This window comes from Nocardia sp. GTS18 (assembly GCF_013839555.1).
GTDB classification, from domain to species: Bacteria; Actinomycetota; Actinomycetes; order Mycobacteriales; family Mycobacteriaceae; genus Nocardia; species Nocardia rosealba.
In genome coordinates, this window is sequence record NZ_JACBIU010000001.1 from 509,180 (window position 1) to 621,952 (window position 112,773).

The window sequence follows — 112,773 nt, forward strand, 5'->3', positions numbered from 1 at the left end:
CTGGGGTGGACGGTGACCCATGAGCAGACCCGGCCGTATGCGTACGGGGTGGTCGAGGGTCACGGGACTGCGTTGCATTTCTCGCCGGCTCCGGGCGGGGTCGAGCTGCCGCTCGAACACGTTGCGGCGCTGCTGCTGGTCGACGACGTCGCCGACCGGCACGCGAAGTTCACCGCCGCACTGCGCACCGCGTACGGCAAGATCCCGGTGAAGGGTTGCCCGCGGATCACCCGTTTCCGGCCGGGGCAGTCGCGATTCACGCTGGTCGATCCGGTCGGCAACACGCTGCTGGTGATCCAGCGCGACGAACCGGAGTCCCTCGAATACGGCGGTTCCCGCGAACTCGAGGGTCTACCGAGAGTTCTCGACAATGCCCGCATCTTCCGCGATTTCAAGAACGACGACCGCGCCGCCACCCGAGCCCTGGAAACCGGTCTACGCCGTTTCGGCGCCACCGCTTCCGCGACAGACCTGGCCCGCGCCTACGCCGCCCTGGCCGAACTGGCCGTCGCCGCAGGCGATTCCGACCGCCTCAATCACTGGAAATCCGAACTGAACACCCTGAACCTCACCTCCGAGGAACGCGCCTCGCTGGCGACCGACGCCGCCGCACCGGACCAGCTCAACGCCTGGCTCTCAATGACCGAGTGACCGCCCCAGGTCGCGATGGCTGCGACCTGAAAAATCGCTACGCTCTGCGAATCGCAGGGTCGACCCGTCCGTAGCCGCGTCAAACACCACTGCAAGACCTTTCCCTCGCGGTGAACAGAAGACTGTCCGACATGGGTTCCGACTGGTTTCGTGTCACCGTACAGACGAAAAGACTGACCGGACTATCCGTTTCGATGCGGAGATCGGAGCGGAACGATGAGCCCGAGGTGGGCCCGGCAGGATGAGTTCGGGATTCGACTCGACTGGGGGCCGACGGGGGCGGCAGTGATCGGTGCGGGTGCGGCCTGCGTGGTGGTGGTCGATGTGTTGTCCTTCAGTACGGCGGTGTCTGTCGCCGTCTCGGCGGGTACTGCGGTCTACCCCTATCGCTGGCGTGACGATTCCGCGCAGGTGTTCGCGGCGCGGCACGGTGCCGAACTCGCCGTCGGACGACGTGCTGTCGACGCCACCCATCCGTGGTCGCTGTCTCCGGCGGCGATCCGCCGCGCACCGTTCGCCGAGCGCCTGGTCCTGCCCTCCCCCAACGGTTCGACCATCGCCTCGGCTGTGGTGGGTCCGCCCGTCGTCGCGGCCTGTCTGCGCAATGCCGATGCGGTCGCCACGTGGATCACCGAGCGGCGGTGGGGCACGCCCCAGCAGCCGATCGCGATCGTTCCCGCCGGTGAACGGTGGCCGGACGACGCCACACTTCGGCCCGCTGTCGAGGACCTGCTCGGCGCCGGAGCCCTCGTGGCCGCGCTGATCGACCGAGGTTGTGGTCGACCCTCGCCCGAAGCCCGCTCCGCCGCACATGCTTTCCTGTCGGTGACGAACATCGGCACGGAACTCGACGAGTGTGCGTCGGGCCGGGAACTTCGATCGGGCGGCTTCGCAGACGATGTCGACATCGCGGCGCAGATCAATGCGGACACCGTCGTTCCGGTCCTCGCCGACGGCGCGTTCACCGATCACAGCCGTGAGCCGCCCTCCCCGGCGACCGGTGGGCGATGAGTCGCTGCCGCCGACCCACCGCCCCGAATCTAGTGATTCGAGCCGATCACCACACGACGAGGCAACCCCGGAATGGCACTGACGTCGCCTCCGACCCGTCCGAGGCCAGAGCCACGGTGTAGGTGACGGCGCCGTAGAGCGACGGACCCGTCACGGGAGCGCCGTGGGCGGCGGCGGTGATACCGCTCGAGAAGAGATTAGTTTCGCGAGGTCAGCACGCTCGGCCCGTCGGCGGTCACGGCGATCGTGTGCTCGCTGTGGGCACAGCGTGATCCATCGGCCGAGCGGATGGTCCACCCGTCGGCGTCGGTGTAGACCTTGTCGGTGCCCGCCGCGAACCAGGGTTCGATGGCGATGGTGAGCCCCGGCCGCAGCAGGAATCCGCGCCCGGCCCGTCCGTTGTTGGCCACGTGCGGATCTTCGTGCATGGTCCGCCCGATGCCATGCCCGCCGTATTCGGTATTGATCGGATACCCGTATCCGCGTGCGACATTCGCGATCGCGGCCGAGATATCGCCCAGCCGGTTACCGGGTTGCGCGGCGGCGATCCCGGCGGCCAGCGCCTCCTCGGTGGCCCGCACCAGCCGCTGATCGTCGGCCGAGCCGGTGCCGACGGTGAACGAGATCGCCGAGTCCGCGCTCCAGCCGTCGATGGTGACGGCCAGGTCGGCGGTGAGCAGATCACCGTCGCGCAGCACGTAATCATGCGGAAGCCCGTGCAGGACAGCATCGTTGACAGCCAAACACACCGTATTGCGGAACGGTCCACGCCCGAACGACGGCGAGTAGTCCCAGTAGCACGACACCGCGCCGCGCTCGCGAATCCGTTCGCGCACATAGGCTTCCAGCTCGAGCAGGTTCACCCCCACCAGCGCTCGTTCGCGCACGCCGGCCAGTACGTCCGCGACGAACCGGCCGGTCACCCGCATTCGTTCGATCTCCTCGGGAGTCTTCAACTCCACCATCACGCCTCCACTCGGTATTTTTATACCGACACTAGCCGTGCCGGTATAAAAATACCAAGCTCAGCGGTTGAGGTTGCCCATGTCGACCGGGATCTGCGCGCCGGTCACCTGACCCGCCTCGTCCGAACACAGCCACACCACCGCTGCGGCTATCTCCTCCGGCTGACAGATGTAGCTGGGCAGCGCGTTCATGAAGATGGGCCCGAGGGTGCTCGCGTACTCCTCGAGCAGCGGGCCCATCTCGCCCATCTGCATCCCGGTCGCCACCCCCGCCGGGTGCACGGTGTTCACCCGGATGCCGTACCCACCGAGCTCGTTGGCCATGGTCTTGGCCAGGCCGGTGATGGCGTGCTTGCTGGCGACGTAGTGGCCGACGAACGGCATGCCCTTGAGTCCGGCCACCGAACTGGTGAACACCATCGCACCACCGCTGCCCTGCGCGATCAGGTGTGGCACAGCCGCTTTCGCGGTATGCCACACACCGGTCAGGTTCACATCGATGGTCTCGCGCCACTGTTCGGGCGTGATCTCCCACGACAACGCCGCCGAGCAGATGCCCGCGTTGGCGACCACCACGTCGAGCCTGCCGAGCTGCTCGATACCCGCGGCCAGCGCGGCCGAGAGCGCGTCGAAATCGCGCACATCGACCTTGCTCGCGACGATCCGGCCACCCGCGGCCTCGACGAGCTTCACCGTCTCGGCCAGGTCGTCTTCCGTCGCCCCCGCGTATCCGGTGCTGCCGAATTCCGCGCAGGCGTCGACGGCGATCACATCGGCGCCTTCCTCGGCGAAGCGCACCGCCTCGGCCCTGCCCTGTCCGCGCGCCGCGCCCGTCACGAAGACCACCTTGTCCTCGAACCGTCGTGCCACGTTCCTACCTCCGAACCTCGTCGTCCTTCATGAACACTTCACCACCACGGAACGGGCCGTGCGGTACGAAACCGGATTTCCGGCGGCGTCGGGCCCTACACGGCGGCAGGATCGTGGGCGAAGCTCGCCCACGCCCGGACGACGATCTCCCCCGCGGCATCGACACCGGCGAGGGTGACATCGACGCGCGGCTCACCGTCCTGGATGTAGTGCTGGGTGATGTGACCCGAGCAGGTCACGGTGTCGCCCGGCGGCAGGGCGCGTAGCACGCGGGTGCGGAAGCGGCGGATGTTCTCGGCGCCGAGCCAGTCGGTGGCGTAGGTGGCGAGCAGTTCGGCCGAGTGCGGTGTGTTGTCCTCGGCGGCAACGGATCCGGTGACCGACGCCCACGACTCGGCGACGAGCCCGCCGGTGCGGTCGAAGTACTGGACGAGCGATTCGGAGCCGTCCGGGTCGTGCCGGTCGATCGCGCGGACGGCGGTCAGCCGATCACCGGCGCGCGGTGGCGGCCCGAAGAACCGGTGGTCGGTCTCGGTCCGGCCACCGGTGACGCGCCCACCCGCGGGCAGGAACGTCGGCGGGACCACGGGCCGTTCGGCGAGCCGGTAGGCCGGATCGCGCGAGAGCGCCCGGGCCGCGAACAACCGGATGTCCTCGGTGTCCAGATCGACGGCCACCGCCCTACCTGCGTGCACGCTCACGATCACTCCTCTCGTCCTGCTCGGCCGCCACGCTAGGTGGCCACCGGTGTTGTGACCGGTTCCTCTCCCGCTGATCGGGACATCGCGACGCGGGCGGGAAAACATGTCCACTGACCGGGACGACCCCATCACCGCCGACCCCCGACGGGCACACCATCGGCGCAGCTCATCCCCACTCCGCCCGAACATGGAGGTTTCGATGCCGGAGAACCCGCCGAACGGCCGAACCCAGTCCGCCACACCCGAATTCCGGGAGATCGAGGCCGCTGCCGCACCCACCCGCTTCGCCCGCGGCTGGCACTGCCTCGGCCTGCTCTCGTCGTTCCGCGACGGTGTGCCCCACGAGGTCAAGGCTTTCGGCACCACCCTGGTGGTGTTCCAGTCCGAGACCGACGGCGCCCTGCACGTGCTCGACGGTTTCTGCAGGCACATGGGCGGCAACCTCGCCCACGGCACCATCAAGGGCGACTCGATCGCCTGCCCGTTCCACGATTGGCGCTGGGGCGGCAACGGCAAGTGCACGGCGATCCCGTACGCGCGCCGGGTTCCCCCGCTGGCCAAGACCCGATCCTGGCCGACGCTGGAACGCAACGGCCAGCTCTACATCTGGCACGACCCGCAGGGCAGCAAGCCCACCGACGCGGTGACCATTCCCGAGATCGAGGGCTACGGCAGCCCGGAATGGACCGACTGGACGTGGAACTCGATGCTCATCGAAGGCTCACACTGTCGTGAGATCGTCGACAACGTCGTCGACATGGCGCATTTCTTCTACGTGCACTACGCGTTCCCGCGCTATTTCAAGAACGTCTTCGAGGGTCACGTCGCCACCCAGTACATGCGCTCGACGCCGCGCCACGACATCGAGGTCGGCACCAGTTACGACGATCCGAACTCGACGTTGCGTTCGGACGCTTCGTATTTCGGCCCCTCCTACATGATCGATTGGCTGTGGAGCGAGGCCAACGGCATGACGATCGAGACGGTCCTCATCAACTGCCACTACCCGGTCAGCGAGAACTCCTTCGTGCTGCAGTACGGCGCGATGGTGAAGAAGCCGCAGGGCATGTCCGATGCCGACGCCGAGGCGATGGCCGCGCAGTTCGCGCGCGGTGTGGAGGTCGGCTTCGAGCAGGACGTCGAGATCTGGAAGAACAAGGCCCCCATCGACAACCCGCTCCTCTCGGAGGAGGACGGGCCGGTCTACCAGCTGCGCCGTTGGTACAAGCAGTTCTACGTCGATGTCGACGAGGTCACCGAGGACATGACCAAGCGCTTCGAATTCGAGATCGACACCGAGCGGGCCGTCACCAGCTGGGAGGCCGAGGTGGCCGACAACATCGCCCGCGGCCGGGTCGTCGACACCACCGCCTGATCCGCATCCACCTTCAGAGAAAGCACCACCCATGACCAACGTGCTCGACAACATCATGGCGATCGCCGACCGCCTGCGTGAGCAGAGCCCCGAGGCCGAACGCCTCGGTCAGCTGCCCGACGCGACCGCGAAGATGCTGAAGGCGGCCGGCCCGATCCGGTTGCTGCAGCCCAAGAAGTACGGCGGGTTCGAGGCCCACCCCCGCGAGTTCGCCGAGACGGTGATGGCCGCCGCCTCGCTCGACCCGGCCACCGGCTGGATCTGCGGCATCGTCGGCGTGCACCCGTGGCAGCTGGCCTTCGCCGATCCGAAGGTGCAGGAGGAGGTGTGGGGCTCCGACAGTGACACCTGGATGGCCTCGCCGTACGCGCCGACCGGCATCGCGCGCCCGGTGGAGGGCGGCTACATCTTCAACGGCCGCTGGCAGTTCAGCTCCGGCACCGATCACTGCGACTGGATCTTCCTGGGCGCCATGCTCGGTGACGCCGAGGGCAAGATGGCGATGCCGCCGACGATGCTGCACATGATCCTGCCGCGCGCCGACTACACCATCGTCGAGGACTCCTGGAATGTCGTGGGGCTCAAGGGCACCGGATCCAAGGACATCATCGTCAAGGACGCCTTCGTGCCGTCCTACCGGGTGATGAACGGCGATCACGTGATCGACGGGACCGCGCAGCGCGAGTACGGCGTCACCGACACGCTCTACAAGATGCCGTGGTCGACGATGTTCCCGCTCGGCATCAGCGCCGCGGTGGTCGGCATCGCCGAGGGCGCGCTCGCCGCGCACCTGGACTACCAGCGCGAACGGGTCGGCGCCCAGGGCACCGCCGTCAAGGACGACCCGTATGTGTTGTTCGCGATCGGCGAGGCGGCGGCCGATATCAATGCCGCGCGCCAGGAGCTGCTGGCCAACGTGGATCGCGTGTGGGACCTGGTCGACGCCGGGAAGGAGGTCGGCTTCGCCGATCGCGCGGCGGGCAGACGCACCCAGGTGCGTGCGGCGTGGCGGGCGGTGATGGCCGTGGACCAGATCTTCGCCCGATCCGGCGGCAACGCGCTGCGCATGGACAAGCCCCTGCAGCGCTTCTGGCGCGACGCGCACGCCGGCCTCAACCACGCCATCCACGTGCCGAGCACGGTCTACCACGCCTCGGCGCTGAGTTCGCTCGGCATCGACCCCGCCCCGAACCTGCGCTCGATGATCTGAGCGAATACCGAAGAAGGACAACGTCGATGACAGACATCAAGAGCCTCGGCTATGTGAAGATCCAGACCGCCGACATGGACCGCTGGCGCAAGTTCGCCTTCGAGGTCCTCGGTTTCGCCCAGGGCAGCGGCCCCGACGAGGACGCGCTGTATCTGCGGATGGACGAGCGCGCCGCCCGGATGGTGGTGGTGCCCGGTGAGTCCGACGCGGTGGTGACCATCGGCTGGGAGGTGCGCGACCACGCCGCACTGGTTCGGGTGCAGGAGGCGGTCACGGCGGCCGGCATCGCGGTGAAGCCGCTGTCGGTCGAGGAGGCCGACGCACGGCGGGTCGAGGAGGCCATCACTTTCGAGGACCCCACCGGCGCCACACTCGAGGTGTTCCACGGCGCGCTGCTCGACCACAGCCCCGTGGTCACGCCCTTCGGCGCGAAATTCGTCACGGGCGCACAGGGTTTGGGCCACGTGGTGCTGCCGACGATGGACCTGGGCGGCGCGTTCGAGTTCTACACCGAGGTGCTCGGCTTCCTGCCGCGCGGCGCCTTCCGCATCCCCGCGCCGCCGGAGTACGGGCCGGTGCGGATCCGGTTCCTCGGCGTCAACGAACGCCATCACAGCCTGGCACTGTGCCCCGCGCCGCACGGCGGGGCGCCGGGCCTGATCCACATCATGGTCGAGGTAGACAGCCTCGACGCGGTCGGCCAGGCCCTGGACCGGGTGAGCAAGGACGGCTTCTCGGTGTCCTCGACGCTCGGCAGGCACACCAACGACAAGATGGTGTCGTTCTACGTCCGCGCGCCCGGCGGCTGGGACATCGAGTTCGGCACCGAGGGCATGCGGGTGGACGAGCGGTACTACACCGCCGAGGAGATCACCGCCGACAGCTACTGGGGCCACGACTGGTCCGGCAGCGAGCCGCTCGCGGCGATGTAACCCGGCACACACCGACCGGCCCCCGGTCCGAGCCTCGCTCGGGCCGGGGGTTTTCGTGTTTTCGCTATGCGATGCCCCGTATTCCTGTGACAGCTACCACAGGAAGTGGTATAAATAGGCATATGCCTAATCGAAATATGCGCTAGGCATCAGCTCGTTGATCCGAATGGAGAGCTCATGGTCATCCAGGCCGAGGCCACCACCCCGAGCGCGATTCTCGATCGCGCGTCCCTGCTGCTCGACGCCTTCGACGGGCCGGGCAGGCTCACCCTCGCCCAGATCGTGCGCCGTACCGGTCTACCCCGGTCCTCGGCACACCGCATGCTGGAGCGATTGGTGCAGTTGCGTTGGCTACGCCGCGAAGGCCGTGACTACGAGCTCGGCATCCGGCTGATGGAGCTGGGTTCGCTCGCGGTGCACCAGGATCGGCTGCATCGCGCCGCCATGCCCTTCCTGCACGAACTGCACCGCGCCACCGGATTCGTCGTGCACTTGGCGGTCCTCGACGGCGCCGACGTGGTGTATCTGGACAAGATCGGCGGCGACTTGGCCGCGGCCGTGCCCACCCGCGTCGGCGGCCGGCGGCCCGCGCACTGTACGGCGGTCGGCAAGGCGATCCTCGCCTCGGCCGACGAGCGCCGCCTCGCGGAAATCCTCACCGCCCAGGGCTCGCGGACCCGCTACTCGATCAACTCCAGGGCCCAACTCGACGCGGAACTGGCTAAAGTGCGGGCGCACGGCGTCGCCGTGGAACGCGAGGAATCACTGCCCGGTTTCGGCTGTATCGCCGCACCGATCGGCGACCTCGGCCAGGCCGCCGTGGCGGCGGTCTCGGTGTGCGGCCCCGTGGATCGGATGCTGTTCGACCACCGGCTGAGCGCCCCGGTACGCACCACAGCGCTCAACATCTGGCGCCATGTCGACGACGGTCGGGTACGAGTGCGCCCGACCCTGCAACAGCACCCCCGCCCGTTGAATATCGGCCCACGCCCCCTTGCGCCGGCCGGCCAGCGAGCACGCGACTACGCCTGATCGAGGTACTGCGGCCGTCGCTCCCCCACGGTGCGTCCGGTTCGCGAGCGCGCATATGCCGTCACTCCGCTTCCGGTGCGGGTGGCGGTCGCGTCGGCTGGGGTAGGTAGCGATCAGCACCCGCCCCGGCCGACGTCGACGGTGTGTTACCCGCGCACCGGCTCGTTGACGCAGAAGCTGTGGCAGATACGTTCGCGCACAATGACTTCCGGATGTTCGGGATCGAACCAGCGGTCCACATGGGCCCAGTGGACGGGGTGCATGAGATACGCGCCGTCCAGCCCGTCGAGGTCGGTGAACTGCTGTTCCCAGACATGAGTCCACGACGCGGATCCGATCGCGCGCGTGGTCCGGCTCAGCCGCCAGGACCGGATGGTCGAGATGTAGTGCGGCATGCGGAGCAGATCGGCTTCGAACCGGTCGACGGTCGCGGGCGGGGTTTCCGGCGAGACACGAAGCAGGAGAACGCGATACACCGACCCTGCAGGTGGTTCGGCGGCGCCGGCGGTGCCTGCCACGTACTCGGCGCCGTCCATGTGGACGACACCGTCGACCATCGGGTCCCACTGTGGTGCAACGGTTTCCCATGCCGAGGCGTCGTCGAAGCGCAGGTGCACCAGGATGTCCCCGCCGTTGCGCACACCGTGCAGAGTCGGCTGGACGAGGACTCGGCGGGCCGGTGATGCGAGCGCGCCGGCCCGCAGGTCCGCGAGCACTCGATCGGCGTCGGCCGTAGGGGCCAGATGAATGAGCCGGATGACGTCAAACATTGCCGAGCCTCTCGATGTCGGCGGGTGCGGCGCCGGTGGTCCTGGTGCGTTCGAGGACGAGATGATCGACGTCGTCCCACCAGTGCCGCACGGATTCGTCGAGGCGCCCTTGCCAGGTCATCGCCCACCAGCCCGCCGCACCGTCGAGGACCCAGGTGGCGGTCACCGTGTTGGACTCGTCCGGGAACCAGACGGGCGGGCTCACAACCAGCCGCTCCAGTGTCATGCCGCGGGCCCGGGCACCCGGCGCATACCCGCTCAGATAGGTGTCGACGAACTCCTTCGCCCGGCCGGGTCTCGTGACGACGGTGTCGATGACATAGACGTTCGTGGTGTCCATCCGCCGACGATAGGCAGCCGTCGCGGCAGGTCGGCGGGTTGTTTCCGCCCAGCGGGAGAACCCGGTCCGGTGCACCGGGATCCCGCCCTACGGTGAGGCGCACGACGCGCTGACCGACCGTGTCGGCACATTCACAGGAGGTTCAGTGACAATCCGTGACTACCCGACCACGGGGCCGGGTGCCGTGCCGGATCCCGAGGTGGCGGCGATGCTGGCGGCCCTGGACGCGGGATTTCCCGATGTGGCCGCGATGTCGGCCGCCGACGCGCGGGCCGCAATCTTCGCGAGACGTGGTGCGCCACAGCGGCTTCCCGATCTTCCCTCGGTCCGCGACGTGGTCGTCGACGGACCGGGCGGTGCGTTGACGGTGCGGGTGTACCGGCCCCACGACGACGGGCCGCCCCGGCCGGTGATCGTGTTCGCACACGGCGGCGGTTTCGTCTTCTGCGATCTCGACAGTCACGACGAGTTCTGCCGCTCCATGGCAGTGGGTGTCGGAGCGGTGGTCGTCGCGGTCGACTACCGCCTCGCCCCGGAACATCCCGGGCCCGCCGCCCACGACGACATGCTCGCCACAGTCCGGTGGGCAGCCGAACACATCGCTACATACGGCGGCGACCCCGCCCGCATCGCGCTGGCGGGTGACAGCGCGGGCGGCAACCTCTCCGCCACGGTCGCGCTCGCGGTGCGTGACGGGAACGGCCCGCCGGTGGCCGCGCAGATCCTGCTCTACCCCGTGATCGACGACGACTTCGACACCGAGTCCTACCGCCGCTTCGGCACCGGCCACTACAACACCACCCGGGCGATGCGCTGGTACTGGCAGCAGTACGCACCGCACGGCACCGACGACGTGCGCCTGGTCCCCACCCGCGCCGAAACCCTCGCGGGCGTAGCCCCCGCCGTCGTGGTGACCGCCGAACTCGACCCACCGTGCTCGGCAGGCGACGCCTACGCCGCACGCCTGAAAGCCGACGGCGTGCCGGTGCATCACCGCCGCTACGACGGCCTGTTCCACGGCTTCCTGACCATCCCGTCCCTGGCCGCGACCCAGTCGGCGCGCACCGAGATCTGGGCGATGATCCGCGAAACCCTCGGTCTCGGCTGAACCCCAGACTCCTCGGCGACGCCTACTCGGGCGCGTCCGGGTGCCCGCCCGCCGCCTGCACACGCTGCTCGATCTCACGCCAGCGTCCGGGCGTGGGATGCGGGTACTCGGCGCGGTCGTCGTGTTCGGCGCCTGCCAGGATCGTCGCGGCCTGGTCGATCTCGTCGATCAACTGCTGGGCGAGTTCGCGTTCGGCGGCGTAGTGGCGCTGGGCCCACTGCAGCACGATCTGCGAATAGGCCCAGCCCGGTTCGGATTTGGCGGCTTCGGCGTCGACGGCGGCGCGCTGCTCGAGCTGGTCGACGTCGGCGATGTGGTCGCGCAGAATCTGCTTGAGCCGCTCGGGTGAGCCGAGGTGGCCGAACATCACGCGCAGCAGCACATGGTGTTTGAGGACCGAGGGATCGACGGGCGCCTCGTTCCACCAGGTGGTGACGGCGGCACGGCCCGCGTCGGTGATCTGGTACAGCCTGCGCCCGCGCATGGCGTTGTCGCTGTCGAGCCGGGAGGAGGCGAAACCGTGCTGTTCGAGCTTCTTCAGTTCCGCGTAGATCTGGCTGTAGGACGGGGTCCAGTAGAAGTAGCGCAGGCTCCAGTCGGCCCACTTCTTCAGGTCGTAGCCGGAGATCTCCTCTTCGAAGGAGAGCATCGCCAGGACCGCCCAACTGGTCGGCGGCAGGTTGGGCACGCCGGGGTCGGGGTCGGTGTTCGGCACCGGTGCATGGTAGCAACCGGCCCGGTCACCTCGGCTGTGTCGGCAACCGCTCACCGGGAGGACATCTTGAGAGCCGCACCGCCCGCCACCGATTCTGGGGGTATGAATGCAGACAATGTCGTCGTCGACGCAGGTGTTCCCAGCCCGGCCGAGCTGCGCGCGGTGCTCGGGCATTTCGCCACCGGGGTGGCGGTGATCGCCGCGCACGACGGCACCCGGCCGATCGGTTTCACCTGCCAGTCGGTGGTGTCGGTGTCGCTGAATCCGCCGTATGTGTCGTTCTGTCCGGCCAAGAGTTCGACGAGCTGGCCACTGCTGCGCCGCACGGGAACGCTGTGCATCAACATCCTGGCCGAGGATCAGCGGGCGGTGTGCGGCCGGTTCGCGGTGAGCGGCGGCGACAAGTTCGCCGGTGTGGAGTGGAGTCCGGCGGGCAACGGCGCGCCCGCCCTGCACGGGGCGCTCGCCCATATCGAGGCGTCGGTGGAGCTCGAGCACGACGCGGGCGACCACACCGTTGTGCTGGCCCGGATCAGTTGTCTGCGGGCCACCGAGGGCGCGCGACCGCTGCTGTACTACCGGGGTGGTTTCGGCGGTTTCGCCGGCTGACACGGCGACGGGGTGGTCGTCCGAAGACGACCACCCCGTTGCCCGTGGATCACGCCTCGAGCACGTCGAAACCCTTGTAGCCCGCGGCCGCCACCTCGGCGATGATCTGCCCGTAGACGCCGAACCCACCGACGAACGGCATGAACACCCTCGGCTTGCCCTCGATATTGGCGCCCAGGTACCACGAATTCGCCTCGAGCATCAGCGTTCCCGCTGCCCGGTCGGCGCATTCCCGCACCCACGCCTCGACCGCGTCGGGCCGGGCTTCCAGCGCCACCGCGCCCTGGTCGTCGAGGAACCGGATCGCCTCGGCCACCCAGTCGACGTGCAGTTCCGAGTGCAGCACCATGTTCGCCAGCACCGACGGACTGCCCGGACCGGTGAGATTGAACAGATTCGGGAACCCTGAGATACCCAGGCCCAGATAGGTTTTCGGGCCTTCCGCCCAGGTCTCGTTGAGGGTGACACCGCCGCGGCCGACGATGTTCATCCGCGAGACCGACCCGGTCATCGCATCGAATCCGGTGGCGAGCACGAGGGTGTCGAGACGGTAGTGCGTCTCGGTCGTGTGCACACCGTCGGCATCGATGCCGGTGATCGGGGTGGCGCGCAGGTCGACGAGGTCGACATTGTCGCGGTTGAAGGTCTGGTAGTAGTTCGTGTCGGTGCAGATCCGCTTGGTGCCGATCGGGTGATCGCGCGGGATCAGGATGTCGGCCACGCGCGGGTCGTCGATCACCGCGCGCACCTTCTCCTCCCAGAACAGCCGCGCGGTGTCGTTGGCCTCGCGGGTCAGGAGCTGATCGGCGAAGGTCTTGGAGAACAGCACCCCACCCAGCTCCCACCGGCGCTGATACGCCTCGCGGCGTTCCTCGTCGGTCGCCTCGACCGCGAGCTTCGGGTGCGGCTGGTGCGGTGAGCCGCCGCCACTGGCCATCGACAGCCGCCTGCGCTCGGCGTAGTTCGCCTTCTGCGCCTGCCGCTGTTCCTCGGTGATCGGCGTATTGCCCGCCGGGACACTGTAATTGGGCGTGCGCTGGAAGACGTGCAGGCGAGCGACCTCCTCGGCCAGGCACGGAATCGTCTGGATCCCGGACGAACCCGTGCCGATCACACCCACCCGCTGCCCGGCCAGATCGACACCGTCGTGCGGCCAGTGCGAAGTGTGCAGTACCCGACCCGCGAAGGTGTCCAGGCCCGGGATGGCCGGGGTGTTGGCGTTCGACAGCGGGCCGGTGGCCAGCACCACGAACCGGGCCGACACCGCGCGCCCGGTGTCGTTGCCGACCTGCCAGCGCAGGGCAGGCTCGTCGAGCACGATATCGGTGACGCGCGTGCCGAATTCGATGTCGCGGCGCAGGTCGAAGCGGTCGGCGACGTGTTCGAGGTAGGCCAGGATCTCGGGCTGGGTGGCGTATTTCTCGCTCCAGTTCCATTCCTGCTGCAGGTCCTCGTCGAAGGAGTACGAGTAGTCGACGCTCTCGACATCGCAGCGGGCACCCGGATAGCGGTTCCAGTACCAGACGCCGCCCACGCCGTCGGCGGCCTCGAACACCCGCACGGTGAGTCCTTGTTCGCGGAACTTGTGCAGGGCGTAGAGCCCGGCGATGCCCGCGCCGACGACGACCACGTCGACCTCGGCCGGACCCTTCCCTGGTGACGATGGGGTCTTCACTGTGCCTGCCTTTCGATGGAGACCGGTTCTCCGCCGCGACGCTAGGGATCCGATCGGCATCCGAGCAGGTGGCCTTCCCGCTGACCGGCACGTTCGCCGGATCGTTGTCGCCTCCCGGTGATCGGGATGACCCGCGTCACACCGGCGGGTGCGGGCATACGGTCGGGGCAAGTCGAGGCGGTATCAGGAGGAACAGTGGTGGACTGGAACGACGAGGTGGACGTGCTGGTCGCGGGCTCCGGCGGTGGCCTCGCGGGTGCGTACACCGCGGCCCGCGAGGGGCTCACCGTCGCGGTGGTCGAGGCGACCGACAAGTTCGGCGGCACGACAGCGTATTCCGGTGGTGGCGGCGTCTGGTACCCCTGCAACCCCGTCCTCGAGCGGGCGGGCACCGACGACACCCTCGACGACGCGCTCACCTACTACCGTGCCGTCGTCGGTGACCGCACGCCCGAGGACCTGCAGCAGACCTATGTGCGGCGCGGTCGCGACCTCATCGAATACCTGGAATCCGACGAGCATTTCGCGTTCCAGATGCTGCCCTGGCCCGACTATTTCGGCAAGGCGCCCAAGGCGCGGCTCGACGGTCAGCGCCACATCATGCCGACACCGTTGCCCGCCGCCGAGCTGGGCGATCTGCGGGAATCCCTGCGCGGTCCGCTCGACACCGACCGGCTCGGGGCACCGCTGCCCGACCTGCTGATCGGCGGGCAGGCGCTGATCGGGCGGTTCCTGCGGGCGCTGTCGGGTTATCCCAACGTCACGTTGCACCTGTCCGCGCCGTTGGTCGAGCTGGTGGTCGAGGACGGGGTGGTGACCGGTGCGATCATCGAACGCGACGGGCAGCGCCACGCCATCCGCGCTCGCCGGGGCGTGGTGCTCGCGGCAGGCGGTTTCGAACAGAACCAGCAGTTGCGCGAGCAGTACGGTGTGCCCGGCCAGGCCCGGGACACCATGGGGCCCTGGGGAAATCAGGGACTGGCCCACCAGGCGGGGATCGCCGCAGGCGCCGACACCGACCTGATGGACCAGGCCTGGTGGTCACCCGGCCTGACCCATCCCGACGGGCGTTCGGCGTTCGCGCTGTGGTTCACCGGCGGCATCTTCGTCGACCGGAACGGCGAACGGTTCGTCAACGAGTCCGCCCCCTACGACCGGCTCGGCCGCGAGGTGATCCGACGGCTCGAGGCAGGCGAGATGACGTTGCCGTTCTGGATGATCTACGACGACTCCGAAGGCGAGGTGCCGCCGATCAAGGCCACCAATGTGTCCATGGTCGAGACCGAGAAATACGTCGCCGCCGGCCTGTGGCACACCGCCGAAACGCTGGCCGAACTGGCCGCGAAGATCGGAGTGCCTGCCGACAAGCTCGAGGCCACCGTCGAACGGTTCAACAGCATGGTCGCCACCGGCGTCGACCCGGACTTCGGGCGCGGCGACGAGGCGTACGACCGCGCCTTCTCCAACGGCGAACCACCGCTGGTTCGCATCGACAAGGGCCCGTTCCACGCGGCCGCCTTCGGCATCTCCGATCTCGGCACCAAGGGCGGCCTGCGCACCGACAGCGCCGCGCGCGTCCTCGACCGCGACGGGCAACCGATCCCCGGCCTGTACGCCGCGGGCAACACCATGGCCGCGGTGAGCGGCGAGGTGTACCCCGGCGGCGGCAACCCGATCGGTGCGTCGATGCTGTTCAGCCACCTCGCCGTCCTGGACATGCTGGGCAGTTAGGCCCCGGTCTCCTCGAAGGTGGCGCCACTGTGCGCTATCCGTTCGAGGGCGTAGGCGGGGTCGATCAGCGCCTCGGGCATGTGGATGCCCGGTGGCACGGCAGCACCGCGGAGCCCGAGCAACCGTTCGACCCCGAGCGCGATCCCGAGCGCGGTCAGCGGACGCTGTCCGCCCGGATGCACGAGTGTGCGACGCACTCGCCGAGCCGCGCCCGAGAAGTCGCTTCCCTCGACGTCGACGACGACCTCGAGGGAAGCGCCCGCGCCGCGCCGCCGGCCCGCGGACTCGCCGACCGCCAGGTCGAACCGGACGTTCGGCGCGCCCGTGGCCAGCGCGAGACTCGGCACGTCCAGGATCGGAACGCTCTGCCCGGCGAGCACCACCCCGTCACCGACCCGTACGTCGGCTCGGGCGTCGTCGCCGCTCACCCAGGTGAACACGCCGTCGCGGCGGATCAGTCCCGCGGTGGTGACTGCCGACCAGCGCTCCATGTCCGCGATGCCCGCCGGTCCCCCGGTATCGGAATCGTCCAGCGCCGCGGCGATTCCGATCCGTTCGACCCGCTCGAACTCCGCCGCGACCGCCAGGGTGGCGAGCACGACGATCCCGCCGAGATAGTGACTCGCCAGCAGGACCGGCGCCGCGGCCCGCCCACCACCCGCGACGACCTCGGGAGCGATGTCGAGCAGACCGCTGGACAGGCTCAGATAGGGCACGCCGTGGCGCGCGGCGAAGCCGAGCCCGTGCAGATGGGCGTCCCACAGTGCCGCCACCACCGCGGAATACGCGGCGTCGGCGGGCAGACCGAGGTCGGCGCGAGTGATGTCGATGGTGACCGCGTTCGCGCCACCGAGGCTCTCGGCGACTCGTCGCGCGCGTTCGATGTCCCGGCCCGCGATCGTGAGCTCGAGTTCCGGATACCACCGGCGCAGCAGCGCCGCCGTCCCCGCGCCCGCCTGCCCCGAGCCGCCCATGATCAGTACCGATGTCGCCTGTCGCGTCACGTCTTCTCCTTCGTCCAGTCAAGCTACATTTTGTAACTTACACTTTGTAGCTAAACTGGGGCGACTACGCAAGGGAGGAAGATTGCCGACCACGCCGACGCGCCTGTCCAGACCCGCAAGGCACGAACAGTTGATCGAGACCGCGCTGGCGATCGTGCGCGCCGAGGGCGCCGACGCACTGACTCTGCTCAGCCTCGCCGAGGCCGCCGGGGTGAGCAGACCGATCGTGTACGACCACTTCGGCACCCGTCCCGGACTGCTGCTCGAGCTGTATCGACGGCTCGACGAACGCCATCGGACCGCGACCGCCACGGCACTGGCGAGCGCCGCCCCCACCCCGGTCGAGATCGCGCGCGTGCTGAGCGGCGCGTATTTCACGTGCGCCACCGATATGCCCGAATTCAGCGCGGTCTCCGCCGCGCTCAAAGGGAATCGGGACATGGAGGCGATCCAGCGGGACCTGCTCGATGCCTACCTCACGTTGATGACGGACGCATTGATCCCGCACAGCGACCTCGCGGCCGACGCTCTTCGACTGCGGTGCGTCGGCATTCTCGGCGCGGCCGAAACGATCGCCGAGGAGCTGAACGCGCGGCGCTGCTCCCTCGACGCCGCGATCGGAGCCCTCGCCGATCTGATCGTCGGCAGCATCACGACGAGCGTCGCGACCTAGATCTCCCGCTGGCCGGGAAGCAGCCGCCCACCCACCCACCGGCCGTGATTGCGTTCATCGACCACTCCATCACCCATCTCCAGGAGCGACACGATGACATCAGCGGACCACATTCGAGACACGGTGCGGCGGTATGTGGAGACCGTCGGCGCCGGGACGGCCGCCGACGTCGTCGCGCTCTACCGCGAGGACGCCACCGTGGAGGACCCGGTCGGCAGCGAGGTGCGAGTCGGTCACGCCGCGATCACCGAGTTCTACGCCGCCATCGAGTCCCTTGACACGTCGACGGAACTGCTGAGCATCCGGGTCGCGGGCAACAGCGCCGCGTTCAACTTCCGGGTGGTCACCCGCTTCGGCGAGCAGACGTTCACGCTCGAGCCGATCGATGTGATGACCTTCGACGAGGACGGGCGCATCACCAGCATGCGGGCGTTCTGGTCGCAGGACGACATGGTAGTGAGCTGAGGAGCCCGAGAATGACTGCGAACCAGCAACAGTGGGACCACGAGGTCGGCTTCCTCGTCGTCGGCAGCGGTGCGGGTGGGCTCACGGGCGCACTCGCCGCGGCCGACCGCGGCCTCGACACGCTCGTCATCGAGAAGGCCGCCCACTACGGCGGCAGCACGGCTCTTTCGGGTGGCGGCATCTGGGTACCGAACAATCCGACCCTGCTGCGGGAGGGTCTGCGTGACGATCGCGCCGACGTGCGCGCCTATCTCGACGCGGTGGTCGGCGACCGGGTGCCGACCGCCAATCTCGACCGTTTCATCGACGAGGGCCCGCGCATGCTGGAGTTCCTCGAGACCAGCCCGCACCTGCGATTCCAATGGTGCACAGGCTATTCCGACTACCACCCCGAGGCGCCGGGTGGCCGCCCGGCCGGTCGGTCGATCGAACCGCTGCCCGTCGATCTCAAACAGCTCGGCCCCGACGAGGATCTGCTGCGCCCGGCCGCCCTCGCCACCCCACCGGGTCTGTTCATCACCTCCAAGGACTTCGTCCAGCTCAATATGGTGACCCGCACCTGGAAGGCGCGCTGGACCGCGCTGCTCACCGGGTTGCGCGCGATCAAGGCCATCGTGTTGCGCAGGCACATGGACACACTCGGCCGCGCTCTCATCGCCAGGCTGCGTCTTGCCCTGCGGGACGCGGGGGTGCCGTTGTGGCTGAACACCCCGCTGCGGTCGCTGATCACCGACGACACCGGCGCGGTGATCGGCGTGATCGCCGAGCGCGGCGGCCGCGAGATCCGCATCCGCGCCCGCGCCGGTGTCCTGCTGGCCACCGGCGGGTTCGAGCACAACCAGGCCATGCGCAAGCAGTACCTGCCCGACGGCGGCCGCGACAATTTCAGCGCGGCCTCGGCGGACAACACCGGCGACGGCATCGTGGCCGGTGAAAAGGTCGGCGCCGCAGTGGATCTGATGGACGACGCCTGGTGGATGCCGTCGTTCCAGCGCCCGGAGGGTGTGAACCAGGTGCTGGTGTCGGAGCGGTCGATCCCGTGCTCGATCATCGTCGACAGCTCGGGCGCCCGCTTCACCAACGAGGCCGCGCCCTATGTCACCTTCGTGCATGCCCAGCTGGCCGGATCGCACGACCCGGCCTGGCTGATCTTCGATGCGAAAGCCAAGAGCCGCTACCCGATCGGCGGCGTCGTGCCGGGCCAGAAGTTCCCGGCGTCCTGGCTCGAGAGCGGTCTTCTGCGCACCGGCGCGACGGTCGACGAGCTGGCGGCGGCCATCGGTGTGCCCGCACTCGGCTTGCGCGAGTCCGTCGAGCGGTTCAACGGGTTCGCCCGCAACGGCCACGACGACGACTTCGGGCGCGGTGACAGCGCGTACGACAACTACTACGGCGACCCGACCCTGCCCCAGCCGACCCTCGACCCGCTCGACCGAGGCCCGTACTACGCGCTGCGGATTCGCATCGGTGATCTCGGCACCAAAGGCGGGCTGGTCTACAACGAGAACGCCCAGGTGCTGCGCGCCGACGGTTCCGTCATCGACGGGCTCTACGCGGCGGGCAACACCTCCGCTGCGGTGATGGGCAACGACTACGCGGGCGCGGGCGCGACCATCGGTCCGGCCATGGTGTTCGGGTACGTCGCCGCCGACCACGCCGCGACCGCGCGCTGACCCCGGGGTCCGATCATGCAACCCATCCAGTGCACCACCTGCGGAAACCGGGTGCTCGCCGAGAAGTTCAGCCCGAGTCACACCAGCGTGCAGTGGCTCGACGACGCCGAGTCCGCCTGCCCGGAGTTCGCCCGCCGGGCGGCCCTCGGCGAGCCGAGCAGCTGGATCCCGACCTGCCCGGCGCTGCGCGATTCCATCGAACGAGCTGTCGCCAGGCGAATTGGCGACCGATCAGCTCCGCAACGAACCGGTCCCCGGCCGCCTCGGCTGAGGCGACACAACCAGGAGAACATCATGCACAGACTCGACGGTCATCGGACGCTGGTCACCGGCGCCGGATCCGGTATCGGCCGCGCGACGGCGCTGCGCCTGCTCGACGAGGGCGCGACGGTGGTCGGCGCCGACGTATCGGCCGACGGCCTCGCGGCCACCGCCACGCAGGCGAAGGAACGCGGCACGGGTGAGCGTTTCAGCGTCCTCACCCTCGATATCGGCAGCGAGGAATCGGTGGTCGAGGGTGTCCGATCGGCCACCGCCACCCTGGGCGGTCTGGATTCGGTGGTGAACGCGGCGGGTATCCTGCGTGCCTCGCACACCGAGCAGACCTCCCTCGAGTTGTGGAACCAGATCATCGGGGTGAATCTCACCGGCACGTTCCTCGTGGTCCGTGAGGCGCTGCCCGCGCTGCTGGCCAATCCACGCTCGACCATCGTGAACTTCAGCTCCACCTCGGCGGCCTTCGCGCACCCCTACATGGCGGCGTACGCGGCGAGCAAGGGCGGCATCCAGTCCTTCACCCACGCCATCGCCCTCGAGTACGGCGGCAAGGGTGTGCGTGCGGTGTCGGTGGCGCCGGGCAGCATCAAGTCCGGGATCACCGATGCCACCGGTGGTTACGTGCCCGCCGATGCCGACTGGTCGCTGTTCGCCAAGCTGTCTCCCGTGTTGCCGACCGAGCTGGAGTCCGGTGGCGCGGGTATGGGCGACCCGGACGCGGTGGCGGGCGTGATCGCCATGCTGGTGTCCGAGGACGGCGCGTTCATCACCGGCACCGAGATCCGGATCGACGGGGGAACCCACGCCTGATGAGCATCACCTATGACGGCACGCTGCGCGAATTGCCCACCGACGCAGGCGTTCTGCGCTACCACGAGGCCGGTGACGGGCCGCCCCTGCTGTTGCTGCACGGCTCCGGCCCCGGGGTGACCGGGTGGCGCAACTTCCGTGGCAATCTGGCCACCTTCGCCGAGCGGTTCCGCTGCCTGGTTCTCGAGTTCCCCGGTTTCGGGGTGAGCGACGACTTCGGCGGACACCCGATGGTGACCGCCTTGGACGCGGTGGCACGCTTCGTCGACGGACTCGGCCTGGAGCGGGTCGATATCATCGGCAACTCGATGGGCGGCGGCGTGGCGCTGAATTACGCCATCGCGCGACCGGATCGGGTGGGCAAGCTGGTGACCATCGGCGGGATCGGGCGCAACCTGTTCAGCCCTGGTCCCGGCGAGGGCATCAAGCTGCTGCAGGAGTTCACCGAGGAACCGACGCGGGAACGTCTGGTGCAGTGGTTGCATTCGATGGTGTTCGATCCGGCGATGGTGACCGAGGAACTCGTCGAGGAGCGCTGGACTCAGGCCACCGATCCCGCGACCCTGGACAGCGCCCGGCGCATGTACAGCAAGGCGGCGTTCACGGCGATGGTGCGGGCGATGGAAGCTTCCGACGCTCCCCCGCCCTGGGCCATGCTGCACAAAGTGCAGGCGCCGACGCTGGTCACCTGGGGCCGCGACGACCGGGTGAGCCCGCTCGACATGGCCCTGATCCCGATGCGCACGATCCCGCGCGCCGAACTGCACGTGTTCCCGAACTGCGGGCACTGGGCGATGATCGAGCGGAAGGAAGAATTCGAATCGACGGTGCTGGCGTTCCTCACGCGCTGACAGCGTCTCTTTCCACCTTCACTGTATACCGTAAAGGGGGCCTTGCCACAAGGCCCCCTTTGTGGCGCATAATCGTCGGCCGCAGCATTTCACCTGCGGAAACACCGAAAGTGAGGGCTTGTGCCGGAACACGGTCACGACGAGGAATTGCAGTCGGAGCGCGAGTACGTGGCGCACCTGTACGCGCGGCTCGACGCCGAGCGCGCACAGGTGAAGGGCCGCTACACCGCCGCGCTGCGCGGCACCGGTAACTCCCCGATGGAACGCGACAACGAGGTGCGCGCGCTCGGGAAGGAGATCCAGCGCCTGAACGTCGCCGACAACGGTCTGTGTTTCGGCAGGCTGGATGCGGTGTCGGGGGAACCGTCCTACATCGGTCGCATCGGCCTGTTCGATGCCGGCGACGACTTCGAACCACTGCTGCTCGACTGGCGCGCGCCCGCCGCCCGCGCGTTCTATGTGGCCACCGCCGCCAACCCGGAGGGCATGCGCAGGCGGCGGCAGTTTCACACCCGTGATCGCCGGGTGCTCGACTTCACCGACGAGATCCTCGGCAGGCCCGACGCGGGCGAAGGCGGCGACGCGGCGCTGCTGGCGGCGGTGAACGCACCGCGCGGGGACGGGATGCGCGACATCGTGGCGACGATCCAGGCCGAGCAGGACGAGATCATCCGCCTCGAACACCCGGGCGTCACCGTGATCGAAGGCGGCCCCGGCACCGGCAAGACCGTCGTCGCGCTGCACCGGGTGGCCTATCTGCTCTACACCCAGCGCAAGCGGATGGAACGCCAAGGTGTGCTGGTGGTCGGCCCGAATCCGGCGTTCCTGAACCACATCGCGCACGTGCTGCCCGCGCTGGGTGAGACGAATGTCGTCTTCGCCACCACCGCCGATCTGATGCCCGGGCTGCACGCCACCGCCGAGGACGCACCGGAAGCGGCGCGCGTCAAAGGCTCGCTGCGCATTCTCGATGTGCTCGGTGCCGCGATCGCGGACCGGCAACGGCTGCCCGCGGTGCCGCGGGACATCGAGCTGGCCGACACGACGGTGCGCGTCGACGCGGCCGTCGCGGAGTGGGCGCGCGAGGAGGCGCGGGCGAGCGGACGCCCGCACAACGAGGCTCGGGCGGTGTTCGCCGAGATCGTCACCTATGTGCTCACCGAACGGGCGATCGCCCGCATCGGGAAGGGCTGGTTGACGCGCGAGGACAGCGAGGCGTGGGAGCAGCTGCGCGCGGACCTGACCGCCGAACTCGCCGAGAACACCGATTTCGTCGCTGTGCTCGACGAATGCTGGCCTGTTCTCACCCCGGAAGGGCTTCTCGCCGAACTGTATTCGTCCCCGGACTGTCTTCGCGCCGCGTCCGCGGACGAGTCGCTGTGGCGGGCCGGCGGTGCCGCGTGGACGGTGTCGGACGTGCCGTTGCTCGACGAACTGGTCGATCTGCTCGGAAGCGGCGCCCCCGCCGACGACAGCGCCGAACGCGCCCGCAAGGCCGAAGCCGCCTATGCCGAGGGCGTACTCGACACCCTGATCAGCCGCGAAGACCTGATGGACGACGAGGACCATCTGCTCGCCCAGGACATGCTCTACGGCGAGGACCTCGCCGACCGGTTCCTCGAGCGCGACACCCGCGAGCTCGCCGAACGCGCTGCGGCCGACCGTGATTGGACCTACGGGCACGTGGTCGTCGACGAGGCGCAGGAGCTCTCGGAGATGGACTGGCGGGTGCTGATGCGCCGCTGTCCGAGCCGCTCGTTCACCATCGTCGGCGACCTGGCCCAGCGCCGGTCACCGGCAGGTGCCACCGCGTGGGCGACGGTGCTCGACCCGTATGTTCCGGGCCGCTGGGTGTACCGCTCACTCACGGTGAACTACCGCACGCCCGCCGAGATCATGGCGGTCGCCGCCGCCGTGCTCGCCGAGTTCGCGCCGGAGGTTCGGCCACCGGATTCGGTGCGCGCGTGTGGTGTGCAGCCGTGGTCGCAGCAGGTCGATGCATCCGAATTTCCTTCGGCCATCGAGGCATTCGTGCGTACCGAGGCCGACCGGGAGGGCACGAGTGTGGTGATCGGCCCGGTCGGCATGCCGGGCACTGTGCCCGCGTCGGAAACCAAGGGCCTGGAGTTCGACGCCGTGCTCGTCGTCGAGCCGGGAAGGATTCTCGCGGAGGGACCGCGTGGCGCGGCGGAGCTGTATGTCGCACTCACCCGCGCCACCCAGCGCCTCGGCGTCGTCCACCACGCCCCTCTCCCGGACGCACTCACCGGCCTGGCCGAGGCGCCGGAACCCCTCCCGGTCCGGTGATGTTCCGCAGGCCACCGACTTAGCGTTGGGTGCTGCCCGCGTCCACCGGCAGGGTGACGGCGGTGATGTAGCGGGCTTCGTCGGAGGCCAGGAACAGGGTGGCGTTGGCGATGTCGACGGGGTCGACCCACGGGATGGGCAGCATGTTCATCGACGTGGCGGCCTCGGCGAATTCCTCGCGGGTCGGATTCTCCCGGTCGGGACGGAAGACCTTGCGCACCATGTCGTTCTGGATCATCGGGGTGTCCACATTGGTCGGGTGCACGGTGTTCACCCGGACATGGTGGGGCGCGAGTTCCTTCGCCAGCGAACGCATCAAGCCGACGACACCGTGTTTGGCCGCGACGTAGTGGGCGACGCCGACCAGCCCGCGTAATCCGGCGATGGAGCTGGTCAGGATCATCGCTCCCCCGTCACGAGCGATGAGGTGTGGTGTGGCCGCCTTGCAGGTCTGCCACACACCGGTGAGGTTGATGTCGATCATGGTCTGCCACTGCCGCTCGGTCAGCTCGAGGGCGAACGCGCTCGAGCTGATTCCGGCTGTGGCACAGACGATGTCGAGCCCACCGAGCTCGCCCACCCCGGCGTCGACGGCGGCCCGCAACGCCGACCCGTCGCGCACGTCGACGACCGTGGCGACGATCCGCGCACCCGTCGCCTCGACGGCACGGACGGTCTCGTCGAGATCGTCACGGCTCGCCGGGGGCGTCACCACGGTCTCGACCGGTCCGCAGAGGTCGAGCGCGATGATGTCGGCGCCCTCCTCGGCCAGCCGGATCGCCTGCGCGCGGCCGATACCACGAGCGGCGCCGGTCACCACCGCTACTTTGCCCGAAACCCGTCCCATGTCACACCTTCTGAGTCAGTCCGGCATCCACCACGAGCTGGGTTCCCGTCACATAACGGGACTCGTCGGATGCGAGGAAGAGCACGGCATTGCTGACGTCGACCGGTTCCACCCACGGGACCGGCAGCAGGGTGCGCCGGGCGAGTGCCTCGGCCGCGTCCTGCCGCGTCGGATTCGCCAGGTCCGGGCGCAGTTTCGCGTAGACCTCGTCGTTGAGAATCATCGGCGTCGCCACCGACCCCGGGTGCACGGTGTTCACCCGTATACCGCGCGGCCCGAGCTCGTTGGCCAGCGTGCGCGCCAACCCGACCACGGCGTGCTTGCTCGCCGAATAGTGCGCCGCCATGGCACCGCCGACGATTCCGTTGACGGAGCTGACGATCACGATCGACCCACCGTCTACCAGCGCAGGCGCACCGGCACGCACCGTGTGCCAAGCACCGGTCAGATTGATATCGATGGTCCGCTGCCAGGCCTGGTCGGTGAGCTCCCACGACGGTGCGAGGTCGGTGTAGATGCCCGCGTTGGCCACGATCACGTCGAGCCTGCCGAGCTCACGCACCCCACCGGCGACGGCCGCATCGAGCACGTCCGCCTCACGCACATCGGCAGCAGCGGTGACGCACCGCCGTCCCAGCGCCTCGACGCCCTGCTTGGTCGTCGCCAATTCCGTTGCGGCGGTCTCTATATCGAGGGCAATGATATCGGCGCCCTCCTCGGCAAGCCGCACGCAGTGCGCACGACCCATACCCCTGGCCGCACCGGTGACCAGCGCGACCCTGTCCTGCATGCGATTCATCGGGCGCCCCTACCAGATCGAGTGTCCACCCGGCCGACGCTAGGTTCGCCGGACCCCCGAATCGCCAGGCTCTCCCGGTGAGCGGGCGATGCGCCGAGACTTCCCACCTATTGGGAGCGGCCGTGTCGATCTGCCCCGATCCAGCGGGTGTCGGCCATGTGATCCGGCTCGCCGGGCTTTACCTGAAGCGCAGTTCAGGTAATAGCTTGGGGGCAACGTGTAAAACCGACTGGGAGAAGTGATGACGATCGATGCGGCAGTGCGGGTACTGGAGCGGTACGAGGGAGCGTTCAACTCCAACGATGCGGAGGCGATGAACGCATTGTTTTGGGACGACAGCACTTTCGTAAACTTCAGCGGCAGTGTGGCCACCGGCCGCGACGAACTGCTGGCCAAACAACGTTTCGTGTTCGGCGTGGGCGGTCCACTCCACAACGTCGATGTCCAGTACCACCTCGAAAAGACGATCGAGCTGGCACCGACATTCGTGCAGGTCGTCGCGCGTCAACGCACACGAGGCAGTGCCGATCCGGCGCAGGACCCGATGCACGGCGTGGTCATCTTCACCCTCGAACAGCGCGCGAGTGAATGGCGCATTCGCACCGGTCAGAACACCCCGGTGCGATAGCAACGCGACCGGCCGTTCCCGACCTGATGCGACGGGACTGGGAGGGGCGCACTTCCGCCCGAGTGCGGCTCGCTCCTCTCAGCCTTGCCGTTGTCGATCCTCGCGAAGCCGCTGGATTGCCCTCCTGATCGACACCGCCCGATCAGCGCCGGGATCTTTACGCTGTTCGAAGTCGATGAGCCGACCGGCGGCGGAGTGATTGCCCATCACCATGGCGAGAAGGACCTTCATGTCGTCGGCCGAGGTGGTGTTCGCGGGACGGCTGGTTTCCGGCGCGGCGGGCTGGTCGGTCTTGATCGCTCGAGCGCCGTCGACGTCTCCCTGGCCGAGCGCAGATGTTGCATGAGCCTCGGCGAACGAAGGTCTGTGATCCTGCGGCTGTTCAGCAGGCTGAGGTCCTACGCCGGTACCGGTCTCGGACCGGGCATAGCGGTAGGAAAACGTGGCAGCCACGGCGCCGACAACAAGAACCGTGAGTCCGGTCGGCAGGATCATCTTCGCGGATTCGGCACCCTTACGTTTTTCCTCAGCCGCCCGCTCATAGGTGGTAACCCCAGACGAATCATCGCCGAAAATCCAACACTCCGTGCCCGGCGTCATAACCTTCCCATCGCAGGTCGGCCCGGCATTCGGATCCTTACGGGAGGCGATGAACCACCGACGACAAGGATCAGCCCGATCGGCACAGCCACCACCGCGATCAGCATGCACACAGCAGCGACCAGCTGCCGACGATCACCAGACATCGGCTGCTCGCACTCCGATGATCGGACGGCGCCGAAAAATAGGTGATCGTGCGGTACTCATGATCGTCCCCTCGAGTAGACCTACTGTGCCAGTTGACCACTCTCGGCGGGGTCTGCGAAAAGACCTACGGGGCCGAACGCGGTGCACACGCTGATTCGACACCCGGAGCTTTCCCCATGCGTCGAGCGGCTTTCCGCGTGCACCCGAGGAGACCGTGGCGTGCGCCAGAAGGGGCCCGTTGTCGGCGACTGCGTGGCGCAGCGGTCCGGGTCGACTGCCAATGCGCTGCATCCCGACTACCGGCTCGGGTGGCGCAGCCGGCGAACATCCCGTACGAAGACTGGATGCAGGATTGTCCTATCGCGGTATCCGATCCGGCGCAGCTCGACGAATTCGTTCGTCTGCTGCTCACTAACAAGACCGACTGGCAGCTCAGTTTCTGGTTTCTGGATCCGGCCCTCGAGTCGGGGGCCGCCGATCCCGATGAGATGTCCCGCGTGAGCCGGCTGGTACCGCAACCTCATCGCCAAATGGTCGCTCGATGACCGAACTCGACCCGATCGAACTGGACCTCGACGCGGCCCGCAGGATATATCCAGTCGGCGACCATGTTTCCGGGGTAGTCACGATGATCCCGCGCCCCGGCACCATCGGATTGTTCGTCGATTTAGGTCGGCCGCCAATCGGTTTCGTCGACGTCCTCAACCTGCCGGAATCCCTCGATCGCTGGCCGACCGTCGGCACTGTCACCGACTTCGAGGTGCTTCAGCACAGACACCAGCAAGTGCGGCTCTGGCCACTCGATGCCGCATTCCGGTCGAGCAGTAGGCGCTGGTCGGCCATGAGTGAGCGTGACTGGCATGCCGTGAAGAGCCGCCATCCTGTGGGTTCGGTAGTGACTGCCGAAATCACTCGGGTCTTTCCGTCGAACCGGGAGTACTTGGTCGAATTCGACGGTCTGTGGTCCGCGCTGCCGTGGTCTGGCGCGTCGCCCGCTGTCGGATCGAGCGCTCGATTCGTTGTCCGCCGACATCTCGAGCAGACCAACAGGATCCTGCTGCAACACCTCACCAGTTGACCGACGTGCCGCGATGTTCAGAGAGTCAAATCCTCCCTGCAGCAGTCGATCATCGCGGCCATCGTCGATGCGAACGGTTGCGAATCCCACGGCAGGAGGCCCCGCGCGGGCGCGGAGATAGAGTTCAGCGGGTGACTTCGAGAATCGCGGCATACGGCGTCTGCCTTGATCATGATCGGGTGCTGCTTGTTCGCCACATCGCCGAAAGCGGCGAAACCAACTGGACGCTTCCAGGAGGTGGGGTCGAGCAGGGAGAGGACCCCTTCGATACCGTGACCCGCGAGCTTGCGGAGGAGACCGGCCTCGACGGCGTCGTCGAACGACTACTCGGAGTGGATTCGAGGGTGATCCCGGCACATGAGGCCCACTCGGGGGTAGAGCACCAGAACATCGGCATCTTCTATCTCGTCCGCGTCACCGGCGGCCGCCTCAGAGCCGAATCGAGCGGGGCCACTGTCGAACCGACCTGGACCCCGATCTCCGAAGTCGCCCACCTCCGCCGATCATCCCTTGTCGACTCCGGCCTGGCTCTGGCACAAACCCTCCCGGCGACCGGCCACGTCACCTCCACCCCGGTCGGCGGTCTGATCCAGCATTGAGCCAGTGAGTTGCCGCCGGGCGGTACAACCACGGAAAGAACTGATTTCGCCTATCTCGTGGTTCAGCGGCCACCACGCGGACGACTCAGCAACGCGCGACCGCGTTCCGGGGTCAGGCTGTACGCCAACGCAGGGTCGGCGAGCAGGGCGACCGGGGCGATGTGATCCGGAGTGCGGGGCTGCCAGTGCGTCATCGCGGTCCCGAGCGCATCCCACAGTGCCGCTGGGTCGGAGTCGTGTTGTGCGAGCGCCTTTCGTACTGCGGCGTCGAAGGCTTGATTGCCGTAGGTAAGCCGGTAGCCGTGCTGCTGCACCCGTGCCCTGTACTCGTCGATAGCAGGTCCGATCTCGAGCCCGGGGTCGTTTTGCGCGTTTTCCAGGAGCTGGGCGATATCAAGGGCGGAGACATGTGAGTGTTCGTCAGCGGCGTGTTTCTGGGCGAGTTCGAGGGCGTGGCGGTGTCCGGTGAGTGCGCGTTCTGCCAGATATTCGGCAATGTCGAGGGCGGAGCCGTACCAGGGTTCTTTATGCGCGTGCTGGAGGAACATGCACGGCAGAAACTCGTCGGTGAACAGCGGACTGCGGAAGAATCCGTCCGGGACCGGCGTCGAAGGTAGCAGATGCGAAAGGATCCGCGAGTAGTCGTATGGAGAGGAAGTGGTGAGGAACATCTGGAGCTGGGTCCTCAGGACTGTGGCGCGCGGCTGGCCGAAATTCTGGGCCTTTTCCAGGGACACCATGGCTTTGTCGAGGTCCCCGGAAAGGGCTTGATCTCGACCCTCTTCGGCCACCGAAGCCCAGCTGTCACGAGTTCTGCCCGCAGGCTGACGCAGTCGATGGAAGCCTTGGTACAGCGATTTCATGAGTGCGGTGAACGATGGATACCGCTGCGGAAATTCACTCCAGGCAAAGACGCTATAGGCGGCCCACTCCCCGTCTTCGTCGCGGTCGGCCGGATCGAGGAACAGAACCCCGACGTCGGCGTGCAACGAGATCAACAACCCGCGACTGAATGGGTTACCCGGCGCATCACCTGGGGCTTCGGTGATCAGGTCGGCCCAGGACTCCCAGTTGGGTTCGAGATCACGCAGCCACCCCAGGTTTGTCGTGTCACGCATCTTCCACACGAACTCCCCGGCATGGCGCCATCCATCGGTGGTCAGCAGGAAACTGCGATAAGAGGGTGGCAACCTCAAGCCGAGACGCTGCTCGACGGCTGCGACGTCGGCCTGGGTGGCCGCGGGATAGCCGAGCCAGCGCTGCTGCACCACCTCGGGATCCAGGTCACCGGGATCGCAACTTGCAATCCATTCCTCACTCCAAAGCTCCAGCCACGGCCTCCAATTCATTCCATGCACGCTACGGACAGGCTCCGACACACTTCGTGCTGACGGCGTGGATTTCGACGAGCCGCCGGCGGCTGAGTAGGGCGCGCCCGTTCATAGTCGACCGACCTGGGGCATGCGGGCCACGAGGACAACGCGAACGCACTGTCATCTTCCCGACTCACTGTGGGAACTGGCTGATCCGGGTGTTCTGGAAGGTTGTGAACAGCCAAGTTCCAGTGTGGCGCAACGCGACTCGGGTCTGGACAGACCGGGCATCGGGCGGCGCGGTCGCGCCCGGCGGCATGGGCCGATCTCCCACGGTGACCAACACCGCGATATTCGGTGCGGGGAAGCGCAGCGTGGTGGTTTCGGGTTCGGCCATGCGGGTGCCTTTCATGAACCCGTCGAAGCCCTCCTGCATGACGGTGGCGAGTTCGGTTCGGCCCTGGATGCGTTCCCCGATTACCGAGACGAAATCGGCGTCGGGGGTGAATGTGGCGGCGAAGGCGGCGCCGTCACCTGCGGCCCAGGCGTCCATCTGCGCGCGCAGCAGGGCGAGGACGGCGGTTTCGTCGGTCATGGCGTCACCGGTCCCCGTCGATGCAGGCCCGCGAACTCGAGGGCGGCGAAACTCGCGACAAACGCTGCGCCCGCGAGCAGGAAGACCCGGCCCCAAGTCGTCAGCGGAATCAGATCGATCACAGCGAGCTCGACCATGAGTACCGCCGACAGGGCGTTGACCGCGACAACGACGGCAGCCAGGCGAGACGGTAGCCGAGGGTGGCGCGCGATGAGCAGCAGTGCCGCGGCGCCGCCCAGCATGCCGACGCCGAAGGGGACCGACCAGGAAGTCGGCAGGCCTAGCGGTTCGCGCAACAACGGGGCGGTGGCCAGCAGAAAGGTGCCGAATAGCCCGGTGCTCCAGCCGTCTACCCGCAAGGCGGTGCGCAGGCCGGGGCCGGCTTCAAAGGTGGTCATTGTGGTCATGGCGTCGACGTTGCCAGCGGCCGGTCATCGGCTCAATGACCTCCGAGGTCATGGCACCGGGTCGCGCCGGACCGATAGCGTGGCCGAGTGACGCGTTCGATGCAGGAATCCCCCGTCGGCACACTGTTGAGGGATTGGCGGCAGCGACGGCGGCTTAGTCAGTTGGAGCTCGCGCTGGCCGCCGACAGTTCGGCACGGCATCTGTCCTGCGTCGAGACCGGGAAGGCCAAGCCGAGCCGTGCCATGGTGCTCAAACTCTGTGATGTTCTGGAAGTTCCGCTGCGCGAACGCAATACGGTGTTGCTCGCGGGCGGATTCGCTCCGGAGTATCGAGAGAGCAGCCTGGACGACGCCCATCTCGCCGCTGCCCGGGCCGCGCTGGACACCATGCTGACCGCGCACGAACCCTATCCGGCGGTCGCGGTGGACCGGTACTGGAATGTCGTTGCCACCAACCGCGCGATGGGCCTCTTCTCGAACGAGGTCGACGACCAGCTGATGGAGCGCCCCAACGTCTACCGCCTGGCCCTGCACCCCGGCCCGCCCGATGCCGCCACACACATGATCAACCACGGTCAGGTCAGGGAACTCCTGCTCGAACGACTGCTCCGCCAGGTACGGGCGACAGGCGACCCGATCCTGCGCGCACTGTACGACGAGGTCTCCCAATACCCGATCCCGTCGCACACCGAACCCGATCCCAGTGCGCCCACCCCGTTCGCGGTGCCGCTACGCATCGCCACCCCGCTGGGCGAGCTACGCATGTTCAGCACCATGGTCACCTTCGGCGCACCCTCGGATGTGACGCTCGCGGAATTGGCCATCGAATTGTTTTATCCGATGGACGAATTCACTGCGGACACGCTGCGCACCCTCTTCACCGCAGATCCCGCAGCCCACCCCTGAACGCTCGCACCGTGGTTGAGTCCGCCACGCGCGAGAGGCTGGAACCAGAGCCCGCGCTGGACGCCTCGGCGATGCAGGGGCACGGATCCCGAACGTGATCACCACATTCCGGTTCAGCGATAGGTGACCTGTCTGCGCCCCGGGGCACGATGTCGGCATGTCAGGAAATCTCCCAAGCTTGAAAGACACCCTCGTCGCCGGTCTCACGCTCCCGATTACCGACGTCGAGCGAGAAGCTGCGCGCACCCCTCCCTACCCGATACCGGCTGCCGTGGTCCCCGTCCGCGACCGTGTCCTCGAGGAACTCGTCAGCCGCCTCCCGCGTGCAGGAGACGGGCCGCCGACGGTGACTCGCGTGCTGAGCTGGCCTCGGGACTACCGAACCGAGGTACAGATGCTCGCTTGCAGCCACGGTCTCTTCGAATTCGCGGACGCGACTTGCGCATTGATCGCAGTCGACGCACTCACCTCGGATGAGGTCGACAGCATGGCCCCCCTCCTGCCCGAGTCATGCGGGTTTCGTCGGCAGCAGGTGTTGAACCGGATCGCCGCCGGCGATCTGGCCGGCGCTCGTGCGCTCGCCACACGCATAGACGACGGATACGCCTGGCGCGCGTACCGCGACATCGGCTTCGCTCTTGCCGACCGAGGCGATGTCAAAGGCTTCTTCGCCGACTGGAAGCGATACGCGGCCGGGCAGGACCGTGCGGGCATGGCCCTGCTCAAAGAACATCTGATCGCGGGTGTCGCTCGACACCAGGACTGGAACGCGGCGGTGACCGTCGCAGCGAACAAGCGGATCGGACCTAGTTTTGTCTGCCACGCGTTTACCGGATTCGTCGACGCCGCCGACGTCGACGGACTATGGGAGGTGCTGACCGGTGCTGCCCAAGGCCTCCTGCCAGAGCTCGACGAGTTGGCTCTGCTGGCCGCCACGATCCGTCAAGCCACTCCGAACAATCCCGAACGCAACCATCCCCTGCTGGACACCGTCGTGGACCGCCTCATCGCGATCGACCCCACTGCCGACAAGGCCGTCATGCGTGGCCGCGACAGCGAGCTTTTCGCCCTGTGGCCGGCAATCGGCGAACAAACCACCCTCGACCGGGTCCGAAAAGCAGTCCGAACACCTGGCTACAAACGGGAACTCACCACCCTGCCGCGAGAGATGTCGCCCAGCAGGTGACGACTACATCGAACCTGTCCGAGCTGATCGATCATCGACAGTCACGACTTCGCGAGGATGAAGCATTCGGTTCGTCCGGGTCAGGCGTGCAGCGAGGCCCAGAAGTCGATGCGGTGCTCATCGTCGAAGTCGATGTTCTCAGCCCCCTCGGAGGAGAGTCTGCGGACTTCGGTGCCGGCCTTAGACGGCTCCCATCCGCCGTCCGCGTCGGGGTCGCCGGTGCGGGCGAAGGTCGACCAACTCCCGATCATGAGGTCGGCCAGCCGTTCATGGTCTTCGCGCACCGATTCGAAGAACGGGGTGTCGAACAGGAAGGCGCAGTCGACCATATGGTAGGCGTCGAGACCGAAGCCCGGGTGTTCGACGTGGGTGAAGTACGGGGCGTCGGTCACCGACAGCTCGTAGGTGAAGGCCGGTACCCGGTCGCCCAGTGCCGTGCGGGTCCGTACGAGCCCGCTCGCCCACTCGGCGTCGGTGAGTACCCGGCCCAGCGCTTTGACGGGCAGCTCGAACTCGCTGGCCGGGTACTCGGCGGCGATCGCAGCAGCCCGGTCGCCGAAGTTCTCCTGGAGCGCGGCGAAGTAGTCGGCTTCGGTCTCGATACCCAGGGTGGCCGCGTACGGTTGGAGCTCGTCGCTATTGATGCCGTGCAGAATCGGGACGCGGTTGAAATCGCCAGACGCCAGCGCTTGGCCAGTCGGGACGGGCATGACGGAGCCGCCGACAACGGGTTGGACCTCCATCAGCTGGTCGGCCTGGGAAACCACGTCAGCGACATCGGCTTTTCGCAGGCAGGCCGCCATGTCCGTTTCGGAGATATCAGGGCACAGGGTGTCGGCGACAGCGGTCGCGGTCGTCCGGCCGTCTTCGCGGCTCGTCGCCCAGTCGGTGGCGCAGTTCGCGCTCTGCATGATGACCTTGTCGAACAGTCCTGCCGAGTCGGCGGAGGTGAGGTGGGCGCAGGAGTCGTAGCCGCCGCCGCTTTCGCCGAAAAGGGTCACGTTGCCTGCGTCGCCACCGAACGCCGCCGCATTGGAGCGGACCCACCGCAGGGCGGCCCGCTGGTCCTGGAGACCGTAGTCCCCCGAACGGATCTCGCCGTCCGCTCCGTCGAGGGCGGGGTGGGCGAGACTGCCGAACAGGCCCTGGCGGTAGCCGACGGTCACGACCATCACCTCACCCCCGTCGACGAGGCGAGAGGGGTCGTACTGCGCGGCGGCGCCATAAGTGTTGCCGCCGCCGTGGAGCCACACCATGACCGGCAGGTCCACGGCACCCGAGTCGGGGACGTACACATTGAGGTACAGGCAGTCCTCGCTGGTGGAGGGGACACCCGGCATGCCCATCACGGATTCGCCCTGGGCACAGGCGGCCCCGAATTCGACGGCCTCCCTGACACCATCCCACGGCCGGGCATCTTCCGGTGCCGCCCAGCGCAAGTCACCTACTGGTGGGGTGGCGTAGGGGACACCGCGCCAAGAGCGGACACCGACTGAGACCGTGCCTTGGAGCTGTCCGTGGTCGGTGGCGACGAGGGTCGAGGCGGCGGCGGGTACCGGGCTGGTCATGCAGGCAGACAGGAGCACCGCGGCGGTGAAGGTCGGGAGAGCGAAGGCTCGAATTCGCATGATCCGACGGTAGAAACCCACGGCCAGCAAACACATTCGACCCTAGTACTGCAATACCGCAGTCCATCAGGCCGGAGTACGAAGCTCGGATCAGCCGCAAGTACTGACGCCTCGCCATGTTGATGGGCGGGATCTACCTGGCTGCGACGGGTTTTCGCCTTCGCTGGCATCGACTGATCTCCGTAGCCCTGCAACTGCCACCCGACCTCCCCCTCTGACAAAACAAGTGGGCAGCGGCGCGCCCATCAGATCTTCGACCCCTCCCTTGCGTGTCGCCGCTCGCCGTGAACTCGTCATGCCAGCGATGGTCCGCAACTCCTGCCACATGGAGTGTGGAGATCGTGCGACTCACTGGGGTGAGGTCTTGGTTACACCCTCCGTCGGAGCCGCTGCTGAGACGCACGCCCCGGGTGCAGAGTGAGCCCTATCGGGGTGAGCAAGCAGGGGAAATGAGCGATAACGAATTGGGCTTGTTCCTTCGCAGCCGCCGTGCAGCGGTTTCACCAGCCCAAGTCGGACTACCCCTGGCGCCGCGCACTTCCGACCCGTAGGTGCGGCACAACGTATGGATCGTTGTGACTCCGGCACCAGTGCGGCCATCTCGCGCGTGCCCCTGCCTTCTTCGAGGGGTAGGAGTCAACCAGGCCCACCTATCGAGCACGTCAGCGAAACCGGGACGCTGCTACGCGATGGTCTGCATGCTTTGGTTCTGGCATTGTCGAACTTCGAAAGCGATCTGTCGGCAAGTACCTGATCAAGACGGGATCCAGCAGACGATGGAGAATGAGACACACGGATATCGACAGCAGGTAGTCTGATACTAAGGGCGTCCAGGAAGGCTGTCGTATGATGTTCGCGGCGCTGTCAGATCACGACTTTGAACTTGTCCTCGGTGACCTGCTCGGCGCCGAACACGATCGCCAGTACGAAACTTTTGCCCGCGGCGCTGATGGCGGCATCGACTTGCGGCACTCGGGAGCAGCCGGGGTTACCATTGTGCAATGCAAGCACATGGAAGGAAGTACGGTTGCACAGGTACGCAGCGCCGCTAAGAAGGAAGCGGCCCGGTGGGCAAATGCGGGAGAGCAGCGTCCTCACACCTACTACTTTGTAACGTCCAGAGCTCTGACCCCGAGAGCTAAAGACGAATTCGCGAAGACTATTGAAAACGTTGGCAGGGTCGATAACTTCGTTCTCGCGGCCGACGATTTAGCATCACTAATTCGCAAATACCCCCACGTCGAACGTGCGCACATAAAACTATGGTTAAGCAGCGCGGAGCATATCCGAGCCGTCGTTGATGCGGGAATAATTACGCGTTCCGAGTCTGCGGAATCTTCGATAATTGACTCACTACGCCTGTTTGTTCCAACCAGATCTTTCATCGAAGCGCAGGGGCAGTTCTTGAGTGATCGCGTCCTTGTTATCAGCGGCCCGCCCGGAATTGGAAAGTCAACAATTGCAAAAATGTTGGTCGCTGCAGCGATCGCCGATGGTTACAGCCTGAGCGTAATCTCAGAAGATGCCGCTGAGGCAGACCAGGTTTTCGATCACAACGCTCGTCAGATATTCTTTTACGACAACTTTCTGGGAACAAACATACTCAAGGATAGGATATCTAGAAACTCGGACAAGAGGCTTACGTTCTACGAACGTCGCGCTGAAACTCTTATAGTTGCTCTTCGCTGATCGTGGAGCCGCTGTTTGAGGCACACACAGCCCTACCTCGAGTGTCTCCGCCGCGACACCTGCCTCTCCGCGTCGGAGGCGTTCGGGTGGGAGCCAATTTCGATGATCTCCACAAGCACGGTGTGTGGGAGACCACTCCCCTGCGAGGCCTCCGGCAGCTTATCCCTGCGGGGTCATTGCCGGGCTTAACAGATCTCAGCGTGCGACCTGCGAATCGAGGAGGCGGATAGGGTCACTCCAACGAATCGATCCAATCGTTCATGTCGGTCCGTACGACGTCTCCAGCGTAGATGCTGCCGAGGCCTTGTACGTACTGAGAGGTCAGAAGCTTCTGGTTGTGGTCGTTGAGGTTTCCAAAGAAGTCGGAGCCGACAAAGATCGGATTCCGCCATTGACGACCGGCCTCGTGTGCGAGATGCGCAGCGCGGTTCACAACGTCACCCATGTAGATGACCTCATTGATACCGCTTCCGCTGTAACCCGCCTTGATCATGAGCGCACGTCCCCAGTCGGCACCGATGCCGATGCTGATGGGATCAATACCCTTGTTCTTGAAGTGATGATTTAGAAGCTTCTTCAAGGTGTTTGTCTGGGAGGCGATAGCAAAGACGTCGTCGATATGGGACGTGAAAGGCGTGTTGTATACGGCCCACACGCAGTCCCCGACGATGTTCACCTCTCTAACGTGGGAATCCGAGTTGAGCAACGCCACCATCTCAGAGATGAACGCACGGTAGATCTTCGCGAGTGTCGGGCGCTTGTGCTTCTCTGTGAGGGCGGAAGAACCCCGGATGTCGACAAAGAGCGCGGAGCATGTCCCGTAAAAGCCGTTGGTGAAGGTCAGCTTGTCCCGATCGGGCAGCCCGTCGACCTCTTGGAACGTCCCCGACGGCTGGTTCAGAATCTCCTTGATCCGCTCGGAGCTCTTCGAGTAATCGTAGGGCTTGTAGTTGCCGTCCATAGAGTGCCCTTCTATGAGTTGCTAACGCCGACGGTGATAGCAAGTGCCGCAACGACTACACCCGTTGCCAGTGCTGAGCGGATCGCCCACTTGGCGGAGCGGGCCTTGGTCGTAGCGATCTTTGCGTTCGCGTGGACTTGCGCGGAGAGATGCCTAATCAGCTCGGAGTCGTCGCTAGTGAGAGTGCTGAGGACGTCGCTGAACTGCTGCCTTCTGCCCTTGAAGTGGTGGGAGATGCTGCCGAAGTACAGCAGGTTGATTGCCTGCGGATCAGCGTCGCTGTCGTTCACGCGAGGTGTGAGTGTCCATCCGCATAGCGCGCCCGTCAGAAGCAAGAGTGCACAGGCGAGCACGACGAGCAGGTCGAATATCGTCGAGCGGCGGTCGAAGTCCTTGACGAGGTTGAAGACCATCGTGGCTAGCACGCCAGTGAAAGCCAGCGTCACGCCAGCCTTCGCGTCCGCATGCCGAATCCACTCGTTCACCAGCCCGAGCGTTTTCCAAGCATGGTCCGGGTTGAGTGCGGGAGCAACATCGTCATCCTGATCGGTGACCGCTCGGTTGCCGCGCAAGCGACAAGATTTGAACATGGGATGAGGATACTGAGGGGGTCCGACATTCAAGTGCCCCCAAGGCCCTGCACCTCTGCTCAACCACTCACTTTTCTGCGGCCATGATGCGGTCGAAGGTCGAGCACAAACGACAGATTGGCTACGGCCCGGGCGATAGGGAGTGTAGAAGTGACACCACTTACAGGGGTCGGTGTCACCCACTACGTTCGGCTTGAGCAGGCCAGTCGCAATCATTCCGCCGATGTGGTGGATGCGGTCGTCCCCGTCGGACTGTCCTACCGACGAGCGTGAGTATCTCGCCGATCGCGCTTTCACGTTCGTGGCCATATCCGGCTGGCCCACCTAGTAGCCCGTCATCTCCTCACGGTCGGCTCCACCGGCCAACGCCCAAGCTCCCGGTGAGCGGACACCGTGACGCGATCTCCCGACCACCGGGAGCCGGGGCCGCCACGACGGCATGGGACTGGGACGGTCGTGGCGACGTGTTCGCGAGCGTAGGAGGTCATCGGTGACGAGGGCGAGTGTCGGCGTGGCGCTTGGTGCGCGGGTGGTGACGCTGCGGGTTGCGGCGGTGGTCGAGGAGACTGCTGAGGCGCGTTCGTTCGTGTTCGAGGTTCCTGAGGATGTGAAGGAGCGGTTCGGGTATCGGCCCGGTCAGTTCCTCACGCTGCGGATACCCGGGGAGCGGCCGGTGGCGCGGTGTTATTCGTTGGCGAGTTCGCCGTTCACGGGGGAACCGCTCAAGGTGACGGTCAAGCGCACCGATGGTGGGTATGGCTCGAACTGGTTGTGCGACAACGTATCCGCGGGCGACAGCATCGACGTGTTGCCGCCGACCGGCACCTTCACGCCGGCGTCCCTCGACGAGGATCTGCTGCTGTGGGCCGGGGGCAGCGGGATCACGCCGGTGTTGTCGATCTTGGTCTCGGCGCTGGTCGGCGGCCGGGGCAAGGTGGTGTTGTTCTACGCCAACCGTGATCGGGAGTCGGTGATCTTCGATCGGGCGCTTGCCGAACTCGTGCGGCGATACCCGGAGCGGCTCACGGTGACCCATTGGCTGCAGTCCGAACGCGGTCTGCCGGATGCCGGTTCGCTGGCCGACTTCGCCGCGCCGTATGCCACCTACCACTCGTACCTGTGCGGTCCCGCCCCGTTCATGGCCGCGGTGACCGAGGCGCTGGCCGATCGTCCACGAGAGCGGGTGACCAGCGAGGTGTTCGTCTCCCTGTCGGGTGACCCGTTTGCCGAGCCGGTACCCGTCGCCTCCGACGACACAGCCGCTGACGTGGACGTGGAGCTCGACGGCACCGTCCACGCGCTGCGCTGGCCCCGCGACCGGACGCTCGTCGACGTGATGCTCGCTCGCGGACTCGATGTGCCGTACTCGTGCCGGGAAGGTGAATGCGGTTCGTGTGCCTGCACGGTGCTCGACGGCGAGGTCGAGATGGGCAGGACCGGTGTGCTGGACGACGACGACATCGCCGCCGGCTACATCCTCGCTTGTCAGGCGCGCCCGCGCACCGGCACTGTCCACATCCGCTTCTGATCCGGGAGGTGCGCTGTGGCTGTTGATACCGCGCGGGAGTCGGTCGGGTTCGGGTCCGAGCGTGGGCCGGTGCTCGTCTCGCTGATGCTCGCGACCGGGCTCGTCGCCCTCGATTCGACGATCCTGGCCACGGCGGTGCTCGCCATCACCGACAGTCTCGGCGATTTTGCGTTGTTCCCCTGGTTGTTCTCCAGTTATCTACTTGCCCAGGCTGTCACGGTTCCGGTCTACGGCGCGCTGGCCGATACGTTCGGCCGGAAACCGGTGATGCTGTTCGGGATCGCGGTCTTCGCGCTCGGTTCGCTGCTGTGCGGGTTGGCGAGCAGCATGCTCGCGCTGATCGTGTTCCGCGCGGTGCAGGGGCTCGGTGCGGGCGCGATCCAGCCGACGACCATGGTGATCGCGAGCGATCTCTACACCCTGGCCGAACGCGCCACGATCCAGGGTTATCTCGCCGGGGTGTGGGCGGTGGCGTCGGTGACCGGTCCGCTGCTCGGCGGCGTCTTCGCCGACTATCTCGGCTGGCGCTGGATCTTCCTGATCAACCTGCCGCTGGCCGTGCTCGCCGCGTGGATGCTGGTGCGCGGCTTCCACGAAACGGTGCCTCGGCGGCAGTCCCGCATCGACTACGCCGGGGCGGTCCTACTCACCGCCGGTGCGAGTGCGCTGGTGCTCGGCCTGCTCGAAGGTGGTCGCGCCTGGGCGTGGGATTCGCCGACGGGAATCGGCGTGTTCGCCGGAGCCGCACTGCTGCTGACGGTCTTCGCTGTGGTCGAAACCCGTGCGGCACAGCCGATTCTGCCGTTGTGGATCTTCACCCGGCCGGTGGTGCTGGCGAGCACGGTGGCGGCGATGCTCGGTGGTGCGCTGCTGTTCGGGTTCACCACCTATGTGCCGATGTTCAACCAGGGGGTGTTGGGGACCGGCGCGCTGGTCGCCGGGCTGGTCACTGGTGCGCTCACGCTGGGGTGGCCGCTGTCGGCCGCTCAGGCGGGAAAGGTCTACCTGCGCTTCGGTTTCCGGGCCTGCGCGGTATCGGGAGCTTGTGTTGCGATGATCGGGGCGGCCTCGACCTTGCTCATCGATGAGCACTCGACGCTGTGGCAGGTGGCGGCATCGTGTTTCGTTGTCGGTGCGGGGATGGGGCTGGTCGCCACCCCCACGCTCATCGCGGCACAGACCGGCGCAGCCTGGTCGGAGCGGGGTGTGGTCACCTCAGCCGCGCTGTTCGCCCGCTCGCTCGGTAGCGCTGTGGGTGTGGCCGTCTTCGGTGCGATCGTCAACGCTCGGATCGCAGGGTCCACGGCTCCGGAAAAGCTCGCCGGGGCAATACATCTCGTGTTCGTGGCCATCGCCGCGATGACGGTGGTGATGGTCGTGGCCTGCGTGTTCATGCCTCGCCGAGCCGACACCGCGCAGTTGTAGACGTGACTTTCCCAGGATCCGGGAAGACCAGCGAATTTCTTTCCGGCCAGCGGGAAGTGGACCGTTCAGGCGCTCTCCCGCCGAGGAGCATGGGGCGCATGATCACGACGACAAGGACGGAGGCAGCATGCTGAGCCCCACCGTGCGCAGCGAGGTCGCGGACGAATTGGCGCGCGCCGAACAGAATCGGGTGGCCGTGCCGCCGCTGGTCGACCGGTACCCCGGCATCGACGTGGTCGACGCCTACGAGATCCAGTTGCTCAACATCCAGCGCAGGCTGCGTGACGGCGCCCAGGTCGTCGGGCACAAAGTCGGGCTCTCGTCCAAGGCGATGCAACAGATGATGGGCGTCGACGAACCCGACTACGGACACCTGCTGGCCGAAATGGAAGTCTTCGAAGACGTCCCCGTCGACACCTCCCAATACCTACTGCCCCGCGTCGAGGTCGAAGTCGGCTTCGTACTCGGCAAGGACCTGCCCGGCGAAGACTGCACCGAAGCCGACGTGCTGGCCGCGACCGTCGCCTACGCACCCGCGATCGAACTGATCGACTCACGCATCACCGACTGGAAGATCGGGTTGGCCGACACCATCTCCGACAACGCCTCCTCGGCCGGGTTCGTCCTCGGCAAACAACGCGTCGCCCCGGCCGATATCGACATCACCGCCATCGACGCGATCCTGACCCGCAACGGTGAAGTCGTCGCCGAGGGTCGCAGCGACGCGGTCCTCGGTGATCCGGTGATCGCGGTCGCCTGGTTGGCACGCAAGGTCGCCACCTTCGGAGTGCGACTCAAAGCCGGTGACATCGTGCTGCCCGGCTCCTGCACCCGTGCCATCGACGCCCGCCCCGGCGACGACTTCCACGCCGAATTCACCGGACTCGGTTCAGTCCGTTTGCGTTTCGCCTAGTCCGGCACCGCGCTACCTCTCCCCGATGAGTCGGCGCGGAAATCCAGTACTTCGCCGGTTCGCCGGCCCCAACTTCGAGGAGGCTTACCGTGGCCAACGGGAATGTCACTGCCGCGATCGTCGGATCCGGCAATATCAGCACCGATCTGCTCTACAAACTGTTGAGGTCGGAATCCATCGAACCCCGGTGGATGATCGGGATCGACCCGGCCAGTGAAGGGTTGAAGCGGGCTCGTGGGCTCGGCTTGGAGACCTCGGCCGAGGGTGTCGACTGGTTGCTCGCTCAACCGGAGAAGCCAGACCTCGTTTTCGAAGCGACCTCCGCCTATGTGCATCGTGCCGCCGCACCGCGGTATGCCGAATTGGGGATTCGGGCAGTCGATTTGACTCCGGCTGCGGTCGGCCCGGCGGTTGTTCCACCGGTCAATCTCGCATCGTTGGTCGATGCGCCGAACGTCAATATGATCACCTGTGGTGGGCAGGCGACGATTCCGATCGTGGCGGCTGTCTCGCGAGTCGTTCCGGTCGCCTACGCCGAAATCGTGGCCTCGGTGTCGTCGGTGTCGGCCGGACCCGGTACGCGCGCCAATATCGACGAATTCACCAAGACCACCAGCCGTGGTGTCGAAACCATCGGTGGCGCCCAGCGCGGCAAGGCGATCATCATCCTCAACCCGGCCGAACCGCCGACGATCATGCGCGACACCATTTTCTGCGCGATCCCCGACGACGCCGACCACACCGCGATCACCGACTCGATCCACCGCATGGTCGCCGACATCCAGCAGTACGTACCCGGCTACCGGCTTCTGAACGAACCCCAATTCGACGAACCCTCGGTGATCTCCGGAGGCCTGGCGAAAGTATCGGTGTTCGTGGAAGTCGAAGGCGCGGGCGATTTCCTGCCGCCGTACGCCGGCAATCTCGACATCATGACCGCCGCCGCCACCAAGGTCGGCGAAGTCATGGCCGATCAGATACTCGCCGCCCGCGTGTGAGCGCGCATCCCTCCGCCCCGGCCTCGTTAGGAATTCCCATGCCGTACTCCGCTGATCTCGACATCCGTATCACCGACACCTGCCTGCGCGACGGGTCACACCACAAACGTCACCAATTCACCACCACCGAGGTCCGCGATATCGTCGCCGCCCTCGATGGTGCCGGTGTTCCCGTCATCGAAGTCACCCACGGCGACGGACTCGGCGGTTCCTCGTTCAACTACGGATTCTCCAAAACCCCCGAACAAGAACTCATCAAAGCCGCCGCCGAAACCGCCGAGCAGGCCAAGATCGCCTTCCTCATGCTGCCCGGCGTCGGCGTCAAGGAAGACATCAAGATCTCCCAAGACAACGGTGCCTCCATCTGCCGCATCGCCACGCACTGCACCGAAGCCGACGTCTCGATCCAGCATTTCGGCTACGCCCGCGACCTCGGCCTGGAAACCGTCGGATTTCTCATGATGTCGCACACCCAACCCCCTGAGGCGCTGGCGAAACAAGCCCGCATCATGGCCGATGCCGGCTGCGAATGCGTCTACATCGTCGACTCCGCGGGCGCCCTGGTCCTCGAGCAGGTCGCCGACCGTGTGGCCGCCCTGGTCGCCGAACTCGGCACCGACGCCCGGGTCGGCTTCCACGGCCACGAGAACCTCGACCTCGCCGTCGCCAACAGCATCTACGCCATTCGCGCGGGCGCCACCCAGATCGACGGCAGCGCACGCCGCTTCGGTGCGGGGGCGGGCAATACCCCCGTCGAAGCCCTCGTCGGCGTCTGCGACAAACTCGGGATCAAAACCGGCGTCGACTTCTTCGCCATCGCCGACGCCGCCGAAGATGTCGTGCGTCCGGCCATGCCGCAGGAATGCCTCCTGGACCGCCAATCCCTCATGATGGGCTACGCGGGCGTCTACTCCAGCTTCCTCAAACACGCAGAACGCCAAGCCGAACGCTACAACGTCTCCGCCGCCGAAATGCTCGTCCGTGCGGGCGAACGCAAACTCGTCGGCGGGCAGGAAGACCAGCTCATCGACATCGCCCTCGAACTCCACCGTCGAACCACCGCCTAGCCGCACACGATCAGGGCCCGACGGCACTCGAGGTGAGATAGTCCGCGCCGCCGACATACACCGTTCTCCCGTCGGCATCGTCGGACTCGGCCGCAGTCACGATCGCTCGCGCGAAATCCTCGACAGTCGGCAACGGGCCAGCCGCACGGCGTGACGCGACACTGCTCGCGTCACGCCGTTCCAGCAGCCGGACGATGATCGTCCCGTCGATCATGTCGCCGGACACCACAGTGAAACCAACTCCCCGCGAGCGGAATTCGGGAATCAACGCGCGCAGGGCATCCTCACCCGCACGCTTGCTCTGCGCGATCGGTGCGTAACCCGCAGGCACATCGGACTTCTCGTGAATGAAGTGCGCCTGGTGGCTGGTGACGAACACGATGCGTCCACCCGACGGCATCAAAGGCAGCATCGCCTTCGCGAGATCCACCTGCGCGTCCCGATTGAGCCGCAGGGCGTAGCCGGGGTCCGCGTCCCGCTCGAGACCGCCGGAAGCATTGAGCACCAACACATCCAGCCGACCCTGTGTCCGCTGGATATCTGCCGCCATGGCAGCGACATCATCAGGCTCCGACACATCCGCGCCGATCGGTGAGGCGCTACCGCCGGCCGTCAAGATCCGGCGGACGATCCCGACGCCCGCTAGAAACCATGCTGCGCCAGGCGATTCGACCTATGCGGCGACGGTGATCACGATCTTCGCCCTGGCATGTTCGGACTCCATGTAGTCGATGGCTGCGGGAGTCTCGGCCAGGGGATAGATCCGGTCGATGGCCGGGTGAACATTGCCCGACTCGATCAGCTCACGGAGTTCAGTCAGCGACTCCGGGCTCTGCTGAGCCAGCGGGCCGCGGATCGACGGCTTCACGAACGGCCGAGCCAGCCGGCCGAGTGCGAGCAAGCCGACCGGACCGAACACGCTGCCACCGTCGAAATTGCCGCCACCGGACAGAACGAGGGTGCCGGTGGGTTCGACCAGGCGAAGGAGTTCGCGTAGGCCCCGTGTGCCCGCCAGGTCGAGGACGGTGTCGTAGCGGCCGGTTACGGTCTCGCGGGTGTAGTCGAATACGCGCGTGGCGCCGAGTGACCTTGCCGCCTCGACATTGCGGGTACTGCACACCCCGGTGACCTCGGCACCCCTGGCCCCGGCGATCTGGACCGCGAACGTGCCGACTCCGCCGGAGGCACCGATGATCAGCACCCGGTTCCCGGCGGCGATGTGACGCAGGCAGGTCAGGGCGGTGTTGGCGGCCAGCGGTACGGCCGCGGCCTCCTCGAAGCTCAGATTCTTCGGCTTTCGGTCGAGGAGAGCGCGCGGGACCGCGAGGTACTCCGCGAACGCGCCGCTGACCGCCTCCCCGAACACGTCGTCGCCCACCGCCACATCGGTGACCCCGTCGCCCACCGCCTCGACCGTCCCCGCGAAGTCCCCGCCCGGCACCGGATTCGCCGGGCCCTTGCGGCGGAACACCGACCGATCCATCCACCGCGCGATCTTCGGATCTCCCCGCATCACATGCCAATCCCGCGCGTTCACCGACGCCGCACGAACCCGAACCAGCACCTCCCCCGCCCCCGCTTCCGGGCGGCCGACGTCGGCCACCGCCAACATCGCCGACGACCCGTAAATCCGCTGCACGATTGCTTTCACCTCGACAACGCTAGGCGTCACGACCACCCACACACATCGGGGAACGCCCCGAGGTATTCCGGATTCAGAACCCCGTCCCAGCGCCTGCGCGCTTCTGATACAGAAGCGGCTAGCGTGCTTCCGAATGAGAAGCGCACACGGCGGTGACGAGAACGCCGAACCCTCCGCGAAGATCGTGGCCGCGATCGACCTGCTCGGCCAGCGGTGGATGCTGCGCGTGATCTGGGAACTCGAACCCGGCCCCCTCGGCTTCCTCGACCTGCGTCGCCGGATGGGCAATTGCTCCTCGAGCATGCTCTCCGACCGCCTCCAGCAACTGCAGTCCGCAGGCCTGACCCGTAAGAACGGTCCGCGCGGCGCCTACGAACTCACCACCGAGGGTGCCCTCCTAGCCGAGTCTCTCCAGCAGGTCTGGGACTGGGCAGAGGAATGGACACCCAAGGGCGACGGCAATGGCCGAATCCCCTGGCGCCCCACCCGCTAGGACATGGTCGATCACATGTCCAGGATCGTGGCCATGCGAGATTCCAGAAGCGCGACAACTTCACATCCCCGCGACGCCCGGGGACGGATCAGCGCGGTCAGCGGCACTTTCTTGGCGGCTCGGTGAGCGAGCACTTACCATCAAGGGCATGGTTCGTCTCCCGCTCAGTCCCGCCCAGGTCGAAGCCGGGCGTCGGCTGGGTCGGCGGCTGCGGACAGCTCGGGGCGATCGGGAACTCAACGAGGTAGCCGGGCGGGCAGGCATCTCTCCTGAAACGCTGCGCAAGATCGAGTCCGGGCGCATGCCCTCCCCCGCATTCGGCACCATCGTCGGCCTCGCCGAAGCACTCACGATCCCGCTCGCCGAGCTGGCCGAGGTCTACCGCGCCGAGCAGATCGCCGAATCCGCCTGAGCTGCTCCGGTTCGCGCTCGCTGATGGCGAGGCGCTGGAACCCTCGAAATACCGACTACCGGCGATGCATCGATTCTTCGTTGTCGTATCCCAGGGTGACGTCGTGGGTGATCTCGCCGCGGGTGACTGCCACCTGGCTTGCCACCGGTGGGTACCCGCGCGCGACGACCGTGTACTCCCCCTCGGGCAGGTCGGGCACGAGGTAGCGGCCTTTGTCGTCGGTGCGGGTGGTGGCAGCCGGGTCGCCGCTGGAATCCAGGACGGTGATCTCGACATCCGCGACCGGGCGGTCGCCGTCGACCCAGGCCGAACCCGTCAGGATCGCCATCGGTTCCAGATCGATATCGCGGTGCAGTGAGCCGGTTTCGGGCACGGTCAGGGCGACAGCTGTGGGGCGCATGTGGTCGGCCACCGCGACCAGGGTGTAGGTACCGCTGACGACATCACGGCAGACGTAGGTACCGTCCTCGCCGGTGATCGCCGCCCCGACCACCTCCCCCTCGGGATCGGTCAGGGTCACCGTCGCACCCCACAGTGGTTCCCCGCGCCGCGCCGAACGCACCACGCCGGTGAGCTCACCCGCCCCGGTGAGCATCAGGTCGACGTGCTGGGCCCGCTCCCCGATCGACACGCTCACCGCCTCGGGTTGATGCCCAGCGGCGGCCGCGATGAGGACATAGTTGCCCGGTCGTGGTGCCTCGATCATGTAGGCGCCGTCGGCGTCGCCGTTGCCGCGCGCCACCTGGTGACCGTGCTGATCGATCAGCGTGAGCGTCGCCGAGGGAACCGGGCGGGCATCGTCACGGCGCAGCAGACCCGCGATCACCCGGCCCGTCGCGCCCGGCCGCAGTTTGCCCGCCATCTCGTGCGCGTCATAGAGGCTCACGTCCCGTAGCTGGGCACCCTCGTCGGCCTCGTCGGGAACCGGATCCTCTTGCAGCGGAATCTCTTTCATGAACACCAGGACCAGGCAGGCGACGATCGCCAGATCGGCGGCCAGCAGGAACACGGTGTGCATCGAGTCGGTGAAACCCTCGAGGATCGGAATCCGCAGGTGGTCGGGCAGGGCGGCGATGCCGCTGGTGTCGCTCTGCAAAGCCTCGAGCCGGGCGGCGTCGAAACCCGGTGGGAGGGTTCCGCCGAACGCGCCCAGGATGGAACCGGGCAGGCGATCGAACAGCACGGTGAGGAAGACCGCGACGCCGAGGGTGCCGCCGAGTTGCCGGAAGAACGTGGCCGCCGCCGTCGACACACCCATCTCGGTGCGCCCGACCGCGTTCTGCGCGGCGATCACCAGTGTCTGCATGCAGCCGCCCAGCCCGAAACCCATGATCGCGCTGTAGGCAAGCGGCTGCCACAGCGGACCGTCGTAGGTGATACGGGCGAACAATCCGCAACCGATGGCCAGGATCAGTGCGCCGAGCACGGGCAGCACCTTGTAGCGCCCGCTGGCCTTGGTGATCAGGCCCGACAGCTGGGCGCCGACCATGATGCCCAGCACCAGTGGCAGCATCAGCAGCCCCGCCTCGGTGGGCGAGAAACCGCGCACCACCTGCAGGTATTGCGGAACCATTGTGATGGCCCCGAACATGGCGACACCGATGAGGAATCCGCCGAGAATGGCGACGCTGAAGGTGGAACTGCGGAACAACCGCAGCGGGATCAGCGCGGCGTCCTTCATCAGGAACTCGACGATCACGAACACCAGCAGCCCGCCCGCGCAGACGCCGTAGCAGAGCAGCGATTTCGGAGACGTCCAGCCCCACAGCCTGCCCTGCTCGGCGACGATCAGCAGCGGCACCACCCCGACGACCAGCGCCAACGCGCCGAACCAGTCGATCCGGCTGCGCTGCCTGGTATGGCCGACGTTGAGCACCCGCCACACCACCAGGAAAGCGAGCAGACCCACCGGCACGTTCACCAGGAACACCCAGCGCCAGCCCTCGATACCACCGAGGCTCTCGTAATCGGACAGGAACCCGCCGACCACCGGGCCGAGCACCGTCGCGATGCCGAAGACCATGAGGAAATAGCCCTGGTAGCGGACCCGTTCGCGGGCGGGCACGATGTCACCGACGATGGTGAACGCCAACGACATCAGCCCGCCGGCACCGAGGCCCTGGAACGCGCGGCACCCGGCCAGTTGGTACATGGTCTGGGCGAAGCAGCAGGCCGCCGAACCGACGACGAACAGCGCGATCGCCACCAGATAGAACGGTTTACGCCCGTAGATGTCGGCGAGTTTGCCGTAGAGCGGCGTGGTGACGGTCGCGGTGATGAGGTATGCCGTTGTCGCCCAGGCCTGTTCGTCGAAGCCGTCGAGACTGTTCGCGATCCGCACGATCGCGACACTGACGATGTTCTGATCGAGTGCGGCCAGGAACACCCCGAGTAGTAGGCCGGACAGAATGGTGAGTGTCTGGCGGTGCGTGAGGCGTGGTTCGGCGACGACGGTATCGGTCATGGAAAAGCCCTGGTTCTGATCGGCTGGCTGGTGGGTGTCGATCATTCGGCCCACGCAAGGGCCGACAACCCCGCTGCGAGGAAAACTTTGCGCCGCGGGTGGAACTCTTCATGCGCTGGTGGCCAGAGCTTACCCACGTCGGATTCGCGGCCCTCACCGAGGGATCAAGTTACCGTTCATTTCGCGCCGAAACGGTAGGCGGCGGCTATCAGCTCCGCCAGTCGTGGATCGTGAGCTTCGTCGAGAGAATGCACCACTACCAGGTGATTCCAGCGCGCACAGCCCACCTGTGTCACCCGGTAGACCGGTGCGTGCGCCATTTCCCGGTCGAGCGCGAGCATGATCTGCACGGTGCCTTCGGGATTCTTTCCGGTGACGTTGTAGAGCCACACCCACGCGAACTTCCGTGCGACGGCGAAAACGATCTGCGAGGCCACCGACACCTCGACCGGACCATTGCTCGCGATCAATTCGCGCAGTACTGCGAAGATCTCACGCGAATGCGGTTTGCCCGAAAAGTACGCCTCGACCGATTCGCTCATCGCGGTACGACCGGGGTCGCGGTGGTGAGCCGGTCGGCGAGGGTGGACAGGATCTCCGAACAGCCCGCCGGAATGCGCACGGCGGCCAGGTCGTCGGCGCGGGTTGCGCCGCGGTTCACGATCACCACCGGCACACCGTTTTTCGCGGCGCGGCGGACGAATCGCAGACCGGACATCACGGTCAGTGACGATCCCGCCACCAGCAGCGCCTCGGCGTCGTCGACGAGCGCGAAGGCCGCCGCCACCCGCTCGGCGGGGACGGTTTCACCGAAGTAGACGATGTCGGGTTTGAGCATGCCGCCGCACCGGGCGCAGTCGAGCATCAGGAAGCGGTCGGTGTCGGTGACGACCGCGTCCGCGTCGGGCGCGACCTCGATACCGCCGCCGTGCGAAACCTCGTCGGCGAAACCGGGATTGGCCGCCTCCAATTGCTCGGCCAGCGTCATGCGGGAGATCACCGCGGCGCAGCGCAGGCAGCACACGCGGGCGTACGTGCCGTGCAGGTCGATGACCCGGCGAGCACCTGCTTTCGTGTGCAGCAGGTCGACGTTCTGGGTGATCACAGCCGACACCACGCCCGCGTGTTCCAGCCGGGCCAGCGCGCGGTGGCCCGGATTCGGGCGGGCGGCGTCCATCCGCCGCCAGCCGATGTGGTTGCGGGCCCAGTACCGCTGCCGGAAGGCGGCGTCGCCGACGAACTGCTGATAGGTCATCGGATTGCGGGGTGGTGAGTCGGGGCCGCGGTAGTCGGGGATGCCGCTGTCGGTGCTCAAACCCGCACCGGACACCACCACGACGCGGCGTCCGGCCAGCAGCTCGGCCGCACGCTCCACCAGGTCCCGGGTGGGCTCGCCCATGAAGTCATGGTACGAGTGGGCGGGCGCGGGGCGGCACGCCGGTGGAGTTGCGTGGCGAGCCGGTGCGGCGACATGATGACTCATCTGCCCGGCGATGTCAGAGGAAACTGGTGTCCGACAACGACGAACACGGCCGAAGCGCGCTCAACGGCGCGGTCGACGGGACCATTGTCGCCGTCCGCCGCATGTTCTATGTCCTCGGCGACGAGGTCGACCGCTCCGAGGGCCCGATCGAGTTCACCTTCCACAACGGTGCCACCCTGTTGCTCGATTCCGGGGTGGACGGCTCGGAACTGCGGATCCGGTCGGCGCCGTGGCGTGACCCGTTCGAACCGCTCGTCGACCCGGTCAATATCGAATACGTCGCCGAATCGGGCAAATACACCGCATTCGATGTCACCGACGAGGAACCTTACAGCGCCTTCACCGGCCGCCGCGTCGACGCCGTCTCGGTCGTACCTCTGCCCGACGGCCGCCCCCGCGCCGCGACCCTGTACCTCGGTGAGGCCGTGGTGAAAGCGGAAACGGTGGCCGACGAGGTGATCGTCACCCTGATTCCCGCATGATGGGCTTCGCCCACCGCATGCGCCGATTGTTCGGCACCGGAACGGATTCCGCGCCGACCGTGTTCGAGACGACGCCGTTGCGGCCGGAGTTCGCCGGCGAGCACCTGCCGGGGAACCGGGTATGGGACGGCACACACGTCGCCTATCTCGACGAGCGAGCGCGCCTGCGGTTCCGGCTCCACGCTCGCGACGGGCTGCTCCACACCGCCGACGGCGCCCTGTTCGACACCACGGCGGCCAGTACCCTGTGGTCACCGGAGGGCGGCCGGGCGATCTTCGTCATGGACGCCGCGGGCACGCTGTACTCCTCGCCCCAGCACCTGCTCGGCCGGTTCCACCATTCGAGTTTCCTGGCCGGTGAACCGGTGGCCGCCGCCGGGGAGATCGTGGCGCGGCAGGGCCGGGTGTTACTGGTGTCGGATCACAGCACCCACTACCGACCCCCGCGACGCTTCACCCGGCAGGTTCCGTTCGCCTTGCGTGCCCAGGGCATCGAAGCCGGCGACCTGCCTCTCGAAATGCGTTCGCAGGAACCGTGATCGGCGGGCTCAGTGCCCCGACGCCAGTTCCGCCATCACCCTGTCGGTGAGCTTGTCGATGACGGCACCGCGGATCTGGTGGCTCTCGTTGGCCAGCGCCGTGGTGGTGCACATCCCGAACGCGCCCTCGGCGTCGTAGAGCACGGCCGCGCCCGCCGCGATCCCGTCGTCGCTGAGGTGGCCTTCCGCCTCGATACCCATCTCGACGCCGATCGGCATGCGCGAGAACGTGATCGAGACATCGGTATTGATGAAGCCGATGCCGTCGGTGCCCCAGTTGGTGACCAGACTGGTCTGCTCGCCCGTCATCGCGGCGTAGCAGAACGGGGAGGACTCCTCACCGGCGACGACCGGGATGTTGCGCACCCACTTGCGTTTACGGGTGTCGTTCTGGTGCTCGGTCATCCGGATCGACCAGCCGTCGGCATGGCCGTCGCTACCGAACAGGTGCAGGCCCTCCTCGATCGCCGCGCGCGCGTCCGGCGGCGGCAGCGGCCGCTCCCGGTCGGGCCGCCACACCGCACCGGGCGGCTGCGCCGAGCGCTTCAGCAGCAACGCGCTGCCCCTGGCCACCACCGCGTCGTCCGAGCGCAGGCTGACGGCGACCGCGCGCACGCGCTTGCCGTCACGCACCAGCTCGCTCTCGACGGTCACGGGCACCGCGGGCACCGCGCGGTGCAGGTCGACGGTGAACCGGGCGGGCACGAACTCCTCGGTGCAGTACCGCGCCTCCACCTCCCGCGCCATCAACCCGCACACCGGCGGCCCCGACAGCGTCCTGGGACCCCACAGGCTCAGCGAGAACCTGGTCGGCTCGAACACCGCGCCCGTGCGGGTGAAGTACGCCGGTGAGGTGGTCATGGCGACCCTTTCCGGCCAGGGTGTTTCCCGGGCTCACCCGCCAAGATTAGAACGCGTTGCAGTTTTACGGCAACCCACTCGCGTTCGCCGTCGATCACGAGACCTGGGCGAGTTCCCCGACCCGAGTTCAGGGTCGGCACCGGATGTCTCCGATACGACGTCGGCCTAACGTCGACAGCACACCCACGAGGAGAACACCATGCGAAAACTCACTGTCGCACTCACGGCCGCGACCGTCTACGCCGTGCTGGCGACCCTGGTGGTGTGCACCACGATCGCCGAAACGATCTTCCTGTACCCGAACTACTTCCACGACATTCCGGCATCGCTGGAGGTGGGCGAGGCATTCACCGCCGTGGTCTCGGTCGGCGATGTGATGCGCCCGCTGGGGATGTTCCTGACCCTGAGCGCTGTGCTCGCCGTGGCTGCCGGTGTGTGGTCGGGGCGCGCCCGCGGCTGGCTGCTCGCGTCGCTGGTGCCGTTCGTCTCGGGGATGTTCCTGCTGTCGATGCTGTACCTGTGGCCGCGCTGGCCGATCCTGTTCGAGGATCGCGCCCTGTACACGGTCGACGAATTGCACCGCACGGTCGCCGAGATCGAGGTCGCGCATGCGGTGCGCATCGCCTGCGGCCTGCTCACCGCGGTCTTGGCCGTCATCGCGGCACTGCGGATCTACCGCGACCGGGTTCTGCTGCAGGCCGCGCAGGCGGACTACTCCAGTTCGCCCTCGGTCTCGAGGTAGATCTGGCGCAGCTTGTCCAGGGTTTCCGGTTCGGGGTGCTCCCAGAGCTTGCGCTCGGCCGCCTCCAGTAGTCGTTCGGCGATACCGTGCAGCGCCCACGGGTTGGACTGCTCCATGAACTTTCGGTTCACATCGTCGAAAACGTAGCTCTCGGAGAGCTTTTCGTACATCCAGTCGGCGACGACATTGGTTGTGGCGTCGTAACCGAACAGGTAGTCGACGGTCGCGGCCATCTCGAAGGCACCCTTGTACCCGTGGCGGCGCATCGCCTCGAGCCAGCGCGGATTCACCACGCGCGCACGGAACACGCGGGTGGTTTCCTCCGAAAGCGTGCGGGTGCGCACCGCGTCGGGGCGGGTGGAGTCGCCGATGTAGGCCTCGGGGTTCTTCCCCGTGAGCGCGCGGACCGTGGCGACCATGCCGCCGTGGTACTGGAAGTAGTCGTCGGAGTCGGCGATGTCGTGCTCGCGGGTGTCGGTGTTCTTGGCCGCCACCGCGATTCGCTTGTATGCGGTGCGCATGTCGTCGGCGGCGGGGGCGCCGTCGAGGTCGCGGCCGTAGGCGTAGCCGCCCCAGATGGTGTACACCTGCGCGAGGTCGTCGTCGGTGCGCCAGCTCTTGGAATCGATGAGCTGCAGCAGGCCCGCGCCGTAGGTGCCCGGCTTGGAACCGAAGATGCGGGTGGTGGCGCGGCGGGCGTCGCCGTGCTCGGCCAGGTCCGCGTCGGCATGGGCGCGAACGTAGTTCGCCTCGGCCGGTTCGTCGAGGGCGGCGACCAGGCGGACGGCGTCGTCGAGCAGGGCGAGGACGTGCGGGAAGGCGTCGCGGAAGAAGCCGGAGATGCGCACCGTGACGTCGATGCGCGGGCGGCCGAGTTCGTCCAGGGAGATCACCTCGAGGGAGGTGACGCGGCGGCTCGCCTCGTCCCACACCGGCCGCACGCCGAGCAACGCGAAGACCTCGGCGATGTCGTCGCCGGAGGTGCGCATGGCCGAGGTGCCCCACACCGACAGCCCGACCGACTTCGGGTACTCGCCGTGATCGGCCAGGTAGCGGGCGAGCAGGGACTCGGCCATGGCCTGACCCGTCTCCCACGCCAGTCGCGACGGGACGGCCTTCGGATCGACGGAGTAGAAGTTGCGGCCGGTCGGCAACACGTTGATGAGACCGCGCAGGGGTGAACCACTCGGTCCCGCGGGGATGAAACCACCGTTGAGGGCGTGTAGTACTCGGGCGATCTCGATGCCGGTCTCGCGCAGGCGCGGCACTACCTCGGTCGCGGCGAACCGCAACACGGTCTTCACCGCCGCAAGACGCCCGCTCACCGCGACACCGCCCGCCGACTCGGGCGCGGACGAATCCTCCACTCCCCCAGCGAGAATCGCGGTGGCGTAGTCGTCGACCAGCGCGTCCACGGCATCCACGGACCAGTCCGTCGCTTGCAAGGCTGCGAGCAGCTCACGGGCGCGGGCTTCCACTACATCCACGCGGGTGCGGGCTTCGTCACCGGCTTCGCTGAGCCCCAGCGCTTCTCGCAGACCGGGCACGTTCTGCTCGCCGCCCCACAGCTGGCGGGCGCGCAGCATGGCCAGCACCAGGTCGAGTTCCATCTCGCCCTCGGGCGCCTGGCCGAGGATGTGCAGGCCGTCGCGGATCTGCACGTCCTTGATCTCGCAGAGCCAGCCGTCGACGTGCAGGAGCATGTCGTCGAAGACGTCCTCGTCGGGGCGTTCGGCCAGGCCGAGGTCGTGGTCCATCTTGGCCGCGCGCATCAGGGTCCAGATCTGCTGGCGGATGGCGGGCAGTTTGGCCGGGTCGAGGGCGGAGATGTTGGCGTGTTCGTCGAGCAGTTGTTCCAGGCGCGAGATGTCGCCGTAGGTTTCGGCGCGGGCCATCGGCGGGATGAGGTGGTCGACGAGGGTGGCGTGGGCGCGGCGCTTGGCCTGGGTGCCCTCACCTGGGTCGTTCACCAGGAACGGGTAGATCAGTGGCAGATCACCCAGGGCGGCGTCGGTGCCACAGGACGCGGACATGCCGAGGGTCTTGCCCGGCAACCATTCCAGGTTGCCGTGCTTGCCGAGGTGCACCATCGCGTCGGCACCGAAACCGTCGGCCGACGACAGCCACCGGTAGGCCGCCAGGTAGTGGTGGCTCGGGGGCAGATCGGGGTCGTGATAGATGGCCACGGGGTTCTCGCCGAAGCCACGAGGCGGCTGCACCATCAGCACCACATTGCCGAAACGCAGTGCGGCGATGACGATCTCGCCCTTCGGGTCGGCCGACCGGTCCACATACAGTTCGCCGGGCGGCGGGCCCCATGCCTCGACCACGGCTTCGCGCAGGTCGGCGGGCAGCGACTCGAACCAGCGGGTGTAGACGGTGGCGCCGATGCGGATCGGATTGCCCTCGAGCTGTTCGGCGCTGAGCCAGTCCGGATCCTGGCCGCCCGCCGCGATCAGGGCGTGGATCAGGGCGTCACCGTCGCCCTCGGCTAGGCCGGGAATCTCGTCGATGTCACCGAGGTCGTAACCGGCCGAACGCATTTCGGTGAGCAACCGGATAGCGCTCGCCGGGGTGTCGAGGCCGACGGCGTTGCCGATGCGGGCGTGCTTGGTCGGGTAGGCCGACAGCATGAGCGCGATCCGCTTGTCGCCGTTGGGAATATGACACAGGCGCGCGTGACGCACCGCGATCCCGGCGACGCGGGCGGCGCGTTCGGGATCGGGGACGTAGGTGGACAGACCGTCCTCGTCGAACTCCTTGAACGAGAACGGCACCGTGATGATGCGCCCGTCGAACTCCGGGACAGCCACCTGGGTGGCGACATCGAGCGGGGACAGGCCGTCGTCGTTGGCCTCCCACTGGGCGCGCGGGCTGGTCAGGCACAGGCCCTGCAGGATCGGCACGTCGAGGGCGGCCAGCGCGGCCACGTCCCAGGCCTCGTCGTCACCACCGGCCGACGCGGTGGCGGGCTTGCTGCCGCCCGCGGCGAGCACGGTGACCACCAGGGCGTCGGCCCGGCCGAGGAGGGTGAGCAGTTCCGGTTCGGCGGTCCGCAGCGACGCCGCGTAGACGGGCAGGGCGCGGGCGCCTTTGGCTTCGATGGCGGTGCACAGGGCGTCGACGTAGCCGGTGTTGCCCGCCAGGTGCTGGGCGCGGTAGTAGACGACGGCGACCGTGGGGGCGTGGGGTTCCAGGATGCGCGCCGAGCGTTCGAGCTCACCCCAGGTGGGCAGCTGGACCGGCGGTTCGAATCCGTGACCGGTGAGCAACACCGTGTCGGAGAGGAAGTTGTGGAGCTGGCGCAGGTTGTCGGCGCCGCCCGCGGCGAGATAGTTGTGGGCGTCGGCGGCGACACCGACCGGCACGGTGGAACATTCCATCAGTTCCGCGTCGGGTGCGATCTCGCCGCCGAGGGCGACCATCGGAATACCGCTGGCCCGCACCGCGTCCAGGCCCTCTTCCCAGGCACGTTTGCCGCCGAGGATGCGCACGATCACCAGGTCGACGCCGTCGAGCAGCTGCCCGAGATCCTCGACCAGCAGCCGGGCCGGGTTGCCCCACCGGTACTCGGCGCCGCTCGCCCGGGCGCTCAGCAGGTCGGTGTCGGAGGTGGACAGCAGCAGGATCACAGGGTGAGACCTTCCTCGGGTTGACGCGCCCATCGGGTTGCGGTGCTCGCCGGAGAGGGTCTGGCTGTTCACAGTGGCGCGACCGCACCGGATTTCCACCGGTTTCCTCGACGCCCGCCGAGCAAGTCGATGGTACTGGCCCGGACGCGCCCGCAACTTTCCAGCCCGCGTCCGGGGGTCGCTCAGGCGGCTTCAGCGCGGTCCGCGAGTTTGAGCCAGACCACGCCCGCGATCACCACGGCGAGCCAGAACGCTTTGAGCGGGGTGAGCGTTTCCTCGAAGAACACCGGTCCGAGCAGAGCGGCGCCGACCGCCCCGATACCCGCCCAGACGGCATAGCCGATCCCCACGTCGATCGTTTTCAGCGCGACGCTGAGGGCGAAGAGGGTGAGGAGGAAGAAGACGATCGCCACCAGCGACCAGGTGAGCACGGTGAAACCGTGGCTGCCGCCGACGGCGAGCGCATAGCCGACTTCGAAGGCGCCTGCGAGCAGCAGGACGAGCCAGGCGGTGGCGGGAGTGCGGTTGATCATTGTTCGGCCTTTCGGTGAGAAATGGATGCGGACGAGGTTGCTCAGGCGCCACTGCTGAGCTGCAGGCCGACGACACCGCCGATGACGATCACGATGCCGATCGCCTTTCGCCAGTCGACTCGTTGGCCGAAGAGCACCGCTCCGAGGACAACGATCCCGACGCCGGCCAGGGAGGTCCAGATCGCGTATCCGGCGCCGATATCGAAGGTGAGCAGCGCCAGGCTCAGGAAGTAGGTCGCGATTGCGCCGCTGGCCAGCGTGGCGACGGTCCATCGAATGTCGGTGAAACCCTTCGCTTTTCCGGCTGCCAGGGCGACGGCGATCTCGAAGACGACGGCGATGGCGAGGTAGAGCCAGTTCACGATATTGCCCTTCTATGGTTGTACATACATATATATGCCGAGCGGAAGACCCTCCCGGCATGCCAGGTCAGGTCAGGAGCGTTCGCGTCCCGCTCGACGCGCGAGCAGCGCATCGAACATCGGCGACAGCTCTTCGGCGTCGTCGAGCAGGCGTTCCAGCTGGAGTTGGAAGGGTTCGCGCGCGTCCCTGACGAGCGCCTCCCCCTCCTCGGTGATCACGGCGTACACACCGCGTCCGTCCTCCGAACACAAGTCCCGCCGCGTGAACCCTCTTGCCTCGAGCCGCCCCAGCAATCGAGTCACCGAACTCTGATTCAATCCGATCCGATGGGCCAGCTCGCTGACCCGGATCTCCTTGTCCGGTGCGGCGGCGAGCTGCCGGAGCGCGTGGTACTCGGTGAGCCCGATGCCGTGGTGCAGCGTGAGCCATTTACCGAGGCCCGAGTCGACGGTCGCGACGAGAGCGGAAGCACGAAACCAGTCGTCGACCGGGTCGGCTCCCCGTTCCGTAAGTCCATGCTTGTGCATGCACTTAACCTAGCAGTGAACCTGCCGGGCCACAACCCGGCAGGTCGAGCGGTCAAGGGGCCGGTTCGCAGGGCATGGCGAGGGTGCGGAGGTCGCCGTCGTCGGCGGAGCGGATGTGGGCGGGGAGGTCGGGGGCCGACAGGTCGAGCATGATGTCGGGACCGATCGCGCCCGCGATCGCCGGGTAGAGGGTGGTCACGGCGAAATGGATGGTCATCGGGGGGCCGGAGACCGTTGCACGCAGCTCGGTATGTGGGTTCGGCTGCGTGCTGTGCTGGGTCGACGCGTCCCGGCTCGGTACCGAGATCGTGACCGTGTCCGGGGAACCGAATCGCAGAGTCACGATCGGAGAGTCCGCGCGTTCCAGTGTTTCCAGGAGGTGCGCGCGGTCGAGGACAGCTCTGGTCGGGGTCGAGGGCAGGGCTGCCAGCATGCGGCGGTAGTCGGGGAATTCCTCGGGCGAGCGGCGGCAGCGCTGGCTCGCCGCTGAATCCTCGGTGGCAGTGCGGAATTCGATGGAATCGGGCGTGGGACGCAAGACCACGCTGTGTCGACGGCGCAGCCAGGAGGTGGTGGCACGCAGTTCGGCGGCATCGATGGTCGCGGACCACTCCGCCGTCACCGAGGACATCGGGCGCAGGGTTCGCGAGGCCAACCGGTAGCGGTCGGTGGCGGTGAGGATCAGTTCGTCGGGCCGGGCTTCGAACAGGATGGTGTCGAGCACGGGCAGGGCCGGATCGGTGAGGGTCGCCGTGGAGACCTGGTCGATGGCTGCCGCGAGCGCCGGTCCGCCGATGCGCACGGCCTGATCGGGTTCGGTTCCGGGCGCCGCACCGTGGCCGCTTCGGTCCGGCAACGATCGGGGGTCCGCGCCGAGCGCGCGGTGAGCGGCAGCGGCTGCCGCGTCGAACTCCCTGCGGCGGCAGTGCATTTCGGCGAGGTGCGCGTCGAGGAGGTCGGCGGCCCTGGCGGGGTCGGATTCGGCGAGCACCGCCGCGACCGTCGGCAACGGCATGTCGACGGCGCGCAGGTGACGGATCAGGCAGGCGGGGCCGGCCTGGTCGGGGGTGTAGTAGCGGTAGCCGGTGTCCTCGTCCACCAGGGCGGGAACGAGGACTCCGGCGTCGGCGTAGAAGCGCAGGGCGCTGGCGTTCAGACCGCAGGTGCGGGCGAACGCTCCGATGGTGATCAGTTCGGTGTCAGGCACCGGCTCATGATCGGGGTTGCAGCGACTCGAAGGTCAAGACGAACCGTTGCGCGTGCCCGCGGCGACCATCTCGGGCGAACCCGTGCCCAGGTGGCGATAGACGTTGGCGATGACCAACTGGCCGAGGGCGTTGTTGCCGTAGCCGCCGATCACCGCGCCGATCCCCGCGGGGATGAGGGTGCCGAACAGCAGCAGCCCGCGTTTGACCAGGTAGTTGACGATGAACCGTTTGGCGGGCCCGTCGGGCATGCTCGACAGACCCGGGATGTGGTCGGTGACGACACCGAGCCACTGCCCCTTCGTATGACCTGCCGTCTGTTCGAGGACCTTCGTGCCCGACTCGCCGAGCACCACCTTCGACACCAACCGCTGCTGGCGCGGATCCTCGGGCGCGATGCCGTACGCCGCGGCGGCGCCCACCGAGAACACCGAGGAGGCTTCTACGAAGACGGCGGTGTCCACACCGGTGGCGGCCAGGCCGATCAGCGTGCCGATGCCGGGTACGGCGGCGGTGAGCCCCACCGTCACGCCGCTGGCGGTGACGACAACGAGGTACTGGCGCGACAGCCGCTGCACGAGTTCCACCGGTGAATCGTCGGGGTGCCTGCTCCCAAGCCAGTCGACATAACGCTGCACCACCGGTGCTTGCGCATGGGCGACCTTGTCGAGCGCGGGAACTACACGCTTGTCCACGAATTCACGCAGCATGCGGTTGACCTCTCCTGTCGGCACTGCTCCGGCGGCGATCCGCCACTCACACTAGGCGGATACCGTTTCCTTCCGGTGCGCAAACACGAGCACGTCGCGAGGGACCACCGATGAGTTCGGCGGGGATGTCCCGTCTCTTCCTCTGAAACAGCAGCTCACCGGAGAAGGATGTCGCCCATGTCGAACAACCCGCAGAGCACCGGCCGCAGAGTCGTGGCGGAGGTCACCGTGTCGCTGGACGGATACAGCGGCACCGGTCCCGACGACGACATGAGCTGGTGCATGGACTACATCACCAGCCCGCAGACCGAGATCTCCTACGAGGGGATCTGGCGCGGCGCCGACACCGTCGTCCTCGGGCGAACCAATTGGGAAGGGTTCACCGCGGTCTGGCCGGGCATCACCGCCGACCCCGCCAGCTCCGCCCGCACCCGTGAGCTGGGCGAATGGCTCGCGAAGGTCGAGAAGGTCGTCTTCACCACCACCCTCGACCAGTCCGACCTGGACAAGGCCGCGTGGTCCAACGCAAGAATCGGTCGCGACCCGGAAGCCGACGTGCGCGCGCTCAAAGCGGCCCCCGGACGCGACATCCTGATCACCAACAGCGCCAGCATCATTCAGTGTCTACTGCGCGCCGACCTGGTCGACGACCTCTACCTCGCCATCGTCCCCACCACCCTCGGCGGCGGCCTGCGCCTGCTCCCCGACAACTACGCGTCGACCTGGCGCCTCGCCGCCGCGACCACCCTCCCCGACTCGGGCGCCGTGTCGGTGCACTACACCCGGCCCTGACGCCGGATCGCTCCCGGCGGTGGTCGTAGGCTGGGGAATCATGACCAGGAGCGCTCCCGATTCTTGCCCAGGGGTTCTGCGGCTGCACGAGGCCGCCGACGGGCCGTTGGCGCGGATCCGGGTGCCCGGCGGACGACTGGAATCCGGGCAGGTGCAGGTACTCGCGGAGGCCGCGCACGACCTGGGCAACGGGAGCCTCGAGCTGACCTCCCGCGGCAATGTGCAGTTGCGCCGGGTACGGGACGCGAACGAACTGGCCGCCCGGCTGGCCACAGCGGGCCTGCTGCCGAGCCGCACGCACGAGCGAGTCCGCAATATCGTCGCCTCACCGTTGTCCGGGGGGGTGGGTGGATTTGCCGATGTACACGGGCTGGCCACCGACCTGGATGTGGGCTTGCAGGCCGATGCCGCGCTGGCGGACCTGCCCGGCCGGGTTCTGTTCACCCTTGACAACGGTCGCGGTGACGTGAGCACTCTGCGCGGCGATATCGGGATCCAGGCCGTCGGCGACGAGTTCGCGTTGCTGCTCGCCGGGACCGACACCGGCATCCGCGTCACTCCCGACGAGGCCGTCACGGTCATGCTCGACGCCGCCCGCGGATTCCTCGACCTGCGTGCGGAATCCGGGCAGTGGCGGTTGCACGAGATCCCCGGCGGTGTCGAGAAGGTCACCGAGACCCTGGACCGCTCCCACGCCGGTGCGCGTCTGGAACTCGGTGCGACACATGACATTCCGATCGGCTGGCTCGAACAGGACAACGGCCTGATCGCCCTCGGCGCGGGTGTTCCGCTCGGCACACTGCCCGCGCGGGTCGCCGAATTCCTGGCCGCCGTCGAACGCCCCGTGTTCCTCACGCCGTGGCGCAGTGTGGTGCTACCCGACCTGGAGGAGGGCCCCGCGGAAACGGTGGTGCGGGTGCTGGCGCCGATGGGCTTGATCTTCGACGCCGGCTCCCCGTGGTTACAGGTGAGCGCCTGCGCGGGCCGCCCCGGCTGCGCCAAGTCCCACACCGACGTCCGCACCGACCTCACCGAAGCCATCGAAACCGGGCGCGTGCTCGGCGACGAACCATCCGACCCGACCGAGGGGCGTCCCGCGACAGTCGAGCCTGGCCGCGATGCCGAGCGCACCCTTCCCGCCGACGCGGCGGACCGTGCCGAGTCCGGCCTCGATGCCGCCGACGTGGTGGCGACCGGCCGTCAACACTGGTCCGGCTGCGAACGCCGCTGTGGCCGCCCGACCGGACCTGTCACCGATGTCGTCGCAACCGAAGGCGGGTACCGGATCAACAGACCGGACTAGGTGAGGTCGGCGTTGCCCTCGATCACTTTCAGCAGGTAGTGGAACTTGCTGATCCGCCAGCCTGCGGCGGTGCGGCGGGCGGCCAGGGCGTAGCTGCCGATGAAAGTGCGGGTCTTGCCGTTGGCTGCGGAGTTGTTCACGTGGACGGCGATGGAGTCGGCGTGGGCGGTGGCCTCGTCGCCGTGGATGTCGATGAGGTGGTTGCCCGACTGGTGGTGGACGGCGTCGAGGGAGTCCAGGCCCGCCTTCCAGTCGGCGGCGATGTCTTCGGCCGGCCGGATCGAGACACCGCCGCCGAAGCCGCCGTCGAAGTCGACCTCGTCGGTGAAGACCTCGGTGACCAGATCGTCCCAGCGCTTCTGATCGCAGTACACGAACATTCGGGTGATCGTCTCGGTGATCGCCAGAGTGTCTGCGAGAGTGTTCGATTCGGTCATGCAGGCGAGCTTAGAACGCCGTCCGCGCAGGTGCATCCCGCGCGAAAACCGTTCGACTCCGTGATCGGGACGGCCCTACGCTGGCCTCCTCGAAACGAGGGGGTTCCCATGTCCACACTGCGAGTGACGGCCGAGCGGCTGGTCGTCGTCCCACACCCGAACGCCGACCGGCTGGAGCTGGCCCAGGTCGGGCTGTACCGGGCCGTCGTTGCCAAGGGACAGTTCGTCACCGGCGACCACGCCGTCTACATCCCGGAACAGGCGGTCGTTCCGGACCCGCTGATCGTCGAGCTGGGTCTCACCGGCAAATTGGCCGGGGCGCAACGCAATCGGGTGAAGGCGGTGCGGTTGCGCGGTGAGGTGTCCCAGGGCATCGTCTGCACGCCGAGCGCGCTGTCGGGCACGGATCTCGCGGCGGCGGCCGAGGCGCGCACCGACTTCGCCGCCGAGCTCGGCGTGACCAAATGGGTGCCGCCGGTGCCGGTTTCGATGTCGGGACAAGTGGAACCCGCACCGGACCTGCTGCGCTGGATCGATGTGGAGAACATCAAGCGGTTCCCCGATATCTTCACCGAGGGCGAGCCGGTGGTGGCGACGGAGAAGATCCACGGCACCGCTTTTCTGCTCACCCATCTGCGTGCCGAGGATCGGGTCCTGGTGTCGTCCAAGGGCATCGGTGGCCGGTCGCAGGCACTGATCCGCACCGAGGGCAACCTGTACTGGCGGGCGGTGCACAGCCATCGGCTCGACGAGGCCGCCCGCAAGCTCGCCCATGCCCTCGACGCCGACCGGGTCGGACTCTTCGGTGAGGTGTTCGGGGCCGGGGTGCAGGACCTGCACTACGGTGCGTCGGCCGCGCAGGACGACACGCTCGGTTTCGCCCTGTTCGACCTCGCGGTCGAGCAGGCGGGGGCGCCGGTGCGTTGGCTCGACCACCACGAGATCGGCTCGCTGCTCGGCGAACTCGGCCTCGAGATACCGCGCGTACCGGTCCTGTACGAAGGCCCCTACGACGCGGAGTTGTTGCTGAAGCTGGCCGAGGGCACCGAGACCGTCAGCGGGACGGGCGGCAATATCCGCGAGGGGCTGGTAGTTCGTGCCGCGAGCGAGCGGTACTCGCCCGTGCTCGGCGGCCGTGCCATCGGCAAGATCGTCTCCGACGCGTACCTGCTGCGCGATGGCGGCACCGAGTTCGAATGACCGGGTCGGCCGGGAACCCAGCCTCCCCGGCCGGCTCAGGGTCGGGGTTCGCGGGGTGTGTGCAGTTCGAGGACGCAGCACTTCACGCCGCCACCACCTTTGCGCAGCTCGGACATGTCGACCGGGACCGGTTCGAAACCCCGCTCGCGCAGGGCGGCGATCAGCCCGGTCGCGCCCGGGTCGAGGAAGACGTGGCGGCCGTCGCTCACCCCGTTGAGGCCGAAGGACAGGGCATCGGCCTCGGTGGCCAGGATCGCATCCGGGTAATGGACGGCCAGGGCCTCGCGGGCCTGCGGACTGAAGGCCCCTGGGTAATAGGCGATGGTGGTCTCGTCGAGGCACGTCAGCGCGGTGTCGAGGTGATAGAAGCGCGGATCGATCAGCTCGAGCGACAGCACGGGCAGGCCGAAGAACCGTTCGGCCTCGGCGTGGGCGGCCGCCGTGCAGCGGAATCCCGTGCCGGCCAGGATCCGATCGCCCGCGAACGCGAAATCGCCCTCCCCCTCGTTGGTTTCGGCCGCCACCGCCAGCTCGCGTAGCTCCCGCGCCGCGAACCAGCGGTGAAACGCCGGGCCCTCCGGTTGCCGCTCGGGATGGGCGAAGCGGGCCGACAACGCACGCCCGCCGATCACGATCGCACTGTTGGCGGCGAACACCATGTCGGGCAGGCCCGGCTCACCCGGCACGGTCTCCACCGAATGTCCGTGCTGTTCGAGCAGTGCGCGCAGGATCTCCCACTGCGACAGCGCCCGCGCGCGGTCCACCGGCGCTGCCGGATCCATCCACGGATTGATCGCGTAGGTGACCTCGAAATGGTCGGGTCGGCACATCACGAAGCGGCGCGGGGTGGCCACCCGCGCCGGAGTCGAGGAGGGAAGGGGAAGGACGGCGGTCATCAGGACTCCCGGTGGCTGCGCGGCGCGAATCGACGTCTCGACGGTAAATGTCGCCACGTTGCGCGGGGAACACCGATCCATTGCACGTATCGATGGGAAAATGGTGATCCATTGCGTGAGAGGATCCCCATGGACGACATCGACCGCCGCATTCTCGCCGCCCTGCTGAAAAACGCACGTGCCACCTTCGGCGAGATCGGCTCGATCGTCGGATTGTCGGCGCCCGCGGTGAAGCGGCGGGTGGACAAGATGGTGGCGGGTGGGCAGATCACCGGATTCACCGCCCTGGTCAATCCGGTCGCCCTCGGCTGGACCACCGAGGCGTACGTGGAGGTGTACTACCGCGACAACATCTCCCCCGCCGAACTGCGCCGGACACTGGAACCGATCCCGCAGGTCGTCGGAGTGTGCACCATCGCGGGCGAAGCCGACGCGCTGGTGCACGTGATGGCCACCGACATGGCCGAGATCGAGGTGACCGTGGAGCGGATCAGGGAGAACGCGCGCGTCGGGCGCACCAGGAGTTCGCTGGTGATGTCGCGCATCCTCGAGCGCCCGCGCACCTGAGCCGACCGCGCCGAACACCACGTCGCGGCCAGGTTCTAGGGTTGTGCGCATGTCCGACGTGCGCACCAGCTACCTCACCGACGGGGCCGAGATCTATCGGCGCTCGTTCGCGACCATCCGCGCCGAAGCCGACCTCGCCGGTTTTCCCGCCGATGTCGAGCGCGTGGTGGTGCGGATGATCCACGGGTGCGGACAGGTCGACCTGGCGGGCGACATCGCCTACACCCCCGGTGTGGTCGCGGCCGCGCGCGCCGCGTTGCGGGCGGGCAAACCGATCATCTGCGACGCCAATATGGTCGCCTCGGGTGTCACCCGTAAGCGGCTGCCCGCCGACAACCCGGTGCTGTGCAACCTCACCGATCCGCGCGTGCCCGAGCTGGCCGCGAGCATGGGCAACACCCGTTCGGTCGCCGCGCTCGAACTGCTGCGCGCCGAACTCGACGGCGCGGTGGTCGCCATCGGCAACGCCCCGACCGCGCTGTTCCACCTGCTCGACATGCTCGACGCAGGCGCACCGCGACCCGCCGCGATCATCGGCATCCCCGTCGGTTTCATCGGCGCGGCCGAATCCAAGCAGGCGCTGATCGACTTCGGTGGCGTCGAATATCTGACCGTGCGCGGCAGGCGGGGCGGCAGCGCCATCACCGCGTCGGCGCTGAACGCGATTGCGAGCGAACAGGAATGAGCGGCACACTCTGGGGCATCGGCCTCGGCCCCGGCGATCCCGAACTGGTGACGGTGAAAGCGGCCCGGCTCATCGGCGCCGCCGACGTGGTGGCCTTCCACAGCGCCAGGCACGGGCGCAGCATCTCCCGGGGCATCGCCGAGCCGTACATGCGTCCGGGTCAGATCGAAGAGCACCTCGTCTACCCCGTGACCACCGAGACCACCGACCACCCCGGCGGGTACCAGGGCGCGATCGACGAGTTCTACGAGCAGGCCGCGACCCGGCTGGCCGCCCACCTCGCCGCCGGACGCGATGTCGCCCTGCTCGCGGCCGGTGACCCGCTGTTCTACTCCTCGTACATGCACATGCACCGCCGCCTGGCCGACCGGTTCAACGCCGAGATCGTCCCCGGCATCACCTCGGTGAGCGCGGCCTCGGCGGCACTCGGCACGCCCCTGGTGGAAGGCGAGCAGGTTCTCACGGTGCTGCCCGGCACCATGCCCGTCGACGAACTCACCGAGCGGCTGCGCGAGACCGACGCCGCCGCGATCATGAAGCTGGGCCGCACCTTCCCCGGTGTGCGCCGGGCGCTCGCCGACGCCGGTCGCCTCGACGACGCCTACTACGTCGAACGCGCGAGCAGCACCCGCCAGCGGGTACTCGCGGCCGCCGATGTCGACGAGGCCGATGTGCCCTACTTCTCGATCACGCTGGTTCCCGGACCCACCCCGACCACCGGGGTCGCGGCCCTCGTCGGCGGACAGCACCGCGGGGCACCGACGAACACGTCGGAGCCGACGACCAGCAATGCTGCGGACGGTGAATCGGCAGGTGCCGCAGGCGAAGTCGTGGTCGTCGGCCTCGGTCCCGGCGCTGCGGACTGGACCACCCCGGAGGTCACTGCCGCCTTGGACGAGGCGACCGATCTCGTCGGCTACACCACCTACATCAACCGTGTCCCCGAGCGGGCCGGCCAGCGCAGGCACGCCAGCGACAACAAGGTCGAGTCGGAGCGCGCCGCGATGGCACTCGATCTGGCCAAGCGTGGTGCGCGGGTCGCCGTGGTGTCCTCCGGTGATCCGGGGGTGTTCGCGATGGCCTCGGCGGTGCTCGAGGTATCGGCCGAACCGCAGTTCAAGGATGTGCGGGTGCGGGTGTTGCCGGGGCTGACGGCGGCCAACGCGGTGGCGAGCCGGGTGGGCGCGCCGCTGGGCCACGACTACGCGATGATCTCGCTCTCCGATCGGCTCAAGCCGTGGGAGGTTGTGGCGCAACGCCTTTCGGCCGTCGCGGCGGCCGATATGGCGATCGCGATCTACAACCCGGCCTCCACGCAGCGACGTTGGCAGGTGGGCGCGATGCGCGACATCCTGCTGACCCATCGTGACCCGGAGACGCCGGTGGTGCTCGGTCGCGATGTCGGTGGCCCGACGGAATCGGTGCGGGTGGTGACCCTCGCCGACCTGAACCCCGACGAGGTCGACATGCGCACGCTGCTCATCATCGGCGCCTCCACCACGACGGCCTTCGACACGCCTGAGGGGACCCGCGTTTTCACGGCGCGCCGCTACGAGAACGCCTAGACGCACGACACGCCGCGACACGGGCAACCTTGGCGCGACCCCCACACTGGCCTAACATTCCACATAGGAATGTAGTTCGAAGGGAGTTGACCGTTGACCGACACCGCGACCCGCCGCCGCCCACTGAACTCCACCGCGGCTTCGCTGCTGGGGTTCCTGCACGAGGGTCCGATGTCGGGCTGGGACCTGGCGACTCTCGCCCAGCAACGCATCGGCGACTTCTGGACCATCACCCAGAGCCAGGTCTACCGCGAACTCGCCACGATGGACACCGCGGGCCTGGTGACCAAGGGTGAACGGGGTGCGCGAGAGCGCATTCCCTACCGGATCACCGACACCGGGCGGGAGGCGTTCGCCGAATGGATCGCCCGCGATCCCGGTGCCGAGACGATCCGGGTGCCGTTGCTGCTCACCCTGTCGTTCGGCGAACATCTCGATCCCACGCACCGCGACCGGATCATCACCGCCAACCGCAACATTCACCAGGACCGGCTCGACCGCTATCTCGACGAGGACGCGACCGCTCTGGCGCCGCATCAGCGCGCCACTCTCGAATTCGGGATCGCCTACGAGCGCGCGGTGCTGCAGTGGTTCGACCAGCTGCCCGCCGTCTTTGCCGGGCAACCGCCGCGCTGAGCTCAGGAAACGCTGTGCGCGGTCGCGAGCCGCAACCAGTCGAGGGCGGCGCCGACCTCCTCGACGACGTTCGCGCCCGCAGGCAGGGGTGGGCGTTCGATCATGACGACCGGCACGCCGGCCGTGCGCGCCGCGGCGATCTTCGCCTCGGTCTGCGCACCGCCACTGTTCTTGGTGACCAGGACGTCGATGCGATGACGCGACATCAGCACCAGTTCCTCGTCGAAGGTGAACGGCCCACGCGCGAGCAGCAATTCGTAGCGCGGTGGCAGCGGGGCGGTCGGCGCGTCGATCGATCGGATGACGAAACGCTGCCTGCGACAGTCCTCGAAGGCGCCGACACCTTGGCGGCCGATGGTGAGCAGCACATTCTCGCCCCGGTCGGCCAGGGCGGAGGCTGCCCCGGCGAGATCGGGTACCCGCGTCCACAGATCGCCCCGGCGCGGCACCCATTCGGGGCGGCGCAGGTGCAGCGCGGGCAGGCCGAGGTCGGCTGCCGCGGTCGCCGCATGGGTACTGACCTGGGCCGCGAAGGGGTGGGTGGCATCCACGACGGCATCGATACGGTTCTCGCGTAGCCAGGTTCGGAGGCCCTCGACACCACCGAATCCGCCGATGCGCACCGGACCGACCGGCAATCGCGGGTTGGCGACACGTCCCGCCAGCGAGGAGACGATGTCGACTCCACGCTCACCGGACGCCAGGTTCGCCAGCTCACGAGCCTCGCCCGTACCGCCGAGGATCAGAACTCTCAGGACTGCCCGCTGACGTCGTCCCGGTCAGGGGTGGTCGACCTGGTGCACCGCATACAACTCCGTCCATCGAAATCGAGGCTCCGAGTTTTGCCCGGGCCGCGCCCGACCATACCCCCGTTGAGGAAGTGTTACACCTTCGGCGCATAACTTTCTGGATGAGCTTGCAGATGCACTCACCGTTCCGCCGTGATCTGACCGTGATCTGACCGTGATCGGCACAGTGTCGACATGGACGGTTGACCAGCACGTTCGCCACCCACGCCCGGGTCGGCGATGCGGGCGCACCGGCGAGCCGACACCGGTTTCGAGTCCGGTAGCCACACTGGGCGATTGCCCAGCATCTCGATGCCATCGAAGACATACGCCGCGTGCGAGCGATGTTCGGCCGGTGGCGCGCGAGACCACGTGTGGACTGAACAGTCGCATCGGCCTGTTACCCGAAAAGGAGCAAATTCGGGGCGCACACCCCGGCACATCGTTATGCGAGACGACGGGTGACTCGTCAGGAATTTGCGCGCGGTTTGACGACGATCCACTGCGCGACGGGAAGCTGCGGCCGCCACGCCGTGAACCCGCCGAGCGGTTCACCTCGGTAGATCTGGAATTTGCGCAGGGTGCCACCGTGGCGCGCGCACCAGGCCAGCAGCAGCGTTTCCGACTCCGCGGTCACCGCATTGGCCACCAGGCGGCCGCCGGGCCGCAGGCGTTGCCAGCAGGCGTCGAAAACGCCGTCCTGGGTGAGTCCGCCGCCCAGGAAGATCGCGTCGGGCGCCGGGGAGTCGGTGCGGGTGTCGGGGAACGCGCCGCGCACCGCGATGCCGGGCACACCGAGCGCGTGCGCGTTGGTGGCGATCTGATCGCGACGGGCGGGCAGGCGTTCATAGGTGACCGCGCGGCACGCCGGGTGGGTACGGCACCATTCGATCGCGATGGTGCCCGAACCGCCGCCGACATCCCACAGCAGTTCGCCGGGTGCCGGGGCGAGGGCGCTGACGGTGAGTGCGCGGACCTCGGCTTTGGTGAGCTGGCCGTCGCCGGTGAACGAATCGTCGCGCAGGCCGGGCATTCTCGTGCGGCGCGGGTGATGCGGGTCGGCCACGCAGTCGACGGCACAGAGGTTGAGCGGGTCACCCGGGGGCTGCTGCCAGCCGTCGGCCGTGCCGGTACGCAGGCATTCGTTCTCGCCGCCGAGCTGTTCGAGCACGGTGAGCGTGGAGGCACCGAAACCGTTGTCGCGCAGCAGTTTCGCCAGCGCGGCCGGGGTCGATTCGTTCTCGCTCAGGACGAGAATTCGACGGCGGTCGGCCAGTTCCGGCAGCACCGTGGTGAGCGGTCGGGCGACCACACTCACCACCGGGGTCTCGGCCAGCGGCCAGCCGAGCCGGGCGCACGCCAGCGACGCCGACGACGGTTGCGGGTACACGTCGAGCGCGCCGGGTCCGACGATGCGGGCCAGGGTGGCACCGATGCCGTAGAACATGGGATCGCCGCTGGCGAGCACGGTGAGCCGCCGACCGCTGTGGTGCGCAAGCAGTTCCGGGAGAGCGGGCAGCAGGGGTGTCGGCCACGGGATTCGCTCGAACTTCCCGTCCGGTACCAGCGCCAGCTGTCGCGGCGACCCGAACACCACTTCGCTGTCCTCGACTGCCGCTTTGGCCCGCTCCCCCAGGCCACCCCACCCGTCCGCGCCGATACCCACCACGCGGATCGGGACACCCGACCACGCCGCACTAGTCATCGGGGTACCCCACCCGTCTGCGAGCGGACTGTCGTTGTCGCACGCAGAGCAGTGTCGATGCGCTCACGCCGGGCCGTCGGGACGGCAGCCACCGCGACATACGGCGCCGAACCGGGACGCGCACGCCGCGCCATCGAAGCCGAGGTCATCGCAGCGTCCGGCGCCGAAGCGACACGCGCGCAGCGGACCATCGGGGCGGCAATCACCGTGGCATCCGGCGCCAGATGGACCGCGGCAGAAGGCGCATCACGAAGAAGGCCAGCGCTAGGCGGCCGGGGACGGCGACTCGGGTGGCGCCCTTGTTCAGGGCGCGGACGACGGCGTCGGCGACCTGGTCGGGGGTGCTGGACATGGGCGCGGGGTCCATGCCCTCGGTCATCCGGCCGATGACGAAACCCGATCGGACCAGCAGCAACTGGACACCAGTTCCGTGCAGGGCGTCACCGAGGCCGCTGGCGAAACCGTCCAGGCCCGCCTTCGCCGAACCGTAGACGTAGTTCGCCCGCCGGACCCGTACGCCCGCGATAGAACTGAAGACGACGATCTGGCCACTGCCCTGTGCGCGCATCAGATTCGCGAGGGTGGTGAGAACGCTGACCTGGGCGACGTAGTCGGTGTGTACGACAGCGACGGCGTGGTCGGGGTCGCGTTCGGCGCGGGCTTGGTCGCCGAGAACGCCGAATGCCAGGACGGCCGTGCCGATTCCACCGTGTTCGGCGGCGATCTTCTCGAGCAGCGTGGCGTGCGTCGCGGTGTCGTCGGCGTCGAATTCGACCGTGTGCACCGCGGTCGCCCCGGCCGCGCGTACCTGCTCGACTTCGGCGGCCAGCGCATCGGAGCGGCGGGCGGCGAGGATCACCACCCGGCCCGGCGCCAGCCTGCGCGCCACTTCCAGCCCGATCTCACTGCGCCCACCCAGAACCAGGACCGGGCCCCGGTTCGCCTGCTGCTCTCCCATGCGCACAGTGTGTCATCCCGGGTTCCCGCCGCCACCGAGCCTCCCCGCGATCACGAACCGCGACCGGCGAAGCGACACCGGGGTCCCGTTCGAACACGCGGCACCGGCACCGACAGCCGGCCGAACGGCCGGGTGTCGCACGGCGGTCAGTTCGAGCGGCAGGCCCGCGAACACCCCTCCGACCGCCCGGCGCTGCCTGAAAGGGTGCCGTTGTGGGCGCGCGCCCGCCGACCGAGCGCACGGGGTGACCGGCTAGCGTCGAACACATGCCCACCGCGACCACACAGCTCTCCCCCGCCGCCCTCGCGTTCGTCGCCGAGCGGCACCTGGCCACCCTCACCACCCTGCGGGCGGACGGCACACCGCACGTCGTCGCCGTCGGGTTCACCTGGGACGCGGACAGCGGCATCGCGCGGGTGATCACCGATGGCGCGTCGGTGAAGGCCCGTAATGCCGCGCGGGGTGGGTACGCGGCCGTCAGCCAGGTCGACGGGGCGCGGTGGCTCACCCTCGAGGGGCCGGCCACCGTGCTGACCGACGCCGACGATGTCGCCGAGGCCGTTCGCCGCTACACCGAGCGCTACCGCGTGCCCCGCGAGAACCCCACGCGCGTGGTCGTCGCGATCCAGGTGCGCCGGGTGCTGTCGTCGAGCACGCTCAAATAGCTTGTGGCCGTTTACAACACGGTCAGGCCGTGCGGGCGCTGGTTCATGGACTCCACGCCGTCCTCGGTGACGACCACGATGTCCTCGATGCGCGCACCCCACTGCCCCGGGAAGTAGATGCCGGGTTCGATGCTGAACGCCATGCCCGGCTCGAGCACCAGATCGTTGCCCGCCACGATGTAGGGCTCCTCGTGCACCGACAGGCCGATGCCGTGTCCGGTGCGGTGCACGAACGCATCGCCCAGACCCGCGTCGGCCAGCACGGTGCGGGCGGCGGCGTCGACGGATTCGGCGGTGACGCCGGGGCGCACGGCGGCCACCGCCGCCGCCTGCGCCGCCTCGAGCAACGCCATCCGCTCGGCGACCTGCGTGCTCGGCTCGCCGAGCACATAGGTGCGGGTGGAATCGGAGTAGTAGCCGGGCGTCACCGGTCCGCCGATATCGATCACCACCACGTCGCCCTGTTCGATGACGCGGTCGGAGAAGAGGTGGTGCGGGATGGCGCCGTTCGGGCCGCTGCCCACGATGACGAACTCCGCCTCGGTGTGCCCCTCCTCGCGAATCGCCGCCTCGATATCGGCATACACCTCGGCCTCGGTGCGGCCCGCCCGCAGGAACTCGCCCATCCGGGCGTGCACGCGGTCGATCGCGGCGCCCGCACGGCGTAAGGCGTCGATCTCGGCCTCGTCCTTGATCATCCGCGACTGGCGCAGCACGGGAGTGGCCGAGGACGGCAGCCCCGTGGTCTGCTCGGCCAGCGGAATCAGGTGCAGGGCGGGCATGGCGTCGGCGACGGCGATGCGGGAACCGGCGTGCAGGGTGGAACGGACCAGCTGGTACGGGTCGACGCCGTCGACCCAGTCGAGGATCCGCAGACCCAGTTCCCCGGCCGCCGAGCCGTCCAGCGCGGCCAGCTCGAGCTTCGGCACGACGACCGACGGAGTCGCGCCGTCGGCGGTGATCACCAGACAGGTGAGCCGTTCGAACGATTCGGCATCGGACCCGATGAGATACCGCAGGTCGGGACCTGGCGTGATGAGCAGGGCGTCCAGATGCGCCGCGCGCATCAACTCCACCGCCCGCTCGAGCCGCTGACCGTAGACATTCGCCGCGAACCTGGCATTCGTGTGCGCGCTCATAGCTTCCGACGTTACCCGCCGCGCCGCGACCCGCGCAGAGTCGCCCGCACGACGTGCGATCGCGGGCGCCGCGCCCCCATGGCCTGGACGTCATCGGACGACGCGGCGACGATCCCGCTCACCTGTCGGAGCCACAGGGCACAATCACCGGGTGACCGTTGCCGAGAGCACCCGTGGACCCCTGTTGATCCTGGACGGCGCCAGCCTGTGGTTCCGCGCCTACTACGCGATCCCCGACAAACTGCGCGGCGCCGACGGCCGCTCGGTGAACGCGGTGCGCGGCTTCACCGACATGGTCGCCTCGCTGATCACCAAACACCGGCCGAGCAGGCTCGTCGTCGGGCTGGATCTGGACTGGCGCCCGCCGTTCCGGGTGGCGCTCGTGCCGTCGTACAAGGCGCACCGCCTCGACACCAGCAGCACGGCCGCGCCCGGCGCCGAAGAAGTCCCCGACACCCTCACCCCGCAGGTGCCCATGATCCTGGACGTGCTCGCCGCGGCCGGGATCGCCACCGGCGGCGCCGAGGGGCTCGAAGCCGACGACGTCCTCGGCACCCTGGCCCATCGCGAGCGCACCGATTCCGTGGTCGTCGTCAGCGGCGACCGCGACCTGCTGCAACTGGTCCGCGACGACCCGGCACCGCCGGTGCGGGTGCTCTACGCGGGCCGTGGCCTGGCCAAGGCCGAGCTGTACGGGCCCGCCGAGGTGTCCGCGAAATACGGTGTGCCCGTGGTGAACGCGGGGCCCGCGTACGCCGATATGGCCACTTTGCGTGGCGACGCCTCCGACGGGTTGCCCGGTGTGGCGGGCATCGGCGACAAATCCGCCGCCCAGCTCATCTCCCGGTTCGGCTCCCTCGACGCCCTGATGGCCGCCGTGGACGATCCCGCATCCGATCTCGCCAAGGGTGTGCGGGCCAAACTCGTTGCCGCACAGGACTATCTGAAGGCCGCCGCACCGGTGGTCCGGGTGGTCTGCGATGCCGACGTGGAGCTGTCGGGCCCCGATACCCTGCCCGCGGCACCCGCCGACCCGGAGCGGCTACGCGAACTCGCGGCCGCCTACAACGCCGAGAGCCCGATCACCCGGCTGATCACGGCGCTGGCCGCCGCGCACACCGCGTGAACGACGCCGGGCCGCCCGCATACAGAGCGGGCGGCCCGGAAACCACCTGGCGGTAGGCTGAAAACCGCAGTACGACAGCCTAGTTGGGGCGGCCGACCTCGTAGGTACCGTCTTCCTTCGTGATCTTCACGGTGACCTTCTTGTCCTCACCGCTGACCTTCAGGTCGCAGGTGAAGGTCGCGTCGACCTCGACCTTCTGACCCGACGGGCACGACACATCGGAGACGTCCGCGATGCCGTAGGAGCCGGTGAGCACCGAGGAGACACCGTCCTGCACCGCCGACTGGTCGAGCTCGTCGGACGAGAACACGACGAGCAGCAGGCCGATCACGGCGGCGATCACCAGCACGCCGGCCACGACGAGGCCGATGATCAGGCCCTTGCTCTTACCCTTGCCCCCGGGACCTTGCTGGGACTGCTGAGGCTGCTGACCCCACTGCTGCTGCGGCTGCTGACCCCACTGCTGGGCGCCTGCGGGCTGCTGCGCGTTCCAGTCCTGCGGCGGCGGCTGGGTCTGACCCCACTGCTGCTGCGGACCGGTCGGCTGCTGCGGCTGCGGCTGGCCCCACTGCTGCGGCTGCTGGGGCTGCTGCGGCTGGCCCCACTGCTGCTGGGGCTGCTGCTGAGGTTGCTGCGGCTGCTGGGGCTGACCCCACGGCTGCTGCGGTTGCTGTCCGGCGTTGGGGTCACCCCACTGCTGGGTCGGCTGGGCGCCCTGGGGCGGCTGCTGCGGCGGCTGTGCCGCGCCACCCCAGTGCTGGGTGGGACCGGCGCCACCGGCCCCCTGCTGACCCCCCCAGTGCTGGGTGGGATCGTTGCTCCCCTCCCCTGGGCCGTTCGGTCCGTACGGGCCGCTCATCCACTCGCCTCCACTCGCATAGTTGTACACACGGTAGCCCCCCGCGCCAGGCCGGCTACGCCAGGAAATCAAATCACAGACGAAACATCTACGCGGCGTCCACCGCGACGACACCCCGTCGGACGGCACGCACGGCCTTGGCCGCGGTACTCGCGATCTCGATATCGTCCGCGGTGTTGTGGATCTGGTCGAGCAGGTCGATCACCTGCCTGCACCAGCGCACGAAGTCGCCCGCCGACATCACGCTGCTCTGATCGCCGCTGGCCAGCAACGCCTCGGCCAACGCGTCACCGCGCGCCCACTTGTACACCCCGTTGACGAATCCCAGGTCGGGTTCGCGGGTGGGCGGCAGCTTGTGCCTCGCCTCGTCGGCGCGCACTTGCCCCCACACCTCGATGGTCGCGGCGACCGCGCGCCGGATGGGATCGGTCGGGCCGTGCGCGGTGAGCAAGCCGGACTCCTGCCGCGATTCGTACACCAGCGCGGACACCACTCCGGCGAGCTCGGCGGGACCGAGCCCGCGCCACAGTCCCTGCCGCAGGCATTCCGCGACGACCAGGTCGCTTTCGGCGTAGATGCGGGCCAGCCGCCTGCCGTCGGGCGTCACTTCACCGTGCTCGACGAAACCGCGTTCCTCGAGCAGGCCGACGATGCGGTCGAAGGTGCGCGCGAGGGAATTCGTCGTCGCGGCAACCTTCTGGCGCATCGACTCGGTCTCGCGGGCCAGTCGCGCGTAGCGCTCGCCGATGCGGCTGAGCTGTTCGCGGTCGGGCCTGCTGTGTGCCGGGTGGGCGCGCAGGCTGCGGCGCAGGGTGGCCAGCTGACGGTCCTCGCCCGCGCGGGTGTGGTCGTTGCGCCTGCGCCTGCCACGGCCGGGCGCCGAGATGCCGGTTCCGCGCAGCGCCGAGGCGAGGTCGCGGCGGATGCGGGCGGTGCGGTGGTCGACCCGGCGCGGCAACCGCATGTGCCCGAGGGGCTCGGCGGGGACGGGGAAGTCCGCGGCGGAAATCCTTCCGGCCCAATGGTCTTCGGTCAACACGAGGGGACGCGGGTCGCCGGGGGTCTGATCGGGTTCCAGGATCACCGCGAGCCCCGCACGCTTGCCCGACGGGATCGCGACCACATCGCCGCGCCGCAATTCGATCAGCGCACGCACGGCGGCGCCGCGCCGGTCGGCCCGGCCCTGCTGCTGGATGTCGCGCTCGCGCTGCTTGATCCGGTCACGCAGCGACAGGTACTCCATGAAGTCACCGTCGACGCCGCCGAGCTGGCTCTCCAGCTTGCGCAACGCGCCCTGGTTCTTCTCGATACCGCGCACCAGCCCGACCACCGAGCGGTCGGCCTGGAACTGGGCGAAGGACCGTTCCAGCAGGTTGCGGGCGTCTTGGGCGCCCATCCGATCGATCAGGTTGATCGACATGTTGTAGCCGGGCCGGAAGGAACTGCGCAGCGGGTAGGTGCGGGTGGAGGCCAGACCGGCGACCGCGCTGGTGTCGACCTCGGGTTGCCACAGCACCACCGCGTGGCCTTCGACATCGATCCCACGCCTGCCCGCGCGACCGGTGAGCTGGGTGTACTCGCCGGGGGTGAGTTCGGCGTGCGTCTCGCCGTTGAACTTCACCAGGCGCTCGAGCACCACCGTGCGGGCGGGCATATTGATACCGAGGGCGAGGGTCTCGGTGGCGAACACGGCCCGCACGAGGCCCTTGACGAACAGTTCCTCCACCGTGTGCCGGAAGGCGGGCAGCATGCCCGCGTGGTGGGCGGCGAGCCCGCGCTGCAGCGCTTCGCGCCATTCCCAGTATCCGAGCACCTCCAGATCGGCCTTCGGCAGGTCGCCGGTGTGCTTCTCGATGATCTCGTCGACGACCTCGGCGTCGCCCGGCCTGCTCAGGTCCAGACGCGCGCGCAGGCACTGGGCCAGCGCGCCGTCGCAGCCCGCGCGGCTGAAGATGAAGGTGATGGCGGGCAGCAGGCCTTCCTCGTCGAGGCGGGCCAGCACCTCCGGGCGCGGCAACGGCCGGAAATTGCCCCGGGCGCCGCGGCCGCGCGGACCGCCGTACCCGTGCATGCGGTCGCTGGCCTCGCGCTGCCGGATGAACCGGACCAGGTCTTCGTCGACGACGACCTTCTGATCGCTGGATTTCGTGTCGAACAGGTCGAACATCCGCTTGCCGACCATCACGTGCTGCCACAGCGGCACCGGCCGCGTCTCGTCGACCACCACCGCGGTGTCGCCGCGCACGGTCTCCATCCACGCGCCGAACTCCTCGGCGTTCGACACCGTCGCCGACAGGCTCACCAGGCGCACATCCGGCGACAGATGCAGGATCACCTCCTCCCACACCGCGCCGCGGAAGCGGTCGGCCAGGTAGTGCACCTCGTCCATGACGACGTACGACAGCCCGCGCAACGCGTCGGAGGAGGCGTAGAGCATGTTGCGCAGCACCTCGGTGGTCATCACGACCACTGGCGCGTCGGGGTTGATGGACTGGTCGCCGGTGAGCAGGCCGACGCTGTCGCGACCGTAGCGGGCGGTGAGGTCGGCGAACTTCTGGTTCGACAGCGCCTTGATCGGCGTGGTGTAGAAGCACTTGCCGCCCGAGGCGAGCGCCAGATGCACGGCGAACTCGCCGACGATGGTCTTACCCGCACCGGTGGGCGCGCAGACCAGCACGCTGTGCCCCTCTTCCAAGGCCTCGCACGCGGTGCGCTGGAAAGGGTCGAGGTCGAACGAGATTTCGCTGGCGAACTGCGCCAACTCGCTGGTCCGCGCGGGAGAATCGGTCACATCTCAGAGCGTATCGGAGTAGTCCGACACCGGTCGCTCTGTTTTCCGTGCGTCCTCGACGGGTCCGCTCGGGGCGACCGGATCGGGGGTGCCCAGCGGCGAGGCCTCGTCGTCGGACAGCCCGGCCAGGCCGTCGGCGGCCGCACGCCTGGCCCGGCGCGCGTCGTTGAACCGGGCGAACTGCACCGCCAGCTCGAACAGCACGGTCAGTGCCAGCGCGAGCGCGAGCATCGAGAACGGGTCCTGCGGGGTGACGATCGCGGCGAAGACGAACAGGCCGAACACGATGCCGCGTCGCCACGCCTTGAGCTTCACGTACGGCAGCACGCCGACGAGGTTGAGCCCGATGACGATCAGCGGCGTCTCGAAGCTGACACCGAAGATGATGAGCAGCTGGATGATGAACCCGAAGTACTGCGTACCGCTGAGCGCGGTGATCTGCACGTTGTCACCGATGGTGAGCAGGAACGACAGGGCGTGCGACACGACGACGTAGGCGAGCACGGCGCCGGTGACGAAAAGGACCGAACCGGCCCCGACGAACCCGAAGGCGTACCGGCGTTCCTTGGCGTAGAGGCCGGGGGTGATGAACGCCCACAGCTGATACAGCCAGAACGGCGCGGCCAGCACCACACCGGCGGTGAAACCGACCTTCAGGCGGAGCATGAACTGTTCGAACGGGCCGGTCGCGAGCAGTCGGCAGGCGCCGTCGGGCGTCAGGGTGGCGCGGGCGGAGGCGGGCAGCTCACAGTAGGGGCCGCGCAGGATCTCGCCGAGGCTGTCGAGCCCGAACAGCGGGGTGGCGTACCAGAAGAAGCCGAGCAGGGTGGTGACCGCGATGGCGGCGAGGGCGAGCAGCAACCGGGTGCGCAGCTCCTGCAGGTGCTCGACCAACGACATGGTGCCGTCGGGATTCGTCCTGCGCTTGCTGCGCCGTGGATCGAACGGGATGCGCATGGTTGGTGTGGCCTCTAACCCTCGGTTCGGCGGATGCTCGGCAAACAGCACGGCGCCCCGGAGCGGCCGCTACCGCCCCGGGGTGAATGCGTGGGTCAGAGCGTCTTGTGCTGCGGCTGCGGCTGCGCGACCGGGGTGGCCTGGACCTGCGGAGCCGAGGCGGGCAGCTGCTGCTGTGGCGCCGCATCGGTGGGCGCGGTGGTGGTGGCCGAGGACTCGGCCTGCATCTGCCCGACCTCGCTCTTGAAGATCCGCAGCGACCGGCCGAGACCGCGCGCCGCGTCCGGCAGCCGCTTCGCACCGAAGAGCAGGACGAACAGCAGCGCGATGATCAGCAGGTGCGACCAGCTGAACGTTCCCATGATGAGTTACCTCCAAAGACTGTGGTGATTACCGATGCTACCTGTGCGCGCAGTTTCGTGGACCCGCGCCCGTGGAGGTGTTCGCCACCCGTTCAACGGGCGACGGCGCGTGCGGCGGCGGTCAGTTCGGCGAACAGGCGGCTGCCGCTGAAGCGTCGTTCGTCGCCGGATTCGGCGGCCCGGATCAGTTCGACGAGTCTGCGGTTGACCGGTGTCGGCCGCCCGACCATTTCCCCGAGGCGCACGATTTCCCCACACAGCCAAGCGATTTCGGTGCGTTTGCCACGGGCCAGGTCGTCGGCCATCGATGACCGCGCCACCGGGTCGATGGCGAGGACCCGGCCGAACACCCGCCGGAACAGCGAGTCGGGGACGCGCAGCAGATGCACCATCAGTTCCGGTGGCACCGGGGTGAGCTGAGCGGGCCGAATTCGCGCAGTGTTCATCACCGCGAGGGCTTCGGACTGGGTGAGGGCGAGGCAGCGCCGGTAGTCGCGGTCGGCCAGTTCCTCGCGCAGCGGTCTGCCCGACAGCGCGTTGATCGGGTTGTTGAGGTTGAGCAGGAGTTTGGCCCACTGGACGGGCCGCAGGTCGCGGTGGCGGCGCAGCGGCAGGCCCGCCTCGCGGAAACGGTCGGCGAACCGGTCGACGACCGGGTCGTCCTGGATGGCGAGGACACCGTCGCTTGCCCGGTGGAACCGGCCCTCGCCCCGGTGCACCACGTTGAACATCACCATGCCCGCCAGTACCACACTGGTCGGCAGGATCTCGCGGATGACGGTGTCGTTGCCGATGCCGTTCTGCAGACTCACCACCGGGGTGCCCGGGCGTAATCGTCCCGCGACGGCGCGCGCGGCGGTGGCGGTGTCGGCGGATTTCACGGTGACCAGGACGAGGTCGGCGCGTTCGGGTTCGTCGGGGGCCAGCGCCAGCCCGAACCGGTCGGGGCCGACTTCGGTGGCACCGCCGTCGAGGTCGGTCAGGCGCAGACCGTGTTCGGCGATGTCGTCGAGGACCCGCTGACGTCCGACGAAGATGACTTCCATACCCGCCGCGGCCAGCTGACCACCGACGAAAACCCCGACGCTACCCGCGCCGAGGACGAGGACTCGCTGACTCACGCGGGTTCGGTCTCCCCCAGCAGTCCGGCCGCCGCGTAGGCGGCCAGGGCGGCATCGGCGCGCTCACGCACCGCCGAGACCAGTTCGGGCGGCCCGAGCGCACTCACGCCGGTGCCGAACCCGAGCAGCAGCCGGGCCATCCAGTCGGCCGAGGCGAATCGCATGCCCGCTTCGATGCTGCCGTCGGGGCGCGACCGGATGCGATGCATCGGGTACTGGTCGAGCACCCAGGCGTAGTCCGCGCGAATGCGTAAGCGGGCCAGCGGTACGTCGGGGTCGTCCTGGAAAAGGTCGAGCGCGGCGGCGTCGGCGGCGGCGTGACTCGGTGGACGGGCCGGTTCGTCGAGTTCGGTGGCGTCCTCGATGCGGTCGAACCGGAACAGCCGGACGCCTTCGGCCTGGCGGCACCAGGCCTGCAGGTAGCTGTTGTTGTCGACCAGCACCACCCTGATCGGGTCGACCACGCGTTCGGAGACCTCGTCGCGGCTGGCCGAGTAGTAGACCAGGCGCAGTGCGTGCGCGTCGGCGAGGGCGGCGCGCACGGTGGCCACCACCGGGCGTTCGACGGGCACCTGCGCGGGCGGGCGACTGACATCGCCGCCCGCGATGGCGGATTCGATCTTGGCGATCGCGGCGTGCGCGGCGGTCGGGTCGACCATGCCCGGCATCTCGACGATCGAGCGCAGCGCCACCAGCAGCGCGGTGGCCTCGGTGGAGGTCAGGCGCAGCGGGCGTTCGATGCCGGCCGAGAAGGTGACCTCGATGCTCTCCTCGGAGAACGACAGGTCGATGAGGTCGCCGGGGCCGTAACCCGGCAGCCCGCACATCCACAGCTGGTTGAGGTCGCTCATCAGCTGCTTGGTGGTGACGCCCAGTTCGGCGGCGGCCTCGGCGGCGCTGATGCCGGGGTGCGCGAGCAGGTAGGGCACCATGTTCAGCAGGCGTGAAAGTCGTAGGGACAGGCGCGAACTCACGATGTCACCTCCGTGTGGTCCAGTACCGACCGTAGCCGGTTCATCACGTCGGCGCGCAATTCCGGTGGATCGAGCACCAGCACATCGGGGCCGAGACCGGTGATGAGCCGGGCCACCCAGTCGCGTGAGCGCACCGGGACCTCGAGCACCGAGCCCGGGCGTCCGCCGAGGTCACGGGTGTCGACCTCGGTGCCGATGCGGCGCAGTTCGCGGCCGCGGCCCTTGGCGACCCACACGGTGGCCGTCCCGGTGACGGGCGCGTCGCCGGTGACCCGGTCGACGATGGCGCGCAGATCGGCGTCGGCCGGTTTGTGTACCGCGTTGACCGGCCCGTACGCCTTCACCTCGCCCCCGATCCGCGAGAGCCGGAAGGTGCGCACCGCGTCGCGCTCCCGGTCGTGGCCGACCAGGTACCAGCGACCGTGGCGGGTGACGACACCCCACGGTTCGACATCGCGGGTGACGAACGGGTCGGTGACGGCGCTGTGGTGCCCGAACCGCACCGCCTGCCCCGCGTCGATGGCGGCGAGCAGTTCGCGCAGCACCGGTTCGGAACCACGGGTGCGGGCGGGCACCGCGGGCACCGAAACGCCCACGTTGTCGGTCTCCACCGTGACGCCGGCCGCCCGCAGCTTCAGCAACGCGCCTTCGGCGGCACCGGCCAGTTCCGGCGACGCCCACATCTGCACGGCGACCGCGACGGCGGCCGCTTCCTCGCTGGACAGGTCGATATCGGGCAGTTCGTAGGCGTCGCGATTGATCCGGTAGCCCTCCAGCGTCGAGAAGCGACCGACCGGACCCACTTCCAGCGGGATGCCGAGGTCGCGGAGTTCGTTCTTGTCGCGCTCGAACATCCGGCTGAACGCCTCGTCGGTCGCGGACTCCTCGTAACCTGCCACACTGTCACGGATACGTTCCGCGCTCAGGAACTGCCGGGTCGACAACAGCGCGATGACCAGATTCATCAGCCGCTCGACCTTGGATATCGCCACTCGATAGAGGGTAATGGTCGAGGGCGTCGGCTCGCGCGTCGGCGCACGATTGCCGTCGACCGGCCTCAGGCGCCGTCGATCACCAAGCAGAACGGGTGCCCCGCCGGATCGATGAGGACACGCCAGCGATCCGGTTCCGGTTGCACCGCGGCTTTGGTGGCGCCGAGCGTCAGCAGCCGGGCTTCACCTTCGTCTAGGTTCGGGACCGCGAAATCGAGGTGGCACTGCTGCGGTGTCTGCTGTCCCGGCCACTGTGGTGGGCGGTAGTCGGCGACGCGCTCGAAGCCGAGTGACACTCCGTTCGGGCCGGTCAGCTCGATGTACTCGGGATCGGAGTCGGGGCTGCGCTCGAAGCCGGTGGCCCGCGCGTAGAACTCGGCGAGCGCATCCGGGTCGGGACAGTCGATCGTGACGGCGGCCAGCTTCATCAATACCTCCTGCATCGATGGCGAGAAGTACCTGTCCTCCGAGCGTGGCACGACGAGCGGCTTCTCGCCACGACATCGGTCATTCCCCGGAGCCGAAACGCTGTCGCAGTTCCCGCTTGAGCACTTTGTGCGTGGGCCCGAGCGGGAGTTCGGTGACGAACTCGACGCGACGCGGGTATTTGTACTTGGCGACCCGGGATCTGGCGAATTCGATCACCTCCTGCTCGCTCACCTCGCCGTCGGGCACGACCACGGCGACGATCTCCTCGCCGTAGTGCTCGTCGGGCACCCCGATGACCGCCACCTGGGCGATGCGTGGATGCCGCATCAGCGCCGCCTCGACCTCTGTCGGGTACACGTTGAAGCCACCGCGCAGGATCATCTCCTTGATCCGGTCGACGATGCGGATCCGGCCGGTCTCGTCGCGGGTGCCGAGGTCGCCGGTGCGGAACCAGCCGTCGATCACGGCGGCGGCGGTCGCCTCCGGCCTGCCGGTGTAGCCGCTGAACACGTTGTGGCCGCGCACGACCACTTCCCCGACCTCGCCGACCGGCAGCAGCTCGATGCGGTCGGCGATGTCGGGGTCGGCGATCTCCACGTCGACACCCCATACCGGGTGTCCGACGGTGCCTGCCTCGGTTCCGTACACCGGCTGATTCACCGCAGCCGTGGGCGAGGTCTCCGACAGGCCGTACCCTTCGAGCACGGGTGCCCGGAAGAGCCGTTCGAACTCCTCGAGCACGGACACCGGCAGTGCGGCACCGCCGCTGACACAGAGCTTCAGCGCCGGGAGCTCGGTTGCGGTCGCGGCGGCTTCGATCAGCGACAGGTACATGGTCGGCACCCCGTGGAAGAGGTCGACCCGTTCGGCCGTCATCAACGCGATCGCCTGCGCGGCGTCGAATCTCGGCATCAGCACCAGGGTTCCGCCGACGCGCCAGTGCGAGTTCATCGACACGGTCTGCCCGAACACATGGAACAGCGGCAAGGCGCCGAGGGCGATGTCGTCGCGGTGGATCTCGTTGGCGTCGAAGGTGTTCACCGTCGCGCACATCACCATGTTGAGATGGCTCAGCTCGGCGCCCTTGGGGGTGCCGGTGGTGCCGCTGGTGTAGAACACCACGGCCGTGTCGAGTGGGCTGCGGGAGACGAAGGTCGGGATCGGCTCGCCGGCAAGGTCTTCCGGCGCCACCATCTCGATTCCGGCGGCCCGCGCGGCCTCGCCACCGGTCTGCGCGACCATCGGGTGACAGATCAGCAGGCGGGCGCCGCTGTCGCGCAGGACGTATTCCATCTCCGGCGCGGTGAGCAGCAGATGCACCGGCACCACCGTCGCTCCTGCGGCCAACACAGCGAAGTAGGCACGCGGGAAGTCGACGGTGTTCGGGCACAGCAGCGCCACACGGTCACCGGGTTTCACGCCGCGTGCGATCAGCGCGGCGGCCTGCGCGCGGGCTTGCCGCCACAGATCGGCGAACGTGATGCGGTGTTCGCCCTCGATCAGGGCGAGGTGCTCGGGGCGGCGGCGGGCGGGTTCGGCGAGGATGCTCGCCAGGGAGAGGGTGGCGTTCACGGGTGCTCCTGGGTTCGACGGCGTCGGCGAGGTGTTGTCCGAGTCCGCTGGTGCGAGCGGACATCGTTGCGGTGATGGGCGAGAGATCGACTCCGACCGGGTCGGGATCGTCACGGATTGCGGGTGGGGACGGGTGGTGCCGGCGGGTGACACGACGGTGGCCGATATCGAGGCCGCGCAGGCTGCCGGTGCCGCGCGGGTCGGGCTGCTGCGCGTGGCGGCCGGGATGCGAACCTTTCGTCCGGGTGCGGGTGTGCTGCGGGCGCGCTCGGACGGCGACACGATCGGCGGTTGTGCGGGCCGGTCACCGGTGCAGGTGGACGGCCAGACCTTGGCCCACACCGACGCACAGGGTGGCGATCGCGTGCTGCGCGTCGCGTTCGGCCAGTTCGAGCGCCGCGGTGAGGGCCAGCCGGGCGCCGCTGGCCCCGAGCGGATGGCCGAGGGCGATCGCGCCGCCGTTCGGGTTGATGTGCTCGGCGTCGTCGGGCAGACCGAGCGCCCGCGTCACCGCGAGCGCCTGGGCGGCGAAGGCCTCGTTGAGCTCGAACACGTCGACGTCGCCGATGCCGAGACCCGTTCTCGCGAGTAGCTTGCCGACCGCCGGAACCGGGCCGATGCCCATCGTGCGCGGCGGCACCCCCGCCGCCGTCACCGCGCCGACCCTGGCCAGCGGGGTGAGGCCGAAGCGATCCACGGCTGTCTCGGAGGCGAGCAGGACCGCCGCGGCACCGTCGTTGATGCCCGAGGAGTTGCCCGCGGTGATGGAGCCGCCCGCCACCACCGGCGGCAGGGCGGCGAGCTTCTCGGCGCTGGTCTCGCGCGGATGCTCGTCGCGCTCGACGACGACCGGTTCGCCACGCCGCCGCGCGACCGGAACCGGTGTGATCTCGCGTGCGAGGCGCCCGCGCGCGATCGCGGCCGCCGCCCGCTGCTGCGAGCGCAGCGCGAAGGCGTCCTGGTCGGCGCGGGAAACGCCGTGCTCGTCGGCGACGTGCTGGGCCGTCTCGGGCATGGTGTCGGTGCCGTATCGCGCGTGCAGGCGCGGATTCACCAGTCGCCAGCCGAGGGTGGTGTCGGCCAGCTGGGCCGAACGATCCCAGGGCGCGGCACTTTTGGGCAACACGTAGGGCGCCCGCGTCATCGACTCGATGCCGCCGGCGATCACGAGATCGGCATCACCCGCCCGGATCGCCCGCGCCGCGTACCCCACCGCGTCCAGCCCCGAGGCGCACAAACGGTTCACGGTGACGCCCGGCACGCCGACCGGCAGACCGGCCAGCAACGCCGCCATTCGCGCGACGTTGCGGTTGTCCTCACCCGCCTGATTGGCGCACCCGAACACCACATCGTCGACGGCCGCCCAGTCCACCGCCGGAAACCGTTGCATCAGCGCGGAAATCACGTGGGCGGCAAGGTCGTCGGGCCGCACCTCGGCCAGTGCGCCACCGTAACGGCCGAAGGGAGTTCGCACACCGTCGACCAGGTACGCGGTGCCCATCACAAACCCATGTTCTTGGCGATGATCATCTTCATCACCTCGCTGGTGCCGCCGTAGATCCTGTTCACCCGGTTGTCGGCGTACAAACGCGCCACCGGGTATTCGGTGATGTAGCCGTAGCCTCCGTGCAGTTGCAGACAGCGGTCGATCACTCGCGAGGCCACCTCGGTGCAGAACAGTTTGGCCGATGCGGCGTCGGCGGGGGTGAGTTCGCCGCTGTCGAGTGCGTCGAGGGCTCGGTCGACCACCGCTTCGGCCGCGTCGACCTCGGCCTGGCAGGCGGCCAGCTCGAACTTGGTGTTCTGGAACTGCGCCACCGGCTGACCGAAAACCTTGCGGTCCCTGGTGTATTCGAGGGCGAACCGGATCGCCGCCTTCGCCTGCGCGTAGGCACCGAGGGCGATCGACAGCCGTTCCTGGGGCAGGTTCTGCCCCAGATAACCGAACCCCTGGTGCGGCTCACCCAGCAGATCCGGCACCGGCACCCGCACATCGGTGAAGGACAGTTCCGCCGTGTCGGACACCTTCAGCCCGAGCTTGTCCAGTTTGCGCCCGACCGCGTATCCCGGCGAGGTCGTATCGACCGCGAACAGTGAGATCCCGTGTCTGCGATCGGTGTCCGAGGGCGGCGCGGTGCGCGCGCAGACGATCACGCGGTCGGCGTGTACTCCGCCGGTGATGAACGTCTTCGCGCCGTTGAGCACGTAATGCGTGCCGTCCTCGGACAATTGGGCGGTCGTGCGCATACCGGCGAGGTCGGAGCCGGTGCCCGGTTCGGTCATGGCGATGGCGAACATGATCTCGCCCGACACGAAACCCGGCAGCCAGCGTTGCTTCTGTTCCTCGGTGGCGAGGTTCTTCAGATAGGGCAGGCACAGCCCCACGTGCACACCGGACCCGCCGAAGGACACACCCGCCCGGGCCGTCTCCTCGAGCAGGACGGCCTGGAACTTGAACGATTCGATACCGGCGCCACCGTATTCATCGGGCACTTCGATCCCGAACACACCCAGCTCGGCCAGCTCGCGGTAGAACTCGCGCGGCACGATGCCCGCCTCGTACCACTGGTCGTACACGGGCACCACCCGCGACTCGACGAACGCGCGCACCGTTTTACGGAACGCTTCGTGCTCGTCGGTGAAAACTGTTCGCTGCATGATGATCTCCGCGATTCAGAGACGGCGTCCGCCGTCGACGTACAGGGTTTGCCCGGTGACGAATCCGGCGTCGTCGGAGGCAAGGAACGCGACCACGTTCGCGATGTCGGCGGGGGTGCCGACGCGCCGCAGCGGGGTGATTTCGGCGGTCTTCGCCTGCAAGTCCTCGGCGCTCACACCCATCCGTTCGGCGGTGGCCGCGGTCATCTCGGTGGCGATGAAGCCCGGCGCCACCGCGTTGACGCGGATGCCGAACGGGCCGAGTTCCATCGCCAGCGTCCGGGTGAGTCCCTGGATGCCCGCCTTGGCGGCGGCGTAGTTGGCCTGGCCGCGATTGCCGAGCGCTGACACACTCGAGGTGTTGACGATGGCCCCACTTCTGTTGTGCACCATGTGTTTCTGCGCGGCTCGGCTGCACAGGAACGCGCCGCGCAGGTGCACGGCCAGGACGGTGTCCCAGTCGTCGACCGACATCTTGAACAGCAGGTTGTCGCGCAGCACTCCCGCGTTGTTCACCAGCACATCGAGGGATCCGAGGTCGGCGACGGTGCGGGCCACCGCGGCGGCGACCTGGGTTTCGTCGGACACATCGCAGCCGATGCCGATCGCGGTGCCACCCGCGGCGTTGATCTTTCCGGCGGCCAGCACCGCGGCGTCGGGGTCCAGGTCGACGACGGCCACCGCGCAGCCGTCCTCGGCGAGACGCGCCGCGGTCGCCGCGCCGATACCGCGCGCGGCCCCGGTCACGAAGGCAGTTCTGGAGGGCATGAGTCGTACTCCTGTGTCAGACAATGGCGTTCACGCCGGTGAGGGCGCGGCCGATGAGCAGTTTCTGGATCTGGGTCGTGCCCTCGTAGAGGGTGAGCACGCGGGCGTCGCGCAGATACTTGGCGACGGGGTATTCGTCGATGTAGCCGTACCCGCCGAACACCTGGATGGCGTTGTTCGCGGCTTTCACCGCGGCTTCGGAGGCGAACAGCTTCGCCATCGACGCGGCGGTACCGAACGGCTCACCCCGGTCGACGAGGTCGGCCGCGCGCCAGGCGAGCAGCCGCGCGGCCTCGGTTTCCACCGCGATATCGGCCAGCAGTTCCTGCACGAGTTGATATCCCGCGATCGGTTTGCCGAACTGCTCGCGTTCACCGGCGTAACGCACCGACGCCTCCAGGCAGGCCCGCGCCACACCCACGCACCCGGCGGCGACGCCGATGCGGCCCTTGTCCAGCGCGCCCATCGCGATACGGAAACCCTGGCCGAGCTCGCCCAGCCGATTCGCGTCGGAGACGCGCACGCCGTCGAGCACGAGTTCGGCGGTGGCCTGGCCACGCAGCCCGAGTTTGCCCTTGATCTCGGTCCGGCCGAAACCCGGTGCGTCGGTGGGCACGAGGAACGCGGTGATGCCCTTCGGACCGGGACCGCCGGTGCGGGCGAACACCAGGGCGATGTCGGCCCAGGTGCCGTTGGTGATGAAGATCTTGGTACCGGAAATGACCCAGTCGTCGCCCTCACGGGTCGCGCGGGTGATCAGGCCCGCGGCGTCGGAGCCTGTGCCCGGCTCGGTCAGCGCGAAACAGCCGAGTCGCTCACCCTCGCACAGCGACGGCAGGAACCGGCGCTTCTGCTCCTCGGTGCCGTAGGCCGCTATCGACTTGGCGACCAGGCCGAGCGAGACCGACACGATGCCGCGCACCGCGCTGTCACCGCGACCCAGTTCCTCGAGCAGCACGCAGTAGGCGAGCATGTCGCCGCCGGAACCACCGAATTCCTCGTCGATCCCGATGCCGAGGAACCCCATCGCCCCGAGCTTGCCCACGATCGACGGGTCGACCGATTCCTCACGGTCCCACCGCGTCGCATGCGGTACGACCTCCTTCTCCACCCAGCTACGGGCGAGATCGCGCAGATCGCTGTGCGCCGACGAGAGTTGGAAATCCACAGGACACTCCTGAACCAAACGGCGTTAGGTTTACTCGGGCACCGTATCCTAACGGCGTTCGGTTAATCAAGAGGTGTTCTCCGCCCCCGGTGATACGGTTCGTGTTCCGAGGAGTTCCCGCAGGAGAGGAAGGCGCATTGGCCAGGCCACGCGTACCGCTGTTGAGCCGCGATCGCATCCGCGAGGCCGCGCTGGCCCTGATCGACCGCGACGGCTTGGCCGAGGTCTCCATGCGTAAGCTGGCCGCCGAACTCGGTGTGCAGGCCGCCTCGCTCTACGGCCACTACCCCAACAAGGACGAGCTACTCGACGACATCGCCGCCCGCGTCATGAGCCGCGTCGACACCTCAGCCTTCGACACCGCGACCTGGGACGAGGCGCTGGCATCCTGGGCCCGCAGCTACCGAGCCGCCCTGGCCACCCACCCCAACTTCGTGCCCTACCTCGCCGCGGGCCCCGGTCGCCGCACCGAGAACCTGCGCGCCGCCGACGCCGTCCACGGTGGCCTCGTCGGGGCAGGCTGGCCGCCGCGCTACGCCACCATGATCGGTGCCGCAACCCGCTACCTGGTGATGGGCTCGACGGTCGGCTCGTTCGCCGGCGGTTTCGCCGACGACGTCCAGGTCTACCGCGACCGCTACCCCCACCTGAACCAGGCCCACCTGCTCCGCGCGATCGCCGACGAAATCGACGACGACAGCTTCGAATTGGCTCTCACAGCGTTCATCGCGGGGCTACAGACCACCTATGCGGCGGTTGTCGCCGACTGATCTACGGCACTGCCCGACAGCGGCGGAGCGGCGCAGGCGACCTCGGCTTCTCCGAACAGCACAAAACCGGTGGCGCCTACGCATTCGCTCCCATGCGCCACCGGTTTTGTCGGTCCCCCCGTCTGTGGGGGTTCGCCTACATCGAGGCGATCAGCCGATCGACTCGCTCGTCGACCGACCGGAACGGGTCCTTGCACAAAACTGTCCGCTGCGCCTGATCGTTGAGCTTGAGATGCACCCAGTCGACCGTGAAATCACGGCCGGCCTCCTGAGCCGCGGTGATGAAGTCACCCCGCAACTTGGCCCGGGTGGTCTGCGGTGGCGTCTCGACCGCGGCATCCACCGCCTCGTCCTCGGTGATCCGCTTCGCCAGCCCCTTACGCTGCAGCAGATCGAACACCCCACGTCCACGCTTGATGTCGTGGTAGGCGAGGTCCAACTGGGCGATCTTCGGATCGGACAGCTCCATGCTGTACCGGTCCTGGTAACGCTGGAACAGCTTGCGCTTGATCACCCAGTCGATCTCGGTGTCGACCTTGGCGAAGTCCTGCGCCTCGACCGCGTCGAGCGTGCGGCCCCACAGGTCGACGACCGCGTCGATCTGCGGATCACGGTCCCGATTGCGCAGGTGGTCGACAGCACGCGCGTAGTACTCACGCTGGATCTCGAGCGCACTGGCCTGACGTCCACCGGCCAGCCGGACCGGCCGACGACCGGTGAGGTCGTGGCTCACCTCGCGGATGGCGCGGATCGGGTTGTCGAGGGCGAAGTCGCGGAACGACACCCCGGCCTCGATCATCTCCAGCACCAGCGAGGCGGTGCCCACCTTGAGCATCGTCGTCGGTTCGGCCATGTTCGAGTCGCCGACGATCACGTGCAGGCGCCGGTACTTCTCGGCGTCGGCGTGCGGTTCGTCGCGGGTGTTGATGATCGGGCGCGACCGGGTGGTCGCCGAGGACACACCCTCCCAGATGTGCTCGGCGCGCTGCGACAGGCAGAAGGTGGCCGCCTTCGGCGTCTGCAGCACCTTGCCTGCGCCGCAGATGAGCTGACGCGTCACCAGGAACGGCAACAGCACATCCGAGATCCGGGAGAACTCGCCGGCACGTACCACGAGGAAGTTCTCGTGGCAGCCGTAGGAATTGCCCGCGGAGTCGGTGTTGTTCTTGAACAGGTAGATGTCGCCGCCGATGCCTTCTTCGGCCAACCGCTGCTCGGCGTCGATGAGCAGCTCTTCGAGCACCCGCTCACCGGCCCGGTCGTGGGTGACCAGCTGCACCAAGCTGTCGCATTCGGCCGTGGCGTACTCGGGATGCGATCCGACGTCGAGGTACAACCTGGCACCGTTGCGAAGGAAGACATTAGAGCTACGGCCCCAGGACACCACCCGGCGGAACAGGTACCGGGCCACCTCGTCGGGGGACAGCCGACGGTGACCGTGGAAGGTGCATGTCACACCGAACTCGGTCTCGATCCCCATGATTCGTCGCTGCACACTATCGACACTACAGCCATGACCAGTACCCGCGCGGCGCTCTGAGATCCCATTCGCATACGTGTTCACAACGATTCGGACAGTGAACGACCGTGTGCCCACGACGAGGTCGGGCCCGTGAACCGAGGTGGTTCACGGGCCCGATCACGATCTTCACGTCGGCGTCAGCCGTCCGAACCGTCCTCGGGTTCGGGCAGCTTCGCCTCGGTCACCTTCTTGCCGGTCGTCCCGGCCAATGCCCGCTCGAGCGGGGCGCCCTGCAGGCGCCGGAACGCCCGGCGCGGACGTGCCTGCTCGAGGGTGGCCACCTCGAGGGAGGACACACTGAGCACACGCTTGTCCTTGTCGGCCTCGGGCTGACCGGCCTGCAGCGCGCCGATCGCCACCTTCAGGGCCTCGTCGAGGGTGAGACCCGGCTTGTAGGCCGCCTTGAGCGCGGTCACGATCGGCTCGGTGGTGCCACCCATGACGACGAACTCGCGTTCGTCGACGATGGAACCATCGAAGGTGATCCGGTAGAGCACCGACGTCGGCACCTGCTCCGGGTAGCCGACCTCGGCCACGCACAACTCCACCTCGTACGGCTTGAGCTGATCGGTGAAGATCGACCCCAGGCTCTGGGCGTACAGGTTGGCCAGCGAACGCCCGCTCACGTCGCGCCGGTCGTACTGGTAACCCTTGAGGTCGGCCTGCAGAATGCCGCCCCGGCGCAACGCCTCGAACTCGTTGTACTTGCCGACCGCGGCGAAACCGATGCGGTCGTAGAGCTCGCTGATCTTGTGCAGGGTCGCCGACGGGTTCTCGGCGACGAACAGCACACCCTTGTCGTACACCAGCACGACCACGCTGCGACCACGACCGATGCCCTTGCGGGCCAGCTCGGTCTTGTCCCGCATGATCTGCTCGGCGGACGCGTAGTAAGGCAGCGTCATGCGCTGGCACCCCCGTTCACTGCGGCCTCCCGGTCGGCGGCGATCGCCGCGGCGACCTCACCGAGCCGTTCCTCGGTGACATCGGCCGCGCCCTCGGCGTCGATGGTCACCACCGTCGGGTAGATCCCGCGCAACGTGTCGGGCCCGCCGGTGGCACTGTCGTCGTCGGCGGCATCGACCAGCGACTCCACCGCGATCCGCAATGCCTGGTCCGCGTCCAGTCCGCGCCGGTAGAGCTTCTTGAGCGAGGACTTGGCGAAGTTCGAGCCCGAACCGACGGCGGTGTAGCCGAACCGTTCCTCACTGCGCGAACCGACCACGTCGTAGGACACGATCCGCCCGGCCTTGTCGGGGTCGGTCACCTGGTCGTCGTAGCCGACCAGCAGCGGGATCACCGCCAGGCCCTGCATGGCCGCGGGCAGGTTCTCGCGCACCATCTTCGACAACTTGTTGGCTTTACCGTCGAAGGTGAGCGAGACCCCTTCGATTTTCTCGTAGTGCTCGAGTTCTACCGCGAACAACCGCACCATCTCCACGGCCAACCCGGCCGTGCCCGCGATGCCCGCGGCGGAGAAGGTGTCGGTGATGTACACCTTCTCCATGTCGCGCGAGGCCACCAGGTTGCCCTGGGTGGCCCGGCGATCGCCCGCGATCAGCACACCGCCGCGGTAGCTGACCGCGACGATGGTCGTGCCGTGCGGCGCGAAGTCCGCGCCGACGAGCTCGCTGCCGCCGAACCTGTTGGCGGGCAACAGGTCCGGCGCGTGCATGCGGAGATGTTCGGTGAACGAGGACAGCGTCCGACCTGCGTGCAGACGCAACGGGTCACCTTGGGTCACTGGCCGCCCTTCTGCACATATGCCCGCACGAAGTCCTCGGCGTTCTCCTCGAGCACATCATCGATCTCGTCGAGCAGGTCGTCGGTTTCCTCCGCGAGCTTCTCGCGCCGCTCCTGTCCTGCCGCACCGTCGCCCTCGGGGCCCTCGTCCTCGTCGCCACCCCCGGCGCGCTTGGTCTGCTCTTGTGCCATGGCAGCCGACCTCCTCTTCCACTCAATGATCGTGCTCGTTCTTCAACCCTACCGAGCAGATCCGACAACATGGTCGATTAGCGATCGTATTGTCGCCCGGTCGTGCTGCTGTTCGCCTCAGTGGGTGAGCTGTTCGACGAGATCGGCCGCCGATTCCGCCGCCTCGAGCAGCTTGCCTACGTGGGCTTTCGTACCGCGCCGCGGCTCCAGCGTCGGGATGCGGACCAGCGAATCGCCGCCGAGATCGAAGATCACCGAATCCCAACTGGCGGCGGCGATATCGGCACCGAACCGGCGCAGACACTCGCCGCGGAAGTAGGCGCGGGTGTTGGTCGGCGGGTTGGTCATCGCGTCGAGCACATCCTGCTCGTTGACCAGGCGCTTCATCGACCCGCGCGCCACCAGGCGGTTGTAGAGGCCCTTGTCCAGGCGCACATCGGAGTACTGCAGGTCCATCAGGTGCAGTTTCGGGGCGGCCCAGCCCAGGCCCTCACGGCTGCGCATGCCTTCGAGCAGACGCAGTTTGGCAGGCCAATCGAGCAGATTGGCGCATTCCATCGGGTCGCGCTCGAGCAGATCGAGCACCATGGCCCAGTTCTCGACGATATCGCGCACGCGCGGGTCGTCGTTGCCTTCGCGGTCGATGAACTTGGCCACCCGCTCGTGGTAGAGACGTTGCAGCGCAAGGCCGGTCAGTTCGCGGCCGTCGGCGAGGGCCACGGTGGCGCGCAGGGTGGGATCGTGGCTGATCTGGTGCACGGCGGTGACGGGACGGGCCAGCTGGAACTCCGAGAGGTCCTCGCCCGCCTCGATCAGGTCGAGCACCAGCGCGGTGGTGCCGACCTTGAGGTAGGTCGACATCTCGGCCAGGTTGGCGTCACCGATGATCACGTGCAGGCGCCGGTACTTGTCCGCGTCGGCGTGCGGTTCGTCGCGGGTGTTGATGATGCCGCGCTTGAGGGTGGTCTCGAGACCGACCTCGACCTCGATGTAGTCGGCGCGCTGGGACAGCTGGAAGCCCGCGTGGTCACCGGACTGGCCGATGCCGACCCGGCCGGACCCGCAGATCACCTGGCGGGAGACGAAGAACGGGGTGAGACCGGCGATGATGTGGCTGAACGGCGTATCGCGGTTCATCAGGTAGTTCTCATGGGTGCCGTAGGAGGCGCCCTTGCCGTCGACGTTGTTCTTGTACAGCTGCAGGCGCGGTGCGCCCGGCACGCTCGAGGCGTGGCGCGCGGCGGCCTCCATCACCCGTTCGCCCGCTTTGTCCCAGATGACGGCGTCGAGCGGGTCGACGACCTCGGGCGCGGAGTACTCCGGATGGGCGTGGTCGACGTAGAGCCGGGCCCCGTTGGTGAGGATCATGTTGGCCGCGCCGACCTCGTCGGCGTCGATGACCGGGGCGGGCCCGCTCATCCGGCTGAGGTCGAAACCGCGTGCGTCACGCAGCGGGGATTCCACCTCGTAGTCCCAGCGGGTGCGCTTGGCGCGCGGCACCCCTTCGGCGGCCGCGTAGGCGAGAACGGCCTGGGTGGAGGTGAGGATCGGGTTGGCCGTCGGCTCCGTGGGGGTCGAGATGCCGTACTCGACCTCGATTCCGATGATGCGCTGCATGCTGACGAGCCTAGGCGACGCGCCACGCCCACACCGTCATCTCGGCTCCACGGGGTCGCCTCGGGTACCGGCGCGGCACGCCGATCGGGGCCGGGTCCCCCGGACGGGGGACCTTCGATGGTCCTCGTGGGCGATCCCGTCGGCACCGGTGCTCGCGATACTCGGATCATGAGCGAGATCGTGACGCAGACCGGCACCGAGACCGTGGCGACGGCCGGGCCACGACGGTTGCCCGCGCTGGACGTCTTGCGCGGCATAGCCATTCTCGGCACGCTCGGCACCAATGTCTGGATCTTCACCGATCCCGAGGGCCTCGTCGGATATCTCGACGGGCTCGGTGCGGCCGCCGAGGGCGGGTGGATGTGGACCGAGCGGGTGCTGCAGCAGCTCGCGCAGGGCAAATTCCTCGGCCTGCTCACGGTGATGTTCGGGATCGGGTTGGCGATCCAGCAGGATTCCGCCCGGCGGGCCGGCCGGAGCTGGCCGGGGAAGTATCCGATCCGGGCGGCGTTGCTGTTCCTGGACGGTTTGCTGAACTTCCTGCTCGTCGCGGAGTTCGACGTGCTGATGGGGTACGCGGTCACCGGTCTCGTCGTGGCCTACCTGCTGGCGACAAGCCAACGCGCGCAACGCCGTTGGGTGATCGTGGCGAGCGCCGTGCACGTGAGCATGCTGACGCTGCTCGCGGTGGCGCTGGCCTTCGAACCGGACGGCACCCGCGCCACGCCTTCGAGCCTCGACCCGAATCCCTATGCCGACGGGTCGTTCTGGGAGCTGGTCGCATTCCGGCTGGACAACGTTCTCACGTTCCGCATCGAGACGATCTTCGTCTTCCCGATGTCGATCGCGCTGTTCCTGCTCGGCGCCCATCTGTACTGGGCGGGCGTGTTCCGGGCCGAGGGTGCGCGAATTCGTCGGTGGCTCATGGTGATCGGTTTCGGCGTCGCCGCGCCCGTGGACTTCGCGGTCGGCGTGTTCGGCGGTGGTGACCTGGTCCTGTTCACCCGGTACGGCACCGCGCCGTTCGTAGCGCTCGGCATCCTCGCCGCCGTCGCCGCCTACTACCTGCGCGATCCGCGCGTGGGTTTCACCGGGGCACGCCTGAGCGAAGTCGGCCGGACCGCGCTGAGCTGCTACATCCTGCAGAACCTGATCGCCGGAATCCTGTGTTACGGATGGGGTTTCGGGCTGGCGGCCCGGGTGTCCGACGGTGCGCGTGTGCCGTTCACGATCGGGATCTACCTGCTGGTGGTCGCACTCATCGCCTGCTTCGCCCACCTGTGGTTGCGGCGGTTCGAGCGCGGGCCGGTGGAGTGGCTGTGGCAGCGCACCTACACCGCGCTGGCCCGCGGTTGACGCTCAGCGCAGCCGGTCCTCGGGCGGCGGGGCCGCCTCGGGGGCGACGAGCAGGTCGGCGACGAGCGAATCCCGTTGCAGCGGAACACCGAGGCTGCGCGCGTTGCCCTCCAGCAGCGACAGCACCGATTCGGTGAGGATGCCCTGGATCTGTTCGGCGCCGAGCACCGGTTCCGGTTCGGCCCGCCAGCCGGCGATCACCGCGTCGACCAGACCGACCACGGCCAGCGCCATCGGCCGGGCGCGTGCCGGATCGATACCGAAGCGGGCCAGGGTCGCGGAGAACATGTCGGCCAGCTGACCACCCATCTCCCGGCCCGCGGGCGACAGCGTGGGAGCACCCTCCACCTGCGGTGCGGCGTCGCTGAGGAAACGATGCAGGTTCGGATGGCGTTCGATCCAGCCGAGGTAGGTGCGGATCACCGCGCGCACCACCTCTTTGAGGGTGCCGTCGGGACGCAGGGTCGGCAGCAGTTCGGCGAGCAGCAGATCGAGGATGCGCCTGCGGGCCAGGGCGTCGAGTTCGGAGCGTCCACCGACGTGGCGGTAGACCACCGGTCTCGGCAGTCCGAGATGTTCGGCGATCAGCTGCACCGAGATCTCGTTGCCGTGTTCCTCGATGACCTCGATGGCGGCATCGATCATCTCCGTGCGGCGCCGGGCCTTGTGGCCCTGCCAGCGGGTGGCGCGCCCGTCGCCTGCGGTCTGCTCGGCCTGCGCGGATGATGCGATCACAGTGCCAACGATACGCGGCACAAAACTGACCGTGACATCGCGTTCCAGCAACCGGTGACCACGGTCCGGTTCCTCGCCAGCGTAGCGCGATCCCGCGCCGCTCGGATCACGGGCCTAGATCCCTCGGCACGGTGCGGGGGCGCCGGTATGCTCGGCGGCGTGCAGGCGCGGGCGATGATTCTGGCGTACGCGGTTCTCGCGTGCGTGCTGCCTGCCTTCGTGCTCATGACGACTCCCGGCGGCGAGACCGCGCGCATGCTCGCCTTCGGTGCGGTCGCGGCCGCCATGGTGTGCGCGCTGGCCGCCGTCATCAGCGGCAGGCACGTGCCCGTCCGAGTCGCGTGTGCCGGTCCGCCCCGTTCGGCGCAGCGCAGGCTGCGTGGCGCGTTCCTGCCGCAGAGCAATCCGGACGGCGCCGGTCGTCCACGTCCCCGAGCACCGGGAATCGATCACCGCTGACGGGCCGCGCGCCTGTCGGATTCCGTGATCCCACTCCCCTGCCGTGCCGTCGCGCACGCCCTTCGGACAGGTCGTTCCGCCATGCTCGATTTCGTGTACTTCCCCGTGTCCGCACTTCTGTGGTGCTGGCACCAACTCCTCGCCCTCGCCTTCGGCCAGGCCACTGGCTTCACTTGGCTGATCGCCGTCGTTGCACTCGTTGTCACCGTGCGCGCGCTGCTTGTCAGGACAGCGCTGCGCCAAGCCAGGTCACAAGCGGTTCTGCGCACGCTGCAACCTCGCATCGACCGCAACCGCCGCACCCACAAGGACGATCCGCTCGCCCAGACGACCGAGATCCGCCGGCTGCACCGCGAGCACGGCGTGCGCCTGTTCGCGGGTTTCGGGCCGATGATCGCGCAGGCCTTCGTCTTCCTCGGCCTGTTCCATGTGCTGCGCTCGTTCGACCGGACCGGGGCGTTCGCCGTCGGCCCATTCACCGCGACGAGCACACCGTTGTCTCCGGAGGTCAACGCGGCCACCGCGAACTACTTCTTCGGTGCCGACGAGGTCCGGGCCTTTCTCGATGCCCGCCTGTTCGGCGCGCCGTTGTCGGCGACGCTGTTCGGGGCCGGCGCGTCGGCGGCTGTGTTCGTGGTGGCGCTGGTGGTGATCGCCGCGCTCGCCACGCACTGCACCGCTCGCCTCACGCCCCTGGCGGCCGACAACCCGACGGCCGCGGTGATGCGGACGTTGTCGCTGTGGGTGTTCCCGGCGGGCGCGCTGGTGAGCGGGGCGATCCTGCCGATCGTGGTCCTGGTGTACTTCGCGACGAACGCCCTGTGGACCCTCTGCCAGCAATATCTCCTCCGCCGCGCCTTCGTACCCGAGGCCGCGGCGCCAGTCGCGGCACCGCGGCGCAGAAAGGCCGGTTAGTCTCGGGCCGTGTCGCCGCATCCGGAGTCCGAACTGCTCGCCGTGTACGACGCCGAGGGCCGCGTGACCGGCACGGCCGAGCGGGGCGTCGTCTATCGCGACGGGCTCTGGCACGCCAGTGCGGGCGTCCTCGTCCGATCCCTGGACGGGACGCGCGTCTACGTGCATCGGCGCACCGACAGCAAACTCGTCTTCGCGGGGATGCACGACTGTCTGGCGGGCGGCGTGGTCGACGCGGGCGAGGACCCGGCCGACACGGCGGTCCGCGAATTGCGCGAGGAACTCGGCATCACCGTCACGCCGGGCACGCGCCTACCGCTGCGCGCCACGGCGTCCTGGGACGGTGTGTGGGCGGGCAGGCACCTGCGTTGTCATCTGTTCGGTTTCGAGTACCGCCACGACGGTCCGATCCACCACCAGCCGTCCGAGATCGCGGACGGCTGGTGGTGGACCGAGGCCGAACTGCGGGCCGCGCTGAGTGACCCGACGTGGCCCTTCGTCCCCGATACGCGGGCCGCGCTCGACGACCTGCTCACCGGGGACGAAGGCCCCCGAGACTGAGTGTCAGTAGACGACCACCGACCAGGTCTGCATGCTGAACGGCAGATCACAGGCGGTTTCGGAATGCCAGCCACCGAACGCGGGCTGCCCGTAACGCTCGTAGCTGCTGAACCAGTTCCACCAGGCCCAGCAGGTGACGCGTACCTGATGCCACACCGGATCACCGCACTGGGAGAAGGCGCCGGTGCCCGCGATCGGGTTCACCGAACAGTGGCCCGGCGGCTGGGCCTGCGCCGGCGCGGCGAGCATGGTCGACGCGCCGATGAGCCCGGCAGCGGTGGTCGCGACAACGATCTTGCGAAGCGATTTCATGTCAACCTCCACGCGCGTGGTCGGGCTGCTCGGTGATCCGCAGGCTTGGCCACGCTCGGTCCGAATAGATGTGCAGCGGACACGGTGTCGCGCTGATGTGAGCTACATCATCGGATCCGGCCGACACGTTACGGCCGTGCTCGAATAGTTATCGCCGGGCAATCGCGAATGGTCAGTCGAGCGCGCGCAGGGATTCTTCGTCGCGGGCCACGACGGCGCCGCCGTCGGCGGTGAGCACGATCGGACGCTGGATGAGCTTCGGGTGCTCGGCCAGCGCGCTCAGCCACCGGTCCCGATCGGCGGCGGTGCGGCCCCAGCTCGCCATGTCGAGGTCCTTGGCGATCTGCTCGCCGGTGCGGGTGATGTCCCACGGCTCCTTGCCGAGGCGGGCGAGCACCGTGCGCAGTTCCTCGACGGTCGGCGGGTCGTCGAGGTAGCGCCGCACGGTGTACTCCACGCCGTTCGCGTCGAGGTGGGCGGTGGCGTTCCGGCTCTTGGTGCACCGCGGGTTGTGCCAGATCTCGGTCTGTCCAGATGTCATGACCGCAGCCTAATCACGGCCGGTGGACGGCCCACCCGGCCTGTACGGCAGAATAGAGCGTTCCTCCCCTCGAAAGGCAGCAGTGGTGACGCTCGGCATGGTCCTCGGCGACGCCGACCCGCGCATTTCGACGCGGTAGCGACCGCGGTTTCCCCTGTCGTCTCCCGTCGAAGTGCTCGTCGCGTCTCACAGCACATCGATCACCGGGAGATCCCCGTGTCCACCATCGCCTGGACCGAAGACAACAACCGCTTCCACGCCGACTGGCATTCGGAGAACGGCACGCCCGCCCCGAACACCGTCACCGTCGCCGACGACACCCTCTCGGCCGATCACGCCTTCCGCCGCATCCGCGCGGGTGAGTCGCTGCTGTGGCGCGGTGATTACCACAACGGACGCCAGCTGCTGCAGGCGCTCGGTCGCCGCGCCGACCGCCGCCCCGCGAAGCACGCGCCGACCGATCTCGGTGCCCTCTATCACCGCGAGCGGGCTCGCAAACGCACGCGCGCAAGCATTCTCGGCAACGTGCTGATCTGCCTCGAAGCGGGCAACGAACTGGATCTGCGCCGCGCGCCCGACGTTCGGGCCGCGTGCACCGCGGCCTACGGTCGCGCCGACGGCGCCCGGGTCGTCACCTTCGCCGAACTGCTCGGCGTTCTCGGCGCCCAGCGCTGGCACGAGCAGGGCATCGAGGTGCCCGCACTTGGTGCCCGCATCCACCCGGGGTACGGGGTTTTCGCGCCGACCCGCAGCGAATACGTCGACCTGGTCGCCGACGCTCCCCTCGACCCCGAAGTCCGCACCGCCTTCGATCTCGGCACCGGCACCGGGGTGCTCGCGGTCCTGCTGGCCCAGCGCGGCGTCTCCGAGATCGTCGCCACCGACATCAATCCCCGCGCGCTGCGGTGCGCGGCCGACAATGCCAAGCGCCTCGGCTGGTCGGATCGGATCGCCGTCACCGGCCCCGCCCTGTACCCGCCCGGGCGCGCCGACCTGGTGGTATGCAATCCGCCCTGGCTGCCCGGCGACCCCACCTCCGACCTGGAACGTGGTGTCTACGACCGGGATCAGTCGATGCTGCGGGAATTCGCACACGGCCTGCGCGCCCACCTCACCCCGCACGGCGAGGGCTGGCTGGTGCTGTCGGACCTGGCCGAACTGCTGGGGCTGCGCCCGCCCGAGGAGATCGCCCGACTGCTCGACGACGCGGGCCTGCACGTGATGGGCAAGCTCACCACCCGCCCACGCCACCCACGTGCGAGCGATCGAGACGACCCGCTGGCCGCCGCCCGCACCGCCGAGACGACCACGCTGTGGCGCTTGCGGGCGCGCTGACCGGCACATGCCGCGATACTGGGAGCCATGAGCGCCTCCGAAAACCCTTACGGAACAACGACAACCACCGGTCCCGAGCCACTGCGTCCGTATCAGGACCGGGTCAACACCTTCGTACGCGGTCTACTGAAGGTGCCGGTGCTGTCGCGCATCGTCGGTAAGCGCCTGGCGACCTTGCACGTCACCGGACGCAAGTCGGGCAAGGTCTACGACATTCCCGTGGCCTACACAGTGCACGAGGGCACCCTGCTCATCGGGACCGCGCTTCGCCCCTGGGTGAAGAACCTGCGCGGCGGCGCCGAGGTGCGGCTCACTCGCGGCGGGGGGCCCGAGACCTTCACCGCCACCGTGCATTCCGACGAAGCCGCCGTGCTCGACCTGTACACCGTGATCGCCAGGGACAACAAGCAGAACGCCAAGTTCAACGGGATCGGCTACACCGCCGACGGCGAACCGTCCAAAGCCGACATCTATCAGACGTGGCAGCAGGGTGGTGTGGTCGTCCAGCTGACTCCGCACTGATTCCTGTCCCAAAGCCTGGCCCCCGGCGGGCGCGGCTGGCAGGATGCGCGGTACATCGTCCGGCAGCACCCCATTTCGAGGAGACACCGCCCAGGTGAGCAGTCATTCGCAGGTTCGATTCATCGGCACCCTCCGGCGCGCGATGCTCGGCGTCGGCGTTGCCGCGGCCGCGCTCGTCGTCGTCGCGCCCGCCGCACAGACCGCGCCGCAGCAACAGGTACTGCCCGGTTGCAGCCCGGCCGCACCGGGCCAACCCAACGGCAAGCAGTGGCCTGCCGAGCCCGCGCTCACCATCGACCCGGCCGCCGCCTACACGGCAACTCTCGAAACCACCTGCGGCACCGTCGAACTGGAACTCGATGCCGCCGCGGCGCCGCGCACGGTGAACTCGTTCGCCTTCCTCGCCGGCGAGGGCTACTTCGACCACACCCGGTGTCACCGGCTCACCACCGAAGGCATCTTCGTCCTGCAGTGCGGCGATCCGACGGCCACCGGCCTCGGCGGGCCCGGTTACAAGTTCGGCGACGAGAACCTCGCGGGCGCGGTGTACCCGGCAGGCACCGTCGCCATGGCCAACGCGGGACCGGGCACCAACGGCAGCCAGTTCTTCCTGGTCTACCGCGACAGCACGCTGCCACCCAACTACACCCCGTTCGGACGGGTGGTCTCCGGCATGGACGCGCTGACCACGATCGCGAACGGCGGCGTGGCGGGCGGCGGCTCGGACGGTACCCCGTTGGCCGAGGTCGTCCTCGACCAGGTGACCACCACCGCGAACTGAGCCACAACGCACGAGGGCCGCGTCTCCGGGAACGGAGACGCGGCCCTTCGGCGCAACCGGGCTGAATCAGCCCGCGCTGATCGAGCTGAACAGGTTGGCGATCGTCTGCAGGATCACTTCGGTCAGGAAATCGGCGGCCGAACCGGTCATGGCAACACTCCCTCGTAACTGGTCTCCCTCACTGGGAGAGACAAGTGAAGCGTGCCTTATTCACTTATCCGCGCGCAGCGTTTCGGTGAAAAAAACCCGAACAGAACACCGAGGAGGCCGCGTTCCCGAAGCGGGAACACGGCCTCCGTCGGCGAGGGTTACAGGTACTGACCGGTGTTGGACTCGGTGTCGATCGCCCGGCTGGCCGAGGCGTTCTTGCCGGTGACGAGCGTGCGGATGTAGACGATCCGCTCACCCTTCTTGCCCGAGATCCGCGCCCAGTCGTCGGGGTTGGTGGTGTTGGGCAGGTCCTCGTTCTCGGCGAACTCGTCGACGATCGAGTCGAACAGGTGCTGGATACGCAGACCGGGGTTGCCGGTGTCGAGCACCGACTTGATCGCGTACTTCTTGGCCCGGTCGACGATGTTCTGGATCATCGCGCCGGAGTTGAAGTCCTTGAAGTACAGGACCTCCTTGTCACCGTTGGCGTAGGTGACCTCCAGGAACCGGTTGTCGTCGCTCTCGGCGTACATCCGGTCGACGACCTTCTCGATCATCGCCTCGACGCAGGCCTGCTTGTCGCCGTCGAACTCGCGCAGATCGTCCTCGTGCAGCGGCAGCGTCTCGGTGAGGTACTTGGAGAAGATGTCCTGCGCCGATTCCGCGTCGGGCCGCTCGATCTTGATCTTCACGTCCAGGCGGCCGGGCCGCAGGATCGCGGGGTCGATCATGTCCTCGCGGTTGGACGCACCGATCACGATGACGTTCTCGAGGCCCTCCACACCGTCGATCTCCGAAAGCAGCTGCGGCACAACGGTGGTCTCCACATCGGAGGACACACCCGAACCACGGGTCCGGAAGATCGAGTCCATCTCGTCGAAGAACACGATCACCGGGGTGCCCTCGGAGGCCTTCTCGCGCGCCCGCTGGAAGATGATGCGGATGTGGCGCTCGGTCTCGCCGACGAACTTGTTGAGCAGCTCGGGGCCCTTGATGTTGAGGAAGAAGGACTTGGCCTCCTTGGCGTCCTCACCTCGGGCTTCGGCGATCTTTTTGGCCAGCGAGTTGGCGACGGCCTTGGCGATCAGCGTCTTACCGCAGCCGGGGGGACCGTAGAGCAGCACGCCCTTGGGCGGGCGCAGCGCGTACTCGCGGAACAGATCCTTGTGCAGGAACGGCAGTTCCACCGCGTCGCGGATCTGCTCGATCTGACGGCCGAGACCACCGATGTCGGTGTAGTCGACATCGGGAACCTCTTCCAGGACAAGGTCTTCCACCTCGGCCTTGGGCACCCGCTCGAAGGCGAAGCCCGCCTTGGTGTCCACGAGCAGCGAATCACCCGGGCGCAGTTTGCGAATGGGCGAATCGGGGTCGTCCATGTCGTCGTACTCGGCGATCTTGGACAGCGGGCCCGACAGCCAGACCACGCGCTCCTCATCGGCGTGCCCGACCACGAGGGCACGGCGGCCGTCGTCGAGAATCTCACGCAGGGTGCCGATTTCGCCGATCGCGTCGAACTTGCCCGCCTCGACGACGGTGAGTGCCTCGTTCAGGCGCACCGTCTGGCCGTACTCGAGGGTCTCGGCGTCGATGTTGGGTGAGCAGGTGAGGCGCATCTTGCGACCCGAGGTGAACACGTCGACGGTCTGATCGTCGTAGGTGTGGATGACGATGCCGTATCCGCTGGGCGGCTGGCCCAGGCGGTCGACTTCCTCACGCAGGGCGATCAACTGCTGGCGCGCTTCCTTGAGCGTGTCCATCAGTTTGCCGTTGCGGATGGTCAGCGAATCGATTCGTGCTTCCAATTCGCGTGCGCGATCCGGCGAGTCGGCGAGTTGCCTGCGGAGAGCAGCCGCCTCGGCGCGTACCGCCTCGAGCTCTCGCCAGGCCGCCGAATCCGAATTCTCGTTGGGGCTCATGATGCTGCTCCTCCCAGTCCCGGTCTATCAACGCTACCGGGCGCGGTCCGTTCTCGCTTTCCGACATGGTTTCGTCGTGATCACATCTTGTACGGTCGGTACGACATCAAACCACCGAATCCATCCTGTTAGGCTCCCCTAAGCCCGTACGGGGCACAGGGCGGGCTACTCGCCCATCGAGCCGAAAGGTTGTTGCCGAACATGCTCCTTCCTACCCGCACGATCCGTGTCACCGTCGCTGCCGCCGCCGCGGCCCTCGCCGTCGGCCTCACCGCTTGCGGTTCCGACGATTCCTCGACGAACGCCACCAGCAGCAGTACCAGCATCTCGGCCGCTCCGTCCAGCGTTTCGGCAACTCCGGCGCCCACCGGAGACAACGCGGGGGCACCGTCCGCCGATTCCCTGAAGGCCACACTCGTCCAGTTCGCCGACCCGGGATTGTCCAGCGACGAGAAGGCGAAGCTGATCGTCAACGGTGAGGCGCGCAAGGCCAATATCGACCAGATGAACGGCATGCTGGCCGGCTACACCCTGACCTTCGCCGTCGACAACGTCGCGACCAGCGGCGACAAGGCCACCGCCGACGTCACCATCACCTCGCCGCACGGCACCGCGCCCGCCTTCCCGGTGACCTGGGAGCGCGTCGACGGCACCTGGAAGCTGTCCGACGCCAGCGGCTGCCTGCTCCTCGGCTTCGCGCAAGCGCCCTGCACGCCCGCCTGACGTCCCGCTCCGGCCCAGGGACCCCGATGTATCACCCCGGGCCGATCGGCGCCGTAGCGGCCCGGTCAGTCCCGTAAGCGGCGCACGTAGAGCGTCTGCCCGGCGCGCGCGACGAGTGTCCCGTCCCGATCGAAGATCTGCGCGGTGTGCTGAGTGAGCGACTTCGCCCCGTCGGCGGTGGTCTCCCTGATCGCCACCACCTCCTCGGTCGTCAGGGTGATGTCGGTGGCGACCGCGCCGCGGCCCGGTGTGAGGAACTCGATCGACCCGGTGGTGTTCCAGATGCGGTACCCGCGCCCGAGCTGGCCGTAGGCGAGGATCGCGAAGAACGGGTCGGTCATCGAGTACAGCGTGCCGCCGAAGGCCGCCCGGTTGGGACTGTTGCGGTTCCACCACCGGACCGTGTATGTGACGTGCACCGAGGTCCAGTCGGGGGCAATGCTTTTCACGCGCACGCCGCCGAACAGGTACGGCGGGAAGACGTTGAACGCGGCGCGGTAGAACCGGGCCGACGTGCCCGGGTACAAGGTTCCCGCCGACGGGTCCCGCATCGGCTTTTCGGACTGATCGGTCATACGTTCTCCCCCTCGTGTGCCGCCGGGCGGCGATCCGCCTCCGGCGCGCGGAAATCGGTTCGGCGGATCGTATCCGAGTAATTCCACGCACGGGGTGGGTAGTTCCGCGCTGTGGTCGCGGCCCGGTTTCTGCGATGGTTGCGGCATGAGTGTTGTGCCGAGTGTGGCTGTGGTGGCGGCGAATACACCCGCCGATCGCGATCGGTTCCTCGATCTGCTGCGGATCTCGTCGCTGGTGGTCGTGGTGGTCGGTCACTGCCTGATGCTGACCGTGTCGGTGTCGGGCGACGACGTCCGTTTCGGCAATGTGCTCGCCGATCTGCCTGCCCTCCAGCCGCTGACCTGGCTGCTGCAGGTACTCCCGCTGTTCTTCTTCGCGGGCGTCGCGGCGGGCGCGCGCGGTATTGTCCCCGGAACATCTTGGGGTGCTTGGCTTTTCCGGCGCACGCAGCGGCTGATCCGGCCGGTCGGCTACTTTCTGGCTGCCTCGGCGGCGCTGGTGTTCGCCGCCGGGTCGGCGCTCGGGCCGGGCTGGCAGCGGCCGCTCGCGATCACCAGTGTGCAGCTGCTGTGGTTTCTCGGCATGTATCTGGCGGTGCTGGCCTGTACACCGCTGCTGGCCACCTGGGTGACCGGCACCGGCAGGATGTTCGCGACGATCGCGGCGATCGTGCTGGCCACCGCGATCGTCGACGCGGTGCGGCTCGGCGGTGGACCTGCCGAAGCCGGCTTCCTGAATCTCGTCGTGTGGCTGATCCCGGCGGTGCTGGGGATCGGCTATCTGCGCGGCCTGCTGTCCCGTCGGGTCGCCGCGTTGCTGGCCGGTGTGGTCCTGCTCGTCGACGTGGCGCTGGTCGTCGCCGGGCCGTACGACACCAGCATGGTGACGGTTCCCGGGCAGCGGTTGTCGAACCTGGCGCCACCGTCGCTGCTGCTCGCGGGGCACGCGATGGTGCTGTGCTGCGCGGCGATCGCCTTGGCCCCGTGGATACGGCGGCTGGCGGCGCGGCCACGCGTGTGGTGGCTCACGGTCATCGGCAACACCGGCGCGATGACGCTCTACCTGTGGCACATGCCCGCATTGCTCACGGTGCTCGTCGCGAGTCACCTGGCCGGTGGCGATCGGGTCGGCCCGACCCACCAAGGGTTCTGGCTGCTCACCCCCGTGCAGCTCGGCGCGACGCTGGTCCTCACCGCGCTAGCGTTCCTCGCCTTGCGCGGGCTGGAGAACACGCCGATGCGCTGGTGGGACGGCTCGGTCGCGACGGTGCGCGGCGCCCGTTCCGCCGCCGTGCTGTTCGCTGTGGCGGCGGCCGGGCTCGCGATTCTGCAGGCCACTCGAGGCGGCCTCACCTCGGAAGGGCTGCCCTGGTTCGCGGTCGCCGCCACGGCACTGTGCGGCGCACGGCTGCTAACCAGAGCATGAACGGCCCGCGGCTCCGGGGCGGTGAGAGAGCTGGCTCACGACAGCGCGAGATCGCCGAGCGCGTCGAGACCAACGGCGGTGCGTCCTCGCTCGGCGCGCCGCTCCGCCATGCCGTGTCGACCTTGTGCCAGCTGATCATCGGCTGCCGAAGCGCCCAGCCGAGCACCCGTGGCGGGGCATACCGTGATCGAACTCAGCCCTTCGACGGACGGCGCTGCGGCTTAGGGGTCACCGTGCCTTCGGCGAGGCGGCGCGCGCTCACCAGGAACGCGGTGTGCCCCTGCATCCGGTGTTCGGGACGCACCGCGAGCCCGACCACATGCCACCCGCGAACCATCGACTCCCAGGAGCGTGGCTCGGTCCAGCACTCCTGCTCACGCATCGCCTCGACGACCTTGGACAGCTGGGTGACCGTGGCGACGTACACGATGAGCACGCCACCGGGCACCAGCGCCTTCGACACCGCGGGCAGCGCGTCCCAGGGCGCGAGCATGTCGAGCACCACCCGGTCGACCTGCTCGCCGTCGTAGTTCGCCACGTCGGCGACGGTCAGCGACCAGTTCGGCGGGCGCTCACCGAAGAACGTCTCCACATTGCGCACGGCGTGCTCGGCGTGGTCGTCGCGGATCTCATAGGAGATCACCTGCCCCTCGGAGCCCACCGCGCGCAGCAGCGAGCAGGTCAGCGCACCGGAACCGGCGCCTGCCTCGAGCACCCGCGCACCGGGGAACACGTCGCCCTCGTGCACGATCTGGGCGGCGTCCTTGGGATAGATGACGGTGGCGCCGCGCGGCATCGACAGCACGTAGTCGGTGAGCAGCGGGCGCAGGGCCAGGTAGGGGGTGCCGTTGATCGACTTCACCACGGAGCCCTCGTCGGCGCCGATGAGGTCGTCGTGCTTGATGCCGCCGCGGTGGGTGTGGAACTCCTTGCCCTCCTCGAGCACCACCGTGTAGAGGCGCCCCTTGGCATCGGTCAGCTGCACCCGGTCCCCGATCGCGAATGGACCGGTCCGTCTGGCCGTCATGTATCTCCCGTTCTTCGAATGGAAGTCTCAAGCCTGCCAGGCGGGGCGATGCGCGCGATCGACGGGTCAGCTATTTCGCGGCAGTGAGCACGCGGTGCTGTTCGGCGAGGAGGGAGTGCGCTTCGGCTTCGGTGTCGGCCGGGACCTGCGCGACGTAGCGACCGACCGACACCAGGCATGCCCAGCTGCTCTCGTCGGTCTCGGCCCAGCAGACCGATCCGGGGACGGCCGTCGGGGCAGCCGTCGACTTCCATTCCCGATCGGAACCGAACTCGGCGGTGTCGGCCGCGAGCAAGGCCGCCGCGCCTGTGGCGTCGGCGGCGCGGTAGACGATGCTGCCTTCGACGCCGAACGCGCTCACCCCGACCTTGTCGAACAGCGCGCGGGCCGCCTGCTGGTCGTCGGCGTAATGCGCCGCGGCGTGCCTGCCGAAGGCTCCCCGGCTCGCACCGCCCTTGCCGACGGCGAGTGCGTGGATCCCGGTGGGGTCGTAGGGGACTTTCGCCAGCTCGGCGACCGGGGTGGCCGCGAAGGAATCCAGTTCGGGGCGTTGATGTTCGAGCGCGGCGCGGACGATCTTCCCGATCCCGGGGAGCGCACCGTTGCTCATCCGGGTGAACACCACGTACTCCCGGTGCGGGGTGAAGGCCATGCCGTCCAGCCTGCCGCGGTTCGTCATGGTGACGACCCGGCTGTCCGGCGCTTCCGGCAGGTCGGTGACCACCCAGTCACCGGATTCGAGCAGACCGCTCTGTGTGGTCGCGGCGGTGGCCAGGGCGTCGGCCGCCCTGGTCGCGGACGCGCTGTCGGGGAAACGCAGGATGCCGTGGGTGAGCCACTGGGTATCGGCGCTCGTCTCGCCGCCGTTGGAGCGCTGGACGGCGAAGCCGGTGATCAGGCCCTCGGCCGCGGCGGCGGCGCTCACCGCGTTGTTGTGGCCCGCCATGATCGTGAGCATCGGCTCGGTGAGGACACCGAGCGGTCCTCGGCGCACGAAGGTCGGGTCGATATCGGAGCCGAGGGTCAGCGTGTCGGCCATCCGGAAGCCCTCGGCGAGTTTGCCGGTCCGCAAATCCTGCTCGGAGCTGGTCGCGGTGGTCGTCGGTGCACTGGCCGATGTACTCGTGGCCACAGGCGGCAGTTGTTCCTCACAAGCACTGAGCATGATCATCGCGGCCACGGCCGCCCCCACCCGGATCGTTCGCATTCGGCGATCTTGACAGACACCGCCCCGATGGACGAATCGTGAACCTGTCGGTAGGTGCCGTTACCGTGGCGAACATGTCAGTGCCCCTGTCCGCGTCGATCGCCGACGAGACCTCTGCCGAACCGGTCACCCGGTCGCGTCCGGCGTTGTCTCCTTCGCGCGCAGCCGATTTCAAGCAGTGCCCGTTGAAGTACCGGTTGCGGGCGATCGATCGGGTGCCGGAACCACCCACGCGCGCGGCCGTTCGCGGCACGGTGGTGCACGCGGTGCTCGAGGACCTCTTCGGGTTACCCGCGGCCGAGCGTGGGCCCGACCGGGCGGCCGAGCTGGTTCCCGGCGCGTGGGAGCGGGTGCGGGCGGGCCGGGAGGGGCTCGACGAGCTGGTGGCGGCGGGCGGTCCGGAGGCGCTGTTCGATGAGGTGCGCCGCCTGGTCGCCGGGTATTACGAGCTCGAGGACCCCACCCGTTTCGATCCGGACGGTCTGGAGGAGCGGGTGGAGGTCGACCTCGACGGTGAGATCCCGTTGCGCGGCTTCGTCGACCGCATAGACGTGGCGCCCAACGGTCTGCTGCGCGTGGTCGACTACAAGACCGGCCGCGCGCCCGGCCCCCAGCACGAGGCCCGCGCCCTGTTCCAGCTCAAGTTCTACGCCCTGGTCATCCTGCGCACCCGCGGCATCCTCCCCGCACAGCTACGCCTGATCTACCTCGCCGACAAGGTACTGCTCACCTACACCCCCGACCGCGAAGAACTCGACCGCTTCGCCCGCATCCTCACCGCCCTGTGGCAAGCCATCCTCGACGCGGGCCGCACGGGCGACTTCCCACCCCAACGCAATTCGATGTGCCGCTACTGCGACTTCCACGCCCTGTGCCCGGAATTCGGCGGCACCCCACCCCCGTACCCCGGCTGGCCGACCCGAGACGCCACCACCACCGACATCGACCTCGGCCTCCCCCTGGTCCGCACCCCCGAAGACGTCTGATCCCGCTCGACGATCGCGCCACCGAAGATCCTCGAGCCCGCTTTAATTTCAGGCCCGACGGCACAGTTGGATGGCTCAGGTCACGGTTCGGCTGAATTCAACGCAGGCGGCGTTCCTCTTCTTCTTCCAGCCTGCGGCGTTCTTCCTCGCGCTCGACCTGTTCCTTTTCGATCTTCTCTTCGTGTTCGTCCTTGTTCGACATGTGTTCGCCCCGATCCGTTGTTGTCCGGACAAAACCAAGGTTCAGCCTACGCGCCAGGATGTCGCAGGTCAGGAAGCCGTTCGGTTCCAGCGGACGCGCAGGGCGGTGGGGCCGCGGAGCGCGGTGCCCACCTGGCTGGTCACGGTGGCGTCCTCGGCCGCCGCCGCATCGGCCAGCCGCAGATCGGGCAGGCGGGTGAGCAGAGCGATCAGGGCGGTGCGGAGTTCGGCCAGCGCCAGCCAGCTGCCGAGGCAACTGTGTGGGCCCTGTCCGAACGAGAGCATGGTGGTGGCGCGGCGGGAGATGTCGAACTCGTGTGGCGCGGGGTATTTCGCCGGGTCACGGTGAGCGGCGTTGACGGCGAACAACATCGGGGTGAGGGCGGGAATGTCGAGACCCTGCCAGTGGGTGTCCCTCGGGCAGGCGCGAGGCAGCAGCCCGACCGGTGGTTCCCAGCGCAATCCCTCCCAGATCGCCCACTCTGCCTGGTCCGCCGGATCGGCCGTGACCAGGGCGAGCTGGTCCGGATGAGTCAGCAAGGCGGACAACGTATTTCCCAGAGCCAACATGGTGGTGTCGGCGCCCGCCGGGAACAGCAGCCGTAGGAAGGCGAGTATCTGATCGTCGGACAGGGTGGTTCCCTCGACGCTCTCGGTGACCAGCTTCGAGATCAGGTCCGCACCGGGCTCCTCGCGCCGGGCCGCGATGATCGGCAGCACATGGTCGGCGAACTCTCGCGAAGCCCGTTGTGCGGCAGCGGGATCCAATGGGAAATAGAACAGGTCGTGCGCCCAGCGCAACACCGTCGCCTCGTCGCCGACGGGCAGACCGAGCAATCTGCTGATCACGAGAACCGGGTAGCGCGTGGTGAATTCGGCCACCAGGTCGGCAGCGCCGAGATGAGCGAAGCGGTCGATCACCTCGTGGGCGACCGGCGCGAGGAGCGGTTCGATCCAGCCGCTCACCAGACTGCGCCGGAACGGTGGGGCGACGATGGCCCGGTTCACCCGGTGTTCGTCGCCGGTCATGCACTGCAAGGTGCGGCCGAGCACCGGTTCGGTGGTGAGCGAGTACACCGCCTGCGCCGGGAAGGTCTCCTCGTCCTTGAAGGCCGCAGACACCAGGTCATGGGTGAGCAGCAGCACCGCACGCGTCCCCGCGAAGGGGACGATCGCGTACGGCCGGCGGGCCCGCAGGTCGGCCAGCACACGGTGCAGGTCGGGCGTGTCCTGGAAGGCGAAGTCGATGTCGGTGATGTCGAGAGAGTCCAGGAGCGACGAGTGCGGCATAACATTCCTCCGGACACGAATATTCGTGTCGTCGAATCGGATTTTCGGCACGCGGACGCTAGACGACCGCGTCGGGAAGAACAAGAGGGAATGCGTGACCGCGTCACCACCGACCGATCGGGTCGTCTCCGTCGTCGAGCTACTCGCCGCCGAGGCACCACTCACCGCCGCGAGCGTCGCCGACCGGCTCGCACTGAGCCGGTCGACGGTCGCCGCCATCCTCACCACATTGGAATCGCGTGGCTGGGCGCTGCGTTCTCGCGACCTGACCTACCGGCTCGGGCCCGCGTTCCCCACCGCACACCGGGCAGCCGCACCCGCAGGCGCGGACGCCGCGTTGCGCGAGCTGGCCCGCCGGGTCGGGTGTGGCGCCGCGCTGGCGGTGGTCTCGTCGACCTCGATGACTTTCGTCGGCCTGGCCGCCCATCACGGCCGGGTGCCCGCCGGGATCGAGGTCGGTGCCCGCGTGCCGCTGCGCGCTCCCGCAGGCGCGAGTGTCATCGCGTTCTGCGCCCCGGAACGGCAGCGCGCGTGGCTAGCCACCGCCGACCCCGGCCGACGCGATGAACTGACCACCGCGCTCGCCGAGATCCGCTCCGCCGGACTCGCGGTCTGGGGCATCGACCCCGCCGACCTCGCCACCCTCGATGTGCTCGCCGAAGTAGCAGGCCACCTGGCACATTCACCGGCTTCCGGACCACTACGCCGTCGCGTCCTCGGCCTGCTCGGCGACCTCAGCGGCTACCCCCACACCGCCCCCGACCTGGCCGCGGCGGCACCGTTACCCATCGCCTACCTCGCGGTACCGGTGTTCGATCGTGACGAGGTGCCGCGCTGGGAACTGCAGATCGGGCCCCTGCATCCGGCGGTCTCCCGTGGCGACCGCGAGTTGTACCGCACAGAACTGCTCGCCTGCGCCCAGAAGCTCGGCGCCGCGACCTGACCGCGCAGAGCACCCTGGCCGTCCTTGCTCAGCCGCCGACGGGCTCGGCGCTGCCGGCGGATGCAGCCCCATCTGGACCCGCCGCGCGAGCAGGCGTTCGACCAGG

114 protein-coding genes (1 of these 114 running past the window's edge) are annotated in these 112,773 nt (G+C 68.0%); 53 read left to right on the forward strand and 61 right to left on the reverse strand.

Features of this window, described 5'->3' with window-relative positions; translation table 11 throughout:
• Nucleotides 1–651: the 3' portion of a glyoxalase gene (locus HYG95_RS02445; RefSeq protein WP_181696347.1), read on the forward strand. Its footprint begins 69 nt before the window's first position; the window shows 651 of its 720 coding nt (coding positions 70–720); its start codon lies beyond the left edge, outside the window; its stop codon occupies nt 649–651.
• 216 nt (nt 652–867) lie between these two features.
• A complete protein-coding gene (locus HYG95_RS02450) occupies nt 868–1,662 on the forward strand; it encodes a 2-phosphosulfolactate phosphatase (protein ID WP_181696348.1) in 795 nt (264 codons plus the stop codon).
• Between the two features lie 197 nt (nt 1,663–1,859).
• Here HYG95_RS02450 and map read toward each other — a convergent pair whose 3' ends face one another.
• From map to HYG95_RS02465, 3 genes are all read right to left on the reverse strand, one after another.
• Complete coding sequence (gene map / locus HYG95_RS02455; protein WP_181696349.1) at nt 1,860–2,627, reverse strand: type I methionyl aminopeptidase; 768 nt, start codon at nt 2,625–2,627, stop codon at nt 1,860–1,862.
• A 60-nt stretch (nt 2,628–2,687) separates the two neighbouring features.
• Nucleotides 2,688–3,497: a mycofactocin-coupled SDR family oxidoreductase gene (locus tag HYG95_RS02460; protein ID WP_181696350.1), complete on the reverse strand. Its 810-nt coding sequence runs from the start codon at nt 3,495–3,497 to the stop codon at nt 2,688–2,690.
• Nucleotides 3,498–3,592: 95 nt separating this feature from the next.
• Nucleotides 3,593–4,198 carry a hypothetical protein gene (locus HYG95_RS02465; RefSeq protein WP_181696351.1) on the reverse strand — a complete coding sequence of 202 codons (606 nt, stop codon included), beginning with the start codon at nt 4,196–4,198 and terminating at the stop codon, nt 3,593–3,595.
• 187 nt (nt 4,199–4,385) lie between these two features.
• Here HYG95_RS02465 and HYG95_RS02470 point away from each other — a divergent pair, with 187 nt between their 5' ends.
• The 4 genes from HYG95_RS02470 to HYG95_RS02485 all read left to right on the forward strand — a co-directional run bounded on the left by HYG95_RS02470 (nt 4,386) and on the right by HYG95_RS02485 (nt 8,747).
• Nucleotides 4,386–5,573, forward strand: coding sequence for a Rieske 2Fe-2S domain-containing protein (locus HYG95_RS02470; RefSeq protein ID WP_067492168.1), 1,188 nt, complete (start codon nt 4,386–4,388; stop codon nt 5,571–5,573).
• A gap of 31 nt (nt 5,574–5,604) precedes the next feature.
• Nucleotides 5,605–6,783: an acyl-CoA dehydrogenase family protein gene (locus HYG95_RS02475; RefSeq protein ID WP_181696352.1), complete on the forward strand. Its 1,179-nt coding sequence runs from the start codon at nt 5,605–5,607 to the stop codon at nt 6,781–6,783.
• A gap of 26 nt (nt 6,784–6,809) precedes the next feature.
• Nucleotides 6,810–7,715: a biphenyl-2,3-diol 1,2-dioxygenase gene (gene bphC / locus HYG95_RS02480; protein WP_181696353.1), complete on the forward strand. Its 906-nt coding sequence runs from the start codon at nt 6,810–6,812 to the stop codon at nt 7,713–7,715.
• Between the two features lie 177 nt (nt 7,716–7,892).
• Complete coding sequence (locus HYG95_RS02485) at nt 7,893–8,747, forward strand: IclR family transcriptional regulator (protein ID WP_181696354.1); 855 nt, start codon at nt 7,893–7,895, stop codon at nt 8,745–8,747.
• A 146-nt stretch (nt 8,748–8,893) separates the two neighbouring features.
• Here HYG95_RS02485 and HYG95_RS02490 read toward each other — a convergent pair whose 3' ends face one another.
• Together HYG95_RS02490 and HYG95_RS02495 are read right to left on the reverse strand one after the other, a co-directional pair.
• Nucleotides 8,894–9,517, reverse strand: coding sequence for a Dabb family protein (locus HYG95_RS02490; RefSeq protein WP_181696355.1), 624 nt, complete (start codon nt 9,515–9,517; stop codon nt 8,894–8,896).
• A complete protein-coding gene (locus HYG95_RS02495) occupies nt 9,510–9,857 on the reverse strand; it encodes a hypothetical protein (protein WP_181696356.1) in 348 nt (115 codons plus the stop codon). The genes HYG95_RS02490 and HYG95_RS02495 overlap by 8 nt, the downstream gene beginning before the upstream one ends.
• Nucleotides 9,858–10,002: 145 nt before the next feature.
• Here HYG95_RS02495 and HYG95_RS02500 point away from each other — a divergent pair, with 145 nt between their 5' ends.
• On the forward strand, nt 10,003–10,965 hold the full coding sequence (locus HYG95_RS02500) for an alpha/beta hydrolase (RefSeq protein WP_370465650.1): 963 nt from the start codon (nt 10,003–10,005) through the stop codon (nt 10,963–10,965).
• A gap of 22 nt (nt 10,966–10,987) precedes the next feature.
• Here HYG95_RS02500 and HYG95_RS02505 read toward each other — a convergent pair whose 3' ends face one another.
• Entirely contained in the window at nt 10,988–11,614 is a 627-nt protein-coding gene (locus HYG95_RS02505; RefSeq protein WP_243749795.1) for a PadR family transcriptional regulator, read from the reverse strand.
• Nucleotides 11,615–11,782: 168 nt separating this feature from the next.
• On the opposite strand from HYG95_RS02505, the gene HYG95_RS02510 reads away from it, so the two are divergent.
• A complete protein-coding gene (locus HYG95_RS02510) occupies nt 11,783–12,289 on the forward strand; it encodes a flavin reductase family protein (RefSeq protein WP_181696357.1) in 507 nt (168 codons plus the stop codon).
• 49 nt (nt 12,290–12,338) lie between these two features.
• On the opposite strand, the gene HYG95_RS02515 is transcribed toward HYG95_RS02510, so the two are convergent.
• On the reverse strand, nt 12,339–13,964 hold the full coding sequence (locus tag HYG95_RS02515; protein ID WP_370465651.1) for a flavin-containing monooxygenase: 1,626 nt from the start codon (nt 13,962–13,964) through the stop codon (nt 12,339–12,341).
• 195 nt (nt 13,965–14,159) lie between these two features.
• Between HYG95_RS02515 and HYG95_RS02520 the strand changes: the two genes are divergently transcribed.
• Entirely contained in the window at nt 14,160–15,695 is a 1,536-nt protein-coding gene (locus HYG95_RS02520; RefSeq protein WP_356982064.1) for an FAD-binding protein, read from the forward strand.
• Here the strand turns inward: HYG95_RS02520 and HYG95_RS02525 are convergent.
• Complete coding sequence (locus HYG95_RS02525) at nt 15,692–16,699, reverse strand: saccharopine dehydrogenase (RefSeq protein WP_356982063.1); 1,008 nt, start codon at nt 16,697–16,699, stop codon at nt 15,692–15,694. The genes HYG95_RS02520 and HYG95_RS02525 overlap by 4 nt on opposite strands.
• A 130-nt stretch (nt 16,700–16,829) precedes the next feature.
• On the opposite strand from HYG95_RS02525, the gene HYG95_RS02530 reads away from it, so the two are divergent.
• The 6 genes from HYG95_RS02530 (at nt 16,830) to helR (ending at nt 23,754) form a co-directional block, all read left to right on the forward strand.
• Entirely contained in the window at nt 16,830–17,372 is a 543-nt protein-coding gene (locus HYG95_RS02530) for a TetR/AcrR family transcriptional regulator (RefSeq protein WP_255494930.1), read from the forward strand.
• Between the two features lie 93 nt (nt 17,373–17,465).
• Entirely contained in the window at nt 17,466–17,837 is a 372-nt protein-coding gene (locus HYG95_RS02535) for a nuclear transport factor 2 family protein (protein ID WP_181696361.1), read from the forward strand.
• An 11-nt stretch (nt 17,838–17,848) separates the two neighbouring features.
• A complete protein-coding gene (locus tag HYG95_RS02540; RefSeq protein WP_181696362.1) occupies nt 17,849–19,510 on the forward strand; it encodes an FAD-binding protein in 1,662 nt (553 codons plus the stop codon).
• 294 nt (nt 19,511–19,804) lie between these two features.
• Nucleotides 19,805–20,596 carry an SDR family NAD(P)-dependent oxidoreductase gene (locus tag HYG95_RS02545; protein WP_181696492.1) on the forward strand — a complete coding sequence of 264 codons (792 nt, stop codon included), beginning with the start codon at nt 19,805–19,807 and terminating at the stop codon, nt 20,594–20,596.
• A complete protein-coding gene (locus tag HYG95_RS02550) occupies nt 20,596–21,447 on the forward strand; it encodes an alpha/beta fold hydrolase (RefSeq protein WP_181696363.1) in 852 nt (283 codons plus the stop codon). The genes HYG95_RS02545 and HYG95_RS02550 overlap by 1 nt, the downstream gene beginning before the upstream one ends.
• A 120-nt stretch (nt 21,448–21,567) precedes the next feature.
• Nucleotides 21,568–23,754, forward strand: a complete 2,187-nt coding sequence (gene helR / locus HYG95_RS02555; protein WP_181696364.1) for an RNA polymerase recycling motor ATPase HelR — start codon at nt 21,568–21,570, stop codon at nt 23,752–23,754.
• A gap of 19 nt (nt 23,755–23,773) precedes the next feature.
• On the opposite strand, the gene HYG95_RS02560 is transcribed toward helR, so the two are convergent.
• Both HYG95_RS02560 and HYG95_RS02565 read right to left on the reverse strand, forming a co-directional pair.
• Nucleotides 23,774–24,601, reverse strand: coding sequence for a mycofactocin-coupled SDR family oxidoreductase (locus tag HYG95_RS02560; RefSeq protein WP_181696365.1), 828 nt, complete (start codon nt 24,599–24,601; stop codon nt 23,774–23,776).
• A 1-nt stretch (nt 24,602) separates the two neighbouring features.
• Nucleotides 24,603–25,400 (reverse strand): mycofactocin-coupled SDR family oxidoreductase, encoded by a 798-nt coding sequence (locus tag HYG95_RS02565; RefSeq protein ID WP_181696366.1) that lies wholly within the window; start codon nt 25,398–25,400, stop codon nt 24,603–24,605.
• A 241-nt stretch (nt 25,401–25,641) separates the two neighbouring features.
• On the opposite strand from HYG95_RS02565, the gene HYG95_RS02570 reads away from it, so the two are divergent.
• The gene (locus HYG95_RS02570) at nt 25,642–26,028 is read left to right on the forward strand and encodes an SgcJ/EcaC family oxidoreductase (RefSeq protein ID WP_181696367.1); all 387 of its coding nucleotides are present in this window, start codon (nt 25,642–25,644) and stop codon (nt 26,026–26,028) included.
• A gap of 78 nt (nt 26,029–26,106) precedes the next feature.
• Here the strand turns inward: HYG95_RS02570 and HYG95_RS02575 are convergent, their stop codons facing one another.
• The gene (locus HYG95_RS02575) at nt 26,107–26,628 is read right to left on the reverse strand and encodes a hypothetical protein (RefSeq protein WP_181696368.1); all 522 of its coding nucleotides are present in this window, start codon (nt 26,626–26,628) and stop codon (nt 26,107–26,109) included.
• Between the two features lie 455 nt (nt 26,629–27,083).
• On the opposite strand from HYG95_RS02575, the gene HYG95_RS02580 reads away from it, so the two are divergent.
• From HYG95_RS02580 to HYG95_RS02590, 3 genes are all read left to right on the forward strand, one after another.
• The gene (locus tag HYG95_RS02580; RefSeq protein WP_181696369.1) at nt 27,084–27,320 is read left to right on the forward strand and encodes a hypothetical protein; all 237 of its coding nucleotides are present in this window, start codon (nt 27,084–27,086) and stop codon (nt 27,318–27,320) included.
• The gene (locus HYG95_RS02585; protein ID WP_181696371.1) at nt 27,317–27,853 is read left to right on the forward strand and encodes a hypothetical protein; all 537 of its coding nucleotides are present in this window, start codon (nt 27,317–27,319) and stop codon (nt 27,851–27,853) included. Before HYG95_RS02580 ends, HYG95_RS02585 begins: the two co-directional genes overlap by 4 nt.
• A 131-nt stretch (nt 27,854–27,984) precedes the next feature.
• Nucleotides 27,985–28,452 carry an NUDIX domain-containing protein gene (locus HYG95_RS02590; RefSeq protein WP_181696374.1) on the forward strand — a complete coding sequence of 156 codons (468 nt, stop codon included), beginning with the start codon at nt 27,985–27,987 and terminating at the stop codon, nt 28,450–28,452.
• Between the two features lie 62 nt (nt 28,453–28,514).
• Here HYG95_RS02590 and HYG95_RS02595 read toward each other — a convergent pair whose 3' ends face one another.
• The 3 genes from HYG95_RS02595 to HYG95_RS02605 all read right to left on the reverse strand — a co-directional run bounded on the left by HYG95_RS02595 (nt 28,515) and on the right by HYG95_RS02605 (nt 30,767).
• Nucleotides 28,515–29,801: an SMI1/KNR4 family protein gene (locus HYG95_RS02595; RefSeq protein ID WP_181696375.1), complete on the reverse strand. Its 1,287-nt coding sequence runs from the start codon at nt 29,799–29,801 to the stop codon at nt 28,515–28,517.
• A gap of 157 nt (nt 29,802–29,958) precedes the next feature.
• Entirely contained in the window at nt 29,959–30,360 is a 402-nt protein-coding gene (locus tag HYG95_RS02600; RefSeq protein ID WP_181696376.1) for an SgcJ/EcaC family oxidoreductase, read from the reverse strand.
• Nucleotides 30,357–30,767, reverse strand: a complete 411-nt coding sequence (locus tag HYG95_RS02605; protein ID WP_181696377.1) for a hypothetical protein — start codon at nt 30,765–30,767, stop codon at nt 30,357–30,359. The genes HYG95_RS02600 and HYG95_RS02605 overlap by 4 nt, the downstream gene beginning before the upstream one ends.
• 87 nt (nt 30,768–30,854) lie before the next feature.
• On the opposite strand from HYG95_RS02605, the gene HYG95_RS02610 reads away from it, so the two are divergent.
• Nucleotides 30,855–31,673, forward strand: coding sequence for a helix-turn-helix domain-containing protein (locus HYG95_RS02610; protein WP_370465652.1), 819 nt, complete (start codon nt 30,855–30,857; stop codon nt 31,671–31,673).
• Nucleotides 31,674–32,160: 487 nt separating this feature from the next.
• Nucleotides 32,161–32,859 (forward strand): hypothetical protein, encoded by a 699-nt coding sequence (locus tag HYG95_RS02615; RefSeq protein WP_220138933.1) that lies wholly within the window; start codon nt 32,161–32,163, stop codon nt 32,857–32,859.
• Between the two features lie 80 nt (nt 32,860–32,939).
• On the opposite strand, the gene HYG95_RS02620 is transcribed toward HYG95_RS02615, so the two are convergent.
• On the reverse strand, nt 32,940–34,487 hold the full coding sequence (locus HYG95_RS02620; RefSeq protein ID WP_181696379.1) for a carboxylesterase/lipase family protein: 1,548 nt from the start codon (nt 34,485–34,487) through the stop codon (nt 32,940–32,942).
• An 846-nt stretch (nt 34,488–35,333) separates the two neighbouring features.
• Between HYG95_RS02620 and HYG95_RS02625 the strand changes: the two genes are divergently transcribed.
• Complete coding sequence (locus tag HYG95_RS02625) at nt 35,334–36,176, forward strand: restriction endonuclease (protein WP_181696380.1); 843 nt, start codon at nt 35,334–35,336, stop codon at nt 36,174–36,176.
• A gap of 232 nt (nt 36,177–36,408) precedes the next feature.
• Here the strand turns inward: HYG95_RS02625 and HYG95_RS02630 are convergent, their stop codons facing one another.
• Together HYG95_RS02630 and HYG95_RS02635 are read right to left on the reverse strand one after the other, a co-directional pair.
• Nucleotides 36,409–37,137, reverse strand: coding sequence for an adenylate/guanylate cyclase domain-containing protein (locus tag HYG95_RS02630; RefSeq protein WP_181696381.1), 729 nt, complete (start codon nt 37,135–37,137; stop codon nt 36,409–36,411).
• Between the two features lie 11 nt (nt 37,138–37,148).
• Nucleotides 37,149–37,727: a Pycsar system effector family protein gene (locus tag HYG95_RS02635; RefSeq protein WP_181696382.1), complete on the reverse strand. Its 579-nt coding sequence runs from the start codon at nt 37,725–37,727 to the stop codon at nt 37,149–37,151.
• Between the two features lie 490 nt (nt 37,728–38,217).
• Between HYG95_RS02635 and HYG95_RS02640 the strand changes: the two genes are divergently transcribed.
• The 5 genes from HYG95_RS02640 to dmpG all read left to right on the forward strand — a co-directional run bounded on the left by HYG95_RS02640 (nt 38,218) and on the right by dmpG (nt 43,658).
• Nucleotides 38,218–39,255 carry a 2Fe-2S iron-sulfur cluster-binding protein gene (locus tag HYG95_RS02640; protein WP_370465653.1) on the forward strand — a complete coding sequence of 346 codons (1,038 nt, stop codon included), beginning with the start codon at nt 38,218–38,220 and terminating at the stop codon, nt 39,253–39,255.
• 15 nt (nt 39,256–39,270) lie between these two features.
• Nucleotides 39,271–40,680: an MDR family MFS transporter gene (locus tag HYG95_RS02645; protein ID WP_181696384.1), complete on the forward strand. Its 1,410-nt coding sequence runs from the start codon at nt 39,271–39,273 to the stop codon at nt 40,678–40,680.
• A 127-nt stretch (nt 40,681–40,807) separates the two neighbouring features.
• Nucleotides 40,808–41,593: a 2-keto-4-pentenoate hydratase gene (locus tag HYG95_RS02650; protein WP_181696385.1), complete on the forward strand. Its 786-nt coding sequence runs from the start codon at nt 40,808–40,810 to the stop codon at nt 41,591–41,593.
• An 89-nt stretch (nt 41,594–41,682) separates the two neighbouring features.
• Nucleotides 41,683–42,591, forward strand: a complete 909-nt coding sequence (locus HYG95_RS02655; RefSeq protein ID WP_181696386.1) for an acetaldehyde dehydrogenase (acetylating) — start codon at nt 41,683–41,685, stop codon at nt 42,589–42,591.
• 38 nt (nt 42,592–42,629) lie between these two features.
• On the forward strand, nt 42,630–43,658 hold the full coding sequence (gene dmpG / locus HYG95_RS02660) for a 4-hydroxy-2-oxovalerate aldolase (protein ID WP_181696387.1): 1,029 nt from the start codon (nt 42,630–42,632) through the stop codon (nt 43,656–43,658).
• 10 nt (nt 43,659–43,668) lie between these two features.
• Here dmpG and HYG95_RS02665 read toward each other — a convergent pair whose 3' ends face one another.
• Complete coding sequence (locus tag HYG95_RS02665; protein WP_181696494.1) at nt 43,669–44,289, reverse strand: SDR family oxidoreductase; 621 nt, start codon at nt 44,287–44,289, stop codon at nt 43,669–43,671.
• A gap of 42 nt (nt 44,290–44,331) precedes the next feature.
• Nucleotides 44,332–45,309, reverse strand: a complete 978-nt coding sequence (locus tag HYG95_RS02670) for an NAD(P)-dependent alcohol dehydrogenase (RefSeq protein WP_181696388.1) — start codon at nt 45,307–45,309, stop codon at nt 44,332–44,334.
• 124 nt (nt 45,310–45,433) lie between these two features.
• On the opposite strand from HYG95_RS02670, the gene HYG95_RS02675 reads away from it, so the two are divergent.
• Both HYG95_RS02675 and HYG95_RS02680 read left to right on the forward strand, forming a co-directional pair.
• Nucleotides 45,434–45,793, forward strand: a complete 360-nt coding sequence (locus tag HYG95_RS02675) for a helix-turn-helix domain-containing protein (RefSeq protein ID WP_181696389.1) — start codon at nt 45,434–45,436, stop codon at nt 45,791–45,793.
• Between the two features lie 148 nt (nt 45,794–45,941).
• Entirely contained in the window at nt 45,942–46,205 is a 264-nt protein-coding gene (locus HYG95_RS02680; protein WP_181696390.1) for a helix-turn-helix domain-containing protein, read from the forward strand.
• A 55-nt stretch (nt 46,206–46,260) separates the two neighbouring features.
• Here the strand turns inward: HYG95_RS02680 and HYG95_RS02685 are convergent, their stop codons facing one another.
• From HYG95_RS02685 to HYG95_RS02695, 3 genes are all read right to left on the reverse strand, one after another.
• Nucleotides 46,261–48,669: an MFS transporter gene (locus tag HYG95_RS02685; protein ID WP_181696391.1), complete on the reverse strand. Its 2,409-nt coding sequence runs from the start codon at nt 48,667–48,669 to the stop codon at nt 46,261–46,263.
• 176 nt (nt 48,670–48,845) lie between these two features.
• The gene (locus tag HYG95_RS02690; RefSeq protein WP_181696392.1) at nt 48,846–49,211 is read right to left on the reverse strand and encodes a DUF5655 domain-containing protein; all 366 of its coding nucleotides are present in this window, start codon (nt 49,209–49,211) and stop codon (nt 48,846–48,848) included.
• Nucleotides 49,208–50,068: an NAD-dependent protein deacetylase gene (locus HYG95_RS02695; protein WP_181696393.1), complete on the reverse strand. Its 861-nt coding sequence runs from the start codon at nt 50,066–50,068 to the stop codon at nt 49,208–49,210. Before HYG95_RS02695 ends, HYG95_RS02690 begins: the two co-directional genes overlap by 4 nt.
• Before the next feature lie 110 nt (nt 50,069–50,178).
• Here HYG95_RS02695 and HYG95_RS02700 point away from each other — a divergent pair, with 110 nt between their 5' ends.
• A complete protein-coding gene (locus HYG95_RS02700; RefSeq protein WP_181696394.1) occupies nt 50,179–50,634 on the forward strand; it encodes a hypothetical protein in 456 nt (151 codons plus the stop codon).
• A complete protein-coding gene (locus HYG95_RS02705; protein ID WP_181696395.1) occupies nt 50,631–51,173 on the forward strand; it encodes a hypothetical protein in 543 nt (180 codons plus the stop codon). Before HYG95_RS02700 ends, HYG95_RS02705 begins: the two co-directional genes overlap by 4 nt.
• A 9-nt stretch (nt 51,174–51,182) precedes the next feature.
• Here the strand turns inward: HYG95_RS02705 and HYG95_RS02710 are convergent, their stop codons facing one another.
• Nucleotides 51,183–52,034 (reverse strand): acyl-CoA thioesterase domain-containing protein, encoded by an 852-nt coding sequence (locus HYG95_RS02710; RefSeq protein WP_255494931.1) that lies wholly within the window; start codon nt 52,032–52,034, stop codon nt 51,183–51,185.
• A 199-nt stretch (nt 52,035–52,233) separates the two neighbouring features.
• Here HYG95_RS02710 and HYG95_RS02715 point away from each other — a divergent pair, with 199 nt between their 5' ends.
• Nucleotides 52,234–52,776, forward strand: a complete 543-nt coding sequence (locus HYG95_RS02715) for a hypothetical protein (RefSeq protein ID WP_181696396.1) — start codon at nt 52,234–52,236, stop codon at nt 52,774–52,776.
• On the opposite strand, the gene cobN is transcribed toward HYG95_RS02715, so the two are convergent.
• The 6 genes from cobN to HYG95_RS02745 form a co-directional block, all read right to left on the reverse strand.
• Nucleotides 52,746–56,408 (reverse strand): cobaltochelatase subunit CobN, encoded by a 3,663-nt coding sequence (gene cobN, locus HYG95_RS02720; protein ID WP_181696397.1) that lies wholly within the window; start codon nt 56,406–56,408, stop codon nt 52,746–52,748. The genes HYG95_RS02715 and cobN overlap by 31 nt on opposite strands.
• A gap of 182 nt (nt 56,409–56,590) precedes the next feature.
• Nucleotides 56,591–56,941, reverse strand: a complete 351-nt coding sequence (locus HYG95_RS02725; protein ID WP_181696398.1) for a multidrug efflux SMR transporter — start codon at nt 56,939–56,941, stop codon at nt 56,591–56,593.
• Between the two features lie 41 nt (nt 56,942–56,982).
• On the reverse strand, nt 56,983–57,303 hold the full coding sequence (locus tag HYG95_RS02730; protein WP_181696399.1) for a multidrug efflux SMR transporter: 321 nt from the start codon (nt 57,301–57,303) through the stop codon (nt 56,983–56,985).
• 72 nt (nt 57,304–57,375) lie between these two features.
• Nucleotides 57,376–57,831: a MarR family transcriptional regulator gene (locus HYG95_RS02735; protein WP_181696400.1), complete on the reverse strand. Its 456-nt coding sequence runs from the start codon at nt 57,829–57,831 to the stop codon at nt 57,376–57,378.
• 52 nt (nt 57,832–57,883) lie between these two features.
• Nucleotides 57,884–59,038 carry a MerR family transcriptional regulator gene (locus tag HYG95_RS02740; protein ID WP_181696401.1) on the reverse strand — a complete coding sequence of 385 codons (1,155 nt, stop codon included), beginning with the start codon at nt 59,036–59,038 and terminating at the stop codon, nt 57,884–57,886.
• Nucleotides 59,039–59,071: 33 nt separating this feature from the next.
• Nucleotides 59,072–59,770 (reverse strand): hypothetical protein, encoded by a 699-nt coding sequence (locus HYG95_RS02745; RefSeq protein ID WP_370465654.1) that lies wholly within the window; start codon nt 59,768–59,770, stop codon nt 59,072–59,074.
• Nucleotides 59,771–59,923: 153 nt separating this feature from the next.
• Here HYG95_RS02745 and HYG95_RS02750 point away from each other — a divergent pair, with 153 nt between their 5' ends.
• Together HYG95_RS02750 and cobG are read left to right on the forward strand one after the other, a co-directional pair.
• Entirely contained in the window at nt 59,924–60,538 is a 615-nt protein-coding gene (locus HYG95_RS02750; RefSeq protein WP_220138935.1) for a dihydrofolate reductase family protein, read from the forward strand.
• Nucleotides 60,539–60,578: 40 nt separating this feature from the next.
• Complete coding sequence (gene cobG / locus HYG95_RS02755) at nt 60,579–61,841, forward strand: precorrin-3B synthase (RefSeq protein WP_181696403.1); 1,263 nt, start codon at nt 60,579–60,581, stop codon at nt 61,839–61,841.
• Here the strand turns inward: cobG and HYG95_RS02760 are convergent.
• On the reverse strand, nt 61,838–62,278 hold the full coding sequence (locus HYG95_RS02760) for a nuclear transport factor 2 family protein (RefSeq protein ID WP_181696404.1): 441 nt from the start codon (nt 62,276–62,278) through the stop codon (nt 61,838–61,840). The genes cobG and HYG95_RS02760 overlap by 4 nt on opposite strands.
• 108 nt (nt 62,279–62,386) lie before the next feature.
• On the opposite strand from HYG95_RS02760, the gene HYG95_RS02765 reads away from it, so the two are divergent.
• Nucleotides 62,387–63,478 (forward strand): RNA ligase (ATP), encoded by a 1,092-nt coding sequence (locus HYG95_RS02765; RefSeq protein WP_181696405.1) that lies wholly within the window; start codon nt 62,387–62,389, stop codon nt 63,476–63,478.
• 35 nt (nt 63,479–63,513) lie between these two features.
• On the opposite strand, the gene ddaH is transcribed toward HYG95_RS02765, so the two are convergent.
• Complete coding sequence (gene ddaH / locus HYG95_RS02770) at nt 63,514–64,374, reverse strand: dimethylargininase (RefSeq protein WP_181696406.1); 861 nt, start codon at nt 64,372–64,374, stop codon at nt 63,514–63,516.
• A gap of 129 nt (nt 64,375–64,503) precedes the next feature.
• Here ddaH and HYG95_RS02775 point away from each other — a divergent pair, with 129 nt between their 5' ends.
• From HYG95_RS02775 to HYG95_RS02790, 4 genes are all read left to right on the forward strand, one after another.
• Nucleotides 64,504–64,941 (forward strand): Lrp/AsnC family transcriptional regulator, encoded by a 438-nt coding sequence (locus HYG95_RS02775; protein ID WP_181696407.1) that lies wholly within the window; start codon nt 64,504–64,506, stop codon nt 64,939–64,941.
• A 49-nt stretch (nt 64,942–64,990) separates the two neighbouring features.
• Nucleotides 64,991–65,626 carry a precorrin-8X methylmutase gene (locus HYG95_RS02780; RefSeq protein ID WP_067492114.1) on the forward strand — a complete coding sequence of 212 codons (636 nt, stop codon included), beginning with the start codon at nt 64,991–64,993 and terminating at the stop codon, nt 65,624–65,626.
• A complete protein-coding gene (gene cobJ / locus HYG95_RS02785) occupies nt 65,623–67,191 on the forward strand; it encodes a precorrin-3B C(17)-methyltransferase (RefSeq protein WP_181696408.1) in 1,569 nt (522 codons plus the stop codon). Before HYG95_RS02780 ends, cobJ begins: the two co-directional genes overlap by 4 nt.
• A 93-nt stretch (nt 67,192–67,284) precedes the next feature.
• Nucleotides 67,285–67,827 (forward strand): PadR family transcriptional regulator, encoded by a 543-nt coding sequence (locus HYG95_RS02790; RefSeq protein ID WP_181696409.1) that lies wholly within the window; start codon nt 67,285–67,287, stop codon nt 67,825–67,827.
• A gap of 2 nt (nt 67,828–67,829) precedes the next feature.
• Here the strand turns inward: HYG95_RS02790 and HYG95_RS02795 are convergent, their stop codons facing one another.
• The 3 genes from HYG95_RS02795 to HYG95_RS02805 all read right to left on the reverse strand — a co-directional run bounded on the left by HYG95_RS02795 (nt 67,830) and on the right by HYG95_RS02805 (nt 71,278).
• On the reverse strand, nt 67,830–68,582 hold the full coding sequence (locus HYG95_RS02795) for a cobalt-precorrin-6A reductase (RefSeq protein ID WP_181696497.1): 753 nt from the start codon (nt 68,580–68,582) through the stop codon (nt 67,830–67,832).
• 502 nt (nt 68,583–69,084) lie between these two features.
• Nucleotides 69,085–70,320: a precorrin-6y C5,15-methyltransferase (decarboxylating) subunit CbiE gene (cbiE, locus tag HYG95_RS02800; protein ID WP_181696410.1), complete on the reverse strand. Its 1,236-nt coding sequence runs from the start codon at nt 70,318–70,320 to the stop codon at nt 69,085–69,087.
• Between the two features lie 202 nt (nt 70,321–70,522).
• Entirely contained in the window at nt 70,523–71,278 is a 756-nt protein-coding gene (locus HYG95_RS02805) for an SDR family NAD(P)-dependent oxidoreductase (protein WP_181696411.1), read from the reverse strand.
• 266 nt (nt 71,279–71,544) lie between these two features.
• On the opposite strand from HYG95_RS02805, the gene HYG95_RS02810 reads away from it, so the two are divergent.
• Entirely contained in the window at nt 71,545–71,943 is a 399-nt protein-coding gene (locus HYG95_RS02810; RefSeq protein WP_067492107.1) for a PPOX class F420-dependent oxidoreductase, read from the forward strand.
• A gap of 11 nt (nt 71,944–71,954) precedes the next feature.
• Here HYG95_RS02810 and HYG95_RS02815 read toward each other — a convergent pair whose 3' ends face one another.
• Nucleotides 71,955–73,082, reverse strand: a complete 1,128-nt coding sequence (locus HYG95_RS02815; protein ID WP_181696412.1) for a Xaa-Pro peptidase family protein — start codon at nt 73,080–73,082, stop codon at nt 71,955–71,957.
• Nucleotides 73,083–73,233: 151 nt separating this feature from the next.
• Between HYG95_RS02815 and HYG95_RS02820 the strand changes: the two genes are divergently transcribed.
• Nucleotides 73,234–74,208, forward strand: a complete 975-nt coding sequence (locus HYG95_RS02820; protein WP_181696413.1) for a 5'-3' exonuclease — start codon at nt 73,234–73,236, stop codon at nt 74,206–74,208.
• Between the two features lie 79 nt (nt 74,209–74,287).
• Here HYG95_RS02820 and HYG95_RS02825 read toward each other — a convergent pair whose 3' ends face one another.
• The 13 genes from HYG95_RS02825 to HYG95_RS02885 all read right to left on the reverse strand — a co-directional run bounded on the left by HYG95_RS02825 (nt 74,288) and on the right by HYG95_RS02885 (nt 88,859).
• Nucleotides 74,288–75,067: a DUF4333 domain-containing protein gene (locus tag HYG95_RS02825; RefSeq protein WP_181696414.1), complete on the reverse strand. Its 780-nt coding sequence runs from the start codon at nt 75,065–75,067 to the stop codon at nt 74,288–74,290.
• An 88-nt stretch (nt 75,068–75,155) separates the two neighbouring features.
• A complete protein-coding gene (locus HYG95_RS02830; RefSeq protein ID WP_181696415.1) occupies nt 75,156–77,858 on the reverse strand; it encodes an RNA helicase in 2,703 nt (900 codons plus the stop codon).
• Nucleotides 77,859–77,861: 3 nt separating this feature from the next.
• Nucleotides 77,862–78,815 carry a twin-arginine translocase subunit TatC gene (gene tatC, locus HYG95_RS02835; protein ID WP_181696416.1) on the reverse strand — a complete coding sequence of 318 codons (954 nt, stop codon included), beginning with the start codon at nt 78,813–78,815 and terminating at the stop codon, nt 77,862–77,864.
• Nucleotides 78,816–78,910: 95 nt separating this feature from the next.
• Entirely contained in the window at nt 78,911–79,177 is a 267-nt protein-coding gene (gene tatA / locus HYG95_RS02840; protein ID WP_067492102.1) for a Sec-independent protein translocase subunit TatA, read from the reverse strand.
• A gap of 92 nt (nt 79,178–79,269) precedes the next feature.
• On the reverse strand, nt 79,270–80,298 hold the full coding sequence (locus HYG95_RS02845; RefSeq protein WP_181696417.1) for a 2-dehydropantoate 2-reductase: 1,029 nt from the start codon (nt 80,296–80,298) through the stop codon (nt 79,270–79,272).
• Nucleotides 80,295–81,272, reverse strand: a complete 978-nt coding sequence (locus HYG95_RS02850) for a YafY family protein (protein ID WP_181696418.1) — start codon at nt 81,270–81,272, stop codon at nt 80,295–80,297. The genes HYG95_RS02845 and HYG95_RS02850 overlap by 4 nt, the downstream gene beginning before the upstream one ends.
• Nucleotides 81,269–82,264, reverse strand: a complete 996-nt coding sequence (locus HYG95_RS02855; RefSeq protein WP_084456314.1) for a YafY family protein — start codon at nt 82,262–82,264, stop codon at nt 81,269–81,271. The genes HYG95_RS02850 and HYG95_RS02855 overlap by 4 nt, the downstream gene beginning before the upstream one ends.
• A 65-nt stretch (nt 82,265–82,329) precedes the next feature.
• On the reverse strand, nt 82,330–82,692 hold the full coding sequence (locus tag HYG95_RS02860) for a VOC family protein (protein WP_220138936.1): 363 nt from the start codon (nt 82,690–82,692) through the stop codon (nt 82,330–82,332).
• Nucleotides 82,693–82,771: 79 nt separating this feature from the next.
• Complete coding sequence (locus HYG95_RS02865; protein WP_181696420.1) at nt 82,772–84,265, reverse strand: long-chain fatty acid--CoA ligase; 1,494 nt, start codon at nt 84,263–84,265, stop codon at nt 82,772–82,774.
• A gap of 304 nt (nt 84,266–84,569) precedes the next feature.
• Nucleotides 84,570–85,766 (reverse strand): 3-oxoadipyl-CoA thiolase, encoded by a 1,197-nt coding sequence (gene pcaF / locus HYG95_RS02870; RefSeq protein ID WP_181696498.1) that lies wholly within the window; start codon nt 85,764–85,766, stop codon nt 84,570–84,572.
• Nucleotides 85,766–86,923: an acyl-CoA dehydrogenase family protein gene (locus HYG95_RS02875; RefSeq protein ID WP_181696421.1), complete on the reverse strand. Its 1,158-nt coding sequence runs from the start codon at nt 86,921–86,923 to the stop codon at nt 85,766–85,768. The genes pcaF and HYG95_RS02875 overlap by 1 nt, the downstream gene beginning before the upstream one ends.
• 15 nt (nt 86,924–86,938) lie before the next feature.
• Nucleotides 86,939–87,691, reverse strand: coding sequence for a 3-oxoacyl-ACP reductase FabG (gene fabG / locus HYG95_RS02880; RefSeq protein WP_181696422.1), 753 nt, complete (start codon nt 87,689–87,691; stop codon nt 86,939–86,941).
• A 16-nt stretch (nt 87,692–87,707) separates the two neighbouring features.
• Nucleotides 87,708–88,859, reverse strand: a complete 1,152-nt coding sequence (locus HYG95_RS02885; protein WP_181696423.1) for an acyl-CoA dehydrogenase family protein — start codon at nt 88,857–88,859, stop codon at nt 87,708–87,710.
• Nucleotides 88,860–88,996: 137 nt separating this feature from the next.
• Here HYG95_RS02885 and HYG95_RS02890 point away from each other — a divergent pair, with 137 nt between their 5' ends.
• Nucleotides 88,997–89,629: a TetR/AcrR family transcriptional regulator gene (locus HYG95_RS02890; RefSeq protein ID WP_181696424.1), complete on the forward strand. Its 633-nt coding sequence runs from the start codon at nt 88,997–88,999 to the stop codon at nt 89,627–89,629.
• 136 nt (nt 89,630–89,765) lie between these two features.
• On the opposite strand, the gene pafA is transcribed toward HYG95_RS02890, so the two are convergent.
• From pafA to dop, 5 genes are all read right to left on the reverse strand, one after another.
• The gene (gene pafA, locus HYG95_RS02895) at nt 89,766–91,124 is read right to left on the reverse strand and encodes a Pup--protein ligase (RefSeq protein WP_181696425.1); all 1,359 of its coding nucleotides are present in this window, start codon (nt 91,122–91,124) and stop codon (nt 89,766–89,768) included.
• Between the two features lie 164 nt (nt 91,125–91,288).
• On the reverse strand, nt 91,289–92,056 hold the full coding sequence (gene prcA, locus HYG95_RS02900; RefSeq protein ID WP_181696426.1) for a proteasome subunit alpha: 768 nt from the start codon (nt 92,054–92,056) through the stop codon (nt 91,289–91,291).
• Entirely contained in the window at nt 92,053–92,895 is an 843-nt protein-coding gene (prcB, locus tag HYG95_RS02905; RefSeq protein WP_370465655.1) for a proteasome subunit beta, read from the reverse strand. The genes prcA and prcB overlap by 4 nt, the downstream gene beginning before the upstream one ends.
• Complete coding sequence (locus HYG95_RS02910; RefSeq protein WP_067492090.1) at nt 92,892–93,086, reverse strand: ubiquitin-like protein Pup; 195 nt, start codon at nt 93,084–93,086, stop codon at nt 92,892–92,894. Before HYG95_RS02910 ends, prcB begins: the two co-directional genes overlap by 4 nt.
• A gap of 117 nt (nt 93,087–93,203) precedes the next feature.
• Entirely contained in the window at nt 93,204–94,703 is a 1,500-nt protein-coding gene (dop, locus tag HYG95_RS02915; protein ID WP_181696427.1) for a depupylase/deamidase Dop, read from the reverse strand.
• Between the two features lie 168 nt (nt 94,704–94,871).
• Here dop and HYG95_RS02920 point away from each other — a divergent pair, with 168 nt between their 5' ends.
• Nucleotides 94,872–96,059, forward strand: a complete 1,188-nt coding sequence (locus HYG95_RS02920) for a DUF418 domain-containing protein (RefSeq protein WP_181696428.1) — start codon at nt 94,872–94,874, stop codon at nt 96,057–96,059.
• 3 nt (nt 96,060–96,062) lie between these two features.
• Here the strand turns inward: HYG95_RS02920 and HYG95_RS02925 are convergent, their stop codons facing one another.
• A complete protein-coding gene (locus tag HYG95_RS02925; RefSeq protein ID WP_225282381.1) occupies nt 96,063–96,794 on the reverse strand; it encodes a TetR/AcrR family transcriptional regulator in 732 nt (243 codons plus the stop codon).
• Nucleotides 96,795–96,953: 159 nt separating this feature from the next.
• On the opposite strand from HYG95_RS02925, the gene HYG95_RS02930 reads away from it, so the two are divergent.
• The 3 genes from HYG95_RS02930 (at nt 96,954) to HYG95_RS02940 (ending at nt 98,729) form a co-directional block, all read left to right on the forward strand.
• Nucleotides 96,954–97,253, forward strand: a complete 300-nt coding sequence (locus tag HYG95_RS02930) for a DUF6412 domain-containing protein (protein ID WP_370465656.1) — start codon at nt 96,954–96,956, stop codon at nt 97,251–97,253.
• A gap of 81 nt (nt 97,254–97,334) precedes the next feature.
• Nucleotides 97,335–98,168, forward strand: coding sequence for a membrane protein insertase YidC (gene yidC / locus HYG95_RS02935; RefSeq protein ID WP_181696430.1), 834 nt, complete (start codon nt 97,335–97,337; stop codon nt 98,166–98,168).
• A gap of 9 nt (nt 98,169–98,177) precedes the next feature.
• Nucleotides 98,178–98,729, forward strand: a complete 552-nt coding sequence (locus HYG95_RS02940; protein WP_370465657.1) for an NUDIX domain-containing protein — start codon at nt 98,178–98,180, stop codon at nt 98,727–98,729.
• A 3-nt stretch (nt 98,730–98,732) separates the two neighbouring features.
• Here the strand turns inward: HYG95_RS02940 and HYG95_RS02945 are convergent, their stop codons facing one another.
• Together HYG95_RS02945 and HYG95_RS02950 are read right to left on the reverse strand one after the other, a co-directional pair.
• Nucleotides 98,733–99,041, reverse strand: coding sequence for a hypothetical protein (locus tag HYG95_RS02945; RefSeq protein WP_181696431.1), 309 nt, complete (start codon nt 99,039–99,041; stop codon nt 98,733–98,735).
• 172 nt (nt 99,042–99,213) lie between these two features.
• Nucleotides 99,214–99,582: an arsenate reductase family protein gene (locus HYG95_RS02950; protein WP_181696432.1), complete on the reverse strand. Its 369-nt coding sequence runs from the start codon at nt 99,580–99,582 to the stop codon at nt 99,214–99,216.
• 216 nt (nt 99,583–99,798) lie between these two features.
• Here HYG95_RS02950 and HYG95_RS02955 point away from each other — a divergent pair, with 216 nt between their 5' ends.
• The 3 genes from HYG95_RS02955 (at nt 99,799) to HYG95_RS02965 (ending at nt 102,220) form a co-directional block, all read left to right on the forward strand.
• The gene (locus HYG95_RS02955) at nt 99,799–100,917 is read left to right on the forward strand and encodes a class I SAM-dependent methyltransferase (RefSeq protein ID WP_181696433.1); all 1,119 of its coding nucleotides are present in this window, start codon (nt 99,799–99,801) and stop codon (nt 100,915–100,917) included.
• 27 nt (nt 100,918–100,944) lie between these two features.
• Nucleotides 100,945–101,439 carry a nitroreductase/quinone reductase family protein gene (locus HYG95_RS02960; protein WP_220138938.1) on the forward strand — a complete coding sequence of 165 codons (495 nt, stop codon included), beginning with the start codon at nt 100,945–100,947 and terminating at the stop codon, nt 101,437–101,439.
• A 94-nt stretch (nt 101,440–101,533) separates the two neighbouring features.
• Nucleotides 101,534–102,220 carry a peptidylprolyl isomerase gene (locus tag HYG95_RS02965; RefSeq protein WP_181696434.1) on the forward strand — a complete coding sequence of 229 codons (687 nt, stop codon included), beginning with the start codon at nt 101,534–101,536 and terminating at the stop codon, nt 102,218–102,220.
• 308 nt (nt 102,221–102,528) lie between these two features.
• Here HYG95_RS02965 and arc read toward each other — a convergent pair whose 3' ends face one another.
• Nucleotides 102,529–104,289: a proteasome ATPase gene (gene arc / locus HYG95_RS02970; RefSeq protein ID WP_181696435.1), complete on the reverse strand. Its 1,761-nt coding sequence runs from the start codon at nt 104,287–104,289 to the stop codon at nt 102,529–102,531.
• A 201-nt stretch (nt 104,290–104,490) separates the two neighbouring features.
• Here arc and HYG95_RS02975 point away from each other — a divergent pair, with 201 nt between their 5' ends.
• Nucleotides 104,491–105,012 (forward strand): hypothetical protein, encoded by a 522-nt coding sequence (locus HYG95_RS02975; RefSeq protein ID WP_067492079.1) that lies wholly within the window; start codon nt 104,491–104,493, stop codon nt 105,010–105,012.
• Between the two features lie 65 nt (nt 105,013–105,077).
• Here HYG95_RS02975 and HYG95_RS02980 read toward each other — a convergent pair whose 3' ends face one another.
• Complete coding sequence (locus HYG95_RS02980) at nt 105,078–105,587, reverse strand: DUF4442 domain-containing protein (RefSeq protein WP_181696436.1); 510 nt, start codon at nt 105,585–105,587, stop codon at nt 105,078–105,080.
• Nucleotides 105,588–105,732: 145 nt separating this feature from the next.
• Here HYG95_RS02980 and HYG95_RS02985 point away from each other — a divergent pair, with 145 nt between their 5' ends.
• Nucleotides 105,733–107,013 (forward strand): acyltransferase, encoded by a 1,281-nt coding sequence (locus HYG95_RS02985; protein WP_181696437.1) that lies wholly within the window; start codon nt 105,733–105,735, stop codon nt 107,011–107,013.
• A gap of 193 nt (nt 107,014–107,206) precedes the next feature.
• Here HYG95_RS02985 and HYG95_RS02990 read toward each other — a convergent pair whose 3' ends face one another.
• Nucleotides 107,207–108,040 carry a tRNA (adenine-N1)-methyltransferase gene (locus HYG95_RS02990; protein WP_067635738.1) on the reverse strand — a complete coding sequence of 278 codons (834 nt, stop codon included), beginning with the start codon at nt 108,038–108,040 and terminating at the stop codon, nt 107,207–107,209.
• Between the two features lie 70 nt (nt 108,041–108,110).
• Entirely contained in the window at nt 108,111–109,247 is a 1,137-nt protein-coding gene (locus tag HYG95_RS02995; RefSeq protein WP_181696438.1) for a hypothetical protein, read from the reverse strand.
• Nucleotides 109,248–109,321: 74 nt separating this feature from the next.
• Between HYG95_RS02995 and HYG95_RS03000 the strand changes: the two genes are divergently transcribed.
• The gene (locus HYG95_RS03000; protein ID WP_181696439.1) at nt 109,322–110,233 is read left to right on the forward strand and encodes a RecB family exonuclease; all 912 of its coding nucleotides are present in this window, start codon (nt 109,322–109,324) and stop codon (nt 110,231–110,233) included.
• Nucleotides 110,234–110,503: 270 nt separating this feature from the next.
• Here HYG95_RS03000 and HYG95_RS03005 read toward each other — a convergent pair whose 3' ends face one another.
• Nucleotides 110,504–111,724, reverse strand: coding sequence for a cytochrome P450 (locus HYG95_RS03005; protein WP_181696440.1), 1,221 nt, complete (start codon nt 111,722–111,724; stop codon nt 110,504–110,506).
• Nucleotides 111,725–111,818: 94 nt separating this feature from the next.
• On the opposite strand from HYG95_RS03005, the gene HYG95_RS03010 reads away from it, so the two are divergent.
• A complete protein-coding gene (locus tag HYG95_RS03010) occupies nt 111,819–112,667 on the forward strand; it encodes a helix-turn-helix domain-containing protein (protein ID WP_181696441.1) in 849 nt (282 codons plus the stop codon).
• Nucleotides 112,668–112,773 lie beyond the last annotated feature (106 nt).

Bases quoted from the DNA above. Each gene is read 5' to 3' on its own strand.
- HYG95_RS02450 (WP_181696348.1), top strand. From the start codon at position 868: ATGAGCCCGAGGTGGGCCCGGCAGGATGAGTTCGGGATTCGACTCGAC.
- map (WP_181696349.1), bottom strand. From the start codon at position 2,627: ATGGTGGAGTTGAAGACTCCCGAGGAGATCGAACGAATGCGGGTGACC.
- HYG95_RS02470 (WP_067492168.1), top strand. From the start codon at position 4,386: ATGGAGGTTTCGATGCCGGAGAACCCGCCGAACGGCCGAACCCAGTCC.
- HYG95_RS02475 (WP_181696352.1), top strand. From the start codon at position 5,605: ATGACCAACGTGCTCGACAACATCATGGCGATCGCCGACCGCCTGCGT.
- bphC (WP_181696353.1), top strand. From the start codon at position 6,810: ATGACAGACATCAAGAGCCTCGGCTATGTGAAGATCCAGACCGCCGAC.
- HYG95_RS02485 (WP_181696354.1), top strand. From the start codon at position 7,893: ATGGTCATCCAGGCCGAGGCCACCACCCCGAGCGCGATTCTCGATCGC.
- HYG95_RS02490 (WP_181696355.1), bottom strand. From the start codon at position 9,517: ATGTTTGACGTCATCCGGCTCATTCATCTGGCCCCTACGGCCGACGCC.
- HYG95_RS02495 (WP_181696356.1), bottom strand. From the start codon at position 9,857: ATGGACACCACGAACGTCTATGTCATCGACACCGTCGTCACGAGACCC.
- HYG95_RS02505 (WP_243749795.1), bottom strand. From the start codon at position 11,614: ATGCTCTCCTTCGAAGAGGAGATCTCCGGCTACGACCTGAAGAAGTGG.
- HYG95_RS02510 (WP_181696357.1), top strand. From the start codon at position 11,783: ATGAATGCAGACAATGTCGTCGTCGACGCAGGTGTTCCCAGCCCGGCC.
- HYG95_RS02535 (WP_181696361.1), top strand. From the start codon at position 17,466: ATGACATCAGCGGACCACATTCGAGACACGGTGCGGCGGTATGTGGAG.
- HYG95_RS02540 (WP_181696362.1), top strand. From the start codon at position 17,849: ATGACTGCGAACCAGCAACAGTGGGACCACGAGGTCGGCTTCCTCGTC.
- HYG95_RS02545 (WP_181696492.1), top strand. From the start codon at position 19,805: ATGCACAGACTCGACGGTCATCGGACGCTGGTCACCGGCGCCGGATCC.
- HYG95_RS02550 (WP_181696363.1), top strand. From the start codon at position 20,596: ATGAGCATCACCTATGACGGCACGCTGCGCGAATTGCCCACCGACGCA.
- HYG95_RS02560 (WP_181696365.1), bottom strand. From the start codon at position 24,601: ATGGGACGGGTTTCGGGCAAAGTAGCGGTGGTGACCGGCGCCGCTCGT.
- HYG95_RS02565 (WP_181696366.1), bottom strand. From the start codon at position 25,400: ATGAATCGCATGCAGGACAGGGTCGCGCTGGTCACCGGTGCGGCCAGG.
- HYG95_RS02570 (WP_181696367.1), top strand. From the start codon at position 25,642: ATGACGATCGATGCGGCAGTGCGGGTACTGGAGCGGTACGAGGGAGCG.
- HYG95_RS02575 (WP_181696368.1), bottom strand. From the start codon at position 26,628: ATGACGCCGGGCACGGAGTGTTGGATTTTCGGCGATGATTCGTCTGGG.
- HYG95_RS02585 (WP_181696371.1), top strand. From the start codon at position 27,317: ATGACCGAACTCGACCCGATCGAACTGGACCTCGACGCGGCCCGCAGG.
- HYG95_RS02595 (WP_181696375.1), bottom strand. From the start codon at position 29,801: ATGAATTGGAGGCCGTGGCTGGAGCTTTGGAGTGAGGAATGGATTGCA.
- HYG95_RS02600 (WP_181696376.1), bottom strand. From the start codon at position 30,360: ATGACCGACGAAACCGCCGTCCTCGCCCTGCTGCGCGCGCAGATGGAC.
- HYG95_RS02605 (WP_181696377.1), bottom strand. From the start codon at position 30,767: ATGACCACAATGACCACCTTTGAAGCCGGCCCCGGCCTGCGCACCGCC.
- HYG95_RS02615 (WP_220138933.1), top strand. From the start codon at position 32,161: ATGGCCCCCCTCCTGCCCGAGTCATGCGGGTTTCGTCGGCAGCAGGTG.
- HYG95_RS02620 (WP_181696379.1), bottom strand. From the start codon at position 34,487: ATGCGAATTCGAGCCTTCGCTCTCCCGACCTTCACCGCCGCGGTGCTC.
- HYG95_RS02625 (WP_181696380.1), top strand. From the start codon at position 35,334: ATGATGTTCGCGGCGCTGTCAGATCACGACTTTGAACTTGTCCTCGGT.
- HYG95_RS02630 (WP_181696381.1), bottom strand. From the start codon at position 37,137: ATGGACGGCAACTACAAGCCCTACGATTACTCGAAGAGCTCCGAGCGG.
- HYG95_RS02635 (WP_181696382.1), bottom strand. From the start codon at position 37,727: ATGTTCAAATCTTGTCGCTTGCGCGGCAACCGAGCGGTCACCGATCAG.
- HYG95_RS02650 (WP_181696385.1), top strand. From the start codon at position 40,808: ATGCTGAGCCCCACCGTGCGCAGCGAGGTCGCGGACGAATTGGCGCGC.
- dmpG (WP_181696387.1), top strand. From the start codon at position 42,630: ATGCCGTACTCCGCTGATCTCGACATCCGTATCACCGACACCTGCCTG.
- HYG95_RS02675 (WP_181696389.1), top strand. From the start codon at position 45,434: ATGAGAAGCGCACACGGCGGTGACGAGAACGCCGAACCCTCCGCGAAG.
- HYG95_RS02680 (WP_181696390.1), top strand. From the start codon at position 45,942: ATGGTTCGTCTCCCGCTCAGTCCCGCCCAGGTCGAAGCCGGGCGTCGG.
- HYG95_RS02685 (WP_181696391.1), bottom strand. From the start codon at position 48,669: ATGACCGATACCGTCGTCGCCGAACCACGCCTCACGCACCGCCAGACA.
- HYG95_RS02690 (WP_181696392.1), bottom strand. From the start codon at position 49,211: ATGAGCGAATCGGTCGAGGCGTACTTTTCGGGCAAACCGCATTCGCGT.
- HYG95_RS02695 (WP_181696393.1), bottom strand. From the start codon at position 50,068: ATGGGCGAGCCCACCCGGGACCTGGTGGAGCGTGCGGCCGAGCTGCTG.
- HYG95_RS02705 (WP_181696395.1), top strand. From the start codon at position 50,631: ATGATGGGCTTCGCCCACCGCATGCGCCGATTGTTCGGCACCGGAACG.
- HYG95_RS02710 (WP_255494931.1), bottom strand. From the start codon at position 52,034: ATGACCACCTCACCGGCGTACTTCACCCGCACGGGCGCGGTGTTCGAG.
- HYG95_RS02715 (WP_181696396.1), top strand. From the start codon at position 52,234: ATGCGAAAACTCACTGTCGCACTCACGGCCGCGACCGTCTACGCCGTG.
- HYG95_RS02725 (WP_181696398.1), bottom strand. From the start codon at position 56,941: ATGATCAACCGCACTCCCGCCACCGCCTGGCTCGTCCTGCTGCTCGCA.
- HYG95_RS02735 (WP_181696400.1), bottom strand. From the start codon at position 57,831: ATGCACAAGCATGGACTTACGGAACGGGGAGCCGACCCGGTCGACGAC.
- HYG95_RS02750 (WP_220138935.1), top strand. From the start codon at position 59,924: ATGTCGAACAACCCGCAGAGCACCGGCCGCAGAGTCGTGGCGGAGGTC.
- cobG (WP_181696403.1), top strand. From the start codon at position 60,579: ATGACCAGGAGCGCTCCCGATTCTTGCCCAGGGGTTCTGCGGCTGCAC.
- HYG95_RS02760 (WP_181696404.1), bottom strand. From the start codon at position 62,278: ATGACCGAATCGAACACTCTCGCAGACACTCTGGCGATCACCGAGACG.
- HYG95_RS02765 (WP_181696405.1), top strand. From the start codon at position 62,387: ATGTCCACACTGCGAGTGACGGCCGAGCGGCTGGTCGTCGTCCCACAC.
- ddaH (WP_181696406.1), bottom strand. From the start codon at position 64,374: ATGACCGCCGTCCTTCCCCTTCCCTCCTCGACTCCGGCGCGGGTGGCC.
- HYG95_RS02775 (WP_181696407.1), top strand. From the start codon at position 64,504: ATGGACGACATCGACCGCCGCATTCTCGCCGCCCTGCTGAAAAACGCA.
- HYG95_RS02780 (WP_067492114.1), top strand. From the start codon at position 64,991: ATGTCCGACGTGCGCACCAGCTACCTCACCGACGGGGCCGAGATCTAT.
- cobJ (WP_181696408.1), top strand. From the start codon at position 65,623: ATGAGCGGCACACTCTGGGGCATCGGCCTCGGCCCCGGCGATCCCGAA.
- cbiE (WP_181696410.1), bottom strand. From the start codon at position 70,320: ATGACTAGTGCGGCGTGGTCGGGTGTCCCGATCCGCGTGGTGGGTATC.
- HYG95_RS02805 (WP_181696411.1), bottom strand. From the start codon at position 71,278: ATGGGAGAGCAGCAGGCGAACCGGGGCCCGGTCCTGGTTCTGGGTGGG.
- HYG95_RS02810 (WP_067492107.1), top strand. From the start codon at position 71,545: ATGCCCACCGCGACCACACAGCTCTCCCCCGCCGCCCTCGCGTTCGTC.
- HYG95_RS02815 (WP_181696412.1), bottom strand. From the start codon at position 73,082: ATGAGCGCGCACACGAATGCCAGGTTCGCGGCGAATGTCTACGGTCAG.
- HYG95_RS02825 (WP_181696414.1), bottom strand. From the start codon at position 75,067: ATGAGCGGCCCGTACGGACCGAACGGCCCAGGGGAGGGGAGCAACGAT.
- tatC (WP_181696416.1), bottom strand. From the start codon at position 78,815: ATGCGCATCCCGTTCGATCCACGGCGCAGCAAGCGCAGGACGAATCCC.
- tatA (WP_067492102.1), bottom strand. From the start codon at position 79,177: ATGGGAACGTTCAGCTGGTCGCACCTGCTGATCATCGCGCTGCTGTTC.
- HYG95_RS02860 (WP_220138936.1), bottom strand. From the start codon at position 82,692: ATGAAGCTGGCCGCCGTCACGATCGACTGTCCCGACCCGGATGCGCTC.
- pcaF (WP_181696498.1), bottom strand. From the start codon at position 85,766: ATGGGCACCGCGTACCTGGTCGACGGTGTGCGAACTCCCTTCGGCCGT.
- HYG95_RS02875 (WP_181696421.1), bottom strand. From the start codon at position 86,923: ATGCAGCGAACAGTTTTCACCGACGAGCACGAAGCGTTCCGTAAAACG.
- fabG (WP_181696422.1), bottom strand. From the start codon at position 87,691: ATGCCCTCCAGAACTGCCTTCGTGACCGGGGCCGCGCGCGGTATCGGC.
- prcA (WP_181696426.1), bottom strand. From the start codon at position 92,056: ATGACGCTGCCTTACTACGCGTCCGCCGAGCAGATCATGCGGGACAAG.
- HYG95_RS02910 (WP_067492090.1), bottom strand. From the start codon at position 93,086: ATGGCACAAGAGCAGACCAAGCGCGCCGGGGGTGGCGACGAGGACGAG.
- dop (WP_181696427.1), bottom strand. From the start codon at position 94,703: ATGCAGCGCATCATCGGAATCGAGGTCGAGTACGGCATCTCGACCCCC.
- HYG95_RS02920 (WP_181696428.1), top strand. From the start codon at position 94,872: ATGAGCGAGATCGTGACGCAGACCGGCACCGAGACCGTGGCGACGGCC.
- yidC (WP_181696430.1), top strand. From the start codon at position 97,335: ATGCTCGATTTCGTGTACTTCCCCGTGTCCGCACTTCTGTGGTGCTGG.
- HYG95_RS02945 (WP_181696431.1), bottom strand. From the start codon at position 99,041: ATGAAATCGCTTCGCAAGATCGTTGTCGCGACCACCGCTGCCGGGCTC.
- HYG95_RS02950 (WP_181696432.1), bottom strand. From the start codon at position 99,582: ATGACATCTGGACAGACCGAGATCTGGCACAACCCGCGGTGCACCAAG.
- HYG95_RS02960 (WP_220138938.1), top strand. From the start codon at position 100,945: ATGAGCGCCTCCGAAAACCCTTACGGAACAACGACAACCACCGGTCCC.
- arc (WP_181696435.1), bottom strand. From the start codon at position 104,289: ATGAGCCCCAACGAGAATTCGGATTCGGCGGCCTGGCGAGAGCTCGAG.
- HYG95_RS02975 (WP_067492079.1), top strand. From the start codon at position 104,491: ATGCTCCTTCCTACCCGCACGATCCGTGTCACCGTCGCTGCCGCCGCC.
- HYG95_RS02980 (WP_181696436.1), bottom strand. From the start codon at position 105,587: ATGACCGATCAGTCCGAAAAGCCGATGCGGGACCCGTCGGCGGGAACC.
- HYG95_RS02985 (WP_181696437.1), top strand. From the start codon at position 105,733: ATGAGTGTTGTGCCGAGTGTGGCTGTGGTGGCGGCGAATACACCCGCC.
- HYG95_RS02990 (WP_067635738.1), bottom strand. From the start codon at position 108,040: ATGACGGCCAGACGGACCGGTCCATTCGCGATCGGGGACCGGGTGCAG.
- HYG95_RS02995 (WP_181696438.1), bottom strand. From the start codon at position 109,247: ATGCGAACGATCCGGGTGGGGGCGGCCGTGGCCGCGATGATCATGCTC.
- HYG95_RS03000 (WP_181696439.1), top strand. From the start codon at position 109,322: ATGTCAGTGCCCCTGTCCGCGTCGATCGCCGACGAGACCTCTGCCGAA.
- HYG95_RS03005 (WP_181696440.1), bottom strand. From the start codon at position 111,724: ATGCCGCACTCGTCGCTCCTGGACTCTCTCGACATCACCGACATCGAC.